The 112,608-nt window shown below is 72.8% G+C and carries 101 protein-coding genes and 2 pseudogenes (2 of these 103 cut by a window edge); 41 read left to right on the forward strand and 62 right to left on the reverse strand.

Going from position 1 to position 112,608, the window contains the following annotated elements; genetic code table 11:
* The 3 genes from DN051_RS09565 to DN051_RS09575 all read right to left on the reverse strand — a co-directional run.
* Positions 1-206: the start of an ATP-binding SpoIIE family protein phosphatase gene (locus DN051_RS09565; protein ID WP_162624898.1), read on the reverse strand. 2,266 nt of this gene lie to the left of the window's left edge; the window shows 206 of its 2,472 coding nt (coding positions 1-206); the start codon lies at positions 204-206; its stop codon lies off the left edge, out of view.
* Between the two features lie 144 nt (positions 207-350).
* Positions 351-2,744 (reverse strand): MFS transporter, encoded by a 2,394-nt coding sequence (locus tag DN051_RS09570; RefSeq protein WP_112438505.1) that lies wholly within the window; start codon positions 2,742-2,744, stop codon positions 351-353.
* Positions 2,745-2,949: 205 nt separating this feature from the next.
* A complete protein-coding gene (locus DN051_RS09575) occupies positions 2,950-3,393 on the reverse strand; it encodes an SRPBCC family protein (RefSeq protein ID WP_053761179.1) in 444 nt (147 codons plus the stop codon).
* Positions 3,394-3,572: 179 nt separating this feature from the next.
* On the opposite strand from DN051_RS09575, the gene DN051_RS09580 reads away from it, so the two are divergent.
* From DN051_RS09580 to DN051_RS09590, 4 genes are all read left to right on the forward strand, one after another.
* Complete coding sequence (locus DN051_RS09580; RefSeq protein WP_112438506.1) at positions 3,573-4,616, forward strand: Rv2578c family radical SAM protein; 1,044 nt, start codon at positions 3,573-3,575, stop codon at positions 4,614-4,616.
* Between the two features lie 158 nt (positions 4,617-4,774).
* The gene (locus DN051_RS09585; RefSeq protein WP_112438507.1) at positions 4,775-6,349 is read left to right on the forward strand and encodes an alpha/beta hydrolase; all 1,575 of its coding nucleotides are present in this window, start codon (positions 4,775-4,777) and stop codon (positions 6,347-6,349) included.
* A gap of 54 nt (positions 6,350-6,403) precedes the next feature.
* Complete coding sequence (locus DN051_RS45000; protein WP_162624899.1) at positions 6,404-6,577, forward strand: hypothetical protein; 174 nt, start codon at positions 6,404-6,406, stop codon at positions 6,575-6,577.
* A gap of 20 nt (positions 6,578-6,597) precedes the next feature.
* Positions 6,598-7,137, forward strand: coding sequence for a GNAT family N-acetyltransferase (locus tag DN051_RS09590; protein WP_112442182.1), 540 nt, complete (start codon positions 6,598-6,600; stop codon positions 7,135-7,137).
* Between the two features lie 4 nt (positions 7,138-7,141).
* Here the strand turns inward: DN051_RS09590 and DN051_RS09595 are convergent, their stop codons facing one another.
* Positions 7,142-7,723, reverse strand: coding sequence for an adenylosuccinate lyase (locus DN051_RS09595; RefSeq protein WP_053761196.1), 582 nt, complete (start codon positions 7,721-7,723; stop codon positions 7,142-7,144).
* A 407-nt stretch (positions 7,724-8,130) separates the two neighbouring features.
* Here DN051_RS09595 and DN051_RS09600 point away from each other — a divergent pair, with 407 nt between their 5' ends.
* The 9 genes from DN051_RS09600 (at position 8,131) to pssA (ending at position 19,094) form a co-directional block, all read left to right on the forward strand.
* Positions 8,131-9,936, forward strand: coding sequence for a 3-hydroxyacyl-CoA dehydrogenase family protein (locus DN051_RS09600; RefSeq protein WP_112438508.1), 1,806 nt, complete (start codon positions 8,131-8,133; stop codon positions 9,934-9,936).
* A 139-nt stretch (positions 9,937-10,075) separates the two neighbouring features.
* Positions 10,076-10,885, forward strand: a complete 810-nt coding sequence (locus DN051_RS09605; protein WP_199314910.1) for a TetR family transcriptional regulator — start codon at positions 10,076-10,078, stop codon at positions 10,883-10,885.
* Between the two features lie 465 nt (positions 10,886-11,350).
* A complete protein-coding gene (ccrA, locus tag DN051_RS09610) occupies positions 11,351-12,694 on the forward strand; it encodes a crotonyl-CoA carboxylase/reductase (protein WP_053761173.1) in 1,344 nt (447 codons plus the stop codon).
* Between the two features lie 18 nt (positions 12,695-12,712).
* Positions 12,713-14,740, forward strand: a complete 2,028-nt coding sequence (locus DN051_RS09615) for a protein meaA (protein ID WP_053761172.1) — start codon at positions 12,713-12,715, stop codon at positions 14,738-14,740.
* Positions 14,737-15,696: an HpcH/HpaI aldolase/citrate lyase family protein gene (locus DN051_RS09620; RefSeq protein WP_053761171.1), complete on the forward strand. Its 960-nt coding sequence runs from the start codon at positions 14,737-14,739 to the stop codon at positions 15,694-15,696. The genes DN051_RS09615 and DN051_RS09620 overlap by 4 nt, the downstream gene beginning before the upstream one ends.
* Before the next feature lie 4 nt (positions 15,697-15,700).
* On the forward strand, positions 15,701-16,213 hold the full coding sequence (locus tag DN051_RS09625) for a MaoC family dehydratase (RefSeq protein ID WP_053761170.1): 513 nt from the start codon (positions 15,701-15,703) through the stop codon (positions 16,211-16,213).
* 2 nt (positions 16,214-16,215) lie between these two features.
* The gene (locus DN051_RS09630) at positions 16,216-17,421 is read left to right on the forward strand and encodes an acyl-CoA dehydrogenase family protein (protein WP_112438510.1); all 1,206 of its coding nucleotides are present in this window, start codon (positions 16,216-16,218) and stop codon (positions 17,419-17,421) included.
* Between the two features lie 172 nt (positions 17,422-17,593).
* The gene (locus tag DN051_RS09635) at positions 17,594-18,250 is read left to right on the forward strand and encodes a phosphatidylserine decarboxylase (protein WP_053761168.1); all 657 of its coding nucleotides are present in this window, start codon (positions 17,594-17,596) and stop codon (positions 18,248-18,250) included.
* A 61-nt stretch (positions 18,251-18,311) separates the two neighbouring features.
* Positions 18,312-19,094 (forward strand): CDP-diacylglycerol--serine O-phosphatidyltransferase, encoded by a 783-nt coding sequence (gene pssA / locus DN051_RS09640; RefSeq protein WP_053761195.1) that lies wholly within the window; start codon positions 18,312-18,314, stop codon positions 19,092-19,094.
* 59 nt (positions 19,095-19,153) lie between these two features.
* On the opposite strand, the gene DN051_RS09645 is transcribed toward pssA, so the two are convergent.
* Positions 19,154-20,062 (reverse strand): helix-turn-helix domain-containing protein, encoded by a 909-nt coding sequence (locus tag DN051_RS09645; protein ID WP_112438511.1) that lies wholly within the window; start codon positions 20,060-20,062, stop codon positions 19,154-19,156.
* 140 nt (positions 20,063-20,202) lie between these two features.
* On the opposite strand from DN051_RS09645, the gene DN051_RS09650 reads away from it, so the two are divergent.
* A complete protein-coding gene (locus DN051_RS09650) occupies positions 20,203-21,075 on the forward strand; it encodes an oxidoreductase (RefSeq protein WP_112438512.1) in 873 nt (290 codons plus the stop codon).
* Between the two features lie 19 nt (positions 21,076-21,094).
* On the opposite strand, the gene DN051_RS09655 is transcribed toward DN051_RS09650, so the two are convergent.
* Positions 21,095-22,231 carry a glycerate kinase gene (locus DN051_RS09655; protein WP_053761165.1) on the reverse strand — a complete coding sequence of 379 codons (1,137 nt, stop codon included), beginning with the start codon at positions 22,229-22,231 and terminating at the stop codon, positions 21,095-21,097.
* A 181-nt stretch (positions 22,232-22,412) separates the two neighbouring features.
* On the opposite strand from DN051_RS09655, the gene DN051_RS09660 reads away from it, so the two are divergent.
* The 3 genes from DN051_RS09660 to DN051_RS09670 all read left to right on the forward strand — a co-directional run bounded on the left by DN051_RS09660 (position 22,413) and on the right by DN051_RS09670 (position 24,919).
* A complete protein-coding gene (locus DN051_RS09660) occupies positions 22,413-23,489 on the forward strand; it encodes an ADP-ribosylglycohydrolase family protein (protein ID WP_112438513.1) in 1,077 nt (358 codons plus the stop codon).
* A gap of 87 nt (positions 23,490-23,576) precedes the next feature.
* Positions 23,577-24,068 carry an NUDIX domain-containing protein gene (locus tag DN051_RS09665; RefSeq protein ID WP_053761163.1) on the forward strand — a complete coding sequence of 164 codons (492 nt, stop codon included), beginning with the start codon at positions 23,577-23,579 and terminating at the stop codon, positions 24,066-24,068.
* 113 nt (positions 24,069-24,181) lie between these two features.
* On the forward strand, positions 24,182-24,919 hold the full coding sequence (locus DN051_RS09670) for an SIR2 family NAD-dependent protein deacylase (protein WP_053761162.1): 738 nt from the start codon (positions 24,182-24,184) through the stop codon (positions 24,917-24,919).
* A gap of 60 nt (positions 24,920-24,979) precedes the next feature.
* Here the strand turns inward: DN051_RS09670 and DN051_RS09675 are convergent, their stop codons facing one another.
* The 3 genes from DN051_RS09675 to DN051_RS09685 are packed head-to-tail and all read right to left on the reverse strand — an operon-like array spanning position 24,980 to position 28,955.
* Entirely contained in the window at positions 24,980-25,471 is a 492-nt protein-coding gene (locus DN051_RS09675; RefSeq protein WP_053761161.1) for a methylated-DNA--[protein]-cysteine S-methyltransferase, read from the reverse strand.
* 9 nt (positions 25,472-25,480) lie between these two features.
* Positions 25,481-26,962 (reverse strand): AlkA N-terminal domain-containing protein, encoded by a 1,482-nt coding sequence (locus DN051_RS09680; RefSeq protein WP_281289058.1) that lies wholly within the window; start codon positions 26,960-26,962, stop codon positions 25,481-25,483.
* Positions 26,963-27,017: 55 nt separating this feature from the next.
* The gene (locus DN051_RS09685) at positions 27,018-28,955 is read right to left on the reverse strand and encodes a heavy metal translocating P-type ATPase (protein WP_112438514.1); all 1,938 of its coding nucleotides are present in this window, start codon (positions 28,953-28,955) and stop codon (positions 27,018-27,020) included.
* A 65-nt stretch (positions 28,956-29,020) separates the two neighbouring features.
* Between DN051_RS09685 and DN051_RS09690 the strand changes: the two genes are divergently transcribed.
* The gene (locus tag DN051_RS09690) at positions 29,021-29,380 is read left to right on the forward strand and encodes an ArsR/SmtB family transcription factor (protein WP_053761160.1); all 360 of its coding nucleotides are present in this window, start codon (positions 29,021-29,023) and stop codon (positions 29,378-29,380) included.
* A 91-nt stretch (positions 29,381-29,471) separates the two neighbouring features.
* On the opposite strand, the gene lpdA is transcribed toward DN051_RS09690, so the two are convergent.
* The 7 genes from lpdA to DN051_RS09725 form a co-directional block, all read right to left on the reverse strand.
* A complete protein-coding gene (lpdA, locus tag DN051_RS09695) occupies positions 29,472-30,884 on the reverse strand; it encodes a dihydrolipoyl dehydrogenase (protein ID WP_112438515.1) in 1,413 nt (470 codons plus the stop codon).
* Between the two features lie 110 nt (positions 30,885-30,994).
* Entirely contained in the window at positions 30,995-31,315 is a 321-nt protein-coding gene (locus DN051_RS09700; protein ID WP_112438516.1) for a DUF6343 family protein, read from the reverse strand.
* Positions 31,316-31,364: 49 nt separating this feature from the next.
* On the reverse strand, positions 31,365-32,006 hold the full coding sequence (locus tag DN051_RS09705; protein ID WP_053761157.1) for a phosphoribosyltransferase: 642 nt from the start codon (positions 32,004-32,006) through the stop codon (positions 31,365-31,367).
* A gap of 446 nt (positions 32,007-32,452) precedes the next feature.
* The gene (locus DN051_RS09710) at positions 32,453-32,986 is read right to left on the reverse strand and encodes an O-acetyl-ADP-ribose deacetylase (RefSeq protein ID WP_112438517.1); all 534 of its coding nucleotides are present in this window, start codon (positions 32,984-32,986) and stop codon (positions 32,453-32,455) included.
* Complete coding sequence (locus tag DN051_RS09715) at positions 32,983-34,392, reverse strand: phytoene desaturase family protein (RefSeq protein ID WP_162625135.1); 1,410 nt, start codon at positions 34,390-34,392, stop codon at positions 32,983-32,985. The genes DN051_RS09710 and DN051_RS09715 overlap by 4 nt, the downstream gene beginning before the upstream one ends.
* Positions 34,393-34,500: 108 nt before the next feature.
* Positions 34,501-35,346 carry an inositol monophosphatase family protein gene (locus tag DN051_RS09720; RefSeq protein ID WP_053761154.1) on the reverse strand — a complete coding sequence of 282 codons (846 nt, stop codon included), beginning with the start codon at positions 35,344-35,346 and terminating at the stop codon, positions 34,501-34,503.
* Between the two features lie 109 nt (positions 35,347-35,455).
* Positions 35,456-37,285 carry a gamma-glutamyltransferase family protein gene (locus DN051_RS09725; protein WP_112438519.1) on the reverse strand — a complete coding sequence of 610 codons (1,830 nt, stop codon included), beginning with the start codon at positions 37,283-37,285 and terminating at the stop codon, positions 35,456-35,458.
* Positions 37,286-37,412: 127 nt separating this feature from the next.
* On the opposite strand from DN051_RS09725, the gene DN051_RS09730 reads away from it, so the two are divergent.
* Positions 37,413-38,339: a LysR family transcriptional regulator gene (locus DN051_RS09730; protein ID WP_112438520.1), complete on the forward strand. Its 927-nt coding sequence runs from the start codon at positions 37,413-37,415 to the stop codon at positions 38,337-38,339.
* 55 nt (positions 38,340-38,394) lie between these two features.
* On the opposite strand, the gene fdhD is transcribed toward DN051_RS09730, so the two are convergent.
* Positions 38,395-39,231: a formate dehydrogenase accessory sulfurtransferase FdhD gene (fdhD, locus tag DN051_RS09735; protein WP_112438521.1), complete on the reverse strand. Its 837-nt coding sequence runs from the start codon at positions 39,229-39,231 to the stop codon at positions 38,395-38,397.
* 476 nt (positions 39,232-39,707) lie between these two features.
* On the opposite strand from fdhD, the gene DN051_RS09745 reads away from it, so the two are divergent.
* Positions 39,708-40,079, forward strand: coding sequence for a thioesterase family protein (locus DN051_RS09745; RefSeq protein WP_053761150.1), 372 nt, complete (start codon positions 39,708-39,710; stop codon positions 40,077-40,079).
* A 106-nt stretch (positions 40,080-40,185) separates the two neighbouring features.
* On the opposite strand, the gene DN051_RS45775 is transcribed toward DN051_RS09745, so the two are convergent.
* The 5 genes from DN051_RS45775 to DN051_RS09765 form a co-directional block, all read right to left on the reverse strand.
* Entirely contained in the window at positions 40,186-40,350 is a 165-nt protein-coding gene (locus DN051_RS45775; protein ID WP_199314911.1) for a hypothetical protein, read from the reverse strand.
* 239 nt (positions 40,351-40,589) lie between these two features.
* Positions 40,590-41,216: a DUF1345 domain-containing protein gene (locus DN051_RS09750; RefSeq protein ID WP_053761149.1), complete on the reverse strand. Its 627-nt coding sequence runs from the start codon at positions 41,214-41,216 to the stop codon at positions 40,590-40,592.
* Positions 41,217-41,273: 57 nt separating this feature from the next.
* Positions 41,274-41,441 carry a hypothetical protein gene (locus DN051_RS47785; RefSeq protein WP_162624900.1) on the reverse strand — a complete coding sequence of 56 codons (168 nt, stop codon included), beginning with the start codon at positions 41,439-41,441 and terminating at the stop codon, positions 41,274-41,276.
* Positions 41,442-41,936: 495 nt separating this feature from the next.
* On the reverse strand, positions 41,937-44,243 hold the full coding sequence (locus DN051_RS09760) for an FdhF/YdeP family oxidoreductase (protein ID WP_053761148.1): 2,307 nt from the start codon (positions 44,241-44,243) through the stop codon (positions 41,937-41,939).
* 36 nt (positions 44,244-44,279) lie between these two features.
* Entirely contained in the window at positions 44,280-44,798 is a 519-nt protein-coding gene (locus tag DN051_RS09765; RefSeq protein ID WP_053761147.1) for an SRPBCC family protein, read from the reverse strand.
* Positions 44,799-45,088: 290 nt separating this feature from the next.
* Here DN051_RS09765 and DN051_RS09770 point away from each other — a divergent pair, with 290 nt between their 5' ends.
* Positions 45,089-45,748: a hypothetical protein gene (locus DN051_RS09770; protein WP_053761146.1), complete on the forward strand. Its 660-nt coding sequence runs from the start codon at positions 45,089-45,091 to the stop codon at positions 45,746-45,748.
* A gap of 204 nt (positions 45,749-45,952) precedes the next feature.
* Positions 45,953-46,615 carry a hypothetical protein gene (locus DN051_RS09775; RefSeq protein WP_053761145.1) on the forward strand — a complete coding sequence of 221 codons (663 nt, stop codon included), beginning with the start codon at positions 45,953-45,955 and terminating at the stop codon, positions 46,613-46,615.
* Between the two features lie 23 nt (positions 46,616-46,638).
* On the opposite strand, the gene DN051_RS09780 is transcribed toward DN051_RS09775, so the two are convergent.
* The 9 genes from DN051_RS09780 to DN051_RS09820 all read right to left on the reverse strand — a co-directional run bounded on the left by DN051_RS09780 (position 46,639) and on the right by DN051_RS09820 (position 57,862).
* Complete coding sequence (locus tag DN051_RS09780) at positions 46,639-48,183, reverse strand: NCS1 family nucleobase:cation symporter-1 (protein WP_053761144.1); 1,545 nt, start codon at positions 48,181-48,183, stop codon at positions 46,639-46,641.
* Between the two features lie 136 nt (positions 48,184-48,319).
* Entirely contained in the window at positions 48,320-49,339 is a 1,020-nt protein-coding gene (locus DN051_RS09785; protein WP_053761143.1) for a TIGR03842 family LLM class F420-dependent oxidoreductase, read from the reverse strand.
* A gap of 11 nt (positions 49,340-49,350) precedes the next feature.
* Entirely contained in the window at positions 49,351-50,751 is a 1,401-nt protein-coding gene (hydA, locus tag DN051_RS09790; protein ID WP_053761142.1) for a dihydropyrimidinase, read from the reverse strand.
* Between the two features lie 49 nt (positions 50,752-50,800).
* Complete coding sequence (locus DN051_RS09795) at positions 50,801-51,643, reverse strand: nitrilase-related carbon-nitrogen hydrolase (RefSeq protein WP_053761141.1); 843 nt, start codon at positions 51,641-51,643, stop codon at positions 50,801-50,803.
* 178 nt (positions 51,644-51,821) lie between these two features.
* Positions 51,822-53,459 carry a PucR family transcriptional regulator gene (locus tag DN051_RS09800; protein ID WP_246040985.1) on the reverse strand — a complete coding sequence of 546 codons (1,638 nt, stop codon included), beginning with the start codon at positions 53,457-53,459 and terminating at the stop codon, positions 51,822-51,824.
* 225 nt (positions 53,460-53,684) lie between these two features.
* Positions 53,685-54,971, reverse strand: coding sequence for an aspartate aminotransferase family protein (locus tag DN051_RS09805; protein WP_112438522.1), 1,287 nt, complete (start codon positions 54,969-54,971; stop codon positions 53,685-53,687).
* A complete protein-coding gene (locus DN051_RS09810; RefSeq protein WP_112438523.1) occupies positions 54,968-55,810 on the reverse strand; it encodes a nitrilase-related carbon-nitrogen hydrolase in 843 nt (280 codons plus the stop codon). Before DN051_RS09810 ends, DN051_RS09805 begins: the two co-directional genes overlap by 4 nt.
* A gap of 158 nt (positions 55,811-55,968) precedes the next feature.
* Positions 55,969-57,483, reverse strand: coding sequence for a hypothetical protein (locus DN051_RS09815; RefSeq protein ID WP_112438524.1), 1,515 nt, complete (start codon positions 57,481-57,483; stop codon positions 55,969-55,971).
* 127 nt (positions 57,484-57,610) lie between these two features.
* Positions 57,611-57,862: a helix-turn-helix domain-containing protein gene (locus tag DN051_RS09820; RefSeq protein ID WP_112438525.1), complete on the reverse strand. Its 252-nt coding sequence runs from the start codon at positions 57,860-57,862 to the stop codon at positions 57,611-57,613.
* Between the two features lie 32 nt (positions 57,863-57,894).
* Here DN051_RS09820 and map point away from each other — a divergent pair, with 32 nt between their 5' ends.
* Positions 57,895-58,662 (forward strand): type I methionyl aminopeptidase, encoded by a 768-nt coding sequence (gene map, locus DN051_RS09825; protein WP_053761136.1) that lies wholly within the window; start codon positions 57,895-57,897, stop codon positions 58,660-58,662.
* A gap of 429 nt (positions 58,663-59,091) precedes the next feature.
* Positions 59,092-61,629 (forward strand): ATP-dependent Clp protease ATP-binding subunit, encoded by a 2,538-nt coding sequence (locus tag DN051_RS09830; protein WP_053761135.1) that lies wholly within the window; start codon positions 59,092-59,094, stop codon positions 61,627-61,629.
* 142 nt (positions 61,630-61,771) lie between these two features.
* Here the strand turns inward: DN051_RS09830 and ggt are convergent, their stop codons facing one another.
* Positions 61,772-63,571 carry a gamma-glutamyltransferase gene (gene ggt, locus DN051_RS09835; protein WP_053761134.1) on the reverse strand — a complete coding sequence of 600 codons (1,800 nt, stop codon included), beginning with the start codon at positions 63,569-63,571 and terminating at the stop codon, positions 61,772-61,774.
* A 150-nt stretch (positions 63,572-63,721) separates the two neighbouring features.
* Between ggt and DN051_RS09840 the strand changes: the two genes are divergently transcribed.
* Positions 63,722-64,477: a hypothetical protein gene (locus DN051_RS09840; protein ID WP_199314912.1), complete on the forward strand. Its 756-nt coding sequence runs from the start codon at positions 63,722-63,724 to the stop codon at positions 64,475-64,477.
* Positions 64,478-64,592: 115 nt separating this feature from the next.
* A complete protein-coding gene (locus DN051_RS09845) occupies positions 64,593-66,161 on the forward strand; it encodes an alpha/beta fold hydrolase (protein WP_112438526.1) in 1,569 nt (522 codons plus the stop codon).
* 333 nt (positions 66,162-66,494) lie between these two features.
* Here DN051_RS09845 and DN051_RS09850 read toward each other — a convergent pair.
* Positions 66,495-66,740, reverse strand: a pseudogene (locus DN051_RS09850) (ATP-binding cassette domain-containing protein); the annotation flags it as partial.
* A gap of 146 nt (positions 66,741-66,886) precedes the next feature.
* The gene (locus DN051_RS09855; RefSeq protein WP_053761131.1) at positions 66,887-67,294 is read right to left on the reverse strand and encodes a DUF6278 family protein; all 408 of its coding nucleotides are present in this window, start codon (positions 67,292-67,294) and stop codon (positions 66,887-66,889) included.
* Between the two features lie 152 nt (positions 67,295-67,446).
* Here DN051_RS09855 and DN051_RS09860 point away from each other — a divergent pair, with 152 nt between their 5' ends.
* Positions 67,447-69,237: an SGNH/GDSL hydrolase family protein gene (locus DN051_RS09860; protein ID WP_112438528.1), complete on the forward strand. Its 1,791-nt coding sequence runs from the start codon at positions 67,447-67,449 to the stop codon at positions 69,235-69,237.
* A gap of 3 nt (positions 69,238-69,240) precedes the next feature.
* Here the strand turns inward: DN051_RS09860 and DN051_RS09865 are convergent, their stop codons facing one another.
* The 11 genes from DN051_RS09865 to DN051_RS09915 all read right to left on the reverse strand — a co-directional run bounded on the left by DN051_RS09865 (position 69,241) and on the right by DN051_RS09915 (position 83,880).
* A complete protein-coding gene (locus tag DN051_RS09865) occupies positions 69,241-70,020 on the reverse strand; it encodes an exodeoxyribonuclease III (protein WP_112438529.1) in 780 nt (259 codons plus the stop codon).
* A 104-nt stretch (positions 70,021-70,124) separates the two neighbouring features.
* Positions 70,125-70,760 (reverse strand): MBL fold metallo-hydrolase, encoded by a 636-nt coding sequence (locus DN051_RS09870; RefSeq protein WP_053761128.1) that lies wholly within the window; start codon positions 70,758-70,760, stop codon positions 70,125-70,127.
* A 70-nt stretch (positions 70,761-70,830) separates the two neighbouring features.
* Positions 70,831-72,126: a bifunctional 3-oxoadipate enol-lactonase/4-carboxymuconolactone decarboxylase PcaDC gene (gene pcaDC, locus DN051_RS09875; protein WP_112442186.1), complete on the reverse strand. Its 1,296-nt coding sequence runs from the start codon at positions 72,124-72,126 to the stop codon at positions 70,831-70,833.
* Positions 72,127-72,544: 418 nt separating this feature from the next.
* A complete protein-coding gene (locus tag DN051_RS09880; RefSeq protein ID WP_425471745.1) occupies positions 72,545-74,221 on the reverse strand; it encodes an SWIM zinc finger family protein in 1,677 nt (558 codons plus the stop codon).
* A gap of 1,016 nt (positions 74,222-75,237) precedes the next feature.
* Complete coding sequence (locus tag DN051_RS09885) at positions 75,238-78,099, reverse strand: DEAD/DEAH box helicase (protein ID WP_112438530.1); 2,862 nt, start codon at positions 78,097-78,099, stop codon at positions 75,238-75,240.
* Positions 78,100-78,232: 133 nt separating this feature from the next.
* Positions 78,233-78,826 (reverse strand): hypothetical protein, encoded by a 594-nt coding sequence (locus DN051_RS09890; RefSeq protein ID WP_053759298.1) that lies wholly within the window; start codon positions 78,824-78,826, stop codon positions 78,233-78,235.
* Positions 78,823-80,004, reverse strand: a complete 1,182-nt coding sequence (locus DN051_RS09895; RefSeq protein WP_053759297.1) for an ROK family glucokinase — start codon at positions 80,002-80,004, stop codon at positions 78,823-78,825. The genes DN051_RS09890 and DN051_RS09895 overlap by 4 nt, the downstream gene beginning before the upstream one ends.
* 115 nt (positions 80,005-80,119) lie before the next feature.
* Entirely contained in the window at positions 80,120-80,917 is a 798-nt protein-coding gene (locus DN051_RS09900) for an ATP-binding cassette domain-containing protein (protein ID WP_112438531.1), read from the reverse strand.
* Entirely contained in the window at positions 80,914-81,942 is a 1,029-nt protein-coding gene (locus tag DN051_RS09905; protein WP_053759295.1) for an ABC transporter permease, read from the reverse strand. Before DN051_RS09905 ends, DN051_RS09900 begins: the two co-directional genes overlap by 4 nt.
* The gene (locus tag DN051_RS09910) at positions 81,939-82,943 is read right to left on the reverse strand and encodes a sugar ABC transporter substrate-binding protein (protein ID WP_053759294.1); all 1,005 of its coding nucleotides are present in this window, start codon (positions 82,941-82,943) and stop codon (positions 81,939-81,941) included. Before DN051_RS09910 ends, DN051_RS09905 begins: the two co-directional genes overlap by 4 nt.
* A gap of 199 nt (positions 82,944-83,142) precedes the next feature.
* The gene (locus DN051_RS09915) at positions 83,143-83,880 is read right to left on the reverse strand and encodes a GntR family transcriptional regulator (RefSeq protein ID WP_107093935.1); all 738 of its coding nucleotides are present in this window, start codon (positions 83,878-83,880) and stop codon (positions 83,143-83,145) included.
* A 129-nt stretch (positions 83,881-84,009) separates the two neighbouring features.
* Between DN051_RS09915 and DN051_RS09920 the strand changes: the two genes are divergently transcribed.
* Positions 84,010-85,032, forward strand: coding sequence for a Gfo/Idh/MocA family protein (locus tag DN051_RS09920; RefSeq protein WP_112438532.1), 1,023 nt, complete (start codon positions 84,010-84,012; stop codon positions 85,030-85,032).
* A gap of 26 nt (positions 85,033-85,058) precedes the next feature.
* On the opposite strand, the gene DN051_RS09925 is transcribed toward DN051_RS09920, so the two are convergent.
* The 4 genes from DN051_RS09925 to DN051_RS09945 form a co-directional block, all read right to left on the reverse strand.
* On the reverse strand, positions 85,059-86,243 hold the full coding sequence (locus DN051_RS09925) for a cytochrome P450 family protein (RefSeq protein ID WP_053759291.1): 1,185 nt from the start codon (positions 86,241-86,243) through the stop codon (positions 85,059-85,061).
* A 147-nt stretch (positions 86,244-86,390) separates the two neighbouring features.
* Positions 86,391-87,122, reverse strand: a complete 732-nt coding sequence (locus DN051_RS09930) for a response regulator transcription factor (RefSeq protein ID WP_112438533.1) — start codon at positions 87,120-87,122, stop codon at positions 86,391-86,393.
* A gap of 43 nt (positions 87,123-87,165) precedes the next feature.
* A complete protein-coding gene (locus DN051_RS09935) occupies positions 87,166-88,155 on the reverse strand; it encodes a hypothetical protein (protein ID WP_246041085.1) in 990 nt (329 codons plus the stop codon).
* A gap of 428 nt (positions 88,156-88,583) precedes the next feature.
* The gene (locus DN051_RS09945; RefSeq protein ID WP_112438534.1) at positions 88,584-89,846 is read right to left on the reverse strand and encodes a sensor histidine kinase; all 1,263 of its coding nucleotides are present in this window, start codon (positions 89,844-89,846) and stop codon (positions 88,584-88,586) included.
* Positions 89,847-90,017: 171 nt separating this feature from the next.
* On the opposite strand from DN051_RS09945, the gene DN051_RS09950 reads away from it, so the two are divergent.
* Complete coding sequence (locus tag DN051_RS09950; protein ID WP_053759288.1) at positions 90,018-90,215, forward strand: hypothetical protein; 198 nt, start codon at positions 90,018-90,020, stop codon at positions 90,213-90,215.
* 12 nt (positions 90,216-90,227) lie between these two features.
* On the opposite strand, the gene DN051_RS09955 is transcribed toward DN051_RS09950, so the two are convergent.
* Positions 90,228-90,623 (reverse strand): guanyl-specific ribonuclease, encoded by a 396-nt coding sequence (locus DN051_RS09955; protein WP_112438535.1) that lies wholly within the window; start codon positions 90,621-90,623, stop codon positions 90,228-90,230.
* A 179-nt stretch (positions 90,624-90,802) separates the two neighbouring features.
* Between DN051_RS09955 and DN051_RS09960 the strand changes: the two genes are divergently transcribed.
* Positions 90,803-91,546 carry an SDR family NAD(P)-dependent oxidoreductase gene (locus DN051_RS09960; protein WP_053759286.1) on the forward strand — a complete coding sequence of 248 codons (744 nt, stop codon included), beginning with the start codon at positions 90,803-90,805 and terminating at the stop codon, positions 91,544-91,546.
* A gap of 75 nt (positions 91,547-91,621) precedes the next feature.
* Here the strand turns inward: DN051_RS09960 and alc are convergent, their stop codons facing one another.
* Positions 91,622-92,755 (reverse strand): allantoicase, encoded by a 1,134-nt coding sequence (gene alc, locus DN051_RS09965; RefSeq protein WP_053759285.1) that lies wholly within the window; start codon positions 92,753-92,755, stop codon positions 91,622-91,624.
* A 41-nt stretch (positions 92,756-92,796) separates the two neighbouring features.
* The gene (gene allB, locus DN051_RS09970; protein ID WP_112438536.1) at positions 92,797-94,137 is read right to left on the reverse strand and encodes an allantoinase AllB; all 1,341 of its coding nucleotides are present in this window, start codon (positions 94,135-94,137) and stop codon (positions 92,797-92,799) included.
* Between the two features lie 282 nt (positions 94,138-94,419).
* On the opposite strand from allB, the gene DN051_RS09975 reads away from it, so the two are divergent.
* Positions 94,420-95,211 carry an IclR family transcriptional regulator gene (locus DN051_RS09975; protein WP_112438537.1) on the forward strand — a complete coding sequence of 264 codons (792 nt, stop codon included), beginning with the start codon at positions 94,420-94,422 and terminating at the stop codon, positions 95,209-95,211.
* Between the two features lie 25 nt (positions 95,212-95,236).
* Here the strand turns inward: DN051_RS09975 and DN051_RS09980 are convergent, their stop codons facing one another.
* The gene (locus tag DN051_RS09980; protein ID WP_053759282.1) at positions 95,237-95,551 is read right to left on the reverse strand and encodes a DUF5955 family protein; all 315 of its coding nucleotides are present in this window, start codon (positions 95,549-95,551) and stop codon (positions 95,237-95,239) included.
* Between the two features lie 186 nt (positions 95,552-95,737).
* Between DN051_RS09980 and DN051_RS09985 the strand changes: the two genes are divergently transcribed.
* A complete protein-coding gene (locus tag DN051_RS09985) occupies positions 95,738-96,340 on the forward strand; it encodes a nucleotidyltransferase family protein (protein ID WP_053759281.1) in 603 nt (200 codons plus the stop codon).
* A 221-nt stretch (positions 96,341-96,561) separates the two neighbouring features.
* The gene (gene aceB / locus DN051_RS09990) at positions 96,562-98,184 is read left to right on the forward strand and encodes a malate synthase A (RefSeq protein WP_112438538.1); all 1,623 of its coding nucleotides are present in this window, start codon (positions 96,562-96,564) and stop codon (positions 98,182-98,184) included.
* 18 nt (positions 98,185-98,202) lie between these two features.
* Here the strand turns inward: aceB and DN051_RS09995 are convergent, their stop codons facing one another.
* From DN051_RS09995 to DN051_RS10005, 3 genes are read right to left on the reverse strand one after another with little or no spacing between them, the layout of a single operon-like run.
* On the reverse strand, positions 98,203-98,478 hold the full coding sequence (locus tag DN051_RS09995; protein WP_053759279.1) for an Rdx family protein: 276 nt from the start codon (positions 98,476-98,478) through the stop codon (positions 98,203-98,205).
* Entirely contained in the window at positions 98,475-99,389 is a 915-nt protein-coding gene (locus DN051_RS10000) for a HipA family kinase (RefSeq protein WP_112438539.1), read from the reverse strand. The genes DN051_RS09995 and DN051_RS10000 overlap by 4 nt, the downstream gene beginning before the upstream one ends.
* 42 nt (positions 99,390-99,431) lie before the next feature.
* A complete protein-coding gene (locus DN051_RS10005) occupies positions 99,432-100,946 on the reverse strand; it encodes an IucA/IucC family protein (protein WP_053759277.1) in 1,515 nt (504 codons plus the stop codon).
* 104 nt (positions 100,947-101,050) lie between these two features.
* On the opposite strand from DN051_RS10005, the gene DN051_RS10010 reads away from it, so the two are divergent.
* The 3 genes from DN051_RS10010 to DN051_RS10020 are packed head-to-tail and all read left to right on the forward strand — an operon-like array spanning position 101,051 to position 104,678.
* Entirely contained in the window at positions 101,051-102,544 is a 1,494-nt protein-coding gene (locus tag DN051_RS10010) for an IucA/IucC family protein (RefSeq protein ID WP_112438540.1), read from the forward strand.
* A gap of 44 nt (positions 102,545-102,588) precedes the next feature.
* On the forward strand, positions 102,589-103,857 hold the full coding sequence (locus DN051_RS10015; RefSeq protein ID WP_112438541.1) for a VWA domain-containing protein: 1,269 nt from the start codon (positions 102,589-102,591) through the stop codon (positions 103,855-103,857).
* The gene (locus tag DN051_RS10020; protein WP_112442192.1) at positions 103,857-104,678 is read left to right on the forward strand and encodes a hypothetical protein; all 822 of its coding nucleotides are present in this window, start codon (positions 103,857-103,859) and stop codon (positions 104,676-104,678) included. The genes DN051_RS10015 and DN051_RS10020 overlap by 1 nt, the downstream gene beginning before the upstream one ends.
* 81 nt (positions 104,679-104,759) lie before the next feature.
* Here DN051_RS10020 and DN051_RS10025 read toward each other — a convergent pair whose 3' ends face one another.
* Positions 104,760-105,398, reverse strand: coding sequence for a winged helix-turn-helix transcriptional regulator (locus DN051_RS10025; RefSeq protein ID WP_112438542.1), 639 nt, complete (start codon positions 105,396-105,398; stop codon positions 104,760-104,762).
* 87 nt (positions 105,399-105,485) lie between these two features.
* Here DN051_RS10025 and DN051_RS10030 point away from each other — a divergent pair, with 87 nt between their 5' ends.
* The 5 genes from DN051_RS10030 (at position 105,486) to DN051_RS10050 (ending at position 109,236) form a co-directional block, all read left to right on the forward strand.
* On the forward strand, positions 105,486-106,694 hold the full coding sequence (locus DN051_RS10030; RefSeq protein WP_112438543.1) for a pyridoxal phosphate-dependent aminotransferase: 1,209 nt from the start codon (positions 105,486-105,488) through the stop codon (positions 106,692-106,694).
* A gap of 20 nt (positions 106,695-106,714) precedes the next feature.
* The gene (locus tag DN051_RS10035; protein WP_112438544.1) at positions 106,715-107,314 is read left to right on the forward strand and encodes a histidine phosphatase family protein; all 600 of its coding nucleotides are present in this window, start codon (positions 106,715-106,717) and stop codon (positions 107,312-107,314) included.
* A gap of 70 nt (positions 107,315-107,384) precedes the next feature.
* Positions 107,385-108,014: a hypothetical protein gene (locus DN051_RS10040; protein ID WP_053759270.1), complete on the forward strand. Its 630-nt coding sequence runs from the start codon at positions 107,385-107,387 to the stop codon at positions 108,012-108,014.
* Positions 108,015-108,119: 105 nt separating this feature from the next.
* Positions 108,120-108,542 (forward strand): acyl-CoA thioesterase, encoded by a 423-nt coding sequence (locus DN051_RS10045; protein WP_053759269.1) that lies wholly within the window; start codon positions 108,120-108,122, stop codon positions 108,540-108,542.
* Positions 108,543-108,630: 88 nt separating this feature from the next.
* Entirely contained in the window at positions 108,631-109,236 is a 606-nt protein-coding gene (locus DN051_RS10050) for a 3'-5' exonuclease (protein WP_053759268.1), read from the forward strand.
* 8 nt (positions 109,237-109,244) lie between these two features.
* Here DN051_RS10050 and DN051_RS10055 read toward each other — a convergent pair.
* From DN051_RS10055 to uraD, 5 genes and pseudogenes are all read right to left on the reverse strand, one after another.
* Positions 109,245-109,442 (reverse strand): annotated as a pseudogene (locus DN051_RS10055) (solute carrier family 23 protein); the annotation flags it as partial.
* A 210-nt stretch (positions 109,443-109,652) separates the two neighbouring features.
* On the reverse strand, positions 109,653-111,032 hold the full coding sequence (locus DN051_RS10060) for an 8-oxoguanine deaminase (RefSeq protein ID WP_112438545.1): 1,380 nt from the start codon (positions 111,030-111,032) through the stop codon (positions 109,653-109,655).
* Positions 111,033-111,155: 123 nt separating this feature from the next.
* The gene (gene pucL, locus DN051_RS10065) at positions 111,156-112,097 is read right to left on the reverse strand and encodes a factor-independent urate hydroxylase (protein ID WP_053759265.1); all 942 of its coding nucleotides are present in this window, start codon (positions 112,095-112,097) and stop codon (positions 111,156-111,158) included.
* 5 nt (positions 112,098-112,102) lie between these two features.
* Positions 112,103-112,495, reverse strand: coding sequence for a hydroxyisourate hydrolase (uraH, locus tag DN051_RS10070; protein ID WP_112438546.1), 393 nt, complete (start codon positions 112,493-112,495; stop codon positions 112,103-112,105).
* Positions 112,496-112,502: 7 nt separating this feature from the next.
* Positions 112,503-112,608: the final stretch of a 2-oxo-4-hydroxy-4-carboxy-5-ureidoimidazoline decarboxylase gene (gene uraD, locus DN051_RS10075; RefSeq protein WP_053759263.1), read on the reverse strand. 404 nt of this gene lie beyond the right edge of the window; 106 of the gene's 510 nt are visible here — the last part of the coding sequence; its start codon lies off the right edge, out of view; it ends in the stop codon at positions 112,503-112,505.

Here is a 112,608-nt window from a genome sequence, read left to right on the forward strand (position 1 = left end):
AGCAGATCGGCCGCGGGCCGCCCGATCGCGGACTCCTTGGCGCTGCCGAACAGGCGCCGGGCGCCGCTGCTCCAGTGGGAGACCAGGCCCTCGCGGTCGACCACGACCACGGCCAGCGGGACGCGGCCGGCCGGGACGCGCCCGGCCGGCGCACCGCTCCCCGTCCGGTGGCCGGCAGGCTCTCCCCGGTCGGTGCCACGGTCCATGGCCCAGGCCCTCTCTCCCCCACGGCTGTGCAAGATCTGTGCCCCGGTCACCACCGTACGGCGGCGCCCGGACACGATGTGCGGCAATGCGGGAATTGACGCTCCGTCAGCGGTGGGTGCGCGACGGCGTGCGCGGCCGGGCGGTCAGTCCTCGTGGCCCAGCTGGAGGTCCCGCTCGGTGCGTCCGCCGCCCGCCACCTGGAGCACGGTGGCCACCGGCGGGTAGCCCGCCGCGATGACGGTGTACTCGCCGGAGGACAGGTCGACGAACCGGAACGTGCCGTCGGCGCCGGTGGTGAGCGTGTCGACCACGTTGCCCGCCGCGTCCAGCAGCGTCACGCGCGCGTCCTCGACGGGCCTGCCGCCGCTCGCCCTGACCGTGCCGCGCAGCACCGCCCCGCCGGCGAGTTCGACGTCCTGCCGGGTCTCGCGGGCGGCCTGCACGGTGACCGGCAGGGCGGTGGGACGGAACGCGGGCGCGCTCGCGGCGAGCGTGTACTCGCCGGCGACCAGCTCGCTGATGACGTAGCCGCCCTCGCGTCCGCTGCGGGTGGCGGAGACGACCTCGCCGTGCACATTGGTCAGGGTGACGGTGGCGTCCCGCACGGGTGTGCCGTCCGCGGTCAGGACACTGCCGGCGAGGCGCCCGGCGCCGCCGAGGACGACGTCCAGTTCGACGGGCCGCTCGCCGACGGTGACGGAGACGGCCTGCGGCTGGTGGCCGCCGGCGGCGGCGATCAGCACGTACGCCCCCGTGCCGGGCGTGGCCAGCGCGTACCGCCCGTCCTCACCGCTCGCGCCCCGGCCGATCTGCTGACCGGCGACGTCGATGAGGGTGAGCGCGGCGCGCGGCACCACGGTCCCGTCGGGGTGCTGGACGGTGCCGCAGACGGGGATTCCGGCGGCGTACGGCGAGCGGGCCTGCGGGATCGGGGTGTGCGCCGACGCGGTCTCCGGGTCGGTGGTGGGGGCGTTGTGGGACACCAGCGGTTTCTCCTTGAGGAAGAAGGCGATGAGCAGGCCCACGACGAGCACGGGGACGAGGTAGAGGAAGATCCTCGGCATGGCGTCGGCGTAGGCCTGGATGTAGCCGTCGCGCAGTTCCGGCGGCAGGGCGTGGACGAGCTCGGGGGTGATGGACTCCGGATCGGGCAGCTCGGCGCCCGCGTGCCGGGGGAGCCGCTCGGCCAGGGAGTCGGTGAGCCGGTCGGCGAAGAGGGTGCCGAAGATCGCGGCGCCGACGCTGCCGCCGATCTGCCGGAAGTAGTTGTTGGCGCTGGTGGCGGTGCCGAGGTCGGCGGGGCGCACGGAGTTCTGCACGGCGAGGATCAGGACCGGCATCACCATGCCGATCCCGGCGCCGAGGACGGCCATCCACAGGCTGTAGTGCAGCCGGGGCGTGTCCGCTTCGAGCCGGGACAGCAGCCACATGCCGATCACCGACAGGGCGCTGCCGATGATCGGGTGGAGCTTGTAGCGGCCGGTGCTGCTGATGAGCTGTCCGGAGATGATCGACGCGCCGACGATGCCGCCCATCATCGGCAGCATCAGCAGCCCGGACTCGGTGGCGCTGGCCCCGTCCACCATCTGCAGGAAGGTCGGCAGGTAGCTGGCGGCGCCGAAGAGGGCGACGCCGACCACCAGTCCGACCAGGCCGGTGATGTTGAAGACGGAGTCGCGGAACAGCCGCAGCGGGATGAGGGGTTCGACGGCGAAGCGCTCGACGACCAGGAACAGCGCGGCACTCGCCACGGACCCGGCTGCCAGTCCCAGGATGACTCCGGAGCCCCAGGCGTACTCGGTGCCGCCCCAACTCGTCAGCAGGACCAGGCAGGTGGAGGCGGTGGCGAGGAGCAGGGCGCCGAGAACGTCGAAGCGGGGTTTGGCGACCGGTTTCGGCAGTTTCAGCACGACGGCCACGACCGCCATGGTGACCGCGCCGAAGGGCACGTTGATGTAGAAGCACCAGCGCCAGGAGAGGTGGTCGGTGAAGTAGCCGCCGAGCAGGGGGCCGGCCACCGAGGCGAGCCCGAAGGCGGCGCCGATCAGGCCCATGAACCGGCCGCGCTGCCGGGGCGGCACGATGTCCGCGATGATCGCCTGGACGCCGATCATGAGTCCGCCGGCGCCGATGCCCTGCACCGCGCGGAAGGCGATCAGCTGGTCCATCGTCTGCGCCCGGCCGGCGAGCGCGGAGCCGACGACGAAGACCACGATGGCGAACTGGAAGACGCCCTTGCGGCCGAGGAGGTCGCCGAGCTTCCCGTAGACCGGCAGTCCGACGGTGGCGGTGAGCAGGTAGGCGGTGATCGCCCAGGACATCTTGTCCAGGCCGTGCAGGTCGCCGACGATCTTCGGGAGCGCGGTGGCGACGATCATCTGCTCCAGCGCGGCGAGCAGCAGCGCCAGCATCAGTCCGAGGAAGACCAACCGCACCTGGCGCGGGCCGAGTTCGACGGTGCCGGCCGGCGGTGGAGCGGGCGGTCGCGGCGGGGCCGCCGCAACCGGTTCGTCCTGCACCACAGTCGTCCCGCCCACTTACCGCTCCCCTCGCCGCGCCCGCTGCACGATTTCTACGCAAATATCTGCGCAAATCGACAACTACGAGCAAGCGCGACGAGTTACGGCATCATGCCGGTCGGCAAGGAGATCCACTCGAACCGGTGAGATCTCAACGGCCTTTGCGGGCGCGCCCCTTGGACTGCTCGCCGACCTCGGCGGACCGCCTCCCGGCCTCGGCGGACTACTTCTCGACCTCGGCGGCGAGCCTGGCGAGCACCGCGTCGTAGATGCGGCCGAGGCCCTTGGGGGCGAAGGTCCGCTCGAAGAAGCCGCCGATGCCGCCGGTGCCGGTCCAGGTGCTGGTCACGACGACCCGGGACTTGCCCTCACCGGCCGGGGTGACCCGCCAGACGGTGACCATGGACGAGTTGCGGTCCTTCTCCACGAGCTCGCCGTCGGTCGGCTCGGTGACCTCCAGCAGGCAGTCGCGCACACGCTTGCTGGTCGCCTGGAGCCGCCAGTGGACGAGGGTGCCCTCGCCGTCGCCCCCCTCGCGGACCTCGTACTCGCTGAAGTGCTCGGGCAGCAGCTTCGCCCGCGTGCCGGTGTAGTCGGCCAGGGTGTCGAACACCGTCTCGGGATCCGCCGCGACGACCCGCTCGGTAGTGGCCTCGACCTGCGCCATTGCGTTCCTCCAGCACCTGGGGTTCTCGGGTTTGGCACAGCCAATCACCCCGGTCCCCGGCAGCCAAATCGAAGGCTCGGAACTGATCGATCGGGTTCGGTGAGGCGATCAGGAGTGGCGCCCGCACGATCATGGGAACAGATGTTCTATTCTGGGCCCAGTGCTACCGAGGAGGCGTCATGCGCTGGGAGAACCTCACACTGGAATCGGGCGGCGGCCGGACCGATGCCGCGCTGTTCGGCGCGGACGCGGTGACCACCCGGACCTTCGACACGCCGGAGTTCCGCGGGATCACCTTCCACGAGATCCGGGCCCGTTCGATCATCAACCGCGTGCCGGGGGCCTCCCGCATGCCCTTCGAGTGGACGGTGAACCCCTACCGAGGCTGTACGCACGCGTGCGTCTACTGCTTCGCCCGCAAGACACACAGCTACCTGGACCTCGACACGGGGCTCGGCTTCGACTCCCAGATCGTGGTGAAGGTCAACGCGCCCGACCTGCTGCGCCGCCAGCTCGGCTCACGCCGCTGGCAGGGCGAGCACATCGCGATGGGCACCAACGTCGACTGCTACCAGCGCGCCGAGGGCCGCTACCGCCTGATGCCGGGCATCCTGTCCGCCCTGCGCGACCACGCGAACCCCTTCTCGATCCTGACGAAGGGCACCTTGATCCTGCGCGATCTGGACCTGCTGACCGAGGCCGCCCGCGTCACGGACGTCGGCATCTCCGTCTCGGTCGGATTCACCGACACCGAGCTGTGGCGCACCGTGGAACCGGGCACCCCGGCCCCCGAACGCCGGCTGGACGTCGTCCGTACCCTGGGCGAGCACGGCATCGGCTGCGGGGTGCTGATGGCGCCGGTGATCCCGTTCCTGAGCGACCAGCCCGCCCAACTGCGGGCCACCGTGCGGGAGATCGCCGCCGCGGGGGCCACGTCGGTCACCCCGCTGGTGCTGCATCTGCGGCCCGGCGCGCGCGAGTGGTTCATGGCGTGGCTCGAACGGCATCACCCGCACCTGGTGCGGCGCTACGAGCGGCTGTACGCGGACGGCGCCTACGCCCCGAAGTGGTACCAGCGCCGGATCACCCGTCAGGTGCACGACCTGGCCCGGGAGTACGGCATCGGCCCGGCCCGCGCCGGCATGCCGCGCCGGATCCGGGAGCCCGAACCCGTGCCCGCGCCCGCGGAACCGTCCGAGCCGACCCAGCTCTCGCTGATCTGAGGGCCGCGCCCGGACCGGCCTGAGCGCATCCGGGCGTATCCGCTGACGCAATCGGGTCACATATGATCAGAAAATGATCTTCGGGGTGTCTGCTCCGGGACGATGCGGCGAGGGCCGCGGGACGCGCGGCCCGCGACCCTCCGTCCTGGGAGGACCCCATGAGGAAACGCGCAGCCGCGCTGTGCGGCGCCGCGCTCGTCGTGGCCGGCACGCTGGCCGCCGTCCCCGCCGCGGCGGACGCCCCGCGGTCCGGTGAACCCGCCCGCACCGCCGAACCGGCCTGGAAGAAGTGCGGCACCTCCGACCACCCGACGCTCCAGTGCGCCTCCCTGGAGGTGCCGCTCGACCACACGAAGCCGACCGGCGAGCAGATCACGCTGGCGCTGTCCCGCGTACCGCACACCGCGACGACGTATCAGGGGCCGCTGCTGGTCAACCCCGGAGGTCCCGGCGGCAGCGGCCTGACCCTCGCCGGATTCGTCGCGTCCGCGCTGCCGAAGTCGGTGGCGGCCCAGTACGACGTCATCGGGTTCGACCCCCGCGGGGTGGGCGCGAGCAAGCCGGCGCTGAACTGCCGGCCCGGCCACTCCGACCCGGTGCGCCCGGAATCGGTGCCCGCCACGCCCGCCGTCGAGCAGGCGGGCCTGGCGCGCGCGAAGGCCTTCGCCGACGCCTGCGCCAAGAAGTACGCGCGCGTGCTGCCGTTCCTCGACACGGCCGACGCAGCGCGGGACATCGACCGGATCCGGCAGGCCCTGGGCGCGCAGCGGATCAACTACTTCGGGTACTCGTACGGGACCTACCTCGGCGCGGTGTACGCCAAGCTCCATCCGGAGCGGGTGCGTCGCATGGTGCTGGACTCGGTCGTCGACCCCACCGGCGTCTGGTACGAGAACAACCTCGCGCAGAACCAGGCCTTCGACGACCGGCACCGCGCTTTCGTCAAGTGGGTCGCCCGCCACGACGCCGCCTACCGGCTCGGTGACGATCCGGCCGAGGTCGAGGCGCGTTGGTACGCGATGCGGGCCGCGCTGGCCCGGAAGCCCGCGGGCGGCACGGTGGGCCCGGCCGAGCTGGAGGACACCTTCATGCCCGGCGGCTACTACCACGGCTACTGGCCCCACCTCGCCGAGGCGTTCGCCGCCTACGTCCGGGACAAGGACGCCGAGCCGCTGGTCGAGGCGTACGAGAACTTCGCCGCGCCGGACGCCTCCGGCGAGAACGGCTACAGCGTCTACACGGCGGTGCAGTGCCGGGACGCCCGGTGGCCGCGCGACTGGCGGCAGTGGCGCGACGACAACTGGGCGGTGCACGCGAAGGCGCCGTTCATGACCTGGAACAACGCCTGGTACAACGCGCCGTGCGCCTTCTGGCCGACCGGCCCGGCGCCCGCGGTCGACGTCGCCAACGACGCACTGCCGCCGGTGCTGCTGTTCCAGGCGACCCACGACGCGGCCACCCCGTACCAGGGCGCCACCAGGCTCCACCGGATGCTGCGCGGCTCCAGCCTCGTGGTCGAGCGGGGCGGCGGCAACCACGGCATCACGCTGAGCGGGAACGACTGCCTGGACAAGCATCTGACGGCCTATCTGACCGACGGCACGGTGCCGCGCGGCGACGGCGAGGCCGACGCCGTGTGCGGGCCGCTGCCCGAACCCGACCCGAAGGCCGCCGGGGCGGCCGTCACCTCGCGCGCGTCGACACTGCACGGGCTGCTCGGCTTCCGCGGCTGAGCGTCCCGCACGGCCGGCCGGGGCGGTGTCGGACCCTTGGTCCACCATGGAGGCATGAGTGAGCCGACCAGGATGCCGATGAGGATCCCCGCCCCCGCCGCCGCGCAGCGCTCGTACGTCGTGACGAGTGCCGGCCACCGCCCGGCCGCCTCCGCCGTGCCGGTGGCCGCGGTGGTCCGCCCGGAACTCCTCGCGCTGAGCGTGGCGTTCACGGGGGTGGAGGCGTGAGCGGCGCCCGGGTCAGGGAGATGACGCCGGCCGACTGCGACCGTGTGGCGCGGATCCGGGTCGCCGGCTGGCAGAGCGCCTACCGGGGCCTCATGCCGCAGTCGTACCTCGACGGGATGAGCGCCGCTGACAACGCCGGGCGTTTGCGCGCCCGCCTGGCCGCCGGTGACGCCAGCGTTCAGAACCTGGTCGCGGTGGGCGCCGCTCCCGCACCCACCGGGCATCCGGGCCGGGACGACGAGATAGTCGGCTGGGCCTGTCACGGCCCGTACCGGGACGGCGAGGTCCGCACGGACGACGCCGAGTTGTACGCGCTGTACGTGGACCCCCGGCACCAGGGCCGCGGCATCGGACGGGCGCTGCTCGACGAGTCGGTGCGGCGGTGCACGGCCGCCGGCCGTCGGCGCGTGTTCCTCTGGGTGCTGGAGGAGAACGCGCCGGCACGGCGGTTCTACGCGCGCGGCGGTTTTCACGCCGACGGGGCGGCGGAGCCGTTCGAGGTGGCCGGGGTCGAGGTGCCGGAGGTGCGGTACGTGAAGGAGTTGGGCTCCCCCGGATAGGGGTTCAGGGCTGCCGCCGGCCGGGGATGCGGGCCAGCGCGGCCACGGCCGACCCGGCGAGCGCCGGGTGCGCCAGGGCCTCGTTCAGCACGTCCGCGGCCCGGGCGTCGCCCAGCGTGCCGAGCCCTTCCACACAGGCCAGCGCCACCGTGCGGTACGGGTCGTGCGGGCGCAGCCGCCGTTCCAGGGTGGTGATCAGCGCGGGCACCGACTCGGGGGCGCGCAGTTCGACGAGCAGCCGGACCGGGTGCAGGGCGTAGGCGACGCGCAGTTCGTTGGTGGCGAGAGCGGCCGCCGCGCGGGCGGTGCGCGGGTCGCCGAGGCGTGCGAGGGCATGGGCGGCGGAGGCGCAGCGCGGCGGGTCACGGTGGTTGAGGAGCAGGACGAGCGCCTCGAAGGCGCGCCCGTCTCCCGCGACCCCCAGCCGGAACGCGGCCAGTTCCCTCGCCCACAAGGGCTGTGCCACCGCGGTGAGCACACCGGCCAGTTCCTCGTGGTCGTCCGTCACCACCAGACGCTCGTACGCCGTGGAGGCTCCGGACTCCTGCCGTAGACGCAGCGTGAGCGATCGCAACTCTTCGTCCATGACGCCGAGGGTACAAACGATCTCGGCGCGAGGGACCCGGATCACCATGACCGGGGGCTGGCGCGCTCGTTACCCACGAGTTAAGCTCAGACGAGCGAGTTACCCACTCGCGCCCCGCCCGCGACGGCCTGGTGACGCAGCCGCCGCGGGAGCTACCCACCCCTCGACGAGGACGGTGGGGGAAGTCGGTTCGGTACCTCGTGTACCTCAGTACGACTCGGCCACGGGACAGGGCCGGTCGGCATCACCGTTCCCCGGACGTGTGCACGTCCGCGGCGACGGCACCGGGCGTGTGCGCCTGAAGCCCGGCAACACCGGCACCACCCGCATTCCACACGCGACCGCTGCGCCCGACGGCGCACCCGGTGGCGTTCCCAGTCGTCACCCTCAATTCCTGGAGTCCCGCGATGGCCACTCCCCTGTCCGACACCCCTCTGTCCCCGCTCCGGACCGTCGCCGTGGTCGGCCTCGGCACCATGGGCACCGGTATCGCCGAGGTCCTGGCCAGGGCCGGGCGCGAGGTCGTCGGCATCGACGTCAGCGAGGCCCAGGCCGCGCGCTGCGTCGCCGGCCTGGAGACCTCGACCGCCCGCGCCGTGGAACGGGGCCGGCTCACCGAGCAGGAGCGCGCGGACACCCTCGCCCGCATCCGCACCTGCACCGACCTGCGGGCGGCGGCCGACGCCGACCTGGTCATCGAGGTGGCGCCGGAGTCCTACGAGATCAAGCAGCAGATCTTCCGCGAGCTGGACGGGATCGTGCGCCCCGACGCGATCCTGGCGACCGGCACCAACGCGCTGTCCGTCACGCGCCTGGCGGCCGACTCGGCGCGCCCCGAGCGCGTGCTCGGACTGCACTTCTTCAACCCGGCCCCGGCGATGCGGCTGGTCGAGGTCGTCTCCTCGGTGCTGACCGCGCCCGCCGCGGTCAGCGCGGTCACCAACCTCGCCATCGACCTCGGCAAGGATCCCGTCGCCGTCGGCGACCGGCCCGGATTCGTCGCCGACGGGCTGCTGTTCGGCTACCTGAACCAGGCCGCCGCGATGTACGAGGCGCGGTACGCCTCCCGTGAGGACATCGACGCCGCGATGCGGCTGGGCTGCGGGCTGCCCATGGGGCCGCTGGCGCTGCTGGACCTCATCGGCGTCGACACGGCGCGCACGGTCCTGGAGGCCATGTACGCGGAGTCCCGCGACCGGCTGCACGCCCCGGCGCCGATCCTGAAGCAGCTCAGCGAGGCCGGGCTGACCGGCCGCAAGTCGGGCCGCGGCTTCTACACCTACGACGCCCCCGGCGGCGCCACCGTCGTGCGGGACGCGCTGACGCCGCTGACCGACGCCCCGCGGACGCCGGGCCGTACGGTGCGCTCGGTCGGTGTCGCGGGATCCGGCACGATGGCGTCCGGCATCGCCGAGGTCTTCGCCAAGGCGGGCCACGACGTGGTCCTCGCCGCCCGCAGCGCGGAGAAGGCGGAGGCCGCCAAGGCGCGGATCGGCAAGTCGCTCGCGCGCTCCGTCGACAAGGGCCGGCTGACCGCGGAGGCGGCGGCGCAGGCGCTGGACCGGATCACCGCGGCAGGCTCCTACGACGCGTTCGCGGAGGTCGACCTGGCCGTCGAGGCGGTCGCCGAGGACCTGGACGTCAAGCGGCAGCTGTTCGCGACGCTGGACAAGGTCTGCAAGCCCGGCGCCGTCCTCGCGACCACCACCTCGTCGCTGCCGGTCGTCGCCTGCGCCCGTGCCACCTCGCGTCCGCAGGACGTCATCGGCATGCACTTCTTCAACCCGGCGCCGGCGATGAAGCTGGTCGAGGTGGTACGTACGGTGCTGACCTCGGACGACGTCCACGCGACCGTGCACGAGGTGTGCGGCACGATCAGGAAGCACGCCGTCGACTGCGGCGACCGGGCCGGATTCATCGTCAACGCGTTGCTGTTCCCGTACCTGAACAACGCGATCAAGATGGTGCAGGACCACTACGCGTCGCTCGACGACATCGACGCGGCGATGAAGCTCGGCGGCGGCTATCCGATGGGCCCCTTCGAGCTGCTGGACGTGGTCGGCCTGGATGTGTCGCTGGCCATCGAGAAGGTCCTGCACCGAGAGTTCCGTGACCCGGGCCTCGCTCCGGCCCCGCTGCTGGAGCACCTGGTGGCCGCGGGCTGCCTCGGCCGCAAGACGGGCCGCGGCTTCCGCGAGTATGCCCGGCGCTGAGGGCCGGCCAGGCGACTGGTTCGGGGCCGGCGCCGAGTGGGGCGGGCTGCTGGACCCGGCCGGTTCTCCCCCGCCCGGCCAGGGCGGGGGAGACCCCGGCGCGGCGCACCGACCTGAGAAGATGCAGTACGTTCGGGTCATGTCCCAGCCCGCCAAGTCCGCTCGTACACCAGCCACGTCCGACGCGCCGGAAAGTGCCGCGGGCAGTCGCGCCGCCGCCCAACGGCTGAAAATGCGCCGGGAACTGGCGGCCGCCGCAATGGAGTTGTTCGCGACCAAGGGGTACGAGGCAACCACCGTCGACGAGATCGCGGCCGCGGCCGGGGTCGCCCGCCGCACCTTCTTCCGCCACTTCCGCTCCAAGGAAGAGGCGATCTTCCCCGATCACGACGACACCCTGATCCGGGCGGAGGCCGTGCTGAACGCGGCACCCGCGCACGAGCACCCGCTCGACACGGTGTGCCGCGGGATCAAGGAGGTCATGAAGATGTACGCGGCCCGGCCGGAGATCTCGGTCGCCCGCTACAAGCTCACGCGCGAGGTGCCCACCCTGCGCGAGGCGGAGATCGCGTCGGTGGCCCGCTACGAGCGCCTGTTCACGCGCTATCTGCTCGGCCACTTCGACGAGCACGCGCACGACGACGACGCCAATGACGATCCGCTGCTGGCCGAGGTGGCCGCGTCCGCCGTGGTCACCGCCCACAACCACGTCCTGCGGCGCTGGCTGCGGGCGGGCGGCCAGGGGGACGTGGAGGCGCAGCTCGACCACGCCTTCGCCATCGTGCGCAAGACGTTCGGGGCGGGGATCGGGGTGGGCCGGTCCGCCGCGCCGAAGCCGGCCCCCGCGGCGTTCTCGACGAACGGCGAGGTCCTGGTGACGGTCGCCCGCACCGACGCCCCGCTGGACGAGGTCATGCGGACCATCGAGGAGGCGCTCAAGGACCGCTGAGCCCTGCGGACCCACCGGCCCGGCCCGGTCCTGACGTGAGAACGGCCACCCCTCGGGGTGGCCGTTCTGGCATGTCAGAGGCCTGTTTCGCCCGTTGCTCACGGCCCGTACGATCGATCATCGCTCATTTGTGACGTAAAGATTTCATCTGAGGGAAAGTTCTGGCACCGAGTGCCTTGCCAGGTGACACGGCGTGCCATACGTTGATGTTGTCCGGGCGGCCGGCGTGCAGCGACCTTTCGTACGCCGGCTGTCCCCGCAAGCCTCCCCCGGCGCCCGAAAGGACCGGGGGGATCCCCGGCGAGCGCGCCCGGACGCCTGCGTCACAGGCAACCTCCCGCGCCACAAAGCGCTGCCGAACAGAGCACCATCCGCCGAACCGACGGCACCCCCTCACGACCTCTGCAGCACCGACGTAACCCTCAGCGCCCCTCCCTCAGGGCGCTCACCGCCGGAGGCAAAACCGTGACCGTGAAGGACATCCTGGACGCGATCCAGTCGCCGGAATCGACACCGGCCGACTTCGCCGCGCTGCCCCTCCCCGAGTCGTACCGTGCGATCACCGTGCACAAGGACGAGACGGAGATGTTCGCGGGCATGCAGACCCGCGAAAAGGACCCGCGCAAGTCACTGCACCTGGACGAGGTGCCGCTGCCCGAGCTCGGCCCGGGCGAGGCCCTGGTGGCCGTCATGGCCTCCTCGGTCAACTACAACTCCGTGTGGACCTCGATCTTCGAGCCGCTGTCGACCTTCGGGTTCCTGGAGCGCTACGGCCGGCTCTCGGAGCTGACCAGGCGCCACGACCTGCCGTACCACATCATCGGCTCCGACCTCGCGGGCGTGGTCCTGCGCACCGGGCCGGGCGTCAACGCCTGGCGGCCCGGCGACGAGGTCGTCGCCCACTGCCTGTCGGTCGAGCTGGAGTCCAGCGACGGCCACAACGACACCATGCTCGACCCCGAGCAGCGCATCTGGGGCTTCGAGACGAACTTCGGCGGCCTGGCGGAGATCGCCCTGGTCAAGTCCAACCAGCTGATGCCCAAGCCGGGCCACCTCAGCTGGGAGGAGGCCGCAGCCCCGGGCCTGGTCAACTCGACCGCCTACCGGCAGCTCGTCTCCCGCAACGGCGCCGGCATGAAGCAGGGCGACAACGTCCTGATCTGGGGCGCGAGCGGCGGGCTCGGCTCGTACGCCACCCAGTTCGCGCTCGCGGGCGGCGCCACCCCGATCTGTGTCGTCTCCAGCGACCAGAAGGCGGACATCTGCCGGGCCATGGGCGCCGAGGCGATCATCGACCGCAACGCCGAGGGCTACAAGTTCTGGAAGGACGAGCACAACCAGGACCCCAGGGAGTGGAAGCGCTTCGGCAAGCGCATCCGCGAGCTGACCGGCGGCGAGGACGTCGACATCGTCTTCGAGCACCCCGGCCGCGAGACCTTCGGCGCGTCGGTCTACGTCACGCGCAAGGGCGGCACCATCGTCACCTGCGCCTCGACCTCGGGCTACAACCACGAGTACGACAACCGCTACCTGTGGATGTCCCTGAAGCGCATCATCGGCTCGCACTTCGCCAACTACCGCGAGGCCTGGGAGGCCAACCGGCTGATCGCGAAGGGCAAGATCCATCCCACCCTGTCGCGGGTCTACTCGCTGGAGGACACCGGGCAGGCCGCCCACGACGTGCACCGCAACGTCCACCAGGGCAAGGTCGGCGTGCTGTGCCTCGCCCCCGAGGAAGGTCTCGGCGTGCGCGACGAGGAGATGCGCGCCGAGCACGTCGACGCCATCAACCGCTTCCGGAACATCTGAGGACGGCGGAGGTCATAGATGACTGAGCGTCAGAAGGACCGGCCGTGGCTCATGCGCACATACGCCGGTCACTCCACGGCCGAGGCGTCCAACGAGCTGTACCGGCGCAACCTCGCCAAGGGCCAGACGGGTCTGTCGGTGGCGTTCGACCTGCCGACGCAGACCGGCTACGACTCCGACCACATCCTCGCCCGCGGCGAGGTGGGCCGGGTCGGTGTGCCGATCGGGCACGTCGGCGACATGCGCCGGCTGTTCCAGGACATCCCGCTGGAGCAGATGAACACCTCGATGACCATCAACGCCACGGCCATGTGGCTGCTGGCGCTCTACCAGGTCGTCGCGGAGGAGCAGGGCGCGGACATCACCCGGCTCCAGGGCACGACCCAGAACGACATCGTCAAGGAATACCTGTCGCGGGGGACACACGTGTTCCCGCCGGGGCCCTCACTCCGGCTGACGACGGACATGATCGCGTACACGGTCTCCCACATACCGAAGTGGAACCCGATCAACATCTGCAGCTACCACCTGCAGGAGGCGGGCGCCACACCGGTCCAGGAGATCGCCTACGCGATGTCCACCGCGACCGCGGTTCTCGATGCCGTACGCGACTCGGGGCAGGTTCCCGAGGAGAAGTTCGGGGACGTCGTGGCCCGTATCTCCTTCTTCGTGAACGCGGGTGTCCGCTTCATCGAGGAGATGTGCAAGATGCGGGCGTTCGGGCGGATCTGGGACCGGATCACGCGCGAGCGGTACGGCATCGAGAACCCCAAACAGCGCCGCTTCCGCTACGGGGTCCAGGTCAACTCCCTGGGCCTGACCGAGGCGCAGCCGGAGAACAACGTCCAGCGGATCGTGCTGGAGATGCTGGCCGTGACCCTGTCCAAGGACGCACGCGCGCGTGCCGTCCAGCTCCCGGCCTGGAACGAGGCGCTGGGCCTGCCGCGCCCCTGGGACCAGCAGTGGTCGCTGCGCATCCAGCAGGTGCTCGCCCACGAGAGCGACCTGCTGGAGTACGAGGACATCTTCGAGGGCTCGAGGGTGGTCGAGGACAAGGTGAGCGAACTCGTCGAGGAGTCGCTCGCCGAGATCGACCGGATCCAGCAGATGGGCGGCGCCATGGCCGCCGTCGAGTCCGGCTATCTCAAGTCGCAGCTCGTCGCCTCGCACGCGGAGCGGCGGGCGCGCATCGAGTCCGGCCAGGAGAAGATCGTCGGCGTCAACGCCTTCGAGACGACCGAGCCCAACCCGCTGACCGCCGACCTGGACACCGCCATCCACACGGTCGACCCGGCCGTCGAGGCGCGGGTCGTCGAAGCGCTCGGCACCTGGCGCGACACGCGGTACCAGCCGCCCTTCAACCACCCGCGCCCGTGCAAGGCGCTGGATCGGCTGAAGGAGGCCGCCAAGGGCACCGGCAACCTCATGGAGGCCACCCTGGAGTGCGCCCGCGCCGGCGTCACGACCGGCGAGTGGGCCGGGGCCCTGCGCGAGGTGTTCGGCGAGTTCCGCGCACCGACCGGTGTGTCCTCCGCGCCCGTCGCGGTGAGCGCCGAGGAGGGCACCGCGATGGCGCGGGTCCGGCGCCGGGTCGACGAGACCGCCCGCGACCTCGGCACCGGCAAGCTCCGCTTCCTGGTCGGCAAGCCGGGCCTGGACGGCCACTCCAACGGAGCGGAGCAGATCGCCGTACGCGCGCGTGACGCGGGCTTCGAGGTGGTCTACCAGGGCATCCGGCTGACGCCCGAGCAGATCGTGGACGCGGCCCTCGCCGAGGACGTCCACGCGGTGGGCCTGTCGATCCTGTCCGGCTCGCACGCCCAACTGGTGCCGGACGTGCTGGAGCGGCTGCGCGAGGCGGGCGCCGCCGACATCCCGGTGATCGCCGGCGGGATCATCCCGAACGGTGACGCCGAGCAGCTCAGGGCCGCCGGAGTGGCCGCGGTCTTCACACCGAAGGACTTCGACATCACCGGGATCATCGGCCGTATCGTCGACGAGATCCGCAAAGCGAACAAGCTCGACCCCCTGGAGGTTCCCGCATGACCGTCAACCGTCTTCGTCCACGGCGTTCCTGCCTGGCCGTGCCGGGAAGCAATCCCCGCTTCCTGGAGAAGGCGCAGGGGCTCCCGGCGGACCAGGTCTTCCTCGACCTGGAGGACGCCTGCGCGCCGCTGGCCAAGCCCGAGGCGCGGCACACCATCGTGAAGTTCCTCAACGAGGGCGACTGGACGGGCAAGACGCGGGTGGTGCGGGTCAACGACTGGACGACGGAGTGGACGTACCGCGATGTCGTCACCGTCGTCGAGGGCGCCGGCCAGAACCTGGACTGCATCATGCTGCCGAAGGTCCAGGACGCCCGGCAGATCGTGGCGCTGGACCTGCTGCTGACCCAGATCGAGAAGACGATGGGCTTCGAGGTCGGCCGGATCGGCATCGAGGCGCAGATCGAGAACGCGCAGGGCCTGAACAACGTCAACGAGATCGCGCAGGCCTCCCCGCGCGTCGAGACGATCATCTTCGGCCCGGCCGACTTCATGGCCTCGATCAACATGAAGTCGCTGGTCGTGGGCGAGCAGCCGCCCGGCTATCCGGCGGACGCCTACCACTACATCCTGATGAAGATCCTGATGGCCGCCCGCGCCAACAACCTCCAGGCGATCGACGGCCCCTACCTCCAGATCCGCAACGTCGAGGGCTACCGCGAGGTCGCGCGGCGCGCCGCCGCCCTCGGCTTCGACGGCAAGTGGGTGCTCCACCCGGGTCAGGTCGAGGCGTCCAACGAGATCTTCTCGCCGTCCCAGGAGGACTACGACCATGCCGAGCTGATCCTGGACGCGTACGAGTACTACACGTCAGAGGCGGGCGGCAAGAAGGGCTCGGCGATGCTCGGCGACGAGATGATCGACGAGGCCAGCCGCAAGATGGCCCTGGTCGTCTCCGGCAAGGGCCGCGCCGCCGGCATGCGGCGCACCAGCACGTTCGAGATCCCGGAGGTGTGAGGCGATGCAGTTCGGGCGCACCTACGAGGAGTTCGAGGTCGGCGCGACGTACAAGCACTGGCCGGGCAAGACGGTCACCGAGTACGACGACCACCTGTTCTGCCTGCTGACCATGAACCACCACCCGCTCCACATGGACAGCAACTACGCGGAGAGCTCGACGGACTTCGGCAGGAACGTCGTCGTCGGGAACTACGTCTACTCGCTGCTTCTCGGCATGTCCGTGCCGGACATCTCGGGCAAGGCGATCGCCAATCTGGAGATCGAGTCGCTCAAGCACGTGGCGCCGACGTTCCACGGCGACACCGTCTACGGGCAGACCACGGTGCTGGACAAGTGGCCGTCCAAGTCGAAGAACGACCGCGGCATCGTGCACGTGGAGACCAAGGGCTACAAGCAGGACGGCACGCTGGTGTGCGTGTTCCGCCGCAAGGTGATGGTCCCCACCGAGGCGTACATCAAGGAGCGCGGCGGCGAGCAGCCGGGCCGCCCGGAGCTCGACGAACAGGGGAAGTAGCAATGGCGCGACTCGCCCAGACCGCCGGTCTGACCGATGTCCAGCAGGAGATCCTGTCCACGGTCCGCGACTTCGTGGACAAGGAGATCCTCCCGGTCGCCACCGAGCTGGAGCACCGCGACGAGTACCCGCAGCAGATCGTCGACGGCCTCAAGGAACTGGGCCTGTTCGGCCTGATGATCCCCGAGGAGTACGGCGGTCTGGGCGAGTCCCTGCTCACGTACGCGCTGTGCGTGGAGGAGATCGCCCGTGGCTGGATGTCGGTGTCCGGCATCATCAACACGCACTTCATCGTGGCGTACATGCTCAAGCAGCACGGCACGCAGGAGCAGAAGGACCACTTCCTGCCGCGGATGGCGGCCGGCGACATCCGCGGCGCGTTCTCGATGTCGGAGCCCGGTCTGGGTTCGGACGTCTCGGCGATCACGTCGAAGGCGGTCCGGGACGGCGACGACTACGTCCTGAACGGTCAGAAGATGTGGCTGACCAACGGGGGCACGTCGTCACTCGTCGCCGTTCTCGTCCGCAGCGAGGAAGGACACCCGGAGGGGACCGCGCCGCACAAGTCGATGACGACCTTCCTGGTCGAGAAGGAGCCCGGTTTCGGTGAGGTCCGGCCGGGCCTGACGATCCCGGGCAAGATCGACAAGATGGGGTACAAGGGCGTCGACACCACCGAGCTGATCATGGACGGCCTGCGGATTCCGGCCGACCGCGTGCTCGGCGGGGCCACCGGCCGTGGTTTTTACCAAATGATGGACGGCGTGGAGGTCGGCCGCGTCAATGTGGCGGCGCGTGGCTGCGGCGTCGCTCAGCGTGCCTTCGAACTGGGCGTCCGGTACGCCCAGCAGCGTCACACTTTCGGCAAACCGATCGCTCAGCACCAGGCGATCCAGTTCAAGCTCGCGGAGATGGCCACCAAGGTGGAGGCCGCGCATGCCATGATGGTGAACGCTGCACGCAAAAAGGACTCCGGGGAACGAAACGACCTGGAGGCCGGGATGGCGAAGTACCTCGCCTCCGAGTACTGCAAGGAGGTCGTGGAGGACGCCTTCCGGATCCACGGGGGCTACGGCTTCTCCAAGGAGTACGAGATCGAGCGCCTCTACCGCGAGGCCCCGATGCTGCTCATCGGTGAAGGTACCGCCGAGATCCAGAAAATGATCATTGGTCGGAGGTTGCTCGAAGAGTATCGATTCCAGGGCTGAATGTCCTGCTACGGGGTGTTTTCTTCGAGAAGAAGATCACACCCCGTAGGGAGCCTTCGCCCGCCGACTCGGTTGCCTGGCTTACCCAGTTGCGGCCCATAGCCGCTACGATCGCGAGAAAGCCGCCGTCCCCCGTTCAGAAGCGCGGCATCATCCGCTACGAAGGTCATCCATGCCCCACAGCCAAACCTCTGCACCTCGCGACAGCCTGGTCGGCGTACGCCTCGCGCGCGGAGCATCGCCGTGGCTTCTCCCGACCGTCGCCACCGCGGCCCTCAGCCTGGCCCGAGCCCGCCGTTCCGGCGCCGCGAAGGCCGTCGCCGTCCCCGCCACCGCGCTCGCCGCGGGGATGCTGTGGTTCTTCCGCGACCCCGAGCGCGAGATCACCCAGGGCCGGGTCATCTCGCCGGCCGACGGCGTGGTGCAGAGCATCATGCCGTGGAAGGACGGACGTACCCGCGTCGCGATCTTCATGAGCCCGCTCAACGTCCACGTCAACCGCGCTCCGCTGGCCGGCACCGTGACGTCGGTCGAGCACGTCCCCGGCGGCTTCGTTCCCGCTTTCAACAAGGAGAGCGAGAACAACGAGCGGGTCGTCTGGCACTTCGACACCGAGCTCGGTGACATCGAGATGATCCAGATCGCCGGCGCGGTGGCCCGACGCATCGTCCCCTACATCCCGCAGGGCACCAAGGTCGAGCAGGGCGAGCGGATCGGTCTGATCCGCTTCGGCTCGCGCGTCGACCTGTACCTGCCGGAGGGCGTCGAGGTCGCCGTCGAAGTCGGCCAGAAGACAGTGGCTGGGGTGACTCGCATTGACCGTGACTGACCATCCCGAGACACAACAGGGCTGGGTCCCCGAGGCGGTGACCGAGGACGAAGAGGAGGAGATGCCCCTCTCTCTGCGTCTGTCGATAGCGGACACCCTCACCCTCGGCAACGCCACGTGCGGCTTCATGGCGGTGTACTTCACCACCACCGGCATCCTGATCCCGCACCTCACCGGCAGCCAGGAAACCGGCATGGCCCGCCACAGCGCGGCCACGGCGGTCATCCTGATGCTCTGCGCCGCGGTCTTCGACCTGTTCGACGGACTGGTCGCCCGCAAGCTGCGCTCGTCCCCCATGGGCGCCGAGCTGGACAACCTGTCGGACCTGATCAGCTTCGGCCTGGCCCCGGCGTACTTCGTCCTGGTCTACGGCATGGTCGCGGACGACGCGCACCAGCGGGTCGCCGCGGTCGGGGCGATCGTCGTCCTGCTCGCGGTCGTGCTCAGGCTGGCCAGATTCTCCTGCGTGACGCCGCGGAACGGCATGTTCCAGGGCATGCCCAGCCCGTTCGGCGCGCTGACCGTGGTCGCGATCGTGCTGCTGGAGCTGCCGTTCGTCGCGACCCTGCTGGCGATCCTGGGCACCGCGTGGCTGATGGTGAGCCGGGTCGAGTACCCGAAGCCGCGGGGCCGCCTCGCCGGCGCGATGCTCGGCTGGATCGTGCTCAGCATGGGTCTGCTGGTGGCCTGGGCCTTCGGCGCCCCCAGCGGCCAGCTGCTCCTCCAGACCGGCTGCGCGCTGCAGCTGGTGATGGGCGCGGTGATCCCGCTGTTCGCCACGGCCCGCCGGGTGAACAACTTCCGCGACAACCGGCGTGAGGCCCGGGCGGCGCAGCTGCCGTAGGCGATCCGTACGATCCGCTCGTGGAGTGAGGGCCCCGAACCGTTCGCGGTTCGGGGCCCTCACTGTTCGGGTGTCCCCCGCTGTTCGGGGGAGGGCTCCGGTGTGCCGGGCGCGCGGTCCGGGGCGGCGAGACTGCCGAGGATCTCCAGCAGCTCGGCGCTGCGGCTGCCGGGTTCCGCGTGGAAGACGACGAGGGTCAGGCCGTCGGCGCCGTCGATCGAGAGCTTGTCGGAGTACAGCTCCAGGTCGCCGACCTGCGGATGCCGCAGCCGGCTCAGCCGCCCGGCGCGGGTGCGCACGTCGTGCCGGCCCCAGAGCGCGCGGAAGCGCTCACTGCGTACCGACAGCTCCCCGACCAGGCGCTGGAGCCGCGGATCGGCCACATCGGGCCCGGCCTGGGTGCGCAGCACCGCCACGCCCTCCTCGGTCAGCTCCTCCCAGTCCCGGCGCAGCTCCCGCTCCGCGGGGTCGAGGAAGACGGCGCGCAGCAGGTTGACACCGGGGCGGTAGTTCGGGGAGACGGCGGTGGCCAGGGCGTTGGCGGCGAGGGCGTCGGAGAACGTGTTCTGGACGTAGGCGGGGTTGTGCGTCCAGCCGTCGATGAGCTGGAGGATGCTGCGCGGCACGGCCGCCGACGCCGGTGCCTCCCCGGCCGACAGCACCGATGGCCGCGCTCGCGGCCGAGGCGGACCGCCCAGCGCGATCAGGTGGCCGGTGGCGGCGGCGTCCAGCCGCAGGACCCGGGCGATGGCCTCCAGCACCTGGACCGAGGGATTGCGGTCCCGGCCCTGTTCCAGACGGAGGTAGTAGTCCGCGCTGATGCCGGCGAGCAGCGCGACCTCCTCGCGGCGCAGCCCCGGGACCCTGCGCAGTCCGCCGCCGGTCAGGCCGGCGTCCTCGGGGCGGACCAGGGCCCGGCGGGCGCGCAGGAAGTCGCCGAGGGCGTTCGTGCCGTCCGTCCCGTCCATGGTCCCCACCGTACGGCCGGCGGGTGCGCGGTGCCTGGCCCCGCCACTCCCAGGATCGGCGGGGCACTGCCGGGACCCGGTGGCGCGGCGGCAGGCTGGTCGAGCACCTGGCGAACAGAACACGTCTGGAGAAGTAAGACATGCCTGGAATTCCCGGCGGCACCGTCACCCCGGCCGACGGCCTCACGCTCTCCCGGCTGGGCTACGGCACCATGCGGCTCACCGGGCCGAACGTCTTCGGCCCGCCCGAAAACCGTGCGCAGGCGCTGGCGGTGCTGCGCGAGGCGGTGGCCTCGGGCGTCACCCACATCGACACGGCCGACTTCTACGGTCCCGTCGTCGTCAACGAACTGATCAGGCAGGCGCTGCACCCCTACCCGGCGGACCTGCGCATCGTCACGAAGGTGGGCGCCCGCCGGGACACGGACGGTGGCTGGATCCAGTCCCTGGACCCCGCCGATCTCAAGGAACAGGTCCGGGAGAACCTCCGGCACCTCGGTGTGGACACGCTCGACGTGGTCAATCTGCGCGTCGGCACGCACGACACGCCGAACGAGGACTCCGTGGCGGAGCAGTTCGGCGCGCTCACCGAGCTGCGCCAGGAAGGCCTGATCCGGCACCTGGGCCTGAGCTGTGTCTCGGAGCGCCAGCTCACCGAGGCCCGGGCCATCGCGCCCGTGGTCACCGTGCAGAACCTCTACAACCTGGCCGTGCGGCGCGACGACGCCCTGCTGGAGCGGTGCGAGGCCGAGAACATCGCCTTCGTGCCGTACTTCCCGCTGGGCGGGTTCACACCGCTGCAGTCCGGGACGCTGACCCGGATCGCCGCCGCTCTGGACGCCTCGCCGCAGCAGGTGGCCCTGGCCTGGCTCCTGCACCGCTCCCCCGCCGTCGCCGTGATCCCGGGCACCTCGTCACCGGCCCATCTGCGGGAGAACCTCGCGGCGGCTGACCTGGCCCTGCCGGCGGACGCGCTGGCCGAGCTGAACACGATCGGGGCGCCGGCCTCCTGAGGCCGGCGCGCGGCCGGGGTCAGGACAGGAAGTCGCGCGCCACGCGCTCCGCCGTCCGCTCCAGGATCGGACCGGCGTCCGCGATGCACTTCGCCACGTCCGGCTCGACGTCGGTCAGGGCGTACGCCCGGCGGATCCCGGCCCGGCCCAGCGCCTCGGGTGGCAGGGCCAGCCGGCCGCACACCGCGACGACCTCCTTGCCGGCGGCGCGGGCGGCCGCGGCGACCCCGGCCGGGGCCTTGCCGTGCAGGGTCTGCTCGTCCAGGGAGCCCTCGCCGGTGATCACCAGGTCCGCCTGCGCCAGGGCGGCGCCGAAGCCGAGGACGTCGAGCATGACCTCGATCCCGGGCCGGAACCGGGCGCCGACGATCAGCGCGCCGTACCCGATGCCGCCCGCCGCGCCCGCGCCCGGCGCCGAGGCGTACTCCCCGGCGCGCGGTCCGACGGCCCGCTCCAGCACCTGCGCGAAGTGCGCGAGCGCCGCGTCCAGCACCGCGACGTCGTCCGGTCCGGCGCCCTTCTGCGGCCCGTACACGGCGGGCGCGCCCTTGGGGCCGGTCAGCGGGTTGTCGACATCGCTCGCCAGCACGAGCCGCACGTCCGCCAGCCGGGGGTCCAGGCCGGACAGGTCGGCGGTCGCGAGGTCGCGCAGACCGCCGCCCCCGGGCGGCACCGGCCCGCCGTCGGCGGTGCTGAACCGGGCGCCGAGCGCGGCCAGCATTCCGGCGCCGCCGTCGGTGGTCGCGCTCCCGCCGACCCCGAAGACGATCGTGCGCGCCCCGGCGTCGAGCGCGGCCCGCAGCAGTTCCCCCGACCCGTACGTGGAAGCGGTCAGCGGCGCGAAGACCCCGGCCGGCAGCCGCTGGAGCCCGCTCGCCTCGGCCATCTCCACGACCGCGGTGTCGCCGCGCAGGGCGAACGCCGCCGTCACCTCGTCGCCGAGGGGTCCGGCGACCCGGACCGTGCGCCGCTCGAACCCGGCCGCGACCGCCGCGTCCACGGTCCCGTCGCCGCCGTCCGCCACGGGGAGCGCCGCGACCTCGACGTCGGGTACGACGCGGCGCAGTCCGGCCGTCACCCGCTGGGCGACCTGCACGGCCGTCAGCGATCCCTTGAACTTGTCCGCGGCGATCAGCACCCGACGGGCGCCGTCCACAGCCTCAACCACCTTGTCTTCCCCTTGCTCTCCGGGCCCCGCCCACGTCGGGGCCGGTCGCGCCGTTGCGACCCTAACCGCAGGACTGTCCCGCCGTCATGCCCCGCCCGCACCGTGGAACGCCCGCGGAACCCGCCCCCGACGGCCGGTGCCGGGCGCCGGAATCGGGTAGACCGGTGGTATGACCCCTGTGGGCACCGAGCCGGAGCTCGCCGACCGCATCCTCGGGGGCTGGCTGGGCCGTGTCGCCGGCAACATGCTCGGCAAACCGGTCGAGCAGGGCGACCTGTGGACACGCGACCGCATCGACCGCTACCTCCGTCAGGCCCGCGCGCTGCCCCTCACCGACTACCTTCCCGAACCGCCCGCCGACGGCGACGGCCCGCGGCTGCGCCCGGAGTGGCGCAGTTGCGTCCGCGGCCGCATCCACGGCAGTTGCCGCGACGACGACGTCGACTACGCCGTCCTCGGCCTGGACCTGCTGGAGACGCACGGCTTCGGGTTCAGCACCGAGCAGGTCGGCGACCTGTGGCTGCTGCGGCTGCCGTACCTCCAGACGTTCACCGCGGAGCGGGCCGCCTACCGCAATCTCGCGGGCGGCCTCAAACCGCCGCTGACGGCGACGTACGACAACCCCTACCAGGAGTGGATCGGCGCCCTGATCCGCGCCGACATCTACGGCTGGACCTGCCCGGGCGCCCCGCGCCGCGCCGCCGCGCTGGCCCGCCGGGACGCGGTGCTGTCGCACACCGGCAACGGCGTGTACGGCGCGATGTGGGCGGCGGCGCTCATCTCGGCCGCGTTCACGGCCCCCACCGTCCGGCACGCCCTGGACGAGTCCCTGACCGTGGTCCCCGCGAGCTGCCGGCTGGCCCGCACCGTCCGCCGGGTCGCCTCGCTCCACGAGGCCCGGCTGCCCTGGGAGGACACCCTCACCACGATGGCCGAGGAGACCGCCGGACTCGGCTGGATCCACACCGTCCCGAACGCGGCGGTGCTCACCGCGGGGCTGCTGTACGGCGACGGCGACTTCACCCGCACCATCACGCTCACCGTCCGCGGGGGCCTGGACACCGACTCCAACGGTGCCACCGCGGGCTCGGTCGCCGGTGTGCTGACCGGCGCGGACGACATCCCCGCCCAGTGGAAGGACCCGCTGGAGGACACCGTGCGCAGCGCGGTGTTCGGCTTCGACGGGGTGCGGATCAGCGAGCTGGCGAGGCGGACCCTGCGGCTGGCGCTCGCGGAGGCCGCGTAGCGCGGCGAGATCGCCCGGGTGCCGTGCGCGCCCCTCGGCGGACCGCGAGCCCGCGGGGCGGCGGCGCGCGCTGGTTACCCTTCCGGGATGACCACTGCTGACTTCGCCGCCTACATCGCGGGGCTGCCCCGTGTCCTCGCCGGGGCCGCCGCGCTGTTCCGTGACACCGAGGGCCGCGTCCTGCTCGTCGAGCCCAACTACCGCGAGGGCTGGGCCCTTCCGGGCGGCACGATCGAGTCCGACGACGGCGAGACCCCGCGTCAGGGCGCCCGCCGGGAGACCGCCGAGGAGATCGGCCTGGACCGGGAGCTCGGCCGCCTGCTCGCGGTGGACTGGGTGCACGGCACGGGCCGGCCGCCGCTGGTGGCGTATCTGTACGACGGCGGGGTGCTCCCCGAGGAGGACCTCAAGGCGATCCGGTTGCAGGAGGAGGAGCTGCTGTCCTGGCGGCTGGTGCCGCGGGAGGACGTGACCGGCTATCTGCCCGGCGCCCTGGGCCGCCGTGTGCTGGCGGCGCTCGACGTCCTGGCGGACGGTTCGGGGACGGCCGAGCTGGAGAACGGCCACCGGGCAGGGTGACCGCGAGGGCCCGGGGCCGGCTCCGCGGCGCGGGCACGCGGCCCGGTGCGCGCACGCGGCCGGCCCCCGGTCATCCGTTCGCCCCGGGCGGGCAACCGTCCTAGTCTCGGGCCATGAACAGGCCCCTGGTTGCCATCCTCAGCGGCGCAGGCATCTCGACCGATTCCGGGATCCCCGACTATCGCGGCCCGAACGGACTGTGGCGGCGGGACCCGGAGGCGGAGAAGCTCGTCACCTACGACCACTACATGCGCGACCCGGAGATCCGGCGGCGGTCCTGGCAGATGCGGCGCAAGACCGGCGCGCTGGACGCCGAGCCCAACGCGGCGCACCGGGCGGTGGCCGATCTGGAGCGGGCGGGGGTGCCGGTGCGGGTCATCACCCAGAACGTGGACGGGCTGCACCAGCTCGCCGGGGTGTCCGCCCGCAAGGTGCTGGAGCTGCACGGCACCGCTCGCCAGGTGGTGTGCACCAAGTGCCACGCGCGCGGACTGATGGCGGACGCGCTCGCCCGGGTCGACGTCGGCGAGGAGGACCCGCCGTGTCTGGAGTGCGGCGGGATCCTGAAGTCGGCGACCGTGATGTTCGGCGAACACCTCGACCCGGTGGTCCTGGGCGAGGCGGTCGCGATCACCAAGGCGTGTCAGGTCTTCATCGCCGTCGGCACCAGCCTCCAGGTGCATCCCGCCGCCGGGCTGGCCGGCCTCGCCGCTGAGCACGGCGCCAGCCTGATCATCGTCAACGCCGAGCCGACGCCGTACGACGAGCTGGCCGACGAGGTGATCCGGGAACCCATCGGGTCCGCCCTGCCGGTCCTGCTGGACCGGCTGAGCGTCGAGAACGACTACTGAACGCGCCGAGCCGGTCCTCGCGGGCACGCCCTGTCCTCCCGGGCACGCCCCAGTGCGGCACTAGAAGAGGGCCGCGCCCCGTTCGAAGTCCAGCAGGCGCTGCTTGCGCTCCAGGCCGCCGCCGTAGCCGGTCAGGCCGCCGCTCGCGCCGATGACGCGATGGCAGGGGACGATGATGCCGACCGGGTTCCGGCCGTTGGCCAGGCCCACGGCGCGGGAGGCCTGGGGGTTGCCGAGGGTGTCGGCGAGTTCGCCGTAGGTGCGGGTCTCGCCGTAGGGGATGCCGCGCAGGCGCTCCCAGACGGACCGCTGGAACGGCGTGCCGTGCAGGCGGAGTTCGACGGTGAACTCCTTCAACTCGCCCGCGAAGTAGGCCTCCAGCTGTTCCTCGGCCTCGGCGAAGGGCGCCTCGTCGGGTTCGCCGAAGGTCTCCTCCGGCGGGCGGTGCCGCTGATCGGTCATGTACAGGCCGCACAGGACGCCGTCGTCGGCGACCAGGGTGAGGGGCCCGTACGGGCTGTCGATGACGGTGTGCTGCTTCTTGGCGGTCATGGAACGTCCCTAGACAGGAAGGAAGTTGATCGGGTGGCTGTCGGTCGCCCACAGGTACTGGACGGCGTACGCCCGCCAGGGCCGCCAGGCGGCCGACCGGGCGGTGAGGGCCGCGGGGGTGGACGGCAGGCCCAGCTCCCCCGCCGCACGGCGGATGCCGAGGTCGGTGGGGAGGAACGCGTCGGGGTCGCCGAGGGCGCGCATGGCGATGACGTCGGCCGTCCACGGCCCGAACCCCGGCAGGGCGAGCAGCAGCGCCCGGGTCCGCGGCCAGTCGCTCTCCACGCCCAGCTGGAGGGAGCCGTCGGCGAGCCGGCCGACGAGTGTGGTGAACGTCCGCCGGCGGGTGCCGGGCATCGCCAGCGTCTCGGGGTCGATCGCGGCGAGCGCCTCCGGGGCGGGGAAGAGGTGGGTGAGCCCGCCCTCGGGGTCGTCGACGGGCTCGCCGTGCGCGGTGACCAGGCGCGCGGCGTGGGTGCGGGCGGCGGCGGTGGAGACCTGCTGTCCCAGTACGGCCCGTACGGCGAACTCCGCCTCGTCGACGGTGCGCGGCACCCGTCGGCCCGGGGCCTTGTCCACCAGCGGCGCGAGAACCGGGTCGGTGCGCAGATGGCCGTCGACGGCGACCGGGTCGGCGTCCAGGTCGAGCATGCGGCGGCAGCGGCTGATGGCGACCGGCAGGTCGCGCAGGTCGCTGAGGGTGAGGCGGCAGGCGATGTGGTCGGGGTGCGGGGTGAGCGCGGCGATGCCGTGGCCGTACGGCAGGCGGAGCGTGCGCCGGTAGGCGCCGTCCCGCCATTCCTCCACGCCCGGTACGGCGGTGGCGGCCAGGTGGCCGAAGAGGTTGTCCGGGTTGAGCGGGGCGCGGAACGGCAGCCGCAGGGACAGGGCGCCGGGGGTGTTTCCGGCGCGGCCCCGCGGCACCCGGGTGCGCAGTTCGCTCGGGGTGAGGGCGTAGACCTCGCGGACGGTGTCGTTGAAGGTGCGGATCGAGGAGAAGCCGGCCGCGAACGCGATCTGCGCCATGGGGAGCGCGGTCGTCTCGACGAGCAGCCGGGCGGTCTGGGCGCGCTGGGCGCGGGCCAGGGCGAGCGGGCCGGCGCCCAGTTCGGCGAGCAGCTGGCGTTCCACCTGGCGGGTGCTGTAGCCGAGCCGTGCGGCGAGCCCGGGCACGCCGTCGCGGTCGACGACGCCGTCGGCGATCAGCCGCACGGCCCGGGCGACCGCGTCGGCCCGCTGGTTCCACTCCGGGGAGCCGGGGCTGGTGTCCGGGCGGCAGCGCTTGCAGGCCCGGAAACCGGCCTGCTGGCAGGCGGCCGCGCTCGGGTGGAACACCATGTTCTCGGGCTTCGGCGGCACGACGGGGCAGCTGGGCCGGCAGTAGATCCCGGTGCTCAGGACCGCGGTGAAGAACCATCCGTCGAACCGGGCGTCCTTGGACCGGACAGCGCGCAGACAGCGCTCGGTGTCGGTGTGCATCCCGTTCTGCATGCCTCCAGCATCGGCCACCGGCCGGGCCCGGGCTGGCGAGAATCCGACATCGACCTCAGGTGTCCTGGGGCGGGCCGGATCGCCAGGCCGACTCACGCAGCAGCCGGAGTCCGTTCAGGCCGACCAGCACCGTCGACCCCTCGTGCCCGGCGACACCGAGCGGCAGCGGAAGGTGGCCGGCCAGGTCCCAGACGACCAGCACGGTGATGAACGTGCCCGCGACGACCAGGTTCTGCACGACGAGCCGGCGGGCCGCCCGGGAGAGCCGTACGACCGCGGGGACGGTGGCCAGTTCGTCGCGTACGACGACGGCGTCCGCGCTCTCCAGGGCGAGGTCGGAGCCCGCGCGGCCCATGGCCAGTCCGCAGTGCGCGGCGGCCAGGGCGGGAGCGTCGTTGACGCCGTCGCCGACGAAGAGGACCTTGCGGCCGGCCCCCTGAAGGCCGCGTACGGCGTTGACCTTGTCCTCGGGCAGCAGCCCTGCGCGCACGTCGGTGATGCCGGTGGCCTCGGCGACCCGGGCGGCGGCGGGTGCGGTGTCGCCGGTGAGCAGGACGGGGGAGATCCCGGTGAGGGCGGTGAGCGCGGCGGTGGCGGCGGGCGCCTCGGGGCGGAGGCGGTCGGTGAGGGCGAGCGTGCCGACCGGTGCGCCGTCGCGGACGACCAGGACGACGGTCGCGCCGTCCGCGCGCCCGGTGGGCACCGGCGCGCGGCCGACGCTCACCTCGTGCCCCTCGACCACCGCGGTGACCCCCCGGCCCGGGGCGGCACTGAAGTCGGCGGCGGGCGCGATCGGCAGGTTCCGGGCGCGGGCGGCAGTCACGATCGCGCGGGCCAGCGGGTGCTCGCTGGAATACTCGGCCGCGGCGGCCAGCGCGAGGAGGCGGTCCTCGTCGAGGCCGGAGTCGGACAGCGGCCGTACATGTGTCACCTCGGGCGCGCCCTCGGTGAGGGTGCCGGTCTTGTCCAGGGCGGCGAGGTCGATCTCGCCGAGGCGCTCCATCGCGACCGCCGACTTGACCAGCACGCCGTGCCGGCCCGCGTTGGCGATGGCGGACAGCAGGGGCGGCATCGTCGCCAGGACGACGGCGCACGGAGAGGCGACGATCATGAAGGTCATGGCGCGCAGCAACGCGTCGGTGAGGGCGGCGCCGAAGGCGAGCGGCACGGCGAAGACGGCGAGGGTGGCGGCCACCACGCCGACCGCGTAGCGCTGTTCGACCTTCTCGATGAACAACTGGGTGGGCGCCTTGGTGCGGGAGGCCTCCTCGACCAGGGTGACGATCCGGGCGATGACGAAGTCGGCGGGGTCGCGGGCGACGCGGACGCGCAGGGCGCCGGCGCCGTTGAGGGTGCCCGCGAAGACCTCGTCGCCGGGGCGTTTGACGACGGGCAGGGGTTCGCCGGTGACGGTGGCCTGGTCGGCCTCGCTGACGCCGTCCAGGACCGTGCCGTCGGCGCCGATGCGCTCGCCGGGGCGGACCAGCAGCACATCGCCGACGGCGAGTGCGCAGGCCGGTACGGTCCGCTCGGTGCCGTCCTCGGCCAGCCGGGTCGCCGTGGCGGGGGCGAGGTCGAGCAGACCGCGCACGGAGTCCGCGGTACGGGCGGTGGCGAGGGCCTCCAGGGCGCCCGAGGTGGCGAAGATGACGATCAGCAGGGCGCCGTCGAGGACTTGTCCGATCGAGGCCGCGCCGAGCGCCGCGACGATCATCAGCAGGTCGACGTCGAGGGTCTTCTCACGCAGTGCGCGCAGCCCTTCGAGGGCCGGTTCCCAGCCGCCGGTGACGTACGCGAGCGCGTAGAGGGGGCCGTACGCCCACCCGGGGGCGCCGCCGAGGTCCAGGGCGAGCGCCACCAGGAAGGCCACGAGGGCCGCGAGCGCCCAGCGGGCCTCGGGCAGGGCGAGGACGCGCGTGCGGCGCCGGGGTGCCCTCGGGGTGCGGGTGGGGGACGCATGGGGTGCGAGAGTCGCTGACACGCCGGCCACCATACAGGAATACATGAAGAACCATTCACATGAAGAGGGATTCATGTGACCTCGGTAAGATACCGCTCATGGGTCACGGAGCAGTCACCGCCGCACAGGACACGCCGCGCGTCCGCCTGGACGCGGACAACGTGGCCAAGGTGGCCACCACGCTCCAGGCCCTGTCCACCCCGTCCCGGCTGCTGATCCTCGCGCGGCTGCGCGAAGGCCCGCTGCCCGCCACCGAGTTGGCCGCCGAGGTGGGCATGGAGCAGTCCGCGTGCTCGCACCAGCTGCGGCTGCTGCGCAACCTCGGGCTGGTGGTGGGCGAGCGCCGCGGCCGGTCGGTGGTGTACGCCCTGCACGACGACCATGTCGCGCAACTCCTCGACCAGGCCGTGTACCACGTGGAGCATCTGCGGCTGGGCGTGAGCGACACGGCCGACTAGCCGGCACCCGGGCCGGCGGCACCCGGCGGACACGGTACGGACGGCGGGGCGGGCCGAGGTTCTTCGGCGCGGGCGGCCCGCTCCCCCTCCCCTACATGTTGATCATGTGGCCGGCCAGTCCGTGCACCGCCTCCTTGACCGCCTCGCCCAGCGTCGGGTGCGCGTGCACGTTGCGGGCCACCTCGTGGACCGTCAGGTCCCACTGCTGAGCCAGGGTCAGTTCGGGCAGCAGCTCCGTGACGTCCGGGCCGATCAGATGACCTCCGAGGAGCTCCCCGTACCTGGCGTCGCTGATCAGCTTCACGAACCCCGTCGCGTCGCCGAGGCCGTGCGCCTTGCCGTTGGCCGTGAAGGGGAACTTCGCCACCTTGACGTCATGGCCCAGCGCACGCGCCTGCTCCTCGGTGTGGCCGAAGCTGGCGATCTGCGGCCGGCAGTAGGTGGCGCGCGGGATCATCACGTAGTCGAGCTCCATCGTCTCCGCGTCCGCGATGGTCTCGGCGGCGATCACGCCCATCGCCTCGGCGGCGTGCGCGAGCATCAGTTTCGCGGTGACGTCGCCGATGGCGAAGATGTGCGGCACCGAGGTGCGGCAGCGGCCGTCGACGGCGACGGCACCGCGCTCGGTGACCGTGACACCGGTGTTCTCCAGGCCGTAGCCGGTGACGTTCGGGGCGAAGCCGATGGCCTGGAGGACCTTGTCGGCCTCCAGCACCTGCCGGGAGCCGTCCCCGGCGGTGACCTGGACGCGGACCTGCGGGCCGGACTCGTCGACGGCGTCGACCCGGGTCGAGGTCAGCACGTCGATGCCCAGCTTGCGGTACTGGCGGGCGAGTTCGGCGGACACCTCGGCGTCCTCCAGCGGGGCGACGCGGTCGAGGAACTCGACGATCGTGACCTTCACACCGTAGTTGTGCAGGACGTACGCGAACTCGACGCCGATCGCTCCGGCCCCCGCGATGACGATCGAGCGCGGCAGCTCCTCGGCGAGGATCTGCTCCTCGTACGTCACCACGCGCGCGGTGCGACGGGTGCCGGGCAGCAGCCTCGGGGTGGCGCCGGTCGCGATGACGCAGTGGTCGAAGCCGATCGTGCGGGTCCCGCCGTCGTAGCCGGTGACCTGGATCGTGTGCGGGTCGAGGAACACGCCGCGCCCGTCGAACTCCGTGATCCCGTTCTTCTTCATCAGGTAGTGCACGCCCTTGACCCGGCCGTCCGCGACGCGGCGGCTGCGGCGGAACGCCTCCCCGTAGTCGAACGTGATCTCACCGTCCGCCCTGATCCCGAAGGTCTTCGCCTCGCGGGTGACGATGTGCGCGAGTTCCGCGTTGCGCAGCAGGGCCTTGGTGGGAATGCAGCCGACGTTCAGGCAGACACCGCCCCAGTACTTCTCCTCGACGACGGCGACACGTCCGCCCAGTTGGGCGGCGCGCACGGCGGCGACGTAACCGCCGGGGCCCGCTCCGAGAACGACGACGTCGAAGCGCTCGTCCTGCTCGTCCATGCGCCGGGTCCCCTTCGGTGTGGTCAAGCGCGGTTCGGCCGGGTACGTGCTTCAGGGATTCTTCCGCCCGGACCTGCTCCCCGCCACACCGATCGCCGTGATCCGGGCGCTCAGCCGGGCCGCGCGGCCCGCTCCTGGCGCATCCGGCGTCGCACCACGAGACCGTCCGCCGCGGCGATCACCGCGAGGACGCCGCAGGCGACGGCCAGCCCGGTCAGCGCCCCCGTTCCGGGCGAGTCCCCGGGCCCGGAGGAGGCCGCCCAGAGGCCGAACAGCACGGCCGCCGCGAGGAAGACGGGCAGGAAGATGCCGCTGAGCAGCAGACGCAGCCGCAGCGGGCTCTGCGCGGTGACCGGCTCGGTGCCGGTGCGCGGGAAGCGGCGTCCGGTCGTGCCGGAACGCTCGCGGGGTGCCGGGTCTCTGGCGGACACGACTCTCTCCCCTCGGTGGGCGGGTGCGGTACGCCTGACGGGCGGCGGCTCAGTCGCCGTGCAGGGCGTCCAGCACGTCCTCGTCGGTCAGCTGCCCGAAGTCCTCGTACCACAGGCCGACCGCCTGGAACGGACTCGGGCGCATCAGGCACACCACGTCGTCGGCGTCGCCCCGCAACAGCTCGGCCGCCTCGTGCGAGCCGACCGGGACGGCGACCACGACACGGGCGGGCTCGCGCCGGCGCACGGCCCGTACGGCGGCCCGGGCGGTGGCTCCGGTGGCGAGCCCGTCGTCGACCAGGATCGCGGTGCGTCCGCGCAGGTCGGCGGCGGGGCGGTCCTGCCGGTAGCGCTGTTCGCGGCGGCGCAGTTCCGTCCGTTCGCGGGCGACGACGGGTTCGAGGTCCTGCTCGGTCAGGCCCAGCAGTTCCAGGGCGCGTGCGTCGAACAGCGGGGGCTCGTCGCCGGCGAGCGCCCCGACGCCGTACTCCTCGTGGGAGGGCGCCCCGATCTTCCGGACGACGAGCACGTCGAGCGGGGCGCCGAGCGCCAGCGCCACCTCCCGGGCCACGGTGACACCGCCGCGGGGCAGGGCCAGGACGACCGGGTCCGGGAGGGTGCCCTTCTCCTGGAGGATGCGCAGATGCTCGGCCAGCTCCAGACCGGCCTGCGCACGGTCACGGAAACGCATGTCGCACCACCTGCCTGCCGTCTTCTCGCACCGCTTCGCGCTCCGCTGCGGTACGGGTTTCCACTGGGCGGCGGGCGACACACGGATGATCACGGGAGCGGGTGGGGGCGGGTCGGGGGCAGGGACGGGACGACGGGGCGGCCAGCCGCGGGAAGGCCGCGTGAAGGGTAGGCCGCGTGAATGGGGGCTCCCGGGCCGTGGCGGCTCATGGGCCGGGGCTCACGGGCGGTGACGGCTCGTGGGCGGTGGGCTGCGGACCGGGCGGGTCGGCGGCGGCCCGCCGGGGCGGACAGACGGGCCGGACGGGCGCCGGCCCGTCTGTCCGGAGGATCGGCGATGGCCTGCGGGCCGGGCGGATGAGCGCCAGCCTGCGAATGGGCGGGCCGGGCGAACCGGTGCTGGGCTGCGGACCGGGCGGGCCGACGGGCCCGGTGGCCGGGCGGGCGTCAGCCCGCGGGTTCGTCTCCCTCGGACTTCGCCCGGGCGAACGCCTCGTACGCCCGGTCGTCGAAGAGGACGAACCTGATCTCCTCGACCGATGTCGGCGTGGACCGTACCGTGCCCAGGGCGATCCGCGCGGCGTCCGCCATCGGCCACCGGTAGACACCGGTGGAGACCGCCGGGAACGCGACCGTGCGGGCGCCCAGCTCGTCCGCCACCCGCAGGGACTCCCGGTAGCAGGAGGCGAGCAGGTCGGAGCGGTCCTCCTGCTCGGAGTACACGGGGCCGACGGTGTGGACGACCCAGCGGGCGTCCAGCCGGCCCGCCGTGGTGGCGACCGCCCGGCCGGTGGGCAGACCCCTGCCGTACCGGGAGGCCCGCAGCTTGCGGCACTCCTCCAGGATGGCGGGACCGCCGCGCCGGTGGATGGCGCCGTCGACGCCACCGCCGCCGAGCAGCGAGGAATTCGCGGCGTTGACGATCGCGTCGACGCTCTGCCGGGTGATGTCGCCCTGGACCAGGGTGATCGTGGTGGTCATGTCTGCCTCAGTCGCTTCCACACGGCCTTCGCCGCGTTGTGCCCGGACATGCCGTGCACGCCGGGACCCGGCGGGGTGGCCGAGGAACAGATGAAGACGGCGGGGTGCGGGGTGCCGTACGGGAACAGGGACAGCTTGGGGCGCAGCACGCTCTGGAGGCCGGCCACCGCGCCGGAGCCGATGTCACCGCCCACGTAGTTGGCGTTGCGGGCGGCGAGTTCGGGCGGGCCGGCGACGGCGCGGGCCAGGACCCGGTCGCGGAACCCGGGGGCGAAGCGCTCCAGTTGGCGCTCCATCACATCGGTGAGGTCGCCGGTCCAGCCGTTGGGGACATGGCCGTACGCCCAGAACACCTGCCGGCCCGCCGGCGCTCTGGAGGGGTCCACGACGCCGGGCTGCACGGTGATGAGGAACGGCGCGTCGGGTGCCCGGCCCTCACGGGAGACGGCGCGCAGGGCCGTGCCGATCTCCCGGCTGTCGGCGCCGATCTGCACGGTGCCGGCCCGGCGGGCGTCGGGGGCGGTCCACGGCACCGGGCCGTCCAGGGCGTAGTCGACCTTGAAGACGCCGGGGCCGTACCGGTAGCCCTCGTAGTAGCGGCCGAGGCCCGCGATACGGGCCAGGGCGGTGGGAGAGGTGTCGAAGACGTACGCCCGGGCGGGCGGCAGGTCGTCGAGGCGCTTGACCTCGTAGTCGGTGTGGACCGTGCCGCCGAGGTCCTCCAGGTACGCGGCGAGCGCGTCGGAGATGGACTGGGATCCGCCGCGGGCCACGGGCCAGCCCCCGGTGTGCGCGGCGAGGGCGAAGACCAGGCCGACGGCCCCCGTGGCGAAGCCGCTCAACGGCGCCATGACGTGCGCGACGAGACCGGCGAAGAGGGTCTTGGCCCGCTCGTCGTGGAACCGGCGGGTCAGCCAGGTCGACGGGGGCAGACCGACCAGGCCGAAACGGGCCAGCGTCACCGGGTCGCGGGGCAGGGCGGTGAGCGGCAGGGACATGAAGTCCCGGACCAGGGTGTCCCACTTGGGCAGGAAAGGCGCCACCAGCCTGCGGTACGCCCCGGCGTCGCGGGGGCCGAACGACGCGGCCGTCTCCCCCACGCTGCGGGCCAGCACGGCCGCGGTGCCGTCGGTGAAGGGGTGCGCCATGGGCAGCTCGGGCTGGAGCCACTCCAGTCCGTACCGGTGCAGGGGCAGGGCGCGGAAGGCCGGGGAGGCGATACCGAGTGGATGCGCCGCCGAGCACGGGTCGTGGCGGAAGCCGGGCAGCGTCAGTTCCTCGGTGCGCGCTCCGCCGCCGACGGTGTCCCGGGCCTCGAAGACGGCCACGGAGAATCCGCGGCGGGCCAGCTCCACGGCAGCGGTCAGTCCGTTCGGCCCCGCACCCACCACGACCGCATCGAGTATCGACGGCACCTTCGGACCCCTTCGTCAGCCGATGGCCACTCAGGATCAGGATATGCCGGGGGACCGACGATCCCTCTCGACGGGTGGCCCCGGTGCGGTGTTGCGGGCTCAGACCGACGAGGCCAGCAGCCCCGCGACCCGTCGCGCGGTGGCCGTGTCGCGGGCCGCGGTGAACGGCAGCGCGTTGCCGCCGGTGATGCGGAACGGCTCGCCCGTGCGCGTCAGGTGGGCGCCACCCGCCTCCTCGACCAGCAGCAGGCCCGCCGCATGGTCCCAGGCGGCCTCCCAGGAGAACGCGGTCGCGTCCAACTCGCCCCGGGCGACGGCGAGATACTCCAGTCCGGCGGAACCGCACTCGCGGGGCGCGACGCCGTCCGTCCACAGACCGAGCAGTGCGCGCTTCTGCTCCTGCGTGGTGTAGTCCGGGTGGGACGTGGCGATCGTCAGGTCGCGTCCCGGTGCGGGCGGACCGGCGAACAGGCGCTCGCCGTCCAGGAACGCGCCCTTGCCGCGCACGGCCGTGGCCAGTTGGTCACGGGCGGGCGCGTACGTCCACGAAGCCGTCAGCACGCCGCGCACCGAGAGTGCGACCAGGGTGCAGAAGCCGTCGTCGCCGTGCACGAACTGCCGGGTGCCGTCGACCGGGTCGATGATCCACACGGGTGCCTCGCCCCGTATCGCCTCGTACGACGCGGGGTTGGCGTGGACCGCTTCCTCTCCGACGACCACGGAGCCGGGCAGGAGCTCGACGAGCACCTCTGTGAGGTACCGCTCGGCCAGCCGGTCGGCGTCCGTGACCAGGTCGTGCGGGCCGCTCTTCTGGTCGATCTCGTCGGCGGCCAGCCGGCGGAAACGCGGCATGATCTCGGCGGCGGCGGCCTTGCGGACGGCCTCCTCCACGTCGGTCGAGCGGTGGGCGAGAAACTCGTCGATGGTTTCGTTGTCTTCGATCATGCCTCCATGAGAGCACGCGCCTCTGACAATCCCCACCCTGCCGGTGTACTCCGGGTGGAATCGGCATGAATGCCCGGGACTGCCCGGTCGCCCCTCGGATCGTCGCAGGTCAGCGGCCCACCGCGTAGCCCTGCATACCGCGTGGATTCGCCGCCGCCGACAGGACGCCGGTCCCGGGGTCCCGGGCGACGGCGCACAGCCGTCCCTCGGACCACTCGGCGCCGACCGTGACGTCGTGGCCGCGCCGCCGCAGCTCGGCCACGACGGCGGGGTCCGTGCGGGCCTCGACCGTCACGCTGCCGGGGCGCATCCCGCGCGGGTGGAAGGAGCCGGGGAAGCTGTCGTTGTGCCAGTTCGGGGCGTCGACGGCGCCCTGGAGGTCGAGGCCGCCACGCACCGGGGCGCGCAGCGCGACCGCCAGGAAGAAGTGCAGCTGCCACTGGTCCTGCTGGTCGCCGCCGGGTGTGCCGAACGCCATGACCGGCACACCGTCGCGCAGGGCGATCGACGGGGTGAGGGTGGTGCGCGGGCGGCGTCCCGGGGTGAGCGTGTTCGGCAGGCCCTCGTCGAGCCAGGCCATCTGGAGCCGGGTGCCGAGCGGGAAGCCCAGTTCGGGGACGACGGGGTTGGACTGGAGCCAGCCGCCGCTGGGGGTGGCGGCGACCATGTTGCCCCAGCGGTCGACGACGTCGAGGTGGCAGGTGTCGCCGCGGGTGGCGCCCCGGGCGGTGACGTGGGGTTCGCCCGGCTCGGGGGAGGTCCGCGGCACGGCCACCGTGGGCTCGCCGGCGCCGGGCGCGCCGCGGTGCGTCGCCTGCCTGGCCGCCGCGGTGAGCGCGTGCGCGGACAGCCGCGGCGCGCGCCCGCCGGGGCTGCCGGGCCGCAGCTCGCCGGACGCCCGCTCACCGACGAGCCCGCGCCGCTCGGCGTTGTAGGCGTCCGACAGCAGGTCCTCGACGGGTACCTCGGCCGCGTCCCCGTACCAGGCCTCCCGGTCGGCCATGGCGAGCTTGCAGCCCTCGATCAGCAGGTGGACGTAGTCCGCCGAGCCGTACGGCGGCAGGTCGGGCGGCAGCAGCGCGAGTTGCTGGAGCAGGACCGGGCCCTGGCTCCAGGGACCGGCCTTGCACACGGTCCAGCCGTTCCAGTCGTAGGTCGCGGGCGCTTCGTAGGTCGCGGACCAGCCGGCCAGGTCGGCCTCGGTCAGCGTGCCGGTGTGGCGCTCGCCGCTGGTGTCCATGGTCGGCCGCCGCGCCTGGCGCACCAGCGCCTCGGCGATGAACCCGGTGCGCCAGGTGTGCCGGGCCGCCTCGATCCGGGCCTCGCGGTCCCCGGCACCGTCGACCTCGGCGAGCAGCCGCCGCCAGGTGGCGGCGAGCGCCGGGTTGCGCAGCAGTTCACCGGGCCGCGGTGCGCGGCCGCCCGGCAGGTACACGTCCGCGGACGTGGTCCATTCGGTTTCGAACAGCTCGCGCACGGTCTCCACGGTCTCACCGACGCGTTCCACGGGCGCGTGCCCGTGCTCGGCGTATCCGATGGCGTACGCCAGGACCTCGGCGAGGGACTTGGTGCCGTGGTCGCGCAGCAGGAGCATCCACGCGTCGAAGGCCCCGGGCACCGCGGCGGCGAGCGGCCCGGTGCCGGGGACGAGGTCCAGACCGAGTCCCCGGTAGTGCGCCGCGGTCGCCCCGGCGGGAGCCACGCCCTGCCCGCACAGCACCTGCACCTCGCCGCCGGCCGGGGCGAGCAGGATGGGCACCTCGCCGGCCGGTCCGTTCAGGTGCGGCTCGACGACGTGCAGCACGAAGGCGCCGGCCACGGCCGCGTCGTAGGCGTTGCCGCCGTTCTCCAGGACGGCCATCGCGGACTGCGAGGCCAGCCAGTGCGTGGACGACACCATGCCGAAGGTGCCCTGGAGTGTGGGGCGGGTGGTGAACATGTGGGACCTCACCTCGCTGTTCGGGGCCGGGGCGGCGGGTCGCCCGGTCAGCCGGCAGGCTATCGACCGGCCCGTTCCGCCTCGCTCCCGCCCGGCGTTCCGGCGGCCCGCCGGGTAGATCACCGGTGTGCTGCTTCGCCGACTCGAGTACCTGGTCGCCCTGTCCCGGGAGCGGCACTTCGCCCGTGCCGCGCAGGCCTGCTACGTCTCCCGGCCCGCGCTCTCGGAGGCGATCCGGAAGCTGGAGGACGAGCTGGACGTCCCGCTGGTCCGGCGCGGCCGGAAGTACGAGGGCCTCACTCCCGAGGGCGAGCGCATCGTGGTGTGGGCGCAGCGGATCCTGGCCGACCGCGACGCCCTCAAGGACGAGGTCGGCGCCCTGCGCACCGGGCTGAGCGGCACGCTGCGGATCGGCGTCATCCCCACCGCGGCCGGCGCCGTGGCCCAGTTGACCGCCCCGTTCTGCGCGGCGCGCCCGCTGGTCACCGTGACGGTGCTGGGCGATCTCCAGGCCGACGACATCCTCCGGCAGCTGACCCGTTTCGAGATCGACGCCGGGATCACCTATCTGCACGAGGATCTGCCGGACACCTTCCGGGCCGTCGCGCCGTACCGGGAGCGGCACGTGCTGCTGACCGGCGCCGCCGACGGGACGGCGCAGCGGGCGACGGTCTCCTGGGCGGAGGCGTCGCGGCTGCCGCTGTGTCTGCTGACCGGGGCCGTGCAGGGCCGACGGGTGGTGGACGAGGTGTTCGCGGAGGTCGGGCTGCGGTCGTCGCCCCGGGTCGAGACCGATTCGGTGGCCGGACTGTTCGCCCATGTGAGGACCGGCCGGTGGGCCGGCATCGTGCCGCACGCCTGGCTGCACGTCTTCGGTGTGCCACCCGGGATGCGGGCGGTGCCGCTGGTCGAGCCCGCGCGGGAGGTATCGGTCGGACTGGTCACCACCGCCAGGAAGCCGGGCTCGGTGATGGCGCGGGCCCTGCGGGAGCTCGCCCGGAGCACCGACGTGGAGGCGGCTCTGGAGCGGCTCCCGGGGGACCTGGGGCGGTGACGCGGGGACGCGCCGGTGACCGTGCGCCGGCCCTGCCGGGGTCCTCGCCCCGCGGTCAGGCGACCTGCTGCGGACTCAGGCGCTCGGTTCCGGTGTAGACGTTCATCGAGGTGCCGCGCAGGAAGCCGACCAGGGTCAGCCCGCTCTCCGCCGCCAGGTCCACGGCCAGCGACGACGGCGCCGAGACGGCCGCAAGCAGCGGGATCCCGGCCATGACGGCCTTCTGCACCAGTTCGAAGGAGGCCCGGCCGCTGACCATGAGCACGGTCCCGCGCAGCGGCACCAGTCCCGACCGCAGGGCGTGTCCGACGACCTTGTCCACGGCGTTGTGACGGCCAACGTCCTCGCGGAGGCAGAGCAGTTCGCCGTCGCCGCTGAACAGTCCCGCGGCGTGCAGCCCGCCGGTGCTGTCGAACACCTTCTGGGCCGCGCGCAGCCGGTCGGGCAGCGCCGACAGCAGTTCGGGCCCTACGCGCAGCGGATCCCCGGCCACCGACCACGCGGCCGTGGTGCGCACCGCGTCCAGGCTCGCCTTGCCGCACAGGCCGCAGGCGGAGGTGGTGTAGAAGTTCCGCTCCAGCGACGCGTCGGGCGCGGCGACACCCGGGGCCAGCGCGACGTCCACCACGTTGTACGTGTTGCCGCCGTCCGCGGTGGCGCCCGCGCAGTAGCGGACGGCGGTCACCTCGTGGGCTGCGTGCACCACGCCCTCGCCGACCAGGAATCCGGCCGCCAGGTCGAAGTCGTCGCCCGGGGTGCGCATGGTCACGGTGAGCGGGCGCCCGCCGACCCGGATCTCCATGGGCTCCTCGGCGGCCAGGGTGTCCGGCCGGTACGAGGACGTCCCCTCCCGGATGCGCAGTACCCTGCGTCGCGCGGTCACTCGCCCCATCGTGTGCGGTCCTCTCCTCGGGGTCCGGTTCCCGGCGCCGGGGCCGGCACACGGTGCCGGCACCGCCCTGCTGTGATCATCGGACACGGCGCGCCCCTGCTGTGATCATCGGGCACGGTGTGCCGTCGGCGGGTTCAGCCACGCGCGGGAAGGGGTTCCACGCGCGTGGGCACGGGTTCCGCCCGTCGCGCAGCGTACGGCGGGCCAGCCAGCCGATGATGGCGACCTCGCTGAGCAGGTGCGGGGAGGCCGGGGCCAGTCGTCCGCGGGAGGCGTGCACCTGGCACGAAGTCAAAGAGGCACTTTCGATGAGGTGATCGACGCGGCCTGTCACGCCGTCGCGTCCCACGCGCCCTCCCGCGCGGCCTCCGTGCGGGCTCCCCTGTGGCCTCCCGTGCCGGGGCACCGCGCGGGGGCAGGGACCCGCCACGGTGTCGTAGGCCGGGACCGCGTGCGGGGGCGGTTAGCGTGGTGCGATGCGACATGTGGTGACCGACGCCGACACCGCGGTGTCGGTGGGCAGCGGCGACGTCCCCGTGCTCGCCACCCCGCGGCTGATCGCCTGGATGGAAGCGGCGACGATGGTGGCCGCGGCGCCGTTCACCGACGCCGGCCAGACGACCGTGGGGACCGCGATCCGTGTCGAGCATCTGCGCGCCACACGTGTCGGCGGCCGGGTCGAGGTGGTCGCCGAGGCACCCGCCGAAGCCGCGGGCCGGCGCCTGACGTTCCCGGTGCGGGCCGTCGACGCCTCGGGCCGGCTGGTCGCGGACGGTGAGATCGACCGGGTCGTCGTCGATCGCCGGCGGTTCCTGGCCGCGGCGTCCGCCCCTCCGGCGGACCACTGACCGACGTCGTCAAGACCTCACCGGACCGCGACCCACGGGCCGCCCGCTCCGGCCCGCCCGCCGGCGTCGACCCCGCACCCACTCTCGCTCTCGCCCTCGCCCGGATCTACTCCTCCCGTTCGAAGTCCGCCTCCCCCCGTTCCGTGTCGAGCGCCCGCTGGGCGGCGAAGTACAGGTCGTGCACAAACCTCCGGGCCTTTTCCGGCGACAGCTCGGGCACCTCGCTGAGCAGCCGTTCCGTCCAGGTGCGGATGTTCTCGTCGTCGCTCATGACTCCAGCCCACTGCCTCCGCGCGCCGGCCGCCACCGCAGCCGTCCGGACGGCTGGTCCCGCGGTTCCGGTCCCCGGCGGAGCCGAGCCCGCTCACGGCGCCTGCGGCCCGCCGTGCCGCCGCGTACCGGTGGCCGCCCGGACAACCGCTGCCTGTCGAGTCATCGGCGGCACCTCTTTGACGCCCGCCGGAAATGGTCCGACGATGATCAATGACGGTGTCGGCCGGAATGACGGTGTCAGCCGGTCACGATTCCGGCGACGAGGTTGATGGCAGTGGCGAGGATGCTGGTACCGAAGACGTAGGACAGCAGGGAGTGCCGCAGCACCATCGCCCGGACGGCCGAACTGGAGACGTCCGTGTCGGACACCTGGTACGTCATGCCGAGGTTGTAACTGAAGTACAGGAAGTCCCGGTACGCCGGTGGGTGAGGGGAGTTGAAGTCGATTCCGCCCGCCGGTGTCACGTAGTAGGTGCTCGCGTAACGGGTGGCGTACATCAGGTGCAGTGCCGACCAGGCCATGAACACACCGCCCAGGGCCGTCGCGGCGTGGGCGGTGTCGGAGTGGCCGAGCAGCAGCACCACGATGCCGGCCAGGCCGCACAGCGCGGCGGCGATGACGACGAGTTCCTCGGCCAGCGGACGGAAGTCCTCGCGTCCCGCGTTGCGGCGCGTGGCGACGGCGTTCATCGGCCACAGCACGAACCAGCCCGCGACCACGAAGGACGTCTCCATCGCCGCGATACCCGCGAGCACCCCGAGCGGTGTGTCGGTCGCCAGGCCGACGACCGCGCCGACCACCGCTCCGAGGGCCACCGCCCCGGAGAGCCGGGGAACCGCGGACAGCGGCAACCAGGAACCCATGAGCCCCAACCGTAACGGCCGCACCGCTGGTCAGCCCGCTCATACCGCCGTCAGGAGTCAGGGGCGGCGGTCGGTCGCCGGTGTGGCGCGGGTTCTCTCGCCGCGCGGCGCACTGGCCGTGCGGCGGGTGGACGGGGCGCTCGGCTTCGCTCTGCGGGCGGCGCCGGCCATGGCGCTGGTGGCACTGCCGATCGTGCCGGCGGCCGGCCCGACCTGGCCGTCCACGCCATGCTCGGTTCCTTCACCACCACCTTCGGGCGCGATCTGCCCTATCCGCGCCGGGCCCGGGTCCTGGCGCTGGTCGGGGTGGCCATGACGGCGTGCGTGGGATGCGGGTCGGCGCTGTCCGCGCTGGTCCAGCCGAGGGAAGGGGCGGCCGGCGCCTACGTGGTGGTCGCGGCCACGGCCCTGGTCGCCGGATCGGCCAAGTTCGTGTGCGACGCGACCCGGCTGGGCGGGCTGGGCGCGGTGCTGCTGCTGTTCTCCTTCGCGGTGGCCGCCAACACCCCGACGGCCGCCGCCGACGTCCTGCCGCAGACGGCGCTGGCCGCGGCGGCCTCGGCGGTGGCCTGGGCCCTGGCCGTGGCGGGGCGGTTCGTGCACCCGGACCGGCCCCAGCGCCTGGCCGTCGCCGCCGCCCTGCGGGCGCTCGCCGACGCGCTGGAGGAGTCCGCCGCGGGGGACGGGACCGGCCCGGTCGCGCGGCCGGCGCCGCCCGGGTCAGCCCGCGAAGGCCGGCGTGCCCGTGGGCTCCAGACGGACCACGATGCCCTTCGACGTCGGCTGGTTGCTGAACTCGGCGACGCTGTCCAGCGGCACCAGCACGTTGGTCTCCGGGTAGTACGCGGCGGCGGAACCAGGGGTGGTGGGGTACGGCACCACCTCGAAGTCCTCGGCGCGGCGCTCCGCGCCGTCCGTCCACACACTGACCAGGTCGACGTGCCGGCCGTCCGCGAGGCCGAGGGCGGCCACGTCCTGCGGGTTGACGAGGACGACGCGGCGGCTGCCGTGGATGCCCCGGTACCGGTCGTTGGGCGTGTACGGGACGGTGTTCCACTGGTCGTGGGAGCGCAGGGTCTGGAGCAGCAGGTGCCCCTCGGGCAGGTGCGGCGGCTCCCAGTCGTTGCGGGTGAACAGCGCCTTGCCGAGCGGGGTGGGGAACACGCCCTCGTTGACCGGGTTCGGCAGCCGGATGCCGCCGGGGCGCGCCACCCGCCGGTTGAAGTCGTGCAGTCCGGGCACGATGCGGGAGATCCGGTCGCGGATCGCACCGTAGTCGGCCTCGAACTCCTCCCACGGGACGTCCGCCCTGCCGTCGAGGGTGCGCCGGGCCAGCCGGCACAGGATGGCGACCTCGCTGAGCAGGAGCTTGGAGGCCGGCTGCAGCCGCCCGTACGAGGCGTGCACCTCGCTCATCGAGTCCTCCACGGTGACGAACTGCTCGCCGCCGGCCTGGAAGTCGCGTTCGGTGCGCCCGAGCGTCGGCAGGATCAGCGCCGTCCGGCCGCACACCGTGTGCGACCTGTTGAGTTTGGTGGAGATGTGAGCGGTCAGGCGGCACGTGCGCATGGCCTCCTCGGTGACCGTGCTGTCCGGGGCCGCCCGGACGAAGTTGCCGGCGAGGGCGAGGAAGACCTTGATGCGGCCCTCGCGCATCGCCCTGATCGAGTTCACCGAGTCCAGCCCGTGGGCGCGTGGCGGGTCGAAGCCGAACTCGCCCTGGAGCGCGTCGAGGAACGAGTCCGGCATCTGTTCCCAGATGCCCATGGTGCGGTCGCCCTGCACGTTGCTGTGCCCGCGCACCGGGCAGGCGCCGGCGCCGGCCCGGCCGAGGTTGCCGCGCAGCATCAGGAAGTTCACGATCTCTCGGATGGTGGGCACGCCGTGCCGGTGCTGGGTGATGCCCATGGCCCAGCAGACGATGACCCGCTCGCTGCGCAGGACGTCCTCGTGGACCCGCTCGATCTCCGTGCGGGTCAGCCCGGTCGCGGCGAGCACGTCCTCCCACTCGACGGCCCGGGTGTGCTCGGCGAACTCCTCGAAGCCGCTGGTGTGCTCGGCGATGAACTCGTGGTCCAGTACGGTGCCGGGCCGGACGTCCTCCGCCTCCAGCAGGAGCCGGTTGAGTCCCTGAAAGAGCGCCAGGTCGCCGCCGGGACGGATGTGCAGGAACCGGTCGGCGATCTGGACGCCGTGTCCGATCACCCCGCTCGCCTTCTGCGGGTTCTTGAACCGCAGCAGGCCGGCCTCGGGCAGCGGGTTCACCGCGACGATGCGGGCGCCGTTGCTCTTGGCCTGTTCGAGTGCGGACAGCTGGCGCGGATGGTTGGTCGCCGGGTTCTGCCCCACCAGGAAGATCAGGTCGGCGTGGTGGAGGTCGTGGAGGCTGACCGTCCCCTTGCCGGTGCCCAGGGTCTGGTGCAGGGCGAATCCGCTGGACTCGTGGCACATGTTGGAGCAGTCCGGCAGATTGTTGGTGCCGAACGCCCGGGAGAACAGCTGGAGCACAAAAGCGGCCTCGTTGCTGGCCCTGCCGGAGGTGTAGAACACCGCCTCGTCGGGTGAGTCGAGGGACGTCAGCTCCGCGGCGAGCAGCCCCAGCGCATCGCCCCAGCTGATCGGCTCGTAGTGGTCGGAGTCGGGTCGCTTGACCACCGGTTCGGTGAGCCGTCCCTGCTGGTTCAGCCACATGTCGGACCGTCGGCCGAGGTCGGAGACCGAGTGCCGGCGGAAGAAGTCGGCGGTGACGCGCCGCGTCGTCGCCTCGTCGTTGATGTGCTTGGCGCCGTTCTCGCAGTACTCGTTGCGGTGCCGGTGCCCCGGAGAGGGGTCGGCCCAGGCGCAGCCCGGACAGTCGATGCCGCCGACCTGGTTCATGGTCAGCAGCGTCACACCGGTGTTCTTCGCCGACGTCTCCTGGAGGGAGTACTCCAGCGCGTGCACCACGGCGGGCACACCCGCCGCCCATTTCTTGGGCGGGGTGACGGTGAGCGATTCCTCCGGTTCTTCGTCGGGCGCCTTGTGCATCAGGTTGCCTCTCGCTCGGCAGGTGCGGCACGAGGGTCAGCCGACGGGCCAGCTGGCCACCCGGCTCCTCGGGGGTGCGGGTTCCGCCGGCAGGACGCGCCCGTTGCGGATGGTCCCCCGCCAGCCCCCGCCCTCTTCCCCCAGCCCCTCGATGAACTGCTTGAAGTGCCCGAGCTCATGGCGCACGACGCGGCCGGCCGCCCGGGAGGCCCCGGTCAGGGGGGTCCTCGCGCGGCGGGGCTCGACCTGGATCCGCACCGTGACCTCCGTGCCGCCCGCGGCGGACGGCCGGAACCACACCTCGCCCCGATGGCTCGGGCGGCGCTCCAGGCTCCGCCAGATCAGACAGGTGTCCGGTTTCTGCTCCACGATCTCCGTCTGGAACTCGCGGCGCACAGGTCCGAGGCCGATGACCCAGACGGTGACGGCGGGCCTGACCTGGTCGACCCTCTGCACCACCGACATGAACCGCGGAAAGCTCTTGAACTGGGTCCACTGGTTGTACGCGGTGCGCACCGGGACCGCGACCTCGATCTTTTCCTCAACGGTGTTCATGGCTCACCCATCGTCAGGGGCCGCTTCCCCCAGTCTCACCGCCGAAACGGCGGGTCGCCACATGGATCTTCCGTCCGGCGGGGGTGCCGGCCGCGCCCGGCGGACCCCGGTGGACGGCCGGTCCGGCGGGCCCGCACGGACGAACGCGCACCCCCGGCGCCGGTGCGGCAGAGTGTTGTTGTCGCGGGTCCGGACGGCTGATCGCGCCGGGCCGGGCCACCACGGCGCGCGGCCGGGCGCCGGGCACCCGCTCACGGCGCACGGCGGCGCACGGTGTGCCGGGAGGATTCATGCACGAGAAACCACTCAGCAAGATCGCCGCCGAGCTTCTGCATCTGCACCCGCCGGGGTCGCACCCCTCGGCGGACCGGTCCGCGCCGACCGGTTTCGCACTGGACCCCGTCGCGGTGAGCGAGTTCGTCGCGGACCGGCTCGACGCCCCGGGCGAGGCGGCGCTCGCCGACCAGGTGGCGCGGCTGGTGCCGTTCCACTGGTCGCTGCCCAATACGATCGCCGCGGAGCTGTCGCAGGTCACCGATCACGTCGGCGGCCAGCCCGAGCTGCTGGCCTGGCTGGACCGGTACCCGGGCATGCCACGGCTGACGGCGCGGCTGTACGTCCTGATGGGGCTGCTGGACCAGTACAGCTCGGACGACGCGGTGGTCACCGCGCTGCGCGAGTTCCGGCAGCGGACGCCGTACCCGGAGGGCCTGCGGGGGTATCTGGTGCCGGAGACCGACGACGAGACGCTCGGCAGCCTGGCCTACCGGATCGAGGAGGAGCTCGGCGACGGCCGGACCCACGAATCGGTCGAACTCGCGCTCGCCACGGAGCAGTGGCTGCGGCAGGTCGCGCCGCGCGCCGAGGAACTCGACCCGAGGCTCGGCGACATGGACGAGCTGCTGGGCCACACCCGTGAGGACATCCGGACGGCGGCCGCCGAAACCTGAGCGCCCCCGCACGCGACGCGCGCCGTCGTGCGGCCACCGCCCAAGCAACGGACATAACCGGACACACAACGCATCATCGGTACGCCCGAGTTACCGCGCGGGCACGGAGCGAGTTGGCACTTCCGCCCCACAGTGACTCGTGTGACACTGGCGTCCCGTCCGCAGTGCGGACCCCTCCGCACCGACCCCCATGAGAAGTGCGCCTTGCGTTCTCTTCCTCTGCCGCTCGCCCTCTTCGCCCGTCTGACCCCCGTCGTCGTGCTCGCCTGTGCGGGCTGGGCCCTCAGTTCGAGCCCGGACTCGTCGGAGCCGGAGACCCAGGACCGGGCGGCCGGCCGGAGCGGGGGCCAGTCCGCGTCGGCGCCGTCCGAGACGGCCGCGGCGAAGACCTACACCGATGCCCCCGCGCCCTGCACCGCGCTGGCCAAGAAGTCGATCACCTCGCTCGTGCCGAACGCCAAGACGGCCGGCAAGGAGATCGCGTCCACGGACGAGTCGGTCCGCCGCACCTGCTCCTGGAACGCGCTCAAGGGCTACGAGTACCGCTGGCTCGACGTCTCGTTCGAGATCAGCGACTCCGACGACGCGGCGCAGAAGAAGTACAGGGAGCGGGTCGAGGAGAAGCGCGGCGGGGGCGAGGTCCCCGGCGTCGGCGCGGAGGGCTACTCCGTCGTGAACCTCACCACCGAGGACGGGCAGAAGACGCGCGAGGCCGTGGCGATGGTGCGCGCCGCCAACGCGCTGGTGGTCATCACCTACAACGGCTCCGACTTCGAGTCGAAGGACGCGCCCAGTTCGGACGAGATGAACAAGGGCGCCATCAAGGCGGCCAAGGAGGCGGTGGCCGCGCTGGAGGGCGGCCGGTAGACCGGCCGCCCTCGGAACGGTTCTCAGGAAGCGGCGCGCTCCCTCGGCAGCATCAGGGCCACGTACAGCAGCAGCGACGTGGCCAGCCCCACCGCCCAGCCGTAGTCGGCGAGCGGCTTGAGGAAGGGGATCAGCCCGTCGGCCGGGAACGGACCCGTCTTCGTCCCGTCCGCCCCCACCCCCGAGTACGAGCCGCCGACCGCGAGGACTCCGCCGACCAGGAAGGCCGCGACGGCCCTCAGGTTCCAGCCGGAGGAGTACCAGTACCGGCCGCCGGGCGTGTAGAGGTCGGGCAGGTGCAGGACGGTCCTGCGGACGATCCAGTAGTCGGCGATGAGGATGCCCGCGACCGTGCCGAGCAGGCCGCCGACCACACCGAGCCAGGTGAAGATGTAGAACTCGGGCGTGGAGATCAGCTTCCACGGGAAGATCAGGATGCCGACGACGCCGGTGATCAGCGCGCCCGTACGGAAGTTGATGAACCTGGGGGCCAGGTTGGCCAGGTCGTACGCCGGCGAGACGACGTTCGCCGCGATGTTCACCGAGATGGTGGCGACCAGCACGGTGATGAGCGCGAAGAGCAGGCCGAAGACGTTGTCCGTCCGGGCCGCGAGGGCGACCGGGTCCCAGATCGCCTCGCCGTAGACCACTTCGGAGCCCGAGGTGACCAGGACGGCGAGGATCGCGAAGAGGGTCATCGTGGTGGGCAGGCCGAGCGACTGGCCCCAGGTCTGGGCCCGCTGGCTGGCACCGAAGCGGGTGAAGTCGGGGATGTTCAGCGACAGGGTGGCCCAGAAGCCGATCATGCCCATCAGGGAGGGGAAGAAGACCGGCCAGAAGTCGGCTCCCCAGCCCAGCCGGGAGGGCTGCGACAGCAGCTGGCCGAATCCGTCGGCCTGCACGGCGATCCAGACGAGCAGCACGAACGCGCCGACGATCACGAAGGGCGCGGCCCAGTTCTCGAAGTGCCGCAGGAAGTCCATGCCGCGGTGGATGACGGCCATCTGCACGGCCCAGAACAGCAGGAAGCACAGCCACAGCGGCCAGGGGTTGCCGGCGATCTGGCCGGCTTTCTCCCACTCACCGCCGGTGAGTTTGGAACCCAGCAGGAAGATGCCGCTGCCGCCGATCCAGGTCTGGATGCCGAACCAGCCGCAGGCGACGGCCGCGCGGATCAGGGCCGGGACGTTGGCGCCGCGCAGTCCGAAGGAGGCGCGGGCGAGCACCGGGAAGGGAATGCCGTACTTGGGCCCGGCGTGGCCGGTGGCCAGCATCGGCAGCAGCACGATGACGTTGGCGAGGGCGATGGTGAAGACCGCCTGCTTCCAGTCCATGCCGAGTGCGACCAGGCCGGAGGCCAGGGTCCAGCTGGGGATGCAGTGCGCCATGGAGATCCACAGCGCGGCGAAGTTGTACGTCGTCCACTTGCGCTCGGCGACCGGGACGGGACGCAGGTCTTCGTTGGCGAAGGGGCTGTCGGCGGGATACGCCTCGGGGGCGATCTCTATCCGGCCGTCGGCGTCGGCGGTCTGGGCGGCGGGCGACCCCGTGGGGACTGTGTCGGTCATGAGCAGGCCAATCGACGAAAAGGGGACGGGAGAGGCCGTGCGGGGGCCTTGGGCCCCTCCCCGGTGCGCGAGGAGGGGAGACAAGGTGTGGGGGGTCGGATCCGCGCCGGCGCGCGCGATTCCCGAAGGGGTGCGGTCAGGCGTTGACCGCGGGGATGACCTGCGCGCCGTACGCGTCGATCACCGCTTCCTGCGCGTCGTGCATGTCGTAGACGGCGAACTGGTCGACGCCCAGTTCGCGCAGGGCGTTCAGCTTCTCGATGTGCTTCTCGACCGGCCCGACGAGGCAGAACCGGTCGACGATCTCGTCGGGCACGAACCGGGTGTCGGGGTTGCCGCTGCGCCCGTGGTGGGAGTAGTCGTAGCCCTCCCTGGACTTGATGTAGTCGGTGAGTTCGTCCGGTACGGCGGCGGAGTGCTCGCCGTACTTGGCGACCAGGTCGGCGACATGGTTGCCGACCATCCCGCCGAACCAGCGGCACTGCTCGCGTGCGTGGGCGAGCGCCTCGGGCGAGTCGTCCTCGGTGACGTAGGCGGGCGCGGCCACGCAGATCCGCACCTCGGAGGGGTCGCGTCCGGCGGCTGCGGCCGCGTCCTTGACTGCCTTGACCATGTACTCGGTGAGATAGAGGTCGGCGAGCTGGAGGATGAACCCGTCGGCCTCCTCACCGGTCATCTTCAGGGCCTTGGGGCCGTACGCCGCCATCCAGACCGGAAGCCGGGCGTCGTCCTTGATCCAGGGGAACCGGATCACCGTGCCGCCGAGATCGGCCTCCTGACCGTTGCCCAGCGCCCGGATCACCTTCATGGCCTCGCTGATCCGGGCCAGCGTGTTCGGCTTGCGGCCGGCCACGCGCATCGCGGAGTCGCCGCGGCCGATGCCGCAGATCGTGCGGTTGCCGTACATGTCGTTGAGGGTGGCGAAGGTGGAGGCGGTGACCTCCCAGGTGCGGGTGCCCGGATTGGTGACCATGGGCCCGACCGTCAGCCTGCTGGTGTTGGCGAGGATCTGGCTGTAGATGACGAACGGTTCCTGCCACAGCACGGCGGAGTCGAAGGTCCAGCCGTGTGTGAAGCCGTTGCGTTCGGCCCGCTTCATCAGGGAGACCACTCGCGAGGCCGGCGGGTCGGTCTGGAGTACGAGTCCGAAGTCCATGAGCACCGCTCCTAGCTGAGGTACTGGCAGGTGGAGCGGGGGGTGTACGCGCCGTGCCCGGCGTGCCCGGTGTACTCCCGCTCGGTGATGACCGGTTCGCCGCGCGAGAGGACGGTCTCGACCCGGCCGGTGACGCGCTTGCCCTCGTAGGCCGAGTAGTCGACGTTCATGTGGTGCGTCCCGGCGGACAACACCTGCTCGGCGTGCGGGTCGTAGATGACGACGTCGGCGTCGGCGCCGGGGGCGATGGTGCCCTTCTTCGGGTACATGCCGAACATCCGGGCGGGGGTGGCGCAGGCGATCTCGATCCAGCGGCGCCGGGTGATGTGCCCGTCGACGACCGCCTGGTGGAGCAGGTCCATGCGGTTCTCGACGCCCGGCAGCCCGTTGGGGATCTTGGAGAAGTCGCCGCGGCCCAGCTCCTTCTGCCCGACGAAGCAGAACGGGCAGTGGTCGGTGGAGACCACCTGGAGATCGTTCGTGCGCAGGCCCCGCCACAGGGCCGCCTGGTGCTCCCGCGGGCGCAGCGGGGTGGAGCAGACGTACTTGGCGCCCTCGAAGTCGGGCTCGGCAAGGTTGTCGGTGGACAGGAACAGGTACTGCGGGCAGGTCTCGCCGAAGACGTCGAGCCCCTCGTCACGCGCCCTGGCCAGCTCGGCGACCGCCTCCATGGCCGAGACGTGCACGACGTACAGCGGCGCCCCGGCGACCTGCGCCAGCCTGATCGCGCGGTGGGTGGCCTCGGCCTCCAGCAGCGATTTGCGCACTTCCCCGTGGTAGCGGGGGTCCGTCTCCCCGCGGGCCAGTGCCTGCTCCACCAGCACGTCGATGGCGATGCCGTTCTCGGCGTGCATCATGATCAGGCCGCCGTTCTCGGCGGAGCGCTGCATGGCGCGCAGGATCTGGCCGTCGTCGGAGTAGAAGACGCCCGGGTACGCCATGAACTGCTTGAAGGAGGTGACGCCCTCCTCCACCAGCAGGTCCATCTCCTTGAGCGTCTCGTCGTTCACATCGGAGACGATCATGTGGAAGCCGTAGTCGATCGCGCAGTTGCCCTCGGCCTTGGCGTGCCAGGCGTCCAGGCCCTCGCGCAGGGTGTGTCCGACGCTCTGCACCGCGAAGTCGACGATGGTCGTCGTGCCGCCCCAGGCGGCGGCCCGGGTGCCGGTCTCGAAGGTGTCCGAGGCGAAGGTGCCGCCGAAGGGCAGTTCCATGTGGGTGTGGGCGTCGACACCGCCCGGGACGACGTACTTCCCGGTGGCGTCGATCACCCGCTCGGCCGTCCAGGCCTCGGCGGCCGGGGTGCCGGAGGCTGCGAGGGCGGCGACACGGCCGTCCTCGATCAGGACGTCGGCGTGGATCTCGTCGGACGCGGTGATGACGAGTCCACCACGGATGACGGTACGGCTCATGCTCCCTCTCCTTCCGGTCGTACGTGCTGTCGGCGGGGCACCCGGGGGTTCAGGGCGCGGTCAGCGGCGAGTACGCGCCCGGCGCCCGGTCGCGGTAGAACTGCCAGCGGTCGCGGACCTCGCGCAGTGTCGCCATGTCGAGGTCCCGGACCACGAGTTCGGTCTCCTTGTCGCTCGCCGGCTCGCCGACGAACTGCGCCGCCGGGTCCACGAAGTACGAGGTCCCGTAGAAGTCGTTGTCCCCGTACTCCTCGACCCCGACCCGGTTGATCGCGCCCACGAAGTACTCGTTGGCGACGGCCGACGCCGGCTGCTCCAGCTGCCACAGGTAGGCGGACAGGCCGCGCGAGGTGGCGGACGGGTTGAAGACGATCTCGGCCCCGGCCAGGCCCAGCGCCCGCCAGCCCTCGGGGAAGTGCCGGTCGTAGCAGATGTACACGCCGATCTTCCCGACGGCGGTGTCGAAGACGGGCCAGCCGCTGTTGCCGGGGCGGAAGTAGAACTTCTCCCAGAAGCCCTTCACCTGCGGGATGTGGGTCTTGCGGTACTTGCCGAGGTAGGAGCCGTCCGCGTCGATCACCGCGGCGGTGTTGTAGAGGACTCCGGGCTGTTCCTCCTCGTACATCGGCAGTACGAGCACGATGCCCAGCTCGCGGGCGAGCGCCTGGAAGCGCCGGACGATCGGCCCGTCCGGGATCCGCTCGGCGTACGCGTAGAACGCGGGGTCCTGGACCTGGCAGAAGTACGGGCCGTAGAACAGCTCCTGGAAGCACAGGACTTGGGCGCCCTGCGCGGCGGCGTCGCGCACGGCCTGCTCGTGCACCCGGATCATCGACTCCTTGTCGCCGGTCCAGGCGGTCTGGAAGACGGCGGCGCGGATCACTCGGCTCATCGGGACCTCCGGTAGCTCGGTGTGCGGCGAGCCTAGGAAGTCGCGGGGGCGGCGTTGAGTTGCACCGTGTCACGTCTGCGGGCGTCCGGCGTGCCACGGTGTCACCTCGTGCCGGTCCCATGTCTCACCGCCGTTTTCCCAGCTCGTCCCATGTTTCTCCGCTGTTTCACGGCACCGTTCACCCCTGTTGCGCGTCGTGCGCGAGGAGCGCGATGTGCACCGAGGCGGCCTGCTCGAAATCGTCCAGGTCGACTCCCAGACGGGCCTGTATCGCCTCCAGGCGGCGGTAGAGCGCCGGCCGGGAGACGTGGTGCAGCTGGGCGGTGCGGGACTTGTTGCGGCCGGTGGCGAGATAGGTCCGCAGGACGGCCAGCAGATCGTCCTCGCCGCCGCGCAGCAGCCCGTCCAGCTCGCGTTCCGCGAAGGACTGCACGTGCGGGTCGTCCCGCAGCAGCCGGACCAGCCCCCGCAGATGCACGTCCCGCAGCCGGACGACGGCCGGCAGGTCGCGTGCGGCCGGGGAGTCCGCGACGGCGTCCGCCACATGCCGTGCCTCGCGCAGACCGGCGGGCACGTCGTCCCAGGCGGTGCGCGCGCCGGCGGCGGCGACGACCGTCGTCCGGGCACCCGCCCCGGTGCGCAGCCGGGTGGCGAAGCGGGCGGCGAGCGCCTCCGCGTCCTGGTCCCGGGCCAGGCTCAGCAGCACGGCGGTGGCTCCGTCGGCCAGCTCGGCGACCAGCCCCGGCATCCCGAGCAGCCGCAGCACCCGGTCGAGCCGGGCGGCGTCGCCGTCGCGCACCACGAGGGGCACGAACGTGCGCCGGTTGACGGGCAGTCCGGCGGCACGCGCGCGTGGCAGGAGCTGCCGGGCCGGCACGATGCCGCCGACCAGGTCCGTCAGCAGGCTCTGCGCGGACTGCTCCTCCCAGGAGCCGGCCGCGGTGCCGCCGAGCATGCGGTGCAGGACGAGCGCCTCGGCGGCCCGGTCGGCGAGGAGCCGTCCGGTGGCGGTGTCGCCCCGGTGGCCGCAGAGCACGATCCGGCCCCAGTGCTCCCCGCGTCCGCCGAGTTCGGCGCGGATCCAGCCGTCGCCCTGGCCGCCGCCGGCCTGCCGGGCGATGCGGTCCCAGTCGCGCAGCACGTCGTCCACCGCGGACCGCTCCCCCGCCGTGGCCAGGACGCGGTGGGCGAGGTTGGTGACGACGACCGGGCAGGCGCTGTGCTGGGCGACCTCGTCGAGCAGGCGTTGCAGCGGGGCGCCCGCGGTGATGAGCGCGGTCAGCGCGGTCCGTACGGCCTCCGAGAGGCTGACGGCGGCGAACTTCCGCCGCACCAGCCGGGACTGGACCTCCTCGGTCAGCTCCGCGAAGGGGAAGGGCCGGTGCAGGACGACCAGCGGCAGCCCGCACCGCTCGGCCGCCCGTCGCATGACGTCGGGCGGGGCGGGGAAGGCGCGGCCCAGTCCGAGGACGACGGCGGCGGCCTCGGCGCGGTGCAGGGAGTGGATGTACTCGGCCTGCTTGGTCGCGTCGCCAGCCAGCAGGACCCCGGTGGTGAGCACCATCTCCCCGCCGCTGAGCATCACGCCCACGTCGGCGGCCTCGGCGACGTGCACCCAGCGCACCGGCCGGTCGAGCTGCCCGGCGCCGGCCACCACCTCGGGCTCCCCGGCCAGCACCCGTTCCAGACCGAGCACCTGACGGACCGACAGGCCCGGTTCCGGCGGCTCCGGGCGGACCGCCGGGCCGGCCGGGTCCCGGCGTGCGGGGGATCCGGGGGCGGGGACGTGCTTCAAGGGCTCCGAGGCGGTGGTCATGACGGTGTTCCCTTGCTCGGTGTGCTGCTAGTGCCGCGGCAGGCAACGTTCGCCCCGTCGCGACGCCCGGCACGCTCCCCCACTGCCTGCAAGGCGTGGAAGGTGCCCCCACTCACCGCACCGGCCGAAAGCCCGAGCACGTCCAGTACGAGGACTTCCGGCCGGCACGCCGAGAGCACGCACCGCACGCCGCTCCTCGACGGGCAAACGTTGCCTGCCACGGCACTAGCCGATGCTCCTCAGAGCGCGTTCGAGGATCGCGGCGCCCTCCTCGGCCTCCGCGACGGTCAGGGACAGCGGCGGGGCGATCCGCAGGGCGCTGGAGTCGTGGCCGCCTCCCTTTCCGATGAGCAGACCGCCCGCGCGGGCCGCCTCCAGCACGGCGGTGGCCGCCGCCGGATCCGCCTCGTCGGTGCCGGGCCGCGCGATCTCGACGCCGATCATCAGTCCGCGCCCCCGCACCTCCCGGACGGCGGGCACCTGCGCGGCGACGGCGCGCAGCCGCTCGATGAGCAGTCCGCCGACCCGGCGGGCGTTGCCCTGGAGGTCGTGCTCCAGCAGGTACGTGAGGTTGGCCAGGCCCGCCGCCATGGTGATCTGGGTGCCGCCGAAGGTCGAGATGCTGTTGGCGTCCAGGCAGTTCATGATCTCGGCGCGGGCGACGACCCCGCCGATGGACATCCCGTTGCCGATGCCCTTGGCGAACGTGACGATGTCCGGCGGGCCCGCGCTCGCGTGCGCCTGCCAGCCCCAGAAGTGGTCGCCGGTGCGGCCCCAGCCGGTCTGCACCTCGTCGGCGATCCACAGGATGCCGTGTGCGTCGAGGACCTCGCGAAAGGCCGCGTACAGACCGTCCGGCGGCGAGGTGAAGCCGCCCACGCCCTGGACCGGTTCGGCGATCAGCGCGGCCGGCGGGCGGGTGTGGCCGATCAGGTCGGTCAGGTCCGCCACGCAGGCGTCGATGAACTCGGGGTCGCTGAGCGCGGCGTACGGGCCCCGCGTGCGCACCCCTCCGTGGACGTACAGCGTCTGGAGCGGGGACAGCGAGGTCGGCGACCAGCCGCGGTTGCCGGTGATGCCCACGGCGCTGAAGGAGCGGCCGTGGTAGCTGTTGCGCATCGCCAGGATCGTGTTGCTGCGCCGGTGGGTCGTGGCGAGCAGCAGCGCGGTGTCGTTGGCCTCCGTGCCCGAGGTGGTGAAGAAGACCCGGGCGTCCGGGATGCCGGACAACTGGGCCACCCGCTCGGCGAGTTCCACCATCGGACGGTTGAGGTACAGCGTGGAGGAGTGGATGATCCGCCCGGCCTGCTCGGTGACCGCCTTGGTGACCTCGGGCAGGGCGTGGGCGGTCATCGTCGTCAGGATGCCGCCGAAGAAGTCGAGGTACCTGTTGCCCTCGGCGTCCCAGACGTGGCGGCCCTCGCCGTGGGTGATCTCCAGCGGCTCGTCGTAGTAGAGGGCGAGCCAGTCGGGCAGCACGGCCCGGTGTCGGCCCAGCAGGTCCTTGGTCACGGCTGCACCAGCCCTTCGTAGGCGTCGGGGCGGCGGTCGCGGTAGAAGGCCCACTGCTGCCGCACCTGCTCGATGAGGTCGAAGTCGAGGTCGCGGACGACGAGTTCCTCGGCCTTGTCACCGGCCGGCTCGCCGACGAACTGTCCGCGCGGATCGACGAAGTAGCTCGTCCCGTAGAAGTCGTTGTCCCCGTACTCCTCGACGCCGACCCGGTTGATCGCGGCGACGAAGTACTCGTTGGCCACGGCCGCCGCGGGCTGTTCCAGACGCCACAGGTGGGACGACAGACCGCGGTGCGTGGCGGACGGGTTGTACACCAACTGGGCGCCGTTGAGTCCGAGTTGCCGCCAGCCCTCCGGGAAGTGCCGGTCGTAGCAGATGTACACGCCGATCCTGCCGACGGCCGTGTCGAAGACGGGCCAGCCCAGGTTGCCGGGCTTGAAGTAGTACTTCTCCCAGAAGCCCTTGACCTGCGGGATGTGATGCTTGCGGTACTTGCCGAGGTAGGAGCCGTCCGCGTCGATGACGGCGGCGGTGTTGTAGTAGAAGCCGGACTGCTCGACCTCGAAGACCGGTACGACGACGACCATGCCGGTCTCGCGTGCGAGGTCCCGCATGCGCCGCACGGTGGGCCCGTCGGGCACCGGCTCGGCCCACCGGTAGTGCTCCGGCTCCTGCACCTGGCAGAAGTAGGGACTGTTGAAGACTTCCTGGAACCCGATGACCCGGGCGCCCTGCCGGGCCGCCGCACGGGCGTGCTCCTCGTGTTTCGCCACCATGGACTCGGTGTCGCCGGTCCAGGTGGCCTGGACCAGAGCGGCACGGACGACGTTCGCCATGAGCTGCTCCTTCGACGGGACGTCAGCGCCTCTACGCCCGTAGACGCGGGCCGTAGAGGCACGAACGTATGCCTCGGGGAAGTCCTTGCCAAGACCATCGTCGCCAACCCGCGCAGTCGGCGGCGTTTCACACTCCTGTGGGTGATCGACGGCGGCGCTCAGGAGGTGAGTCCGGCCACCCGGAGGGCGTGCACCAGATCCCAGTGCCGCTCGTCGGAGACGCGCCGCGCGGCCTCCAGCAGCAGCGGCACCAGGGTCTGCGGGTCGGGTTCGGCGCTGCGGGCGGCCTCCTCCGGGCTGCGCGCCCGCACGTAGGTGTCGAGCAGTGCGCGCGCCTCGCGCCGGCGGCCCTCCGCGGTCAGGGCGAGCACGGACCCGCCGATCTCGCCGGGCGGCCGGGCGACGCCCTGCCGGAGCATCTGCTCCCCGTCCGCGGTCCGGCCCGCCGCGACCAGCGCGTCGGCCGCGCCGACCAGCCGGCCGGCGGGCAGTGAGGCGGCCTCCCACAGCAGGGTCGCCCAGTCGGCGCCGAGCCCGGCGCGCTCCATCTCGGCGGCGAGCAGCGGGAAGCGGGCGGCGGGCCAGTGAGCGGCCTCGACGAGCAGCATGTGCGCCTCCCCGGTGCGCCCCTCGCCGCGCAACCGGAGCAGTGTCCCGACGATCCCGGCGATCTCCCTGCGCGCCTGCGCGTCCGGCGGATCGGCCCGCGCGTCCGGCGGTTCCTCGGCCGGCTCGGCGGCGGCACCCGCGAAGCGGGCTCCGCGCGGGGCGCCATCGGTCGTGGCGACCGGCTCGGGCGGTGCGGGCGGTGCCGGACCCGTCTCCGGCGGTACGACCACGGGTGCGGCCCCGTCGTCGTCGGCCAGGCCGGCGAAGCGGGCGCCGCCGCGCCGGCGTTTGCGCTCCTTGGCGGGACGAGGGGCGGGCGGCGGGTCGTGGGGGGTGGCGGATTCGCGTGCGGCGGCGGGCGCGTCCGGCGTCGAGGGCGGCGCCCCGGACGCCTGGGGATGCCGGGCCGGACGGGGCGACGGGGCCAGGTGGTCCGGTCCGGGCCGCGAGGCGGGGGCGACGGGACTCTCGGCCCCGTGTCCGCCGCTCCTGGTGTACAGCACCGGCCCCTCCCCCGCGCCGCGCGCCCTGGCCGCGCGCATCCGGCCGTGCGCCGCGCGCCGGTCCAACTCCGCCATGCGGGAGCGCAGTTCGGCACACCGGGCCGAGGCCCGGACGTGGTCGTCACGGGCCCAGGCGAGGTCGACGCGGATGGCGTCGGCGTCCTGCCGGGTGGCGACGCAGGCGAGCCGGCGGTCCAGGTCGGCCAGCCGTTCGGCGGCGTAGCGCTGCTCGCGGAGCATGACGTCGAGCCGGTCGCCGAGGGCGTCGCGTCCGCCGACCCCGGTGTCGTACGCGAGCAGCGCCTCGGCGTGCAGGGGGCGGACCCGCTCCTTCTCCGGGACGGCGACCTCGGGGCCGTACGCCACGGCGAGATCGTCCAGAAGCGCCTCCACCACGTCCCACGGCGGCACCTCCCGCCCGTCGAGGCAGGCGCGCATGCCCTCGGCGTCGCGCTGCCAGAACACCGCGCACCACCCGCCGCGTTGATCCAGGCGGGCCAACAGGCCGTCCAGATAGTTCGCGAACTCCCGTACCCGGGAAGGGTGTTGATCCACTGCCATCGCGCTACCCCCGCAAGACCGGAGCACTACGGCCGGTAGCCAACACCCGCCGTGTTACAGACCGGCTACGGGGAGTTTTCAGGCGGCGGCGCGCCGCGCCCGGTTAGCCCGTTCCGCGGCGATGGCGTCAGACGCCGACCGGTGCGCAGGCTCCGGCCAGTTCGTCCATCGACAGGCCGAGAGCGCGGGCCAGCGCGGCGACCGTGAAGAACGCGGGCGTCGGGGCGCGGCCGGTCTCGATCTTGCGCAGGGTCTCCGCGGAGACGCCCGCACGCGCGGCCACCTCCGCCATGCTGCGGCCACCGCGGGCGTCGCGCAGCAGCCGGCCCAGCCGCTCGCCGCGTTCCCGCTCTTCCGGGGTGAGAGGAGTGCGTACCATGCCACCATTCTAATACCGGTATAGTAATTGGCATGGTGGAGCTGAAGACAGACACATCGATCGACGCCATGGCGGAGACCGGCCGGATCGTCGGGCGCGCGCTGACCGCCGTCCGCGAGGCCGCGGACGTGGGCGTCTCCCTGCTGGAACTGGACGAGGTGGCCCGCGCGGTGCTGCGCGACGCGGGCGCGACCTCCCCGTTCCTCGGGTACCGGCCCTCCTTCGCGCCCACGCCCTTCCCCGCCGTCATCTGCGCCTCGGTGAACGACGCGATCGTGCACGGCATCCCCACCCGGTACCGGCTGCGCGACGGCGACCTGGTCTCGATCGACTGCGGGGCCCAACTCAACGGCTGGGCGGGCGACTCGGCCATCAGCTTCGTCGTGGGCCGGCCCCGCGCGGCCGATCTGCGGCTGGTCGAGACCGCCGAGCGGGCCCTCGCCGCCGGTATCGAGGCGGCGGTCGTCGGCAACCGCATCGGGGACATCGCCCACGCCGTCGGCTCGGTGTGCCGCGCGGCCGGGTACGGCATCCCGGAGGGCTTCGGCGGCCACGGCATCGGCCGCCGGATGCACGAGGACCCGGGGGTCCCGAACGAGGGCCGCCCCGGCCGCGGTATGCCGTTGCGGCACGGCATGGTCCTCGCCATCGAGCCCATGGTCATCGCCGGTGGTCGCGACGGCTACCACGCGGCACCGGACGGCTGGACCCTGTGCACCGACGACGGCTCGCGCGCGGCCCACGCCGAGCACACGGTGGCCGTCACGGAGACGGGCCCGCGCATCCTGACGACCCGCTGAACGTCACGCGCCGCGAGGAACGGCGGGGGGTGCGGCGCGCACGAACGGCCGGGGCTCGGGCGCGCGGGGGCGGGAACGGCCGGGGCGGCGCGGGATTCGATCGGGCTCGGTGCGGGGTCTTGGATCGGGCCCGGTGCGGGGTACGGCGGCACGCGTGCGAGGTGCGTCGGGGCCGCGGCGCGGGGGGCGGCGGGCGCCCGACGCGGCGGCGCGGGGCGGCGAGCGAGCAGCGGTCGACCGGCGCCGAAGGTGCCCGACGGCATCGATCGTGCGAAGGTGTTCTACGAGCCCGCCCAGATGTGACCGGGACACGTCCGGGCACCCGCGTCCGTACCGGCACGTCGAGTACACAGGGCGTCCCGGGCGTTTCCCCGCGTGCCGGGTTCCGCCCGCGGGGGCACCCCTCCGGGACACCTGGAACGGAAGGCCATGACCAGCGGCTTCAGCGGCCCAGAGGGCTACGACGACTCGGATCCCTTCGGCGAATTCCTGGCCCGCTTCTTCAGCGGTCCGCGTCCCGGTCCGCGGCGGGTCGACATCGGGCGGCTGCTCAGCCAGCCGGCCCGGGATCTGGTGCGCAGCGCCGCCCAGTACGCCGCCGAGCACGGCAGCCGCGACCTGGACACCCAGCATCTGCTGCGGGCCGCGCTCACCACCGAACCGACCCGCAGCCTGCTCAGCCGCTCCGGCGCCGATCCCGACTCCCTGGCGTCGGAGATCGACGAGCGCTCCGGCCCGGTGCAGCACCCGCAGGGCGAGGCGCCCCCGCCCACCTCGCTGGCCCTCACCCCGGCCGTCAAACGCGCCCTGCTGGACGCGCACGACCTGGCCCGGGCGAGCGGCACCGGCTACATCAACCCCGAGCACGTGCTCACCGCCCTGGCCGCCAACCCGGACTCCGCCGCCGGGCACATCCTCAACGCGGCCCGTTTCGCGCCCGACGGACTGCCGCCGGAGGCGGCGGAGTCCGCCCAGACCCGTACCGAACGCCCCCGGGCCTCCTCGACGCCGACCCTCGACAAGTACGGCCGGGACCTGACCGACCTGGCGCGCCAGGGCGGGATCGACCCGGTGATCGGCCGGGACGAGGAGATCGAGCAGACCATCGAGGTGCTCTCCCGGCGCGGCAAGAACAACCCGGTGCTCATCGGCGACGCGGGTGTCGGCAAGACGGCGATCGTGGAGGGCCTGGCCCAGCGGATCGCCGACGGCGACGTGCCCGACGTGCTGACCGGGCGCCGTGTGGTCGCCCTGGACCTGACCGGCGTGGTCGCGGGCACCCGCTACCGGGGCGACTTCGAGGAACGGATGAACAACATCGTGGGCGAGATCCGCGCCCACTCCGACCAGCTGATCATCTTCATCGACGAGTTGCACACCGTGGTGGGCGCGGGCGGGGGCGGCGAGAGCGGCTCCATGGACGCCGGCAACATCCTCAAGCCGGCGCTGGCCCGCGGTGAGCTGCACATCGTCGGCGCCACCACGCTGGAGGAGTACCGCAGGATCGAGAAGGACGCCGCCCTCGCCCGCCGCTTCCAGCCGATCCTGGTCCCCGAGCCGACCACCGCCGACGCCATGGAGATCCTGCGCGGGCTGCGCGACCGCTACGAGGCCCACCACCAGGTCCGCTACACCGACGAGGCGCTGATGGCCGCCGTCGACCTGTCCGACCGCTACCTGACCGACCGCCGTCTGCCCGACAAGGCGATCGACCTGATCGACCAGGCCGGGGCGCGGGTGCGGCTGCGGGCCCGCACCAAGGGCACGGACGTACGGGCCATGGAGCGGGAGGCCGAGCAGCTGACCCGGGACAAGGACCAGGCGGTCGCGGACGAGAGTTACGAGCAGGCCGTGCGACTGCGCGACCGGATCACGGACCTGAAGCAGCGCATCGCCCTGGCCACCGGCGACGGGGAGGCCGACGAGGGGCAGCACCTGGAGGTCACCGCGGAGGCGATCGCCGAGGTCGTGTCCCGGGTGACCGGCATCCCGGTGAGCCGTCTGACCGAGGAGGAGAAGGACCGGCTGCTCGGCCTGGAGGACCATCTGCACCAGCGGGTGGTCGGCCAGGAGGAAGCGGTCCGCGTCGTCGCCGACGCCGTGCTGCGCTCCCGCGCGGGACTGTCCAGCCCCGCCCGGCCGATCGGCAGCTTCCTGTTCCTCGGTCCGACCGGTGTCGGCAAGACCGAACTGGCCCGTGCGCTCGCCGAGGCGCTGTTCGGCAGCGAGGACCGGATGGTCCGTCTGGACATGAGCGAGTACCAGGAGCGGCACACCGTCAGCCGGCTGGTCGGCGCCCCGCCCGGCTACGTCGGGCACGAGGAGGCCGGCCAGCTCACCGAGGTCGTACGCCGGTACCCGTACTCACTGCTTCTGCTGGACGAGGTGGAGAAGGCGCACCCGGACGTCTTCAACATCCTCCTCCAGGTCCTCGACGACGGCCGTCTCACCGACTCGCAGGGCCGCACGGTGGACTTCACCAACACGGTCATCGTGATGACCAGCAACCTCGGCTCCGAGGCGATCACCCGGCGCGGTGCCGGCATCGGCTTCGGATCGGGCGGCGCGGAGGCCGACGAGGAGGCACGCCGCGAGCAGATCCTGCGTCCGCTGCGCGAGCACTTCCGTCCGGAGTTCCTGAACCGCATCGACGAGATCGTCGTCTTCCGCCAGCTCACCCCGGAGCAGTTGCACCGGATCACCAACCTGCTGCTGGAAGGCACGCGGCGGCTGATGCACGCGCAGGGCATCACCATCGACTTCACCGACCCGGCCGTCGACTGGCTGGCCCGCGAGGGCTACCAGCCCGAGTACGGCGCCCGCCCGCTGCGCCGCACGATCCAGCGCGAGGTCGACAACCGGCTCTCCCGGCTGCTCCTGGACGGCACGGTGACCGAGGACGACCGGGTGATCGTGGACGTGACGGACGAACGACTCGCCTTCCGCACGGAGCGCACGGCGGCCTAGAGCCTGTCCGCCCGCGCTGCCGGACGATTCCCGTCCGCCCCGCGTCCCGCCCCGGGCCGGCCTGCCTCGCACCCCGGGCCGGGCAGGCGTGCCCCGGAGCCGGGCCCCGGGGACGGGTGTGCCCCGTCGCCGGTCCCGGCGCTCATCGCGCCGGCCGCACCACCATCGCCGAACCGCCGCCGCGCCGTACCTTCTCCGCGGCCGCCAGCCACTTCCCGTCCGGCAGCCGCTGCACGGCCGTGGCGGCGCCGATCTCCGGGTTGAGCCGGAAGGAGTGCCCGAGGGCCTCCAGCTGCTTCCTCAGCGGGCTGTCGTACAGGCCGGGTTCGAGTTCGGTCTGGGCGGCGTTGCGCTGACTGGCGCGCGGCGCGGCGATCGCGTCGACGAGCGGCAGCCCCCGGTCGAGGAACCCGGTCAGCGTCTGGAGCACCGTGGTGATGATGGTCGCGCCACCGGGAGTGCCGAGCGCGACGACCGGCCTGGCCCGCTGGTCCAGCACGATCGTCGGCGCCATGGACGACCTCGGCCGCTTGCCGGGGCCGGGCAGGTTCGGATCGTGCACGGCCGGGTTGGCGGCGGCGAAGGAGAAGTCGGTCAGCTCGTTGTTGAGGATGAAGCCGCGGTCGGGGACGGTGATGCCGCTGCCGCCGGTCTGCTCGATGGTGAGGGTGTAGGCGACGACGTTGCCCCACTTGTCGGCCACCGTCAGATGCGTGGTGCTCTCGCCCTCGTAGGTCGTCGGCGCGGCCTTCCCGCCGGTGGCGCAGCGCGCCGGGTGGCGCGGGTCGCCGGGCGCGAGCGGGCTGGTGAGGACGGCGTCGTCCTTGATCAGGCAGGCGCGGGAGTCGGCGTACCGCTGCGAGAGCAGTTCCTTCGTCGGTACGTCCTCGAAGGCGGGGTCGCCGACCCAGCGCCCCCGGTCGGCGAACGCGATCCGGCTCGCCTCGATGTAGCGGTGCAGGTACTGGACGTCGCTCGCCTTGGACAGGTCGCGGCCTTCGAGGATGTTCAGGGCCTCGCCGACCGTCGTACCGCCGGAGGAGGAGGGCGCGATGGAGTAGACGCCGAGGCCGCGGTAGGTGGTCCTGGTGGGTGCCTGGAGCTTGGCGCGGTACACCGCGAGGTCCTTGTCCGACAGCTCTCCCGGGCGGGCGTTCCAGCCCGAGTCCGGGTCCACCGGGGGCTTGTTGACGGTGTCGACGATGTCGTCGCCGATGTCACCGCGGTAGATCGCGCCGACGCCCTCGCGGCCCAGTTGCCGGTAGGTGCGGGCGAGATCGGGGTTCTTGAAGGTGGAGCCGACGACGGGCAGTTCGCCGCCGGGCAGGAACAGCTCGGCGGTGTCCGGGAAGTAGCGGAACCGGGTCTCGTTGGCGGCGGTCTGCGCGCGGAAGGTGGAGTCGACGGTGAAGCCGTCCCGGGCGAGGCGCTCGGCCGGGTCGAGCAGGGTGGCGAGCCGCTTGCTGCCCCACTTGTCGAGCGCCGTCCGCCAGGTGGCGGGGGTGCCCGGCGTGCCGACGGCCAGTCCGCTGCTGACGGCGTCGGCGAAGGCGAGCGGCTTGCCGTTCTCCTGGAACAGCTCCGAGTCGGCGCTCAGCGGGGCGGTCTCGCGGCCGTCGACGGTGTGCACCGTCCGGGACCTGGCGTCGTAGTAGACGAAGTAGCCGCCTCCGCCGATGCCGGCCGAGTAGGGCTCGGTGACGCCCAGGGCGGCGGCGGTGGCGACGGCCGCGTCGACGGCGTTGCCGCCCTTCTTCAGCACCTCGATACCGGCCGCGGAGGCGTCCGCGTCGACACTCGCGACCGCGCCGCCGTGACCGACGGCCACCGGGACCTTCTCCGCGGGTGCGGTCGCCGGGGCCGGTGGCGCGGCCGCGCCCACCGAGACCACCGCGGCCGACACCGCGAGGACCGTCAGATTCCGCACGACAGGGCGACGCATCCGCACCTCCAGTCAGGGACCGTCCGCGCAGCCTATTCCATTGCCATGCCCCCGTCATGAGTACCGCGTCCGGCCCGGCGCAAACCCCTCACCCGGCCCGGCGCAAACCCTTCGAACACGGTTTCCCCGCGCCCGCTACCATGCGCGCCCATGAATGACGACCTGCGCAACATCGTCCTCGGCGTGACAGCGGCCGGCCTCAGCGCGATGATCGGCTGGCTCGCCCGCACCTACTTCTGGAAGCGCAGGCTGCGCCGGAAGCAGGCGTTCTTCGGGCTGCCCGACAACTCCGAGTCGCTGCTGGTGGTGAACCGCGACGCGGGCGGCCCGGAGCTGACCGTGACGCGCCACGACGTCTTCGCCCTGCTGGAACTCTCCGCACTGATCAAGGACTGCAACGCGAACGCCCAGGTCGTACCGCACGACGCGACCCAGCAGGGCTTCGGCGAGCGCACCGAGTTCTGTGTCGGCGGACCGGCCTCCAACCGCCGGATGGCCGCGCATCTGCACAGTCTGATGCCCGGGGTGCGGATCAACGTCGACGCGGAACCGGGGCCGGACCGCGGCGCGTTCCAGATCGGCAGCGAGCGCTACCGGCTGGAGGCGGGCAGAAGCGAGTACGTACTGCTCGCGCGGCTGACCGCGGGCCGCAAGGACGGCGCGCGGCCGGTGTTCCTGTTCTGCGGCCAGCGCGCGATCACCAACCAGGCGGCGACCCGCTACCTGGCCCGCAACCACGAACGGCTGGCCAGGAAGCACGGCAACAGCACCTTCGCCCTGCTGCTGAAGGTGGTCAACTCGCAGGCCTACGGCCCGGACGTCGTCGAAGTGGTCGCGGACGTGACACGTGCCGCCCTGGCCCCGATACCGGCGGCGGCGCCCGACGCCGCGCAGAGCGCCTCCTAGCTTCTGCGCGTTTCAATGATTGTTACTTTCACGTAACTTACCGACGGGTTACCCGGCTTGGAACGGCGAGGCTACCGTCGGGTCACTTTGCACCGGCACAAGTGAGGAGTGACCCGTGGGACTGCCTCGCACGCTACTGCGCACGGCCGCCGTGGGCTCCCTCTCGGCGGCCCTGGTCACCGGCGGCGCACTCGGACCGGCCCCCGCCGCCCGGGCGGCCACCGGCAGCGTCGACTTCGTCGACATCACCGGCGACGGCGGTACGGTCCTCAAGGCGAACGTCGTCACGCCGCGGGGCGCCGGCGCCGGTGACCGCTTCCCGCTGCTGGTGCTGCCCACCAGCTGGGGCCTGCCCCAGATCCAGTACCTGGCCCAGGCCCGGCGACTGGCCGACGCCGGATACGTCGTGGTCAGCTACAACGTGCGCGGCTTCTGGCAGTCCGGCGGCCAAATCGAGGTCGGCGGCCCGCGCGACGTCGCCGACGCGTCCCGCGTCATCGACTGGGCCCTCGCCAACACCCCGGCCGACGCCCGGCACATCGGCATGGCGGGCGTCTCCTACGGAGCCGGCATCAGCCTGCTCGCCGCCGCCCACGACGAACGGGTCGGGGCGGTCGCCGCGCTCAGCGGCTGGGCCGACCTGATCGAGTCGATCTACTCCGGCCGCACCCAGCACTCCCAGGCGGTCGCCCTGCTGAACGGCACCGGCACCCTCACCGGCCGTCCCGGTCCGGAACTCCAGCAGATCCTCGCGGACTTCTTCGCCTCCCGCCTGGAGCGGGAGGAGGAGATGATCGCTTGGGGGAAGAAACGTTCACCCGCGACCTATGTCGACCGGATCAACGCCAACGGCACGGCGGTGATGCTCGCCAACGCGTGGGGCGACACCGTCTTCCCGCCCGACCAGTACACGGACTTCTACGAAAAGCTGACCGTCCCCAAGCGGCTCGCGCTGCGCCCCGGCGACCACGGCACCGCCGAGCTGACGGGAATGTTCGGGCTGCCCAACGACGTGTGGACGGACACCGGACGCTGGTTCGACCATCACCTCAAGGGCGTGGACAACGGCGTCGACCGGGAGGCACCGGTCCGCCTCATGCCCCGCTCCGGGGGCCGCTACGAGGGCTGTCCGGACTGGAAGTCGGTCGCCGCGGCCGACCGGAAGTTCGACCTGAGCGGCACGACCACGATCCGCACGAACGTCAACTCCGGCGCGGACGGCGGGATCGTCCTCCTGTCGAGCGTCCTCGACCAGATCGCCCGCACACCAGCGGTGGCGTCGATCCCCCTGCTCCCGCGCCGCTGGGCCGCCGTGTGGCAGTCGGAGAAGTACGGCAACCCCCAGCGCGTCCGCGGTGCAGCGCGGCTGCACACCACGGTCACGGCGACCGAGGAGAGCGGAACCCTCGTCGCGTACCTGTACGACGTGGGCCCGCTCGGCCTCGGCAAGCTGGTCAGCAACGCGCCGTACACCTTCCACGGGCGCACACCCGGAAAGCCGTTCGGCGTCGACCTGGAGCTCTTCTCCACGGCCTACGACGTCCCCGCAGGGCACCGTCTCGCCCTGGTCGTCGACACGGTCGACCCGCTCTACATCGAGCACAACCCGTCCGGCGCGCGGCTGACCTTCTCCTCACCGGCGAACGACCCGTCGTACGTGTCGGTTCCGCTGCGCGAGCAGTGATCGGCGGCCGGCGCCGGGCGGGCCTGGCTCGGGGTACCGCCGCCCCTGCGGTCGGGCCACGCGGACCCCACCCGGGCAACGGTCTCCCCGCGGCGGCCGCGATCCTCGCGACCCCGGTCACCACAGGGATGAACAGCACATCTTAGTCCAGGTCCGGCGGGCTGCCCCGACCCGGCGGGGCCCGGACCCGGCCGCCCGCCCGACCCGGCTCCCGCCCGGAGCGAACGGGCCGGTACCGGACGGGAGTTGGGCGGGACGGTGGCGGACGCGCCGCCGGGTCGGCCGCGCGGCGGTCCGCGCTGAGGCGGCGCCGGCCGATGGCCCCGCTCAGTGGGCGCGCAGCCGTGCGAGCGTCCCGCCCTCCTCGGTCAGCGGCCGGCCGCCGAGCGGGACCGTGCCGGACCGGACGGGCGCCGGTCGGTTGATCACCCTGCGCGGCGTGGACTTCCCCGACCCCGACGGGCCGACGGCCACGACCACCTCTCCCCTGCCGACGGTGCGGCCCGTGTCCCGCGGGACACGCGGTTCACCGTAGTACTTGTTGACGTCACGCAGTTCGATCAGCGGATCTACGGCCATGCTCAGCCCTACTCACTTCCAGCCGTGTCACGGTGGCCGCAAACTATCCAGACCCGAAAGAGAGTTAACGCACGACACGCACTTTTCGATCATTGACCGTACCCCCTCGAACGTCGGGCCAGGGCTTCACGGACCGGCGCCGCGCGTCAGGCCTCCGCGACCTCGGCGTACAGCTGGGACAGCTCGGGCACGCCGTTGGCGGCCCACTCGTGGCCGGCCGCCACGACATCGAACTCGCGGCCCGACTCCAGCCGCACCACCGGCTGGCCGTCGGGCCAGATCCGCCACTGCGCGCCCGGCACGGTGCGCACGATCACGGTGCCCAAATACAGGCCCGCGTCGTTGCCCAGCCAGGGCAGGGTCTCCTCGTCGTCCCGCCACCGCGGCAGCAGCTGGTCGAGCCCTTCCAACGAGGCGGCCGTGTCGTCGAGTTGGATGCCCGCCCGGCCCGCCTGGGACCGGAGCAGCTCGCACTCGGCCAGGAGTTCGTCGATGCCCGTGGCGTCGGGGACCCCGGGCCTTGGACGGCGGCGGCCCAGGAAAGGGATGTTCATACCTCCAGCCTGTCATTCGCACCCGCGTGCGCACCACAGGCGCGCGGGCACCGGTGATCGGTCGTCCGGGCGGTTTCACGCCAAGTTCGCGCATGGTTCGTTGACCGGCCCGCCGCCCGGTCCCTAGCTTCACGTCCGTCGTTGATCTCGTCATGGATCACAGGGAGCGGGAGAGCCGGTTGGTACGCCGAGGTGTCCGGGGGCTGGCGGCCGTCCTCGTCCTCTGCGCGTCCGCGCTGCCCACGGCCTCGGCGCGGGGGACCATCGAAGAGACCTCCGTGCCGCTGCCGCTGCCGCTCCTCTTCGACAACGCGGCGGTCAGCGACGACTCCGCTCCCTCCGGGGCCGACTTCGACGGCTCCGGAGCCTCGCTGTCGGCTCGGGACCTGGCCGCCGCGGGCTGGACGCCGGGCCGTGCGCTGACGGTGCAGGGCGCCCGGCTGACCTGGCCCGACCGGCTGCCCGGCGAGCCGGACAACGTCCTGGCCGACGGCCAGAGCGTTTGGCTGAACGGCACCGGCGACGCGCTGGCCTTCCTGGTCGCGGGCACCTCCGGGGACGAGGTCACCGGGTCCGGCACGGTCACGTACGCCGACGGCGGCCGCTCCCCCTACGTCCTCACCGCGCCGGACTGGCGCCGCGGCCCGCTCGCCACGAAGGCGGTGGCCCTGCCCCACGTCAACACGGTCGAGGGCCGCCGCGACGAGAAGGCGCGACTGTACGTCGTGACGGTGCCGGTGGCGCCGGGCCGTCCGGTCGCCTCGGTGCGGCTGCCCCGGGCGGCGGGGCTGCATGTCTTCGCCCTGTCCGTGCGGGGGGCCGCCGACGGCTGGACGGGCAGCTGGGCGGCGGCGACGTCCGGGTATCAGACGGTGGGACCGTGGACCGACCGCACGCTGCGGCTGGTGGTGCACACCTCGGCGGGCGGGCCGCAGGTGCGGCTGCGCTTCGACAACACCTTCGCGGCGGCCCCGGTACGGATCGGCAGCGCCACGGTGGCCGTACGGTCGACGGGCGCGGCAGCCCGCGGCGCACCGGTGCCGCTGACCTTCCGGGGTGGGACCGGCATCGAGATCCCGGCCGGGGCGCAGGCGTACAGCGACCCGCTCGCCTTCGAGGTGCCCGCCGGCGCCGATCTGCTGGTCAGCTTCCATCTGCCGGGGACGGTCACGGCGGCGCCCACGCACCGGCTCGCGCAGCAGCGGTCGTATCTGAGCGGACCGGGCGACCACACGGCGGACGGCTCGGCGACCGCCTACCCCACGGTCCTGACGAACTGGCCGCTGCTGACCGGGGTGGACGTCGGCGGCGGGCCGGGGTCGGTCGTCGTACTGGGCGACTCGATCACCGACGGCGACCGGTCCACGGTGGACGCCAACCGGCGCTGGCCCGATGTGCTGGCCACCCGCCTGCCGGCCCAGCGTGCCGTCCCCCACTACGGCGTGCTCAACCAGGGCATCGCCGGCAACCGGGTGCTCTCCGACCGCTATCCCGGGGACGGGGTCTCCCGGGAGACGGCCGGGGTGAGCGCGCTGCACCGGCTCGACCGGGACGTCCTTTCCCAGACCTCGGCGCGCACGGCGATCGTCCTGGAGGGGGTGAACGACCTGCTGTCGGGCTCCGACGCGGCGCGGGTGACCGCCGGTCTGCGCGAGATCGCGGACCGCGCGCACGCCCGGGGCCTGCGGGTACTGGCGGCCACCGTCCTGCCGTGCGGCGGGGTGCCCGGCTGCACGCCCGCCGTGGAGGCCGAGCGGGCCGCCGTGAACGCCTGGATCCGGGAGACCGGCGTGTTCGACGGGGTGCTGGACTTCGACGCGGTCGCACGGGACCCGTCGCAGCCGACGCGGCTGGCTCCGGCCTACGACAGCGGCGACCACCTGCACCCCGGGGACGCGGGGCTGACGGCCCTCGCCGAGTCGGTGGACCTGGGACTGCTGTGACGCCTAGACGTCCAGGTCGACGACGACCGGCGCGTGGTCCGAGGCGCCCTTGCCCTTGCGCTCCTCGCGGTCCACGTACGCGTCCTTGACCGCCTTCGCGAACGGCTCGTTGCCGTAGACCAGGTCGATCCGCATGCCGCGGTTCTTGGGGAAACCGAGCTGACGGTAGTCCCAGTACGTGAACGGCTGGTCGTACTTCAGGGGGCGCGGGACCACATCGGACAGGCCCGCTCCGCGCAGCGACGCCAGCGCGGCGCGCTCGGCGGGAGTGACATGCGTCAGGCCCTCGAAGGCGGCCACGTCGTAGACGTCGTCGTCCGTCGGCGCCACGTTGTAGTCGCCCATCACCGCGAAGGGGCGGCTGCCGCCCGCGTCACCGGCGACGGCCGCCTTCAGCGCCTCGAACCACTGGAGCTTGTACGCGTAGTGCGGGTGGCCCACCTCACGTCCGTTGGGCACGTACACCGACCAGACGCGGACCGGGCCGCAGGTCGCGGAGACGGCGCGGGGCTCGACCGAACCGTCGTAGCCCGGGTCGCCCGGCAGGCCCTTGACGACGTCCTCGATGCCCACCCGGGAGAGCACCGCCACACCGTTCCACCGGCCGGTGGCGTGCACCGCCGCCTCGTACCCCAGGTCGCGCAGCTGGTCGAACGGGAACTGCTCCTCGGCGACCTTGGCCTCCTGGAGGCAGAGCACGTCGGTGCCGCTGCTCTCCAGCCAGGCCAGCAGCCTCGGCAGGCGGGCGGTGATCGAGTTGACGTTCCAGGTCGCGATGCGCATGTCTCACAACGTACCGGGTGGGTCCGACAATCGGGTGCGGCGGCCGGAGCAGCCCGGCCCGCACCCCCCGAAGCGGCGGCGTCCCGCCCGTTCGGCCCGCCGCCTCAGACCTCCGCCGAGGCGCCGGGCGCGAGCCGGAGGTGCTCCGCGCCGCCGAGGCGGCCCACCTGGTTGTCGTAGATCGGGCGGGCCAGGTCGGTCAGAAGGGCGTCGTGGACGTCGTACGTGCGCTGGGGCCGGACCTCGCGGACGTAGTCGATCACCTCGGAGATCTTGTTCCACGGGGCCATGACCGGCAGCATCAGCGTCTCCACCGGCTGGTCGGGGACCGTGAGGGCGTCACCGGGATGGAAGACCCGGCCGCCGTCGACGAGGAAGCCGACGTTCGTGATGCGCGGGATGTCCGGGTGGATCACGGCGTGCAGCTCGCCGTGCACCTGGACGTCGAAACCCGCGGCGGTGAACGTGTCGCCGTGGCCGACGGTGTGCACACGGCCCGGGAACACCGCCGCGATCCGGTCCGCGACGGACTTGAGCGTCCAGATCTCGGTGCCCGGACCGGCCTCCATGGCGGTCCGCAGCCGTGCCTCGTCGAAGTGGTCGGCGTGCTCGTGCGTGATGAGGATCGCGTCCGCCCCCGCCGCGGCGTCCGCCTCGCTGAACCCCCCGGGGTCGAGGACGAGCGTCCGCCCGTCCTTCTCCAGACGGACGCAGGCGTGCGACATCTTCGTGAGCTTCATGAGTCCATCCTGCCCCCGTCCCCCGCACGGGGCCCGGCCGGGGACGGGGCCCGGCCGGGGACTCGCGGGCTCACTCGTGCGGCGTGGTCTCCTCCCGGATGATCTGCTGGGCCACCTTGAACGCGCTGTTGGCCGCCGGTACGCCGCAGTAGACCGCCGCCTGCATGAGCACCTCCTTGATCTCGGCCGGGGTGAGCCCGTTGCGCAGGGCGGCACGCGTGTGGAAGGCGAGTTCGTCCAGGTGACCGCCGGCGACCAGGGCGGTGAGGGTGACACAGCTGCGGGTACGGCGGTCCAGGCCCGGCCGGTCCCAGATCTCACCCCACGCGTAGCGGGTGATGAACTCCTGGAAGTCCCCGGAGAACTCGTCGGCCTGCGCGAACGCCCGGTCGACGTGGGCGTCGCCGAGCACCTCGCGACGCACCTTGATCCCGGCGTCGTACGGGTCGGGACGTCCCCCGCCGTGCGGTTCCACGACGGCCGGGGCGATCTCGGCGATGGGCGCGGCCTGCGGGGGCACGGCGGTCAGCACCGGCTTGACGGGGGCGGCCGCGATGGCCATCTGGCCGGTCGCGTCGAAAGCGGGCTGCCACGCGGTGGAGAAGTGCGTGACCAGCAGGTCCGTGACCGCGGCGGGCTGTTCGACGGGGACCAGGTGCGAGGCGCCGGGCACGACGGCGAGACGGGCGTCCGGAACGCCGGCGACCAGGGTGCGGGCCTCGGCGGGGCCGGTGACCTGGTCGTCCGAGCCGACCAGGACGAGTGTGGGCACTCCGACGCGGCCCAGTTCCGGCCGTACGTCGAACGTGGCCAGCGCCTCGCAGGCGGCTATGTAGCACCCGGGGTCGGTCGTGCGCACCATCTGCACCGCCCACTCCGTGATCGCCGGCTGGGCGGCGGCGAACCCGGCGGTGAACCAGCGGTCGGGCGCGGCGCGCGCGATCGGGTCGAGCCCGTTCGACCGGACGATCACGCCGCGCTGCCGGAACTCGTCGGCCGTGCCGAAACGGGGCGAGGCGGCGATCACGGCGAGGGAGGCGATGCGCCCGGGGTGGCGCAGTGCCAGTTCGACGCCGATCGCGGCCCCGAGGGCGCAGCCCGCGTAACCGAACCGCTGCACGCCGAGACCGTCGAGGGTGGCCAGCAGCCGTGCGGTGAGATCGGCGACGGAGCCCGCCGGGTAGGCGGGGGCCCCGCCGTGGCCGGGCAGGTCGAACCGGAAGACCCGCCACTGCTTGATCAGCTCCGGTATCTGCCGGTCCCACATGTGCCATGTCGTCCCGAGGGACGGGCCGAGGATGAGGACCGGGGCGTCTTCCGGGCCGTCGAAGCGGTACTGGAGGGCGGGGGGCGTCATCTCACTCACCCGCACCACGCTAACCGCCACAGCCCGACGCCCGGCCCCGGGCCCCCTGCGCTCCACACCCGGCTCCCGAAGACCTCCGGGCGACCCTCACACCGCCTTCACGGTCGGGTCGACGAAATTCGGTCGGGGTGGGGGGAGATGCGATCGGGGTGGGGTGCGGAGCGGTCGGGGGTGGCGGCGAAGTGGTCGGCGTGGGGGGTGAGGCGATCACGGCTGGGGGCTTTCTGTGGGGCATCGGGGTCGGAGGTCGGGGTGGGGATCGGTGGGTGGGGATCGGTGGGTGGGGTTCGGTGGGTGGGGTTCGGTGGGTGGGGCGTTGAGCGGTGTGGAGGGGTGGGCGGGCGTCGAATCGGGGTCCGTTCAGGTGGTGGTGTGGTGCGGGGCCGTCCGGTACTGGCGGATGTGGGCCACGGGGCGGTCACAGGTCGTCGGTGGCGCCGAGGCCCGTGAGGGCGCCGACCGGATCCGGGTCCGGGGTGCCACGCGGCCACCAGTCGTCGCGTCCGGGTTCGGATTCGTAGGCGTACCAGAGGCCGTCGCGGCCCAGCCGGAGCTGGACGTGGCCGTGCGGATGGGTGAGGCGGTTGCGCCACGGGCGGAACGCCGGGAGGTCGGCGGCGAGCAGGAGCGGGCGGGCCCGGTCGAAGCGGCCGGCCGGCGGGTCCCAGGGCTCCTCCAGGACGGTGAGGCCGTCCAGTCCGCCCTGCCGCCACGCCGCGACCGCCCTCGCCAGTTCCCCCGGGGTGCGGCCGGCGGCGGAGGCCAAGGAGGAGTACAGCGAGCGGCTGCCGGCGGTCAGGCCCGAACCCGGCCGGGCCGCGGCCAGCCGCACCGCGTCCTGCCACAGCGTCAGCTCCGCCACCGGGTCGTGGCCGGTGACCAGCACGGCTTGGGCGCGGGCGGCGGCGTCGGTGGCCAACTGGTCCAGGGCGAACGGGTCCGGGCCGCCCGGCACCGCCGGGTACGCCGGGGGCTGCTCGGGGTGCGGTGGGGCGGGCAACGGGGCGGGCAGCGGCGGAAGTTCACGGCGGGCCAGGACGTCGGTGGCCCGGACGCCGGGGAGCGGGGCCGGGGCCCGTTCCTGGGCGGCACGGGCCGCGCGGGCGGCACTGCGGCGGGCGAGGGCGTCCAGCAACGAGCGCTCGCCCCGGCCGCGCAGCAGGAACAGGACGAAGGGGTCCGCGTCGAGCAGGCGTGCGGTCTGGTAGCAGAGGGCGGCCGCGTGCTTGCAGGGGTGGCCGCGGTCCGGGCAGCTGCAACGGGGGTCGAGGTCACCCGGGCCCGGCAGCAGCGGCACCTCGCCCTCGGCCAGCGACTCGGGCACGTCCTTGTCCAGGAGCGCGGCGATGTGGGCGGGCCGGTCGGCGGCGGCGTCCAGGAACCGCTCCCAGTCGGCGTCGTCGAGGGTGCGCAGCCGTACCTGTACGCGGTACGGGCGGGGACGGCTGCCGCGCACGTAGGCGAGGACGAGGCCGGGCGTGACCGTGATGGCGTCCACATGACCGAGGTCGGCGTATCCGCGCCCGCGCGCCAGCCGTTCGACGTCCAGTGCGCCCTTCTCCAGGGCGGAGATCCAGGCGTTGCCCCACCAGGTCGCGGCGAACGGCGCGTCGTCCGAGGAGCGGGGCGGAAAGGCGGGGAACGTACGACGCAGTTCACCGTCGCGACGCGGAGAAGCCATGCTGCGGGGGACACGGGGAACTGCGGCGCCGGTGCCGGTGCCTTTGTCGGCGCTGATGCCGATGCCTGCATCGGCGCCCGTTTCCGTGCCGGTGCCTGCGTCGGTGTCGGCTGGGTCGGCGTGCTCCCGGTCGGCGGGTCCGAACGAAGCCGGTCCTTCCGCCCTCGACGAGCGGGGGGCGTCGTCATCGGGGAATTCTCCCGACGGAGTGCCGGGCGCCTCGCCGAACGGACCGATGACGGGCGCTCCACCGACCTGCTCGGTCCCCTCGCGCGCTGTCCCGTCGGCCACGGCGGACCAGGACGAGACGGCGGGCGCGGGCGGTGCCTCCCCGGGCACATCCGCCGTGACGGGCAGCCGGAAGGCGTCCGCGAGCAACTCGCCGACCTCACGCGGCCGTCGGTCCCTCCGCACGCCGGCGCGGAAGCCGGACGCTGCGAAAGCCGGACGGGCCGGCCGCCGCAGAGGCTCGACTCCTGGTGTCCCTACGGCATCCCGGGCCCGACGTGCTCGGCCCGCGCGCTCCTGCTCCTCCCCGGCACGCGATGCACCGGCCCCTTCCTCGGCGCGAGCCGAACGCTCACGCAGGGCCGCGCGCAGCGCGTCACGAGCGACGTCGGCGGGACGCGCCTCAGCCCCGTCCGGGGACGCACCGCCCGGGCCCGCAGAAGCCGTGGACGCGCCCTTCGCAGAGGCAGCAGCCTCAGACGCGTCGCCGGAGAAGCCGGAGGCCGAGGGTGCGCCCGGCGAGGAGGCAGCAGCGTCTGACTCACCACCCGAGAAGCCGGAGTCCGCCGGTGGGCCGGGCAAGGAGCCAGAGGCGTCAGACGCACCGCCGGAGGAGGCGGAGGCCGAAGACGCGCCCGCCGAGGAGGCAGAAACCTCAACCTCGGACGCGTCGCCCGAGAAGCCGCTGGGTTCGGTCCGAACCGGCAGCTCCGGTCCCCCGGCGGAAGCGCCAACCGCACCCTCATCGGCGCCATCTCCGCCCACGTCACCCGCCGTACCACCCACCGAGCCCGCTTCGGCACCCCCTCCCGAGCCTCCCGCCGTGCCCTCCCCCGCACCTCCGGCACCGCCTTCACCGCGCCTCGCGGATCGCGCACGTCGTAGTGCGTCGCGGGCCGCCTCCGAGGGCCTGGCGGCCGCCCCTGCCGAGCCCTCGGCCGGGGCGGGTCGCTCCGCGGCGCGAGCCGCCGGGGACGCGTCGCGGTCGCGCCCCTGATCACGAACCCCCTCGGGGCCACGGTCCTGCCGGTCCCGCGCCTCCCCCGAATCCCTGGCATCCCCCGCGTCCCCCGCGTCCCGTGCCTCCCGTGCCTTTTGCGCGTCCCGCAACGCCCGGCGAGCCGCGTCGGCCGGGCGCGCTTCGTCGGGGCGTCCGGTGGACGGGGCGCTTCCGGAGTCGGGGGAGTCTTTCCGCGCGGACGTCACGACGCCCTCCGCAGGGACACCAGGTCGGACAGCTCGCGGTCCGTCAGTTCGGTGAGGGCGGACTCGCCGGTTCCGAGGATCGCGTCGGCCAGGGCCCGCTTGGCCTCCAGCATCTCGGCGATGCGGTCCTCCACCGTGCCCTCGGTGATGAGGCGGTGGACCTGGACCGGCTGGGTCTGCCCGATGCGGTAGGCGCGGTCGGTGGCCTGTTCCTCCACGGCCGGGTTCCACCAGCGGTCGAAGTGGACGACGTGGCCCGCGCGGGTGAGGTTCAGGCCGGTGCCCGCCGCTTTCAGGGACAGCACCAGCACCGGCGTGGTGCCGTTCTGGAAGCGGTCCACCATGCGTTCGCGCTCCGGCACCGGGGTGCCGCCGTGCAGGAGGTCCACCGGAACGGCCCGGGCGGCGAGGTGGGAGGTGATCAGGCGGGCCATGCCGACGTACTGGGTGAAGACCAGCGCCGAGCCGTCCTCGGTGAGGATGGTGTCCAGCAGTTCATCCAGCAGGGCGAGTTTGCCCGAGCGGGCCACCAGCCGGTCGCCGCCGGGCGGGTGCTCCTCCTTCAGGAACAGCGCCGGGTGGTTGCAGATCTGCTTCAGCGAGGTCAGCAGCTTGAGCACCAGGCCGCGGCGAGCGATGCCGCCCGCGCTCTCGATGGACAGCAAGGACTCCCGCACCACCGCCTCGTACAGGGCGGCCTGTTCGCGGGTGAGCGGGACCGGGTGGTCGGTCTCCGTCTTGGGGGGCAGCTCGGGGACGATGCCGGGGTCGGACTTCTTGCGGCGCAGCAGGAAGGGGCGGACGAGCCGGGCGAGGCGGGCCGCGGCTTCGTCGTCCTCGCCGTTCTCCACCGCGCGGGCGTGCCGGGCGCGGAAGGATTTGAGGGGGCCGAGCAGTCCGGGCGTCGTCCAGTCGAGCAGCGCCCACAGCTCGGAGAGGTTGTTCTCCACGGGGGTGCCGGTCAGCGCCACCCGGGCGGGCGTCGGGATGGTGCGCAGGGCCTTCGCGGTGGCCGAGTACGGGTTCTTGACGTGCTGGGCCTCGTCCGCGACGACCATGCCCCAGGACTGCTGGGCCAGCGCGGGGGCGGCCGCACGCATGGTGCCGTAGGTGGTGAGGACGAAGCCGCCGTCGAGGCCGTCGAGGGTGCGCTCGGAGCCGTGGTGGCGGCGGACGGGGGTGCCGGGGGCGAACCGCTCGATCTCCCGCTGCCAGTTGCCGAGCAGCGAGGCCGGACAGACCACCAGGGTCGGCTCCGTGCGGGCCCGTCGGAGGTGCAGGGCGATGACGGTGACCGTCTTGCCGAGCCCCATGTCGTCGGCGAGGCAGCCGCCGAGGCCGAGGGAGGTCATGAGGTCGAGCCAGGCCAGGCCCCGCAGTTGGTACTCGCGCAGGGTGGCGCGCAGTCCGGGCGGCGGTTCGGCCGGACGGATGCCGGCCGTCAGGCGCTCCCGCAGTGCCGCGAGTGCGCCGACCGGTACCGCCTCGACCTGTTCGCCGTCGACCTGCGCGGTGCCGGTGAGGGCGACGGACAGCGCGTCGACCGGGTCGAGCAGGCCGAGTTCGCGTTTGCGGGCCTTGCGGACGAGGGCCGGGTCGACGAGGACCCACTGGTCCCTCAGCCGGACGACGGGGCGGTGGGCCTCGGCGAGGGCGTCCATCTCGGCCTCGGTCAGCGGCTCCCCGCCGAGCGCCAGCTGCCAACGGAACTGGAGGAGTTCCTCGCTCTCGAAGAAGCCGGTGCCGTCGGTCGCCGAGCCCGGCGCGGGCCGCACCACGGCGGCCGCGGTCAGGTCGCGGGCCAGGTCCCGGGGCCAGTGGACGGCGACCCCGGCCGCGGCCAGCCGACCGGCTGCGGCGCCCAGCAGGTCACCGACCTCGGGCTCGGACAGAGCGAGCACATCCGGTACGTCCTGCTCGGCAAGCCGGTCCAGCGGGGGCCAGACGCGGGCGGCGCGGCGGACGGCGAGGGCGGCGTCCACCCGCGCGCGGGGTCCGAAGTCGGCGTCGCCCTCGCCGGCCCACAGCGCGGCCGCGTCGATGACGAGCGTGGGGTCGGCGAGGCTGTGCACCTGCACGATCGCGGCGCCCGCCCGGCGCGTCCGGTCCTCGCCGTCGCTCCCGTCGAAGACGTCGTACGCCGACAGGTCCAGGCGGAGCGAGATCCGCACGCCCGCGTCCATGCCTGCGGCGACCTCGGCGGCCCACTCCTGTGCGGCGGGCAGGCGCTGGGGCTCACGTGCGGCGAAGGGCCGGCCGCAGGCGTGGGCGGCGGCGGGGGTGCGGGGCAGGGTGTCGGCGACCGCGTCCAGGAAGGAGCGCATCAGGGCTTCCGGCTCGGGCAGCCGGAGCGGGCCGGGGCCGGGCAGCGGCACGGCATGGCCCTCGAACGGCAGTGCCGCGGCGATCGCGCGCAGGTGGGCGATGTCGTCCGGGTCGAGTGGGCCGGTCCGCCAGGCGTCGTGGCCGGTGGGTGTCAGGCCCGGCAGCAGGCGGCCGCGTGCGGCCAGGCGCAGGGCGTGCAGGGCGGCGGCACCCCAGCAGGCCGTGGCGGGGTGCGCCGCGGGGTCGTGTCGTGCGCGGACCAGCAGCGGCAGGGCCTCGCCGACCGGCAGGGTGAGCGCGGGCGTCTGCCGGCGGCGCACCCCCGTGCCGTGGGGGCGGACGACCGTCAGGTCGGTGTGCCCGGTACCGTCCGGGTCGCCGAGGCCGGTGCCGTCCGGACCGTCCTGCGGATCCCAGAAGGCGACGCGGCCGGCGCGGGGCACGGGCGCGGGCAGGAACACCGCGGCCAGACGGGCGGGAACGGCGGCAACGCCGGTCCGCCCGGCCGCCCCGGCCCGTTCACCTGTACGCATGGTCACCTCCCGCCCGCTCGTCGGATCAGACGTCTTCGACTCTACGGGCGGGGTCTGACAATCGGCTCCGGCGGCCGGCAGGCAGGCGCGCGCAGGGGGAGGCAGGCGGTCAGGCGGTCACGCGGTCACGCGGTCACGGGACCGTGCGGGAGACGACGTACACCATGGGGTACGTCGGGTTGCCCGTGTTCACGACCACCGCCTGCGTGGGCCTCGGGTTCTTCTGCTTGTGGACCAGCCCCCAGTAGGCGCCGGGCCGGGCGCCGGGGCCCGAGAACCTCCAGCCCGTGGCCTGCCGGTCGCGGGAGCTTATGGTGATCGCGCCCTTCTTCAGCTGCGCACGGCTGACGCCCACCTCCTTCAGGAAGGCGTCGAGGCCCGCGTGGGTGGTCTGGAACTGCACGTAGAGACGGCTGGTCTTCCAGTTGTTCGTCTCGTACCAGGCGACCTGGTTGGACGGATGCGGTATCGGCACCTGGTAGAGGCGGCGCTGCACCTTGGACGGCCAGCCCTCGGTCAGGCCCCGCGCCGAGTACTTCTCCTCCTTCTCCTTGCCGCTGTTGCGGCTCTGGTTGGCGGAGATCACCAGATAGCCGGCCGGGACGCCGATGAGCAGCACGATGATGAGCAGGGTGAACGCCCGGCGGCGGACCATGTGGCCGTGGTCCTCGGCCCTGACGTGCTCGTCGTCCGCAGGTCCGCCCTGCTGCGGCAGGGAACCGGTCACAGCGACTCCCGGCTGCGACGGGCCTCCGCGTACCGCTCGTAGCGCTCGTAGCGCTCCACCCTGCGGCGCTTGGCACGGCGGAAGCGGCGGGCGACCAGCCGCGCGAGGTCGGCGGCGCCGACCATGCCGGCCTCCGGGCCGAGCTGGGCGCGGGTGATACGGGCCTCGGGGCGGTAGCCGCGGCCGGTCAGATGGCGTCGGAAGGCGTCCCGGGCGGGCCCGATCAGCAGGTCGTCGGCGGCGCTGACGCCACCGCCGATCACGAAGCAGGAGGGGTCCAGGGCGGCCGCCAGGTTGGCGATGCCGACACCGAGCCACTGCCCGATGTCCTGGAGCAGCTCGATGCACATGGCGTCGCCGTCGCGGGCCAGCTCGGTGATCATCGGGCCGGAGATCTCCGCGATGTTGCCCTTGACGTGCTCGATGATCCCGTAGGCCACCGGTGAGTCGGCGGCGGCCAGCTCCCTGGCCTCCCGCACGAGCGCGTTGCCGGAGCTGTACTGCTCCCAGCAGCCGCGGTTGCCGCAGGGGCAGCGGTGGCCGCCGGGTACCACCTGCATGTGCCCGAACTCGCCGGCGACTCCGAACTTGCCGCGCTTGACCTGGCCGTCCTCCAGGATCGCGCCGCCGATGCCGGTACCGAGCGTGATCATGACCAGGTGGTCCTCGTCGCGGCCGGCGCCGAAGCGCCACTCGGCCCAGGCGGCGGTGTTGGCGTCGTTGTCCACCAGGACCGGCACCGACAGCCGGCCGGCCAGGCGGTCCCGCAGCGGCTCGTTGCGCCAGGACAGGTGCGGGGCGAACAGGACGCGGTTGCGGTCGGCGTCGACCCAGCCGGCCGCGCCGATCCCGACCGCGTGCACGTCGTGCCGGTCGGACAGGTCCAGGACCAGTTCGACGATGGTGTCCTCGACGACCTTCGGGCTCTTGGACTTGTCCGGGGTCTCCGTGCGGAGCTTCTCCAGGATGTTGCCGTCGGCGTCGACGACGCCCGCCATCACCTTGGTGCCGCCGATGTCGATGCCGACGGTCGGGACGCGCGGGGCCGTCAGATGGGAACGGCGCTCCCGGGTGCCGACGGTGCGCAGCACGGGGGCCCGGCGGGAGCCGATGGGGGCGCCGCCCGCCCGGGCGGAGCTCAGCGCCCTGGAGAGGGGGAGGTCGCGGTAGGTGCTCATCAGGCCCGATTCTGCCTCACCGTGACTGTGGGTGCGGTACAGAGGACCTACGGGGTGCCGCCGGCGGGTGGCCGGCGGCGCCGAGCGGTGCCCGGGCGCGCCGTCCCCGCCCGCGTCAGACGGTGTCGTTCCCCAGCTCGTGACGGAGGTCGTCGAGTTCGCTGCCGCCCGCCATCTGCCTGGTCAGCTCGTCCAGGGTGATCTCGTCCCGCTTGTGGTTGCCCACCATCGTCCCGCGCTTGAGCAGGACGAAGCGCTGCCCCACCAGATAGGCGTGGTGCGGGTTGTGGGTGATCAAGACAACACCCAGTCCCTGGTCCCGGGCCGCCGCCACGTACTTCAGGACCACGCCGGACTGCTTCACGCCCAGTGCCGCCGTCGGTTCGTCCAGGACGAGGACCTTGGCGCCGAAGTGGACGGCCCGGGCGATCGCCACGCACTGGCGCTCGCCACCGGAGAGGGTGCCGATGGGCTGGTCCACGTCGCGCAGGTCGATGCCCATGCGCAGCAGCGCGGCGTGCGTGGTGCGGCGCATCCGGCCGACGTCCAGGCGCTTGAACGGGCCGACGCCCGTGCGCGGCTCGGAGCCGAGGAAGAAGTTGCGCCAGACCGGCATCAGCGGGACCACGGCCAGGTCCTGGTAGACGGTGGCGATGCCGCGGTCCAGGGCCTCGCGCGGTGAGGTCAGGCGGGTCTCCTCGCCCTCGATGCGCAGGGTGCCGCCGTCGTGCTGGTGCAGACCGGCGATGATCTTGATGAGGGTCGACTTGCCCGCGCCGTTGTCCCCGAGGACGCAGGTGATCTCACCGGCTTCGACCGTCAGCGAGACGTCCTCCAGGGCGCGGACGCTGCCGTAGTGCTTGCCCACGCCGGACAGCTCGACGAGCGCTGTGCGCTCAGGGGTTTCGGTCACTTGGTGGCCTCCGCGCGCTTGCGGACCCAGGCGTTGAGCAGGGTCGCGAGGAGCAGCATCGCTCCGAGGAAGAACTTGAACCAGTCGGGGTTCCACTCGGCGAAGACGATGCCCTTGCTGGTCATGCCGAAGATGAGTGCGCCGACCGCCGAGCCGAGGGCGCTGCCGTAGCCGCCGGTGATCAGGCAGCCGCCGATGACGGCGGCGATGATGTAGATCAGCTCGTTGCCCACGCCCTCGCCGGACTGGACGACGTCGTAGGAGAACAGCAGGTGCTGGCCGGAGATCCAGGCGCCCAGGGCGACGCCCATGTAGAGGCCGATCTTGGTCCGGGCGACGGGGACGCCGACCGCGCGGGCCGCGTCCTGGTTGCCGCCGACCGCGAAGATCCAGTTGCCGGCGCGGGTGCGCAGCAGGATCCAGCTGGCCAGGGCGATCAGGCCGAACCACCACAGGATGGTGACCTTGAAGTCGACGCCGCCGAGGGTCAGGGTCGAGGCGAAGACGTCGTGGGCGCTGGGGAAGCCCTCCATGTCGGCGATCGTCTTGGTGGAGACGGTGCCGGAGATCAGCTTGGTGAAGCCGAGGTTCACGCCGGTCAGCATCAGGAAGGTGCCGAGCGTGATGATGAAGCTGGGCAGCCGGGTGCGGGTGAGCATGAAGCCGTTGAAGGCGCCGATGGCGAGGGTGACCAGCAGGGAGACGCCCACGCCGACCCAGACGTTCGCCGTCATCTGGTAGCTGAACATGGACGAGATCAGCGCGGACGACGTCACCAGGACGCCCGCGGACAGATCGAACTCGCCGCCGATCATCAGCAGCGCGACCGGGACGGCCATGATTCCGATCGTGGAGGCCGCGTACAGGACGGTGCTCAGGCTCGGCGCCTTGAGGAAGCTGTCGGCGGCGACCGCGAAGAAGAGGAAGACGGCGAGCGCGCCGACGACCGAGCCCAGTTCCGGCCGGCTGAGCAGCTTCCGCAGCGAGGAGGTGTGCAGAATCCTTTCGTCAGTGATCGCGGTCATCGGGTGCCCCGCTCGGTGTACTCCGCGAGCGCGGGCGCCTGGTCCTTGGTGATGATCTGCGGGCCGGTCAGCACGGGACCGCCGCCGCCGAGGACATCGGCGTTGTAGCGGTACAGCCACAGCAGGTCGACCGCCTGGTAGCCCTGGAGGTAGGGCTGCTGGTCGACGGCGAAGCCGAGCGTGCCGGCCGTCAGGCCCGCGGCGACCTTGGCGTTCAGGTCGAAGGTGTCGATCTCGGCAGCGCTGCCGGCGCTCTCCTTCGCCTTGACGGCGGTGTCCGCGTACGGCGCGCCGAGGGTCACGACGGCGTCGACCGCGGTGTCCGACTGGAGCTTGGCCTCCAGGGCGGACTGCACGTCGGGCATGTTGGTGCCGGTGACGTACAGGTTCTGCACGGTGCCCTCGAAGGTCTCCTTCAGACCGGCGCAGCGCTGTTCGTGCCCGACGTTGCCCTGCTCGTGCAGGACGCAGACCGCCCGCTTCTTCCCGCGCTCGTTCAGCTCCTCGCCGACCGCGCGGCCGGCGATGGTCTCGTCCTGCCCGATGTGGGTGAGCGCGCCGAACTCCTTCGACTCCGCGGAGCCCGAGTTCACGGTGATCACCGGAATGCCCGCCTTGACGGCGCGGGCGACCGCGGCCTTCATGGCATCGGGTTTGGCCAGGGTGACGATGATGCCGTCCACGCCCTTGTCGACGGCCGCGTCCACGAGCTGCGCCTGCTGCTGGGCCTCGTCGTCGTGGGAGTACAGGAAGTTGATGTTGTCCTTGACGGCCGCCTGCTCGGCGCCGCTCTGGACGATGTCCCAGAAGGTGTCGCCATCACCCGAGTGGGTGATCATCGCGAAGGTCCAGCGGGGCGTGTCGACCGCCGCCCTGCCCTGCGCGGCCGCGGCCTTGCGAGCGTCCTCGGCGCGCTTGCCTCCGGTGCTGCTGCACCCGGCGAGGGACGCGCACAGCGCCCCCGCCACCGCGATGCCTACCCAGGTCCGATACCGTGCCACGAGGCGGTGCCCTTCTTGCCGTGTTCTTTCCGTACGCAAGGGGCCGTCCTGTCGGCCCCAAACGCCCCAGTATCGAACACGGGGATGATGCGGCCGGTGCCGGGGAGCGCCACTCGGTCGCATTGTCCGGACATTGCGACGAACGGGCGCCCTTCCGGCCGCCGCCTCCCGGCCCCTCCGTGAGGGCCGGACGCGTCCCTCAGGGCCGTACGAGCAGCTGGAACTCGAAGGAGTAGCGGGTCGGGCGGTAGGTGTGGGTGCCGTACTCGACGGCGCGCCCGGTGTCGTCGAAGGTCGTGCGCTGCATGGTCAGCAGCGGGGCGCCCTCGCGCTCGGCGAGCCGCTCGGCCTCCGCGGCGGTGGCGGCTCGGGCGCCGATGGACTGCCGGGCGCTGTGCAGCGTGATCCCCGCCGCGCGCATCAGCCGGTACAGGCCGGTGGCCTCCAGTTGCGCGGTGTCCAGCTCCAGCAGACCCGGCGGCAGGAAGTTGCACAGGTACGCCATCGGCTCTCCGTGCGCCAGCCGCAGCCGCTCCACCCGGTACACCTCGCCGCCCTCGGCGACGGCCAGCGCGGCGGCCACCTCGGCGGACGCCGGGACGACGGTGTTGACGAGAACCTTGGTCGCCGGACGCTGCCCGGCCGCCTCCAGGTCGTCGTAGAGGCTGCTCAGCTCCAGCGGACGCTTGACCTGGCTGTGCACGACCTGGGTGCCCACCCCGCGGCGGCGGACCAGCAGGCCCTTCTCGACCAGGGACTGGATGGCCTGGCGGACCGTCGGCCGGGACAGCCCGAGCCGGGCGGCCAGCTCGATCTCGTTGCCCAGCAGGCTGCCGGGGGTCAGCGCCCCGTGCTCGATCGCCGCCTCCAGTTGCTGGGACAACTGGAAGTACAGAGGCACCGGGGAACTCCGGTCCACGCTCAGTTCGAGCTGCACGGTCGGGTCCACATCTGGTTTCGGCACGGGCCTGAGCGTAACTCCGTGACGGGTTGACGGGAAGTCGTGTAGTCCGATTGTCCGGACATAGCCATTGACACTGCGTCGGGTGGGGCCCACTTTGATTCCATGCGCATCGGGGTCATCGGGACGGGCCGCATCGGCACCATCCACGCGAACACGCTCAGCCGCCATCGGGACGTGGGCTCGTTGATCCTCACGGACACCGATCCCGCCCGGGCCCAGGAGCTGGCCTTACGACTCGGGGAGACCGCCGCGCCCGGCGTGGAGGAGGTCTTCCGGTGGGGTGTGGACGCCGTAGTGATCACGACGGCGACATCCGCCCACGCCGAGCTGATCGGCCGGGCCGCGCGCTCGGGGCTCCCGGTGTTCTGCGAGAAGCCGATCGCGCTCGACCTGCCCGGTTCGCTGGAAGCCATCGCCGAGGTCGAGACGGCCGGGACGGTGCTCCAGATGGGCTTCCAGCGCCGGTTCGACGCGGGCTACACCGGCGCGCGCGAGGCGGTCGCCTCCGGACGCCTCGGACGGCTGCACACCGTGCGGGCGCTGACCTCCGACCAGGCGCCGCCCCCGGCCGCGTACCTGCCGCTGTCCGGCGGGATCTACCGGGACACGCTGATCCACGACTTCGACATCCTGCGCTGGGTGACCGGGCGGGAGGCCGTGGACGTGTACGCCGCCGGGTCCGACGCCGGTCCCGCGATGTTCCGCGAGGCGGGCGACGTCGACACGGCGGCCGCGCTCCTCACCCTGGACGACGGCACCCTCGCCACCGCCACCGCGACACGGCTGAACGGCGCCGGCTACGACGTGCGCATGGAGCTCGCCGGAGAGCGGGACCAGGTCGTCGTCGGCCTCGACGACCGGACGCCGATCGCCTCCACCGAGCCGACCGGGCCGCCCGCCGCCAGCAAGCCCTGGACCACGTTCCTGGAGCGGTTCGGTCCCGCCTACGAGCTGGAGCTGTGCGCGTTCGTCGAGGTGGTCCGCGGAGAGCGGGCCAACCCCTGCGACGGGCGGGAGGCGTTGCAGGCGCTCAGGATCGCGGAGGCCTGCGAGCTGTCGCGCCGGCTGCGCAGAGCCGTCCGGCTCGCGGAGATCCCCGGCGGCGGCGCGCCGTCGGCGATCTGACCGGGCGGTCACCGGTCACCGGGCTCCTACCAGCGCACCGGCAGGCTGCGCATCCCACGGATCAGCAGGCCCGGCAGCCAGGCGCCGGGCGGGCCGTCCAGGGCCAGGCCGGGGGCCCGCCGCAGAAGGGCGGCCAGGGCCGTACGGACTTCGAGCCGGGCCAGCGGAGCGCCCAGGCAGTAATGAATGCCGTGGCCGAAGGCCACATGGCCGCGGGGGTCGCGGCGGATGTCGAAGCGGTCGGGAGCGGGGAAGCGGGCCGGGTCCCGGTCGGCGGCGGCGAGGCCGATCATCACCGTCGCGCCCTTCTCGATCCGGGTCCCCGCGATGTCCATGGCCTCCGCCGCGTACCGGAACGTCGCCGTCTCCACCGGTCCCTCGTACCGCAGCATCTCCTCGACGGCGCCGTCCAGGAGGGTCATGTCGGCGCGCAGGGCGGCGAGTTGGGCGGGGTGGGTGAGCAGCGCGTGCACACCGTTGGTGAGGAGGTTGACCGTCGTCTCGTGGCCGGCGACGAGCAGGAGGAACGCCATCCCGCGCAGTTCCCCCGGCGAGAGCCGGTCACCGTCCTCGGCGGTGGTGCGGATCAGATCGCTGAGCAGGTCGTCACCGGGGCCGGAGCAGCGCTTGTCCTCGACGAGCTCGGTCAGGTACTCGCCGAGGCGCACGACGGCCTCGTACTCCCGGTCGCCGTCGGTGGGGGCGACGACCTCGGTGGACAGGGCGCGGAACTCGGCCCGGTCCAGCTCGGGCACGCCCAGCAGTTCGCAGATGACGGTGATCGGCAGCGGGAAGGACAGGGATTCCACGAGGTCGGCGCGCCCGAGCGGCAGCATCGCGTCGAGCAGCCCGTCGGTGATCTGCTGGATCCTGGGCAGCAGCGCCTCGACCCGGCGGGCGGTGAACCCGCGGGAGACGAGGGAACGCAGCCGGGTGTGCTGGGGCGGGTCGGTGATGAGGAGGTACTTCCCGATCAGCTCCTCGTCGAGGAACGTCACCCCGATCCTGGCGCCGTCCTTGGCCAGCCGCGGATCGGCGAGCGCGGCACGCGCCTCCTGGTACCCGACGACGAGCCAGGTCTCCCGGTGGGAGTCGGGCGGCGGCAGCCGCACCCGGTGCACCGGACCGCGGGCGCGCAGCCGCGCGTACACCGTGTGCGGGTCCGCCAGGAACTGCGCGCCGTACTCCCCCAGATCGACGGTTTCCGTCACCGCTGCTCCCCTTTTCCTCACCTGCACAACGGTCCGGCGCCGCGGCCGGAGCCCGGACGGTGCGTCAAGTCCCGGTACGGCGGCGGCACTCGGCGGCCTCAACGGGGTGGCTCTGACCGGCGCACCCCTGGAACACGGTCGAGCCGGTCAGCCGGACCGGTCGTTGTTCACGTCGTTCACGTCGTTCACGTCGTTCCCGTCGTCCTCGTCCCGGGCGCCGCTGTCGACGAGTCCCGCGTCGTACGCCAGCAGCGCGATCTGCACCCGGTTGTTCAGGCCGAGTTTGGCCAGCACACGTGACACATGGGTCTTGACCGTGGCGACGCTCATGAAGAGTTCCGCGGCGATCTCGGCGTTGGCCAGGCCCCGGCCGACCGCGACGGCGACCTCGCGCTCGCGGTCGTTGAGGGCGGCGAGCCGCTCCCGCGCCCGCGCGCCGCGCCGGTCCGCCGCGGTGCCCGCCGCCTGCTCCATCAGCCGGCGGGTGATGCTCGGCGACAGGACCGGATCACCGGTGGCGACCCGGCGCACCGCCGCCAGGATCTCGGCGGGCGGGGTGTCCTTGAGGACGAAACCGGCCGCGCCCGCGCGCAGCGCCCGCAGCACCTGCTCGTCGGCGTGAAACGTGGTCAGGACCACGACCTGCGGGGCGTCCTCGCGTCCGCGCAGCCGCTCGGTGGCGGTGAGACCGTCCATCGTCGGCATCCGGATGTCCATCAGGACGACGTCCGGGCGGGTGCGGTCGACGAGCGCCTCGACCTCGCTGCCGTCGGAGGCCTCGCCGACGATGTCGATGTCGTCCGCGCCGCCCATCATGAAGGACAGCCCGGCACGCACCAGCGGGTCGTCGTCGACGAGGAGCAGTCTGATCGCAGTCATGGGCCCAACGTAATCACGGTTGTACCGCGCCGCGGCACGGGTCTCAGCGCCTCAGCACCACTCCGTGGCGGGTGCGCAGCCGGTGGATCTCCCACCAGGCCACCGCGGTGACCGACGCCGGGCCGCCGAGCAGGGCGAGGACCTGGATCACCGGCGGACCGGGAGACGCGCCGCCCGCGATCGCGCTGATGGCGGCGAACTCCCACACCAGGGTGCCGGTGAGGAGGGCGGGCAGGGCGGGGTGGACGTCGGCGGCGTTGAATCCGCTGCGGATCGCGGGGCCGGTGGCGAAGCCGAGGAAGAACAGGAGCCAGACCATCGGCAGGGTCGCCGCCAAGGTGATCCACGGCGTGCCGTACCAGGGCACGCCAGACGCCTGGTACGACTGCCGCTCGGCCAGCGTGATGCCCACCAGGCAGAGCGGGATCGCCGTCACGGCGCCGATGTACCACAGGGCCGACCGGCCCGCCGCGCGCAGCCGCGGACGCATCTCGGCGCGTGCGGGCGCCGACGCCCAGCGGAACAGCAGGACGATCACCGCGGGGGCGCTGAGCAGCAGCAGCGGTGGCGTGACGGCCAGCCGCATCATGTACTGCGCCTGGGCCTCGCTGAAGTCCTCGGGCTGGCCGTACACGACGAGCAGCAGCAGGGACATGACGGTCGCGGTCCAGGCCCGCGCCTTCTGCACCCGCCACACCTCGGGGTCGTCGTGGTACCGGTGGCCGCGCACCGGGAAGAGCCGGTGCGCGCGCGTACGGGCCGAGCGGGCGAACACGTAGCACACCAGCAGCGGCAGGATCGCGAACCAGGTGCAGGGGAACAGCAGCAGCGCCCAGACACAGCCGTGGACCCGGGTCCGTCCGGCCCGCAGCAGGTCCCGCAGCGGCGGCCACTCCGCACCGCGCAGACCGCTCAGCAGCCCCCACGGGGAGCCGTTGCGGGGCGGGCCGTACGGCGACGGCCGCGGCGGGAAGCCCGGCGGCGGCGCGTAGGGGTCGTACGGCGGCCGGCCCGGCTGGGGCGGGACGTACAAAGGCCCGTACGGGCCCGCGTTCGGGGGCGGCGCGTACGGATTCGGAGGCGGCGCGTACGGATTCGGAGGCGGCGCGTACGGATTCGGAGGCGGCGCGTACGGATTCGGAGGCGGCGGTTGGGGGCCGCCGTTCGGTGGCGGTGGCGGTGGCGGGTACGGGCGGCCGTCCGGTGGCCGCGGCGGCTGGTACGGATCGGGTCCCCCGAGACTCACTGTGCTGTTTTCCCTTCCGGTGCGGGCGCGCCATGGCCGCACATACGTCGTCCCGGCGCGTCGCACACGTCAACTGCCCCGGCTGCGACTGGACATGGGACCGTACCGGATCCCTCGCGCGGGTCTCTCGGGAATACCGCGGCGTGGCGGGCCGGGCACCCGCCGTCCGTCGTGCGCGGGGCGCGCGTGCGGACGGCGACGCGCCGCCGTCCGCGTCACCCCCAGGGCAGCCAGGCCCGTACCTCGAACCCGCCGTCGTCCCGGTGCCCGTGTTCCAGCCGGCCCCCGGCCAGGGTGGCGCGCTCGGTCAGGCCGATCAGTCCCTGCCCGGAGCCGGGGACGTGCGGGACCTCGCCCTCGGGGGCACGGTTGCGCACGCCGACGGTCAGGCCCTCGCCCGCCGCTCCGGCCACGGTCACGGCGACCTCGGTCCCGGGTGCGTGCTTACGGGCGTTGGTCAGACCCTCCTGGACGATCCGGTAGGCGGTGCGGCCGACGGAGGCGGGGACGGCGGCCGGGTCGGTGACCCGCAGCGCGAGGGTGACCTTCGTACCGGCCTCGCGGGACTCGGCGACCAGCGCGTCCAGCGCGGCGAGCGTCGGCTGCGGCCGGCCCGCCTCGTCGGGCTCGCCGGCCCGCAGCACACCGATGATCTCGCGCAGGTCCTGGAGCGCCTCGTGTGCGCTCTCCCGGATGACACCGGCCGCCCGCGCGACCTCCTCACGGGGCGCGTCGGGCCGGAACTCCAGCGCGCCGGCGTGCACGCTGAGCAGCGTCAGCCGGTGGGCGAGCACGTCGTGCATCTCCCGGGCGATGGCCTCCCGGGCCAGCTGCTGCGCCTGCTCGGCACGCAACCGGGCCTCCGTCTCGGCACGTCGCGCGCGGTCGCGCAGGCTCAGCACGAGCTGCCGCTTGGACCGCACGAGCATGCCGCAGCCCGCGGCGCAGACCGTGAACAGCGCGCTGAGGACGACGGACGCCGCGTACGGCAGATCGGGATCCGGGCGCAGCCAGTAGAGAACCGGTACGAAGGCGAGGCCGGCCGCTCCGATCCACGCCACATAGCGGAAGGGCCGGTGCACGGCGACGGTGAACAGCGCGACGAGACCCGCCCCGCCCGCGGTGACCGAGACGAAGCCGACGGCGGTCAGCGCGACGGCGAGCCCGACCGGCCAGCGGCGGCGCAGCCACAGCGCGGCGCAGGCCAGGGCGCCCAGGAGCTGGTCGGCGGCGGCCAGGACCTCCGGGGTGCCGGGGTCGCCGGCGACGGTGTCGGCGCCCGCGACGCCGATCCCGGCGGCGAGCAGGAACAGGGAGAAGTCGACCAGCCAGTCCCGGGCGGTGCGCCGGGGCCGTCGGTCGGGCCGGCCGGTGTCCGGGTCGACCGCGTGGACCAGGGCGGACGGGAACAGCCACCGGCGTCCCTGGAACGCCGACGCCGCGTGCGCCGTTCTGCTGCTGCCTGTCACAGTCGACAAATCTATGCAGAGATGGGCCGCGCCACCTCCCCCTGCGGGGGAACGCCGACCAAAGTCGCGGCACCGACGACTTTCGGTGCCGCCGGGCCGGGACGATCGGCGACTTCGGTACGGCGATCCCCGCCCCGCGGCCGATGCGTGTGGGGGGTCCGCGGGGCGAGGATCGCGGTCATGAAACAGCTGCTGGAACTTCTCGGATTTCTCGCCCTGGTGCAGGGCGCGATGGGCCTGGTGCACGAGTTCACCGACTGGCACATCGGTCTGGTGCAGCGGATCGGCTTCCTCGACGGCTACGGGATCTACGCGTCCGTCACGCTCGTGGTGCTCGCGTTCGCCCTGTTCGCCGCGGCGGAGAGCCGCAGGTCCTGAGGTCCGGGAGGATCAGCAGGTGTGGTCGACCAGGCGGAACGACGCGTAGTGGTCGGCGGTGTAGTAGTCCTCCTGGTGCTCCTCGCCGGTGACGATGCGGCGGGCTCCGCGGTCGGGGCTGCCGGGCGTCTTGACCGTGTACTCGTTGTAGTAGCCGGTGGGTTGGCTCGGCAGGATGCCTTCGCGGTTCTGGAAGGTGGTGCCGTCCTGCGGGTACGGGAAGGGACCGCCCTGCTCGATGAGCTCCAGCGTGTCGTGTGCCTGCGAGGGCAGGTCGCCGTAGCAGATGCTGCCGACCGCTGTGGGGGTGGCGGTCGCGGTGCCGGCGGTGACGGTTCCGCCGGCGACGAGTGCGGACAGGAGCGCGGCTGCGGCGCCGATCCGGGTGATGCGTGGGGGGAATCTCATGGGCCTATGATGACGCGCGTAGACGCTGACATGTCAACGTCAAGTCGCGGAATTCGCCGTCGAGTCCCGGACATTTCCCGGAAGTTGGCCGGCGCGGACGCCCTGCCGGTACCGCTCCGCGCGATCTCGATGTCCGCCGGCCGCCGGTGCTCTCGCGGGCCCGCCGCTGGAATGGCCGCATGACGTATCGAGCAACTCTCAACGGCAAGGTGGCCCTGGTGACCGGCGGCAGTCGCGGCATCGGTGCGGCGACGGCGGTGCGGCTGGCGCGGGAGGGCGCCGACGTGGCACTGACCTTCGTGAACGACAAGGCGGCGGCCGACGACGTCGTGCGGGCCGTCGAGGCGCTGGGGCGCCGCGCGGTGGCCCTGCGGGCGGACGCGGGCGACCCGGACGAGGCGGCGGGCGCCGTGGAGCGCGCGGTACAGGCACTCGGGAGCCTGGACGTGCTGGTGAACAACGCGGGCGTCGGTGTGCTGGGCCCGCTGGAGACCCTGTCGCTCAGCGACATCGACCGGGTCCTCGCGGTGAATGTGCGCGGTGTCCTCCTCACCTCCCGGGCGGCGGTGGCGCGCATGGCGGACGGCGGGCGGATCGTCGTCGTCGGCTCCTGCATGACCCAGCGGGTGCCGGGCCCCGGCGGAACGCTCTACGCCACCGGCAAGTCGGCGCTGATCGGTCTGACCAAGGCCCTGGCGAGGGAGCTCGGCGGACGTGGCATCACCGTGAACATCGTCCATCCCGGACCGATCGACACCGACATGAACCCGGCGGACGGGCCCTACGCGGCAGATCAGTCGGCGCTGACGGCCCTGGGGCGTTTCGGCACGGCGGACGAGGTCGCGTCGACGGTCGCGCATCTCGCGGGGGCCTCGTACATCACCGGGGCCGAGTTCGCCGTCGACGGCGGACACGCGGCGTGAGCCGCGCGGGGCGCACCCCCGGTGCGCCCCGCCACCCGGCTCAGCGGCAGGCCGGGCACCTGTCCCGTCGGGGTGTCAGCCGCCCAGTTCCTGGTGGCGCGCCGCCAGGCTCGCGGCGCCGTCCTCGGTCAGGGAGCCGAACAGGCGCAGACGCGAGATGCCCCCGTCCGGATAGATGTCCACGCGCGCGTGCGTACCGACGGCGGGGGCCGGGAGGACGAAGCGGTGGCCGGTGTCGGGCTGGAGGCGGGTGCGGGGCAGGATCTCTGTCCAGCCGGCATCCGCCGTGTCCCCGCCGTCGCCGCCGTCCCGCACGGACACCGACGCCCAGCCCGCGCTGTTGCCCTTGAGGCAGGCGGTGTCGATCTCGATCGCGCGGATCCGGGAGCGGGCCACCAGCCGGTAGCGGATCCAGTCGTGGCCCCGGTCGCGGCGGCGGCGCGTCTCCCAGCCGTCGTCCATCTTGCGGGAGCGGCCCGGCTGGATGGTGTTGGTCGCCGGGGAGTAGAAGAGGTCGGAGGCGTCCTCGACCCGTCCGCCGTTCTCCAGGGCGACCACGTCGAAGGTGCCCAGCGCCGTCAGCCACTCGGGGTCCGGTGCCACCTCGCCGTACACGCGCAGGCGTGCGATGCCGCCGTCCGGATGCTGGTTGACCCGCAGGTGCGTGAAGCGCTGCTCGACTCGGACGTCGAACCCGTTCGCCGCGTGGCCGCCGACCTCCGTGCGCGGGACCAGCGTCGTCCATTTCACGCTGTCGGCCAGCAGTTCCCCGGGGGACGGCGAGCCCGCGACCGACGCGCCCTCGATGGACACGGACTGCGGATGGTTGCCGCGGAAGTGGGCGGTGTCGACCACGATGCCGCGGATGACGCCCGGCGCGCCGAGGCGGACCAGTGCCCAGTCGTGGTCCTCGGGGGCGGGCCAGGGGTGATCGGCCGAGACCCCGCGCCGGCGCCGGGTCTCCCAGCCGTCCATGATCTTGCCCTTGTGCCCGAAGTGCTCGGGGTCGAACTCGGCGCGCCCGGGGACCAGGAGGTTCTCGCGCTGGGCGAAGAACTCGTCGTTGGCGGCGATGACACCGGCGCCGAGCCGGCGGTCGGCGAGGTCGACGTACCGGGTGAAGGGGAAGTCGGCGGTGCGGTAGTCCGCGTACGGGTCGCCGCCCGCGTAGGGGTTCGCGTCGCCGGTGAAACTCGGTGTCGCCGTCACGGTGATCAGGTCTGCCTCTCGGGAGTGGGCCGTCGGGGGAATCAGGGCGTCCGGGTCAGCAGCCGGCCCCTCGGTGCGGTGAACTCGCCGTCCGCCATGATGCGTTCGCCGCGCAGCCAGGTGGACTTCACGACGCCGGTGAGCGTCCGGCCCGCGTAGGCCGTCACCCGGTTGCGGTGCTGGAGGGCCGCCGGGTCAACGGTGAAGGTCTCGTCCGGGGCGAGCACCGCGAAGTCGGCGTCGCGGCCGACCGCGACGGCGCCCTTGTGCGCGCCGAGCCCGACCAGTTCCGCCGTCCGCGCCGACATCCAGCGGACGACGTCCTCCAGACCGTGCCCCCGCCCGCGGGCCTCCGTCCACACCGCGGCCAGGCTGAGCTGGAGGCCGGAGATGCCGCCCCAGGCGGTGGCGAAATCGTCGGTCTTGAGGTCCGCGGTCGACGGGGAGTGGTCGGTGACGACGCAGTCGATCGTGCCGTCGGCCAGCGCCTGCCAGAGCACGTCCTGGTTGGCGGCCTCGCGGATGGGCGGGCAGCACTTGAACTCGCTGGCCCCGTCCGGGACCTCCTCGGCGGTCAGGGTCAGATAGTGGGGGCACGTCTCGACGGTGAGCCGGACGCCCTCGGCCCTGGCCCGGGCGATCAGCGGCAGTGCGTCGCCGGAGGACAGATGGAGCACGTGCACGCGTGCGCCCAGTCGTCCGGCCAGGGCGACGAGGCCCGCGACGGCGGTGTCCTCCGCGTCGCGCGGACGGGAGGCGAGGAAGTCGGCGTAGTCCGGGCCGCCTCGCTGCGGGGCGGCGGCGAGGCGCTGGGGGTCCTCGGCGTGCACGATCAGCAGGCCGTCGAACCCGGCGATCTCCGCCATGGCGCGTGCGAGCCCGTCCTGGTCGAGGTGCGGGAACTCGTCGACGCCCGAGGGCGACAGGAACGCCTTGAAGCCGAACACCCCGGCGTCGTGCAGCGGGCGCAGGTCCTTGACGTTGTCGGGCAGCGCGCCGCCCCAGAAGCCGACGTCGATGTGCGCCTGCGCGGCGGCGACCTCCTGTTTGGTCCGCAGGTGGGTGACCGTGGTGGTGGGCGGGAGGGAGTTGAGCGGCATGTCGACGAGGGTGGTGATGCCGCCCGCCGCCGCGGCGCGCGTGGCGGTCCGGAAGCCCTCCCACTCGGTGCGGCCGGGGTCGTTGACGTGCACATGGGTGTCGACCAGACCGGGCAGCAGGACGTCGTCGCCGAAGTCCTCCAGGCGCGCTCCGGGCGGCACGTCGGCGCCGTACGGCAGGACGGCCGTGATGGTGCCGTCGGCGACCGCGACCGACGCGGCGCGCGTCCCCTCGGGCGTGATGACGCGCGTCGAGCGCAGCACCAGTTCAGCGTCGGACACCCGGACCCCTCTCTTGGCCGCCGTCCCGCTTCCGGATGGCTCCGGCGAACGGGGCTCACTTCCGCACCAGGGAATTCAACGTTCTGTTGAAGGAGTCTTCACTCCCGCCCTCCCGCCGTCAAGGGGCACACTCTCCACACTGCACCCAGGGCGTGCACTCTGGACGTTTCCACAAAGTGGAAATAGGATTCCAACAGGCAGAATGTAGTGACGCACAAGCAGGGAGCCGGCGGGCCGCCGGGTACGCTGCTGCCTTCCTGCCAGCCCCGAAAGGAACGCGCCGTGCCGACGTCCAGCGCCAGCACCACCGATTCCGCCAGGCCCTCGGCCGGCGGCGTCCAGTCCCTAGAGCGCGCCTTCGACCTGCTGGAGCGGATGGCGGACGCGGGCGGCGAGGTCGGGCTGAGCGAGCTCTCGGCCAGCAGCGGGCTGCCGCTGCCCACCATCCACCGGCTGATGCGCACCCTGGTCGCCTGCGGGTACGTCCGCCAGCAGCCCAACCGCCGCTACGCGCTCGGCCCCCGGCTGATCCGCCTCGGCGAGTCCGCCTCCCGCCTGCTCGGCACCTGGGCCCGCCCCTACCTGGCCCGCCTGGTGGACGAGACCGGCGAGACGGCCAACATGGCGCTCCTGGACGGCGACGAGATCGTGTACGTGGCGCAGGTGCCGTCCAAGCACTCGATGCGGATGTTCACCGAGGTCGGCCGCCGCGTCCTGCCGCACTCCACCGGCGTCGGCAAGGCGCTGCTGGCCGGTTTCCCGGACGAGGAGGTGCGCTCCCTGCTCTCGCGCACCGGAATGCCTGCGGCCACGGAGAAGACGATCACCACGGCGGACGGCTTCCTCGCCGCGCTCGACGACGTGCGCCGGCTCGGCTACGCGGTCGACGACAACGAACAGGAACTCGGCGTCCGCTGCCTGGCGGTGTCCGTGCCCGACTCCCCCACCGCCGCCGCGATCTCGATCTCGGGCCCGGCGGGGCGCGTGACGGAGGCGGCGACGGACCGGATCGTGCCGGTGCTGCAGCAGGTGGCGACGGAGCTGTCCGAGGCCCTGGCGAGCTCGGGCAGCTGAGCCGCGTCCCGCCGCCCCGCCGGGCTCAGCGGCGCGGCGGCTCGCCGAACAGCTCCACCGCGTGCCGTACGTCGGTGAGCCCGCGCGAGAGCGCGCTCACCGAGCCGATCGCACCCGCGATCAGCAGCAGCGAGCGGCGCAGCCGGGGGATCTCGGGCGTGCCATAGGCGGCCATCGCGGCCAGCGCCGCGAGTTCGTCCTCGGCGACGGCCCGGTCCGGGAACTCGCCGGGATGTACCGCGAGTTCGCGGCGAAGCCGGGACACCGCCGTGCGCAGTTCCGCCACTCTCGGGTCCTCGTCGCTGCCGGTCACCGACCTCTGCCCCACGCTCCGCAACACAGCACTCCCCCCTGACACGCCGTCGTGCCGCAGTGATGTCCTGGTCCCCTCCGCCGCCCCTGGCGCTGGTCGGGCGCCGAGGGACGCGGGCCAGTAAACGCCACCCGGTGGCGATACGCCACCACGCGGACCGGAATTCGGCCCGCGGGACCGTCCGGCGCGAGACGGGTCGGGTATGCAGGACCCATGACGGATCAGAACGAACCCCCGGTGGCCGGACTCCTGCTCGCCGCGGGGGGCGGACGCCGGCTCGGGGGGCGGCCCAAGGCGCTGCTCGAACACCGGGGCCGGCCGCTGGTCGAGCACGCGGTGGCCGTGTTGCGCGCGGCCGGGTGTTCGCGGGTCCATGTGGTGCTGGGGGCGGGCGCCGACGCCGTGCGCGCGCGGGCGGACCTGTCCGGTTGTGTGCTCGTGGACAACCCCCGCTGGGCGGAGGGCATGGGCGGCTCGCTGCGTGCCGGGCTGGGCTCGCTCGAAGGGACGCCCGCGCGGGCGGCACTGGTTTCGCTCGTCGACCAGCCCGGCATCGGGCCCGTGGCGGTGGCCCGGGTGCTGGCCGCCCACCGGGACGAATCGACGCTGGCGTCCGCCGCCTACGACGGTGTGCGCGGCCACCCGGTCCTCCTCGGCGCCGCCCACTGGGCAGGCGTCGCCGCGCTGGCGACCGGCGACCAGGGAGCACGCGCCTACCTCAGGGCCCACCGGACGCAGATCGCACTCGTCGAGTGCGGGGACGTGGCGCGGGCGTACGACATCGACACGGAGGCCGACCTGCGCCACCTTGAGTGAGCGGGGTGGCACCCGGCGCCACCTTGCCTCGACCCGGAGAATCTCGACATCAACAAACCATTGAACTTCCACCATGAGGAAACTAGTATCCACTGATCAGAAGCGCCCGACCGTCCCGCGGGCGTCCGCCGCCCCCTTCGTGCCCCCTGGCACCCGGTGCCACGGCACGGCGGCGATGCACGTGGTTCGCTGAATCAGCTCGCTGAAGGAAGTGACAGCTCATGTCCGCACCAGCGCCGTCTCCGCTGGCCATCGTCGACGCCGAGCCCCTGCCCCGGCAGGAGGAGGTCCTCACCGACGCGGCGCTCGCCTTCGTGGCCGAGTTGCACCGCCGGTTCACGCCCCGGCGGGACGAACTCCTCGCCCGCCGCGCGGAACGCCGCGCCGAGATCGCCCGCACCTGCACGCTCGACTTCCTCCCGGAGACCGCGTCGATCCGCGAGGATCCCTCCTGGCGTGTGGCGCCCGCCCCGGCCGCGCTGGAAGACCGCCGGGTCGAGATCACCGGTCCCACCGACCGCAAGATGACCATCAACGCCCTCAACTCGGGCGCCCGGGTCTGGCTCGCGGACTTCGAGGACGCCTCGGCCCCCACCTGGGAGAACGTGGTCCTCGGCCAGCTCAACCTGATCGACGCCTACACCGGCGGCATCGACTTCACCGACGAGCGCACCGGCAAGTCCTACGCCCTGCGCCCGGCCGGTGAACTCGCCACGGTCGTCATGCGCCCGCGCGGCTGGCACCTGAACGAGCGCCACCTCCGGCTCGACGGGGAACAGGTCCCCGGCGCGCTGGCGGACTTCGGCCTGTACTTCTTCCACAACGCCCGGCGGCTGCTCGACCTCGGCAAGGGCCCGTACTTCTACCTCCCCAAGACGGAGTCGCACCTGGAGGCCCGCCTCTGGAACGACGTGTTCGTCTTCGCGCAGGACCACCTCGGCATCCCCCGGGGAACCGTCCGCGCCACCGTCCTGATCGAGACGATCACGGCGGCGTACGAGATGGAGGAGATCCTCTACGAGCTGCGCGACCACGCCTCCGGGCTGAACGCCGGCCGCTGGGACTACCTGTTCTCCATCGTCAAGAACTTCCGGGACGGCGGTGCGAAGTTCGTCCTGCCGGACCGCAACGCGGTGACGATGACGGCCCCGTTCATGCGGGCGTACACCGAACTGCTGGTGCGCACCTGCCACAAGCGCGGGGCGCACGCGATCGGCGGTATGGCGGCGTTCATCCCGTCCCGCCGGGACGCGGAGGTCAACCGGGTCGCCTTCGAGAAGGTCCGCGCCGACAAGGACCGCGAGGCCGGCGACGGTTTCGACGGCTCCTGGGTCGCCCACCCCGACCTGGTCCCGATCGCCATGGAGTCCTTCGACCGGGTGCTCGGCGACCGGCCCCACCAGAAGGACCGCCTGCGTGAGGACGTCGACGTCAAGGCCGCCGACCTGATCGCCGTCGACTCCCTCGACGCCAAGCCCACCTACGCGGGCCTGGTCAACGCGGTGCAGGTCGGCATCCGCTACATCGAGGCCTGGCTGCGCGGCACCGGCGCCGTCGCCATCTTCAACCTGATGGAGGACGCGGCCACGGCGGAGATCTCCCGCTCGCAGATCTGGCAGTGGATCAACGCGGGTGTGGTCCTCGACAACGGCGAGCGGGTCACCGCCGAACTGGCCCGCAAGGTCGCCGCCGAGGAACTGGCGAGCATCCGCGCGGAGGCCGGCGAGGAGGCCTTCACCGCCGGCAACTGGCAGCAGGCCCACGACCTGCTGCTGACCGTCTCGCTCGACGAGGACTACGCGGACTTCCTGACCCTGCCCGCGTACGAGCGGCTCGAGGGCTGACCCCGCGGCGGCTGACGCTCACCGGTCCGAGTGGCCCAGGGACCTCTCCGGGGCCACTCGGTCGCGCACCAGCCGCTTGACCGCCGTGGGCTCCGGGAAGCCCTGCTCACGGCGGTCCCACACCACCTCGTCGTCGACCCGCACGACGAAGACACCGCCGATGCCGGGCTTCAGCGACAGTTCCGTCAGCTCGGCCTCGAAGGTCGTGAGCAGCTCCTGCGCCAGCCAGGCGGCCCGGGGCAGCCAGCGGCACTGGGTGCAGTACTCGATCTGAACGCGATGGCTGTCCGTCATCCCAGGTGTACCGACCAATCCTGTTCCGCCGCCGGTTTGCCGTGCAGGTCCGGAACCCGTTTGAGCCACTGCGGGCGGCCCTGCTGCGTCCTCGCCGCGCGCTGCGCCTCCTCGGCGGCGAGTTCCTCCCGCGTCGGGAAGTCCGTGGGGAGCCAGGCGGCCGACGCCCGCACGCGCGCGTGGAGGTAGTCGACGTAGGCGCGCCGGGCCCCGTCGGGGGTCGCGAAGCCGGGCTCGTCCGCCAGCCACGCGTCCGGCACCTCGGCCAGCACCTCGCGCAGCAGTTCCTCGGTCACCCGGGGCGCCAGTTCGGCGTCCGCGGCCCGCACGTCGGGCCCGTGGTGGCCGAGGGCGTGTTGGCGGAAGTCGTACGCCTTGTCGGGGGCGGAGGAGTCCCAGCGGTGGTGGAAGACCAGCGCGGCGCCGTGGTCGATCAGCCACAGCCGCGGGGGTGCCACGCCGAGTGTGGGCCAGACCATCAGGTTGGAGCTGTGCACGGTCCGGTCGACGTTCACGGTGAGCGCGTCGAGCCAGACGATCCGGCCGGCCTCCAGCGGGTCGACCGGAAAGGTCCCGGCGACCTCCGGGGTGAAGTCCCTCGCGCCCGGCAGATAGTCCATCCCGAGGTTCACGCCGGCGCTGGCCGTGTGCAGGTCGCGCACCTCCTGGTGCGGCTCGTGATCGGCGATCGCCGGGTCGAAGTGCACCAGGACCAGCTCGGGGAAGCGCAGCCCGAGGGCGCGGGCCAGCTCACCGACGACCACCTCGGCGACCAGCGCCTTGCGGCCCTGCGCGGAGCCGGTGAACTTCACGACGTAGGTGCCCAGGTCGTCGGCCTCGAAGACTCCTGGCACGGAGCCGCCGGACCGCAACGGGGTCACGTATCGAACAGCAGTCACGTCGCGCAGCACACCCGCCAGGGTAAGCCAGGTGCCCGGCAGCCCGATCGGCGATCAATCACCGGCCAGCGGGCTCGGCAGCGGGCGGTAGCGGGCGTCGGCGCCGTCCGCGCCGGTCCAGCGCAGCAGCAGGTTGGTCTTGGCGGGCAGTGTCGGCGAGGAGAGCAGCGCGGCGATCTCGGGGAGGTCGTGCCGGGCCAGCTCACGGCGCAGGGCGGGCCAGGGGGCGAAGCCGGGCCGCCGCTCGGCCAGCGCCTCGGCGATCTCGATCAGATGGTTGACGACCAGGCAGTACACCAGCCGCTCCCAGCCGGCGGCCCGGGACACCTCCGGCAGCACCTTCACGCCCTCGGCGTCGCGGAACAGCGCCTGCACGGGCGTGCCGTCGGCGGCGCAGGCGATCAGCGAGTTCTGCAGGTGGGCCTCCAGGACGACGCCGTGGTCGGCGAAGGCGGCCAGGACCGGGGGCACCACCTGGCGCAGATACGCCTGCCACCAGGCCGCGGGGTCGGCCGCGCCGTCCAGCGGGCTGCCCGCGAAGCCCTCCACCAGTCCGGCGGCCAGGAACGGGGTCGCGCCGGGCAGGACCCGGCCGCGCAGTCCGTCGCGCACCAGGACGGCGAGTTCCTCGAAGGCGAACCCGGCGGTGCGGTAGCCCCGGTCCGTCAGCCAGGCCGCCGGGCCGTCCGCCAGGGCCCGGCCGGCGGCGGCGTCGACCCGGCGCAGCTTCAGCAGGTCGTGCCGCCACAGCCGCCGTACGTCGTTGGTGATGCGCACGTCCAGGCTGAACTTCAGGAACAGATCGTGCCCGGGGGCGTACACCGTGCGGATCGCGGCCGTCGGCCAGGCCGGGAACGGCGTGGTGCCGAGCCGGATCAGCCGTCCGTCCGCGAACGCGGGGGCGAGGTCACGGGCGGCCAGTTCGAGCTGCCAGGGGTGGGCGGGCAGCAGCCGGTAGCCGGGCGGCGCCTCGCCGAGGGCGTCCAGTGCCGAGGTGTCGCCCTCCTGGACGACGGTGTCCTCGCGCAGCCCGAGCAGGGTCAGCGGGAAGCGGGCGTGGGCCTCGGGCGCGTAGGGCAGCCAGCCGGCCACCGGGCCGCCGCCGCGCGCCTTGGGGGCGGGGTGGTGCGGGTGGCCGGTGACCAGGCACTGCTCGGAGCGCAGGTAGGGGTCGCCGGGCGGGGCGGTCCGCGCGCGGGCGGCGAGCAGCGCGGCGACGGCGTCGCGGCTGTCGATCATCTCGGCGGGCAGTTCGTGGTTGGACAGGCCGGTGTGGTGGCGCAGTTCGTCGGCGACGAGTTTGACGAGTCCGGTGTGGTCCAGGCGCTGCCAGCGGCCGTCCGTGTACAGCTCGGGCGCGGTCGGCCGACGCCGGCCGCGCACCCGCAGCAGCCGGTCCCCGCCGGGCAGCCGGTGCACCCCCGGGCGGCCGGGCACCGGCAGTGCCACCTCGCGCAGCAGGCAGTTGAGCAGCGGTGCCGCCGCGAGGGCGTCGGCCCGGTCGCGGACGCGGTCGGCTGCCGGGGCGTCCTCGTCGGCGGGCGGGGGGATGAGGTCCACGCGTTCCACTCGTTCTCTACGGTTCATTTCGTGCGGAGACGATCAGTATCGCTGTCGTCACACCGCGCCGTGACAGACCCGTCCGCGCCAGACCCGTTCCGAGGAGCCCGCCCGTGCACCGACCCCCCACCGCCGAGGCCGAGGTCGCCGCGGAACTGGCCGTCGTACGCCCCGACCTGAGCGCGCGGTACACGGCCGCGCTGCCCGGCGCGCGGGCGGCCGTGCTGACCCGGCTGTGGCGCGCGCTCACCCATGAGCCGCTGACCTGGGTGGAGGGCCACGATCGCGGCCGGGACGGCCTCACCCTGCGGCTGGCCGACGGCCGCCGGCTGCGCGGGCCGGTGCCGGACCCGTACGCGACCGGCGACCACGTCACGTCGGTACGGCTCGCCGGCACGGTGTACGACCGTCCCGCACGGCTGATGGCGGACCTCGCCGTACCGCACGGCACGGACTTCGCCGCCGAACTCGACCACGGTGTCGCCTCGCTGGCGCTGTCGCGGGCGGGACAACCCGCTCACCCGAAGGAGTGGCCGACACGCGACTGGGAGTGGGAGCAGCGGGTGGTGGACGGGCATCCGTTCCACCCGAACTGCCGCTCCAGGCCCGGCTTCTCGGTGGCCGAGCAGCTCGCCTACGGGCCCGAGCACGGGCCGGTGGTCGGCCTCGGGGCGGTGCCGGTGCCGGTCCACTCGTGCCTGGTCACCGGTGTGTGGCCGGACGGGATGCGCGACGGGCGGCATGTGCTGGTGCCCGTGCACCCGTGGCAGGCGGCGCACGTGCTGAAGCGGCCGTGCGAGGAACGGCTGACCGGGCACCCGCTGATGTCCCTGCGCACGCTGGCCCTGAGCGACGGACCGCACGTCAAGACGGCGCTGAGCGCCCGGCTCACCTCGTCCGTGCGGGACATCTCGGTCGCGTCGATCCGCTCCGCGTCGGTCCTCTCGGCCTTCGCGGAGGAACTGGCGGCGCGCACGGACGGCCTGCTGCACATGACCCGCACGCTCGGCGCGGTGACGGACGGCTCGCCCGACCTCGCGGCCGTGCTGCGCCAGTCACCGCAGGAGTACGCCGGGGCCGGCGAGCGGGTGCTGCCCGTGGCGGCGCTCGCGGGCACCGGACTGCCCGGGTCGGCCGACTGGCTCGGCGCGTTCGCCCGGCTGGCCGTCGGCGTCGGACTGCGGCTGCTGGAACTGGGGGTGGCCCTGGAGGCACACGGTCAGAACCTCCTCGTGGTGCTGTCGGAGTCGGGCGCGCCCCTCCGGCTGGTCTACCGCGACCTCGCGGACATCCGGGTCAGTCCGGCCCGGCTCGCCCGGCACGGCATCCCCGTGCCCGAGTTGCCCGTCCGGATCGTCACCGACGACGTGACGGCGCTGCGGCGCAAGCTGTTCGGGTCGCTGGTGGCGGGCGCGCTCGCGCACACGGCCGGGTCCGGGCCGGCGCTGCGGACGGCACTGGAGAGCGCCGTACGGGATCTGCCGCGCACCCCCGATCTGGTCGCGCTGTGCGAGGCTCCGCTGCCCACGAAGGCGCTGACGCTGATGCGGCTGTCACCGGGCACGGTCGGGGACCTGTGGGCGGAGTTGCCCAATCCGCTTCTGTGAGCACGGGTTTGGAGCCCGACACCACCGGTCAATAGGATCCGCCGATGATCACAAGAAAACGGTCGGCGACCGGGGCGTGCGTCCTGCTCGCCGCGCTGACGGCCGGCCTCGTCCCGCCGTCCGCGGCGTTCGCCGACGAGACCACGGCAACCGCCCCCAAGGTCAATCTGGTACTGGACGTCAGCGGTTCGATGCGGGAACGGGACATCGACGGCGGGTCGCGGATGGCCGCGGCGAAACAGGCGTTCAACGAGGTGCTGGACGCCACGCCCGAGGACGTGCAGCTCGGCATCCGCACCCTCGGCGCCGACTACCCCGGCGACGACCAGAAGACGGGGTGCCGGGACACCGCGCAGCTCTACCCGGTCGGCCCGCTGGACCGCACCGAGGCCAAGGCGGCGGTCGCCACGCTCGCCCCCACCGGCTGGACCCCGATCGGGCCGGCGCTGCTCAAGGCGGCCGACGACCTCGACGGCGGCACCGGATCCAAGCGCATCGTGCTGATCAGCGACGGCGAGGACACCTGCGCCCCGCTCGACCCGTGCGAGGTGGCCCGGGAGATAGCGGCCAAGGGCATCGGCCTGACCATCGACACCCTCGGCCTGGTGCCGAACACCAAGATGCGTCAGCAGCTCAGCTGCATCGCCGAGGCGACCGGTGGCACGTACACCTCGGTGGAGCACACGGACGAACTCACCGACAAGGTTAACCAGTTGGTCGACCGGGCCGCCGACCCCGTGGTGACGCCGGTCGCCACCGAGGGCGCCGACCGGTGCGCCGAGGCCCCGGCGCTGGAGTCGGGCCTGTACACCGACCGCGCGGAGTTCGGCCAGCAGCGCTGGTACCGGGTCGACGTGCTGCCCGGCCGGGAACTGCGCGCCTCGGTGAGTGTCGCGGCGGACCGCGACGTGAACCCGGGCTACGGGGTGCTGCTGCGGGCGGTCACGGCACAGGGCCGCGAGATCGTGCGCGGCGAGGCGGCGGGCAACGGCCGTACCGACGTGATCTCGACGGGACTGCGCTATCCGAAGCGCGCCGCCGACGACGACGCCGACGAGCCCGCGGCCGAGGCGGTCTGCCTCCAGGTCACCCACTCCTTCTCGGCGGCCTCCGGCGTGCAGACCACGCCCGGTCTGCCGCTGGAGCTGACCGTCGACGTGGTGGACGGGCCGGGCGAGGCGGACGACGTGGCCTCCTTCGGTCTCGGACGCGGCTGGTGGCTGCTCGCCGTTCTCGTGCTGACCGGATTCGTCGCCGGTCTGCTGTGCGGCTGGCTGTCACGCTGGCGGCTCGCGGTCTGGAGGACCAACTGATGCGTATCACCCGTGCCTTGAGTGTCGCCGCGCTGGCGCTCGGGCTCGCCGCGGCCCCCGCGGCGGCCGACTCCACACCGTCCGCGAGCCCCACCGGGGAGGCCGCGGCCCCGACGAAGGCCGGTACGTCGTTCCGTACGGCCACCGAGATCGCCCAGGGGCAGACGGCCACGGCCGACGGCTCGGCCGGCGACTACCTGTACTGGTCGTTCCCGGCCGACGCCGGCCTGCGGCCGACCGTCCGGGCGACGGTGAAGCTGCCCGAGGCGCACGCCGCCGAGACCTGGCAGGTGGACGTGTACGACGGCCTGCGCCGCCGGCAGGCCTGCCGGTACGGCGCGCAGACCCGCACCGCCGCCCAGGACGCCTCCTCCGTCGAGCTGTCCTGCACGCTGCGGACGGTGCGGGCCTGGTCCGAGCCCTGGGCGTACGACCCGCTACCGGGCACCTACTACGTCCGTCTGACGGCCGTGGGCCTGCCGACCTCCGACCGGGGTCTGCCGATCGGCGCCGAACTGCGGGTCGACGCCCGCGAGATCGGCGGGGCGGCGGCGGTGGACGGATCGCTGGCAGAGCCGCTGGTGCCGGGCGTCGCCCTCGCGGGGCGGGATCAGCAGGAGGAGTCGGAGGAGTCCGAGGAGGACACGCCGTCCGCCGTGCTGTCCGCGGTCGAGCCGGAGGACGGCTGGGCGTCCGGCTGGTGGTCGGACCGCTGGGTGTGGACGGCGGTCGGCGGGGCCCTGGCCGCGCTCGCGGGCGTCGGCGGGTACGCGCTGACACGCGGGTCCGGGCGGCCGGGGCGGGTGCCGCCGGGAGCGTGACCGTCCGCCGGAGGCAGGCCCGCCCCGTGCGGGCCTGCCTCCGTTCCGGTCGAACGTCCGCTTCTCGGGCCGGGGCCCCGTTCAGTCCTCCCGCAGGGCCTTGGCGAGGGTGCCGTCCCCGGTCACCCGGATCCGGCCGGCGCGCACCGCGTCGGTCACGCTCAACTCGCCGCGTCCCACCGCCGTGCAGGTGCCGGTGTCCAGGACCAGCCGGGCGTCCGGCTCGACGGGAGCGGGCCCGTCGCCGTACACCGGGCCGGACCCCGACCCGGCGTGCAGATGGAACTCCCCCTCCTCCAGCCGCACTTCCACCAGCCCCTCCCCCGCTCCCGCCTGCGCCAGATTGCGCAGCAGCGGCAGCGCGAACCAGTGCGCGCGCACGGCGTCCGTCGGCCGCCGCTCGCCCAGCTCGGCCTGTCCCCACACGTTCAGCGCCTGGAGCACCGGCAGCAACTCCCGCCCGCGCACGGTGATTTCGTACACATAGGCCGCCGCGGGCGGTGCCAGCCGGCGCCGGGTCGCCAGTCCGTCGCGCTCCATGTCCTTCAGCCGCGAGGCGAGTACGTCCGTGCTGACACCCGGCAGATCCGCGTGCAGGTCCGTGTAGCGGCGCGGGCCGGCGAGCAGTTCACGGACGATCAGCAGGGTCCAGCGGTCACCCACGGCGTCGAGGGCGCGGGCCGCGGAGCAGTACTGGTCGTAGCTTCGGCGAGGTGGCATGCGACGCAGTCTAGACATGTTGTTGGACTTTCCAAGCGACCACTTGGTAAAACCAAGCAAGACAAGTCACCGGAGGGGAAGCTGCGCATGGAGTTCCGGCAGTCGAGCAAGCTCAGCGAGGTCTGTTACGAGATCCGCGGCCCGGTCATCGAGCACGCCAACGCGCTGGAGGAGGCCGGCCACAGCGTGCTGCGCCTCAACACCGGCAACCCCGCCCTGTTCGGCTTCGAGGCGCCGGAGGAGATCCTCCAGGACATGATCCGGATGCTGCCGCAGGCGCACGGGTACACCGACTCGCGCGGTGTCCTCTCCGCCCGCCGGGCCGTCGCCCAGCGCTACCAGACCCTGGGCCTGGAGGTCGGCGTCGACGACGTCTTCCTCGGCAACGGCGTCTCCGAGCTGGTCTCGATGGTCGTGCAGGCGCTGGTCGAGGACGGCGACGAGATCCTGATCCCCGCCCCCGACTTCCCGCTGTGGACGGCGGTGACGACCCTGGCCGGCGGCAAGGCGGTGCACTACCTCTGCGACGAGCAGGCCGACTGGTACCCGGACCTGGACGACATGGCCGCGAAGATCACGGACCGTACCAAGGCCGTGGTCCTCATCAACCCCAACAACCCCACCGGCGCGGTCTACCCCGAGGAGGTCGTGGAGGGCATCCTCGACCTCGCGCGCCGGCACGGCCTGATGGTCTTCGCGGACGAGATCTACGACCAGATCCTCTACGACGACGCCGTGCACCACTCGGCCGCGGCCCTCGCCCCCGACCTGGTGGTGCTGACCTTCTGCGGGCTGTCGAAGACGTACCGGGTGGCGGGCTTCCGCTCCGGCTGGCTGGTGGTCACGGGTCCCCGGCAGCACGCGCGCGACTATCTGGAGGGCCTGACCATGCTGGCCTCCATGCGGCTGTGCGCGAACGCGCCCGCGCAGTACGCCATCCAGGCGGCGCTCGGCGGGCGGCAGTCCATCCGCGAACTGACCTCCCCGGGCGGGCGGCTGCGCGAGCAGCGCGACGTGGCGTGGGAGAAGCTCAACGAGATCCCCGGCGTGTCGTGCGTGAAGCCCAAGGGCGCGCTGTACGCCTTCCCCCGTCTGGACCCCAAGGTGCACAAGATCCACGACGACGAGCGGTTCGTCCTGGACCTGCTGCTGCGCGAGAAGATCCAGGTGGTGCAGGGCACGGGCTTCAACTGGCCGGCCCCGGACCACTTCCGCATCCTCACCCTCCCCCACGCGGACGACCTGGAGGCGGCGATCGGGCGGATCGGACGCTTCCTCGGCGGGTACCGGCAGTAGTGGCCTTCTAGCCTGGTCGCATGGGTGATCTGTTTCTCGTACGGCACGGCGAGACCGAGTGGTCGCGGTCCGGGCGGCACACCGGGCGCACCGATGTGCCCCTGACCGAACGCGGCCGGGAGGAGGCGCGCGCGGTCGTGCCGCTGATCCGCTCGCACCGGATCGGGGCCGTCTTCGTCAGCCCCTCGCAGCGGGCCCGTGAGACGGCCGAGCTGATCGGGCTGCACGACGCGCACACCGACCCCGACCTCATGGAATGGGACTACGGCGGCTACGAGGGGATCACCACCGTCGCGATCCAGCGCGAACGGCCCGGCTGGTTCCTGTTCACGGACGGGGTCACCGCCGGGCCGCCGGACCGTCCCGGTGAGACCGCCGAGCAGGTCGGCGAGCGCGCCGACCGGGTGCTGGCCAAGGCGGACGTGGCGCTCGCCAACACCGAGGGCTGTGTGGTGCTGGTGTCGCACGGGCACTTCCTGCGCGTGCTGACCGCCCGCCGCCTCGGTCTGCCGCCCTGCGACGGGGCGCTGTTCCAGCTGGCCACCGGTGCCGTGTGCCGGCTGGGCACCGAGCACGGGCGGCCGGTGATCGCGGGGTGGAATGTCAGACCCGGGCCGTAGTCTTCACCTGTGCCCGCCGGACACCGGGCGGGCCCGAGGGGACCTGCGCGCACCGGAGAGGAGGCGGGCCGTGACACGACCGCCCACCGCCGCCCAGCGGCGTGTCATCGACGCCGCCGATCCGGTCACCGGACGGCTGCGGGGCACGCAGCCGCAGCTCGCGGCGCTGGTGCAGCGGGGCCTGGCCTTCCGGCACCCGCGCCCGCCGCACGACCACTTCCTGACCCCGGCCGGGCACCGGATACGCGAGAGGGCCGCGCCCGAGCCGCCCGGCAGCGCGGCGCCGCCCGCGGACTCCGGCGTCTTCACCGCGCGTGTGGGCGGCGAGGAGCACCCGCCGCAGACCGGTCCGGCCCGGCGGCGCGAGGTGCACAGCGCCTGGCAGGGGCTGCTGGAGCTGCGCCGCATGACCAACACCGACGGCGCCACCGACCGCCCGTGCGGCTGGGAGCGCGCGCATCTGGTGCAGGCCGCCGCGCTCGCCCTGGAGGCCGCGGGGCACCGGCCGGCCGGCAGCGACACGGGCGGATACCGGGTGCGGGCCACCCCGCAGCCCGAGGCCGTCGCCGTGCACGAGCCGGACGCCGACGCGCTGCGGGCCTGCGCGGGCACACTGGAAGAGGCCGGCTGGCAGGTCGGCGAGCACACCGAGCCGCGCACCCGGGCCCGCTATCTGCTGGCGTCCCCGCGACGGGCATGATGATCGTGCCGAGACCGACGGCGGGGGCGTGCGGCCCACGACGGCCGCTGCGTCCGACCGCCACGATCGGCAGCCGCTGCGTCCCGACCACGACAGGGGAGAACCGTGAGCGATCCGTTTTCCGTACCCGTGACCGTCCGCGGGTACGAGACCGACGTACAGGGCCACCTCAACCAGGCCGTCTACCTCAACTACGCGGAGCACGCGCGCTGGGCGCTGCTGCACGCCGCCGGGATCCGCCAGGCGGACCTCGCCGACCGGGGCGTCGGACCGGTGGCCCTGGAGACGACGATCCGCTACCGGCGTGAGCTGCTCGCCGGCGACGACGTCCGGGTGACCTGTGTCTTCGAGTGGGGCCTCGGCAAGACGTTCCGGATCCGGCAGCTGATCCGCACGGCGGACGGCGCGGTCGCGGCCGAGATCGACGCCGTCGGCGGGCTGATGGACCTCAAGGCCCGGAAGCTGCTGGCGGATCCCCGGGAGCACTTCAAGGAGATGGCGACGGACCCCGGCCTGTTCGGCCTGTAGCGCCGGCGCTCCCCCGCCGCCCGAAGCGAGGTCGGCCGGCGTCGAATTCGGATGCGGGTACGGGGGCGGCCTGGAATGCTCGGGCCCCATGGCCCCACGACGCGTCAAGCCCAGCCTCTACATCTCCGTGGACATCGAGGCGGACGGCCCCATCCCCGGGCCGTACTCGATGCTCAGCCTGGGGGCCGTGGTCGCCGGCCGGCAGGACGCGGACGGCTTCACCGCCGCCGACCCGCAGCAGCGGACGTTCTACCGGGAACTGCGCCCGATCAGCGAGGAGTTCGCGCCCGAGGCGCTGGCGGTGAGCGGACTGGACCGGGACCGGCTGGGCCGCGAGGGCGCCGAACCCGAGGCCGCCCTCGCCGAGTTCACCGACTGGGTGCGCGAGGCGGCCGTAGGCGCCCAGCCGGTCATGTGCGGCTACCCGGCGTCGTACGACTGGACGTTCCTGTACTGGTACCTGATCCGCTTCACCGGATCGAGCCCGTTCGGCCACTCCGGCTGCCTCGACATGAAGACCCTGTACGCCACCAAGGCGGGCCTTCCGCTGCGGGCCGTCGCCAAGGGCACCATGCCGCGCGAGTTGCTGTCCCGGCGCCGCCATACGCACCATGCCCTGGACGACGCCGTCGAGCAGGCCGAGTTGTTCGCCAACCTCATGGCGTGGCAGGGGCCCGGTTCGCCGGGCCGGTGACCTCCTCGCCCGGCACGTACCAGCGTCCGGACACCGCCGGCGGCGACCGAGCCGAACAGCACCACACCGGCGCCGCCGAGCACCGGGCGGGGCACCACGGCGATGAGCGAGGCCGCCATCGGGCACAGGCCCATCAGCACCAGGAAGCCCCCGCCTGCGGCGACGACGTACCGGCTGCGGATCCTGGTCATCGCGACCAGGCCGATGCCGCTGCCGCGGGTTTCAGGGAGGTGGTGCGCGTGGGCACGGGGTGTCGCCCGCTCGACCGCATCGGGCGGCGGGTGAGGCACCGGGGACGGTGACCGTGCCGGGGCGCGCGCGTCGGCGCGCACCCCGGTGCCGGCCGCCGCGGGACCCCGCTCGGGTCCGCGGCTGCCGGCCGGGAGCCGTCCCTCCCGGCCGGGGTCTCGGACGGATCAGCCCTGGGCCGTGATCCGCGCCAGCCGCTGTGCCTGTGCCCGCGTGGAACGGGCGACGGCGTCCTCGTCGACGTGCAGGAGGCGGCCGTTGTCGACGATCTGCGCACCGTTCACGAACGAGGCGGTGACCGGGGCCGCGGCCCCGAAGACCAGGGCGGTCACCGGGTCGGCGATGGAGGCGTGGGCGACGGTGTCCAGCTTCCACAGCACCAGGTCGGCGAGCTTGCCCGGCTCCAGGGAGCCGATCTCGCGGGCGCGGCCGAGCACCCGGGCGCCGCCGTGGGTGCCCAGGCGCAGTGCCTGACGGGCGTTCAGAGCGGCCTCGCGGTGGGCGCCGAGGCGGTTGATGAGCAGGGCGTTGCGCAGTTCGGTGTGGAGTTCGCCGGACTCGTTCGAGGCGGTGCCGTCGACACCGAGGCCGACCGGGACGCCGGCGGCGAGCATGTCGGGGACGCGGGCGATACCGGCCGCCAGCCGCGCGTTGGAGGACGGGCAGTGGGCGACACCCGTCCCCGTGCGGGCGAAGGCGGCGATGTCGGAGTCGTTCATGTGGACGCAGTGCGCCATCCAGACGTCCTCGCCGAGCCAGCCGGTGGACTCGAAGTAGTCGGTCGGGCCCATGCCGAACAGTTCGTGGCAGAACTTCTCCTCCTCCACGGTCTCCGAACCGTGGGTGTGCAGCCGGACGCCGAGGCGGCGGGCCAGTTCGGCGCCCCGGCTGAGCAGTTCGGTGGAGACGGAGAAGGGGGAGCAGGGCGCCACGGCGATCTGGGTCATCGCGTCGAAGGAGGAGTCGTGGTGCCGCTCGACGGTCTCCTCGGTCGCGGCGAGCGCGCCGTCCAGGGTCTCGACGGCGAAGTCCGGCGGCAGTCCGCCGTCCTTCTCGCTGCGGTCCATGGAACCGCGGGCGAGGGTGAAGCGGACCCCGGTCTCGCGGGCGGCGCGGATGATGGCGCCGGACAGGTCGCCGGAACCCCGCGGGTAGACGTAGTGGTGGTCCATGGCGGTGGTCACGCCGCCGCGGGCCATCACTGCGAGGGAGCCCTGGGCCGCGGCGTACACCATGGGCTCGTCGATGCGGGCCCAGGTGGGGTACAGCGCGACCAGCCAGCCGAAGAGGTTGTGGTCGGTGGCCAGGCCCCGGGTGATCCACTGGTAGAAGTGGTGGTGGGTGTTGACCAGGCCGGGGGTGACCAGGTGCCCGGTGGCGTCGATGCGGCGTACGACGTTCTCCAGGCCGTCGGGGGCTCTGCCCGCGCCGAGCGATTCGATCCGGTTGCCGGCGATGACGACGTACCCGCTCGGGTACTCGGTGTCGTGCGCGTCGACCGTCGCGATCGAACAGTTCTCGATGACGATGCGCTGGGCTGCTGCCATGGTTCGTCCCTTTTCACTGAGGTTCGCTGAATCGGAGAGGGCACGGCAGGACCCCGGGGGATTTGAGTGCCGCGGCCGTCCGGGCGGGCCGTCCGGCCGCGGGTGCCGAAAGGGAGATGCGGCCTACAGGTTGGTGAGGTCCTCGGGGATCCTGGCCTCGCAGCCGTTCCGCAGGACCGTGGCCTCGATCAGCCCGTAGGGGCGGTCGGCGGCGAAGTACACCTCGTTGTCGTTCTTCAGCCCGAACGGCTCCAGGTCCACCAGGAAATGGTGCTTGTTCGGGAGGGAGAAGCGGACCTCGTCGATCTCGCCGCGGTGGCCGATGATGCGCGCGCCCATCTGGTACAGCGTCTGCTGGAGCGAGAGCGAGTAGGTCTCGGCGAAGGCCCGGAGCATGTGCTTCCTGGTCTGCTCGTAGGACTCCTCCCAGTCGGGCATCCTCTGCTCGTCGTCGGTCCAGTTGAAGCGCCAGCGTCCGGAGACCTCGGTGGCGAGGATGCGGTCGTGCGCCTCGGGGAGCGTCGTGTACTTGTCCTTGACGTAGCCCCAGAACTCGGAGTCGGTCGAGTTCATCACCACGAGGTCCTTGAGGCCGGAGACGACCTCCCAGGTCCCGCCGTCGTAGGTGATCTGCGTCAGCCGGGTCTCCTGGCCCTTGCGGACGAAGGAGTGCGCGGCCTCGTTCGCGCCGCCGGAACCGGAGCCGGCGGCCTCGATCCGCTCCCAGGCGTACTCCTCGATCCGGATGCGGGCCCGCTGTATCGGCTGCTGCGAGGTGACGAAGTGGCGGGCGAGGTGGATGCCGAACTGCTCGGCGGACTCGATGCCGTGCTCCTTGGCGAACGCGTACACCGTGTTCTTGGTGGTGTCGGTCGGAAGGACGTTGGCGTTGGAGCCGGAGTAGTGGACCTCGTCCATGTCGCCGGAGAGCGCGACGGAGACGTTGAGGTCCTTGATGTGGTGGGTGGCGCCGTCCCGCGTGATCCGCACGACTCGGTTCTCGGCCTTGCCGTACTGGTTCTGTCCCAGGATCACAGGGTGGGCAGGGCGGGAATTGACTGCCATGTCTGCTAGCTCCCTCGGTATACGGAGTAGCCGAACGGGTTGAGCAGCAGCGGTACGTGGTAGTGCTCCCCGGGGTTCACGGCGAAGGTGATCGCCACCTCCGGGAAGAACACGGCACCGCTGTCCCGATTCGCGGGGGCGTCCTGCTGCGCATCGGCTTGCTTCTTCTCGAAGTACGCCTCGACCGCGAAGTCGAGCCGGACGTGGGTGGTGCCCTCCGGCAGCGCCGGGAGGTCCTTGCACCGGCCGTCCGCGTCGGTCGCGGAACCGCCGAGCGCCCGCCAGGCCGCGTCGCGTCCGGCGCGGGCGCTGAGGCGGACGGCGACCGCCTCGGCGGGGCGGCCGACGCTGGTGTCCAGGATGTGGGTGGACACGGAGGCGGTGGTGCTGGTGCTCATGCTGCGCTCAGTCCTCTTCGACGAGTCGGTCCAGTCGGATGCGGTTGATCATGCCCAGCTCGGTCCGGACGATCTCCCGCTCCTGCTCCGGCGGGTTGCCGATCCGCTCTCTG

The organism is Streptomyces cadmiisoli, assembly GCF_003261055.1.
GTDB classification, from domain to species: domain Bacteria; phylum Actinomycetota; class Actinomycetes; order Streptomycetales; family Streptomycetaceae; genus Streptomyces; species Streptomyces cadmiisoli.

What these genes read in the sequence shown, in the direction of transcription:
- DN051_RS09575 (WP_053761179.1), bottom strand. Translation starts at nt 3,393, where the DNA reads ATGGCGCAGGTCGAGGCCACTACCGAGCGGGTCGTCGCGGCGGATCCC.
- DN051_RS09580 (WP_112438506.1), top strand. Translation starts at nt 3,573, where the DNA reads ATGCGCTGGGAGAACCTCACACTGGAATCGGGCGGCGGCCGGACCGAT.
- DN051_RS09585 (WP_112438507.1), top strand. Translation starts at nt 4,775, where the DNA reads ATGAGGAAACGCGCAGCCGCGCTGTGCGGCGCCGCGCTCGTCGTGGCC.
- DN051_RS45000 (WP_162624899.1), top strand. Translation starts at nt 6,404, where the DNA reads ATGAGTGAGCCGACCAGGATGCCGATGAGGATCCCCGCCCCCGCCGCC.
- DN051_RS09590 (WP_112442182.1), top strand. Translation starts at nt 6,598, where the DNA reads ATGACGCCGGCCGACTGCGACCGTGTGGCGCGGATCCGGGTCGCCGGC.
- DN051_RS09595 (WP_053761196.1), bottom strand. Translation starts at nt 7,723, where the DNA reads ATGGACGAAGAGTTGCGATCGCTCACGCTGCGTCTACGGCAGGAGTCC.
- DN051_RS09600 (WP_112438508.1), top strand. Translation starts at nt 8,131, where the DNA reads ATGGCCACTCCCCTGTCCGACACCCCTCTGTCCCCGCTCCGGACCGTC.
- DN051_RS09605 (WP_199314910.1), top strand. Translation starts at nt 10,076, where the DNA reads ATGTCCCAGCCCGCCAAGTCCGCTCGTACACCAGCCACGTCCGACGCG.
- DN051_RS09615 (WP_053761172.1), top strand. Translation starts at nt 12,713, where the DNA reads ATGACTGAGCGTCAGAAGGACCGGCCGTGGCTCATGCGCACATACGCC.
- DN051_RS09620 (WP_053761171.1), top strand. Translation starts at nt 14,737, where the DNA reads ATGACCGTCAACCGTCTTCGTCCACGGCGTTCCTGCCTGGCCGTGCCG.
- DN051_RS09625 (WP_053761170.1), top strand. Translation starts at nt 15,701, where the DNA reads ATGCAGTTCGGGCGCACCTACGAGGAGTTCGAGGTCGGCGCGACGTAC.
- DN051_RS09630 (WP_112438510.1), top strand. Translation starts at nt 16,216, where the DNA reads ATGGCGCGACTCGCCCAGACCGCCGGTCTGACCGATGTCCAGCAGGAG.
- DN051_RS09635 (WP_053761168.1), top strand. Translation starts at nt 17,594, where the DNA reads ATGCCCCACAGCCAAACCTCTGCACCTCGCGACAGCCTGGTCGGCGTA.
- pssA (WP_053761195.1), top strand. Translation starts at nt 18,312, where the DNA reads ATGCCCCTCTCTCTGCGTCTGTCGATAGCGGACACCCTCACCCTCGGC.
- DN051_RS09645 (WP_112438511.1), bottom strand. Translation starts at nt 20,062, where the DNA reads ATGGACGGGACGGACGGCACGAACGCCCTCGGCGACTTCCTGCGCGCC.
- DN051_RS09650 (WP_112438512.1), top strand. Translation starts at nt 20,203, where the DNA reads ATGCCTGGAATTCCCGGCGGCACCGTCACCCCGGCCGACGGCCTCACG.
- DN051_RS09660 (WP_112438513.1), top strand. Translation starts at nt 22,413, where the DNA reads ATGACCCCTGTGGGCACCGAGCCGGAGCTCGCCGACCGCATCCTCGGG.
- DN051_RS09665 (WP_053761163.1), top strand. Translation starts at nt 23,577, where the DNA reads ATGACCACTGCTGACTTCGCCGCCTACATCGCGGGGCTGCCCCGTGTC.
- DN051_RS09670 (WP_053761162.1), top strand. Translation starts at nt 24,182, where the DNA reads ATGAACAGGCCCCTGGTTGCCATCCTCAGCGGCGCAGGCATCTCGACC.
- DN051_RS09675 (WP_053761161.1), bottom strand. Translation starts at nt 25,471, where the DNA reads ATGACCGCCAAGAAGCAGCACACCGTCATCGACAGCCCGTACGGGCCC.
- DN051_RS09680 (WP_281289058.1), bottom strand. Translation starts at nt 26,962, where the DNA reads ATGCAGAACGGGATGCACACCGACACCGAGCGCTGTCTGCGCGCTGTC.
- DN051_RS09685 (WP_112438514.1), bottom strand. Translation starts at nt 28,955, where the DNA reads ATGGTGGCCGGCGTGTCAGCGACTCTCGCACCCCATGCGTCCCCCACC.
- DN051_RS09690 (WP_053761160.1), top strand. Translation starts at nt 29,021, where the DNA reads ATGGGTCACGGAGCAGTCACCGCCGCACAGGACACGCCGCGCGTCCGC.
- lpdA (WP_112438515.1), bottom strand. Translation starts at nt 30,884, where the DNA reads ATGGACGAGCAGGACGAGCGCTTCGACGTCGTCGTTCTCGGAGCGGGC.
- DN051_RS09705 (WP_053761157.1), bottom strand. Translation starts at nt 32,006, where the DNA reads ATGCGTTTCCGTGACCGTGCGCAGGCCGGTCTGGAGCTGGCCGAGCAT.
- DN051_RS09710 (WP_112438517.1), bottom strand. Translation starts at nt 32,986, where the DNA reads ATGACCACCACGATCACCCTGGTCCAGGGCGACATCACCCGGCAGAGC.
- DN051_RS09720 (WP_053761154.1), bottom strand. Translation starts at nt 35,346, where the DNA reads ATGATCGAAGACAACGAAACCATCGACGAGTTTCTCGCCCACCGCTCG.
- DN051_RS09725 (WP_112438519.1), bottom strand. Translation starts at nt 37,285, where the DNA reads ATGTTCACCACCCGCCCCACACTCCAGGGCACCTTCGGCATGGTGTCG.
- fdhD (WP_112438521.1), bottom strand. Translation starts at nt 39,231, where the DNA reads ATGGGGCGAGTGACCGCGCGACGCAGGGTACTGCGCATCCGGGAGGGG.
- DN051_RS09745 (WP_053761150.1), top strand. Translation starts at nt 39,708, where the DNA reads ATGCGACATGTGGTGACCGACGCCGACACCGCGGTGTCGGTGGGCAGC.
- DN051_RS45775 (WP_199314911.1), bottom strand. Translation starts at nt 40,350, where the DNA reads ATGAGCGACGACGAGAACATCCGCACCTGGACGGAACGGCTGCTCAGC.
- DN051_RS09750 (WP_053761149.1), bottom strand. Translation starts at nt 41,216, where the DNA reads ATGGGTTCCTGGTTGCCGCTGTCCGCGGTTCCCCGGCTCTCCGGGGCG.
- DN051_RS09760 (WP_053761148.1), bottom strand. Translation starts at nt 44,243, where the DNA reads ATGCACAAGGCGCCCGACGAAGAACCGGAGGAATCGCTCACCGTCACC.
- DN051_RS09765 (WP_053761147.1), bottom strand. Translation starts at nt 44,798, where the DNA reads ATGAACACCGTTGAGGAAAAGATCGAGGTCGCGGTCCCGGTGCGCACC.
- DN051_RS09770 (WP_053761146.1), top strand. Translation starts at nt 45,089, where the DNA reads ATGCACGAGAAACCACTCAGCAAGATCGCCGCCGAGCTTCTGCATCTG.
- DN051_RS09780 (WP_053761144.1), bottom strand. Translation starts at nt 48,183, where the DNA reads ATGACCGACACAGTCCCCACGGGGTCGCCCGCCGCCCAGACCGCCGAC.
- DN051_RS09785 (WP_053761143.1), bottom strand. Translation starts at nt 49,339, where the DNA reads ATGGACTTCGGACTCGTACTCCAGACCGACCCGCCGGCCTCGCGAGTG.
- hydA (WP_053761142.1), bottom strand. Translation starts at nt 50,751, where the DNA reads ATGAGCCGTACCGTCATCCGTGGTGGACTCGTCATCACCGCGTCCGAC.
- DN051_RS09795 (WP_053761141.1), bottom strand. Translation starts at nt 51,643, where the DNA reads ATGAGCCGAGTGATCCGCGCCGCCGTCTTCCAGACCGCCTGGACCGGC.
- DN051_RS09800 (WP_246040985.1), bottom strand. Translation starts at nt 53,459, where the DNA reads ATGACCACCGCCTCGGAGCCCTTGAAGCACGTCCCCGCCCCCGGATCC.
- DN051_RS09810 (WP_112438523.1), bottom strand. Translation starts at nt 55,810, where the DNA reads ATGGCGAACGTCGTCCGTGCCGCTCTGGTCCAGGCCACCTGGACCGGC.
- DN051_RS09815 (WP_112438524.1), bottom strand. Translation starts at nt 57,483, where the DNA reads ATGGCAGTGGATCAACACCCTTCCCGGGTACGGGAGTTCGCGAACTAT.
- DN051_RS09820 (WP_112438525.1), bottom strand. Translation starts at nt 57,862, where the DNA reads ATGGTACGCACTCCTCTCACCCCGGAAGAGCGGGAACGCGGCGAGCGG.
- map (WP_053761136.1), top strand. Translation starts at nt 57,895, where the DNA reads ATGGTGGAGCTGAAGACAGACACATCGATCGACGCCATGGCGGAGACC.
- DN051_RS09830 (WP_053761135.1), top strand. Translation starts at nt 59,092, where the DNA reads ATGACCAGCGGCTTCAGCGGCCCAGAGGGCTACGACGACTCGGATCCC.
- ggt (WP_053761134.1), bottom strand. Translation starts at nt 63,571, where the DNA reads ATGCGTCGCCCTGTCGTGCGGAATCTGACGGTCCTCGCGGTGTCGGCC.
- DN051_RS09840 (WP_199314912.1), top strand. Translation starts at nt 63,722, where the DNA reads ATGAATGACGACCTGCGCAACATCGTCCTCGGCGTGACAGCGGCCGGC.
- DN051_RS09855 (WP_053761131.1), bottom strand. Translation starts at nt 67,294, where the DNA reads ATGAACATCCCTTTCCTGGGCCGCCGCCGTCCAAGGCCCGGGGTCCCC.
- DN051_RS09860 (WP_112438528.1), top strand. Translation starts at nt 67,447, where the DNA reads ATGGATCACAGGGAGCGGGAGAGCCGGTTGGTACGCCGAGGTGTCCGG.
- DN051_RS09865 (WP_112438529.1), bottom strand. Translation starts at nt 70,020, where the DNA reads ATGCGCATCGCGACCTGGAACGTCAACTCGATCACCGCCCGCCTGCCG.
- DN051_RS09870 (WP_053761128.1), bottom strand. Translation starts at nt 70,760, where the DNA reads ATGAAGCTCACGAAGATGTCGCACGCCTGCGTCCGTCTGGAGAAGGAC.
- DN051_RS09885 (WP_112438530.1), bottom strand. Translation starts at nt 78,099, where the DNA reads ATGCGTACAGGTGAACGGGCCGGGGCGGCCGGGCGGACCGGCGTTGCC.
- DN051_RS09895 (WP_053759297.1), bottom strand. Translation starts at nt 80,004, where the DNA reads ATGAGCACCTACCGCGACCTCCCCCTCTCCAGGGCGCTGAGCTCCGCC.
- DN051_RS09905 (WP_053759295.1), bottom strand. Translation starts at nt 81,942, where the DNA reads ATGACCGCGATCACTGACGAAAGGATTCTGCACACCTCCTCGCTGCGG.
- DN051_RS09920 (WP_112438532.1), top strand. Translation starts at nt 84,010, where the DNA reads ATGCGCATCGGGGTCATCGGGACGGGCCGCATCGGCACCATCCACGCG.
- DN051_RS09930 (WP_112438533.1), bottom strand. Translation starts at nt 87,122, where the DNA reads ATGACTGCGATCAGACTGCTCCTCGTCGACGACGACCCGCTGGTGCGT.
- DN051_RS09950 (WP_053759288.1), top strand. Translation starts at nt 90,018, where the DNA reads ATGAAACAGCTGCTGGAACTTCTCGGATTTCTCGCCCTGGTGCAGGGC.
- DN051_RS09955 (WP_112438535.1), bottom strand. Translation starts at nt 90,623, where the DNA reads ATGAGATTCCCCCCACGCATCACCCGGATCGGCGCCGCAGCCGCGCTC.
- DN051_RS09960 (WP_053759286.1), top strand. Translation starts at nt 90,803, where the DNA reads ATGACGTATCGAGCAACTCTCAACGGCAAGGTGGCCCTGGTGACCGGC.
- DN051_RS09985 (WP_053759281.1), top strand. Translation starts at nt 95,738, where the DNA reads ATGACGGATCAGAACGAACCCCCGGTGGCCGGACTCCTGCTCGCCGCG.
- aceB (WP_112438538.1), top strand. Translation starts at nt 96,562, where the DNA reads ATGTCCGCACCAGCGCCGTCTCCGCTGGCCATCGTCGACGCCGAGCCC.
- DN051_RS09995 (WP_053759279.1), bottom strand. Translation starts at nt 98,478, where the DNA reads ATGACGGACAGCCATCGCGTTCAGATCGAGTACTGCACCCAGTGCCGC.
- DN051_RS10015 (WP_112438541.1), top strand. Translation starts at nt 102,589, where the DNA reads ATGATCACAAGAAAACGGTCGGCGACCGGGGCGTGCGTCCTGCTCGCC.
- DN051_RS10020 (WP_112442192.1), top strand. Translation starts at nt 103,857, where the DNA reads ATGCGTATCACCCGTGCCTTGAGTGTCGCCGCGCTGGCGCTCGGGCTC.
- DN051_RS10025 (WP_112438542.1), bottom strand. Translation starts at nt 105,398, where the DNA reads ATGCCACCTCGCCGAAGCTACGACCAGTACTGCTCCGCGGCCCGCGCC.
- DN051_RS10030 (WP_112438543.1), top strand. Translation starts at nt 105,486, where the DNA reads ATGGAGTTCCGGCAGTCGAGCAAGCTCAGCGAGGTCTGTTACGAGATC.
- DN051_RS10035 (WP_112438544.1), top strand. Translation starts at nt 106,715, where the DNA reads ATGGGTGATCTGTTTCTCGTACGGCACGGCGAGACCGAGTGGTCGCGG.
- DN051_RS10050 (WP_053759268.1), top strand. Translation starts at nt 108,631, where the DNA reads ATGGCCCCACGACGCGTCAAGCCCAGCCTCTACATCTCCGTGGACATC.
- DN051_RS10060 (WP_112438545.1), bottom strand. Translation starts at nt 111,032, where the DNA reads ATGGCAGCAGCCCAGCGCATCGTCATCGAGAACTGTTCGATCGCGACG.
- pucL (WP_053759265.1), bottom strand. Translation starts at nt 112,097, where the DNA reads ATGGCAGTCAATTCCCGCCCTGCCCACCCTGTGATCCTGGGACAGAAC.
- uraH (WP_112438546.1), bottom strand. Translation starts at nt 112,495, where the DNA reads ATGAGCACCAGCACCACCGCCTCCGTGTCCACCCACATCCTGGACACC.